A 112,714-nucleotide genomic window follows, 5' to 3' on the forward strand; every position below is an offset into this window, starting at 1 on the left:
AGGACGACCTGCTGCTGGCCCGGCAACTGGCGGCCCGTGCGGCCGTGCAGATCGACACAACCGTCCGTCGCGCCACCGCCTTGTCCGCTTACGTTCGTCCCGCTGCGAGCCGTCGGAACAACGGCGGCTCCCCAGAAGGGAGATCGGGGGTGCACACGTGCGCATCGGACTGCTTACGGAGGGTGGCTACCCGTTTGTGAGCGGTGACGCCGGACTCTGGTGCGACCGGCTTGTGCGCGGGCTAGCGCAGCACGAGTTCGACATCTACGCGCTCAGCCGCAGCCGCCACCAGGAGGACGAGGGCTGGGTCCCGCTCCCGCCGCAGGTCAGCCGGGTGCGTACGGCGCCGCTGTGGACGGCCGAGGGCGACACCTGGAGGGGCGGCCCGAGCCTCCCCGGAAGGGTGGCGGGGGGAGACGGGCGGGCCTACGGGCGGCGCACACGCCGGCGCTTCACCGAGTGCTACGGCGAGCTGGTCGGGGCGGTGTGCGCCGGGTCCGACGCCGGGCCCGATTCCCGAACCGATGACCTGGCGGACCGTTTCGGCAACGCGCTGTACGGGCTGGCCGAACTCGCCCGCGAGGAGGGCGGACTGGTCGCCGCCCTGCGCTCCGACACCGCCGTACGCACCCTGGAACGCGCCTGCCGGGCCCCCGGCGCGCTGCGCACGGCGGGCGAGGCGCGCGTACCGGATCTGCTCACCGTCACCACACACCTCGAACGCGCCCTGCGTCCCCTCTCCCTCGACTGGTACGACGACGACGGCCTCGGCGCGGCCGACCTCTGCCACGCCACCGCCGGCGGCCCCGCCGCCCTTCCCGGACTGCTGGCCCGGCACTTCTCCGACGTACCGCTGCTGGTCACCGAGTACGGCGTCCGACTCCGCTCGCACTACCTGGCCCTCGGCCCCCACGCCGCCGCCCCCGCCGTGCGCGCGCTGCTCGCGGCCTTCCACGGCCGGCTCGCCACCGAGGTCTACCGCCGGGCCGAGATCCTCACGGCCGGCAACGCCCACGCCCGCCGCTGGCAGGAACGGTGCGGTGCCGACCGGAGCAGGATCCGCACGGTCCCCCCGGGAATGGAGGCCGCCCGCTTCACGGAGGCCGGCGAGTCCCCGGACCGCTCCGACCCGGGCACCCTGGTCTGGGTCGGGCGCGTCGAACCCGCCAAGGACCTGGTCTCCCTCCTGCACGCCTTCGCCGATGTCCGCAAGGAGGAGCCCAAGGCGCGCCTGCGGATCGTCGGCGCGCCCTCCGGACCCGACGGCGAGGCCTACCTCGGCCACTGCCGGGCGCTCGCCGCCCAGCTCTTCCCGGACGAGGCGGAGGGTGTGCACGCCGTCGGCGACAACCCCGTCTCCTTCGAGGAGATCGACGGCCCGGAGGCCCCGACCCTGCCCGACGCGTACGCGGCCGGCGCCGTCGTCGTGCTGTCCAGCGTGGTGGAGGGATTCCCGGTCAGCCTCGTCGAGGCCATGTTCTGCGGCCGGGCCACGGTGTCCACGGACGTCGGCGCGGTGGTGGAGGTCATCGGCGGCACGGGCCTCGTCGTGCCCGCGCGCAATCCGCGGGCGCTCGCCGAGGCATGCCTGGCGCTGCTGCGCGACCCGGAGCGCCGTGCGCGCCTCGGTGCCGCCGCGCGCGCCCGGGCGCTCGAACTGTTCACCGTCGAGCAGAACATCGCGGCGTTCCACGGCGTTTACCTGGAGATCGTCTCGCACTGTCCGGTCCGCCGGGTCGTCCTCGACGAGGCCGGTGAGCCGCTGCCGTTCGCCACCCCCGCCGAGTCCCACGTCCCCGGCCGCTGGACCGGCCCCACGGCCCCCGTCCTGCCCCGGGGCATCCCCGGCTGGGCCACGGGCGTCCCGGTGCGCGCGACGCCGCCGGCGGCTGCGGAGGGGGCGTGATGGGCGCGTTCGACGACCGCTCCGGTGACGAGGGCAGCGGTGCGATGGGTGAGTGGGGCGGACCTGGTTCCCCCGCGGCGGCCGACCCGGACGGCCTCGGCTCCGCTCCTGGTCGCGGGTCCCGCGGCGACGCTGGTCATCCCGTGGGCGAGCCGAGCGGAGCGGTTGTCGCCTACCGGTCGCGCCAGGAGGGCGGTGATGCCTTGCGCGGGTCGAGCGGAGCGGCTCTCGCGCACCGGTCCGGCGCTGAGGGCGGCCAGGGCCCCAGCGCGCGCGGAGGCGACCGGCCGGGAATGCCCGGCGGTGCCGATCCCTGGGACGCGCGGTCGGGGAAGTGGCTGGGAGGTGGGCGGAGCGACGACTCGGCCTCGCCCACCGAGGGCCCGGACGGCTCCGGCACTGCGGCGCTGCCGGCCTCTGCGCGCTGCGCCGGCCCTTCGCCATCGGCCGGGGCGGGCGGGGAGCTGCCGTCCGCGCCGTCGGCCTCCGCATCCGGTGCGGTCCGGCCCGGCGAGCAGGCCGGCGGGCGCGGCACCGGGTCGGCCGTCGCAGATGCCATAGCGGAGCCGGAGTGCGGCAAGAGGCGCACCCCCGCACCTCGGCGCGGGGCCGGGGACCCGGTGAAAGCGCTGCTGCACCGGCACCGTGAGCTGTGTGAGCGGGCCGTGGACCCGCTGGAGATCGCGGCCGGGCTGGAGGCGCACGGGGTCACCGACCGGGCCGCCGCCCGCTTCCGGCACCGGGACGTTTTCTCGCTCGCCGAGGAGCTGTACGCGCGCGTGGCGCGCAACGGAGATCCGCGCCCGGAGCCCGAGCCCCTGCCCGTGCCCGGCGTCCGCACCGGCTGGGTCCTGCTCACCCTCCTGCCCGGCACCCTCGGGGCGGCCACCGTGGCGGCACTGCGGCTCAGCCACGGACAGCCCCGCCCGCTGGTGGCCCTCGGTGGCACCCTCGCCGTCGCTCTCGCCACACGCGCGACACTGCGTCGCGGCCCCCTGGCCGGCCCGCCCGGCACACGCCCGTGGAGCACGGCGAGCGGCACGCGCGTCTGGACGCTCTGGCTGCTGGGCTACGCCCTCCTCGGTGACGGTCTGCTCGACGCCGTCCTGACCGGCGGCCCCGACGCCCTGCCCACCGGAGCCCCGGACGGCCCCTGGCCCACCGCCACCGCGCCCGTCCTGGCCCTCACGTTGGCCTGCGCCCCGGCGGCCTGGTGCGCCCATCTGCTCACCGCCGGCGCCCGCCGCAGGCTCGCCGGCAGCCGGGGCCTGCGGGACTTCACGTCGGCCGTGAAACCGCTGCTGCTCGGCACCTTCGCCCTGTTCCTCGGCGCCCTCACGGTCCTGCTCCTGTTGTGCGGCACCGCCCTGCGCGAACCCGCGGCCTACCCGCAGGCCCTCGCCCTGGGCGCCCTGCTCCTGCTGGCCCGCCTGCTCACCGTGCACCACCACCGGCACGCCGCCGCCCTCGCCCTCGGCGCCGCGGCGGCCACGGAGGCGGTGACCCTCGCCCTGCCGTCGGCCGGCCGGCTGCCCGGCTGTGCCTTCCTCGCGGCCCCCGCGCAGACCCTCGTCGACACCTGGGGCGCGGCCGCCGTCCCGGCCCTCGCCTGCGGCGCCGCGGCCCTGGCGCTGCTGCCGCACGCCGTCCGCATCCTCACCCAGGCCTCGGCCCACGCGCCCACGGGAGCACCCGAGTGAACCTTCCGCCGCCGGTCCCACCCGAGCCCGCCGCCGTCCGCCCGGAGCACCTGACAGCACCGCGCGACGGCCACCGGCTCCCGGCCCACCGCCGGAGGCACCCGCACCACCCCCTTGAAGGAGAACGCCAGATGACCACCTCCCGACCCGGAGCGTCCGGAGCCACCGGAACCGCCGGAGCGGCCGCAGGAGCCTTCGCGCCGGCCGGTTCCACCGGCGCGCACACCCCGGGAGCCGCCCGATGAGAGTCCTGCTGATCGGAGCCAACGGATCCATCGGCCGCTTCGTCGCCGACCGCCTGCTCGCCGACCCGGCCGTCCAGCTCACCGCGCTCGGCCGCGGCGACGACGCCGACGTCCGCTTCGACCTCGCCACCGGCAGCCCGGGCGCGCTCACCCGCTTCCTCGACGCGGTGCACCCCGGAGTCGTCATCAACTGCGCGGGCGCCACCCGGGGCGGCGCCCGCGAACTGACCCGGCACAACACCGTCGCCGTCGCCACCGTCTGCGAGGCCCTGCGCCGCAGCGGCTGCGGCGCCCGCCTGGTGCAGATCGGCTGCGGTTCCGAGTACGGCCCGAGCCAGCCCGGTTCCTCCACGGCCGAGGACGCCGTACCGCGCCCCGGCGGCCCGTACGGTGTCAGCAAACTCGCCGCCACCGAACTAGTCCTCGGCTCCGGCCTCGACGCCGTCGTCCTGCGCGTCTTCTCGCCCGCGGGACCCGGCACCCCGGCCGGTTCCCCGCTCGGCCGCCTCGCCGAGGCCATGCGCCGCGCCATGCAGTCCGGCGACGGGGAACTCAAGCTCGGCGGGCTGGGCGTCCAGCGTGACTTCGTGGACGTACGCGACGTCGCCCGCGCCGTGCACGCCGCCTCGCTCTCCGCCGCGCAGGGCGTGATCAACATCGGTTCCGGCCGTGCCGTCCGCCTCCGCGACGCCGCCGCGGTCCTCGCGCGCGTGGCCGGGTACGGCGGCGCCCTGCACGAGCTCGACGCCCCGCCCGGCCCGCTGCGCGGCGCCGTCGGCCACCCGCGCGCCGACTCCGACCACGCGGCCCCGATGGCGTACCCGTACCCGGACGGCTGCGGCAGCTGGCAGCAGGCAGACGTGCGCACCGCGCGCGACCGGCTCGGCTGGCGGCCCCGGATCAACCTCGAGGAATCCCTGGCGGACATCTGGATGGAGGCGGCATGCCGCATCTGACCAGCGCCACCGCGGGCGTCACGAGCACCGGCGTCCGCACCGCCCTCGGCATCCCCGGTTACGCCCACCCGCTCGTCGCCCCCGCCCAGTGGGCCGAACTCGCCCGCCCGGGCACCCGGCTGGACTGGGTGGTCCTCGACGTGGCCGCCGGCCCCGGCACCCGGCCCGACCCGCACTGCCTGGAAGCCGCGGGCCGGTTGCGCACCGCAGGCGTCCGCGTCCTCGGCCACCTGGACCTCACCTACGGCGCCCGCGCCTTCGGTGATCTACTCGCCGACGCCCACCGCTACCTCGACTGGTACCGGACCGACGGCTTCCTGCTGGACCGCTGCCCCATCGAGCGCCCCGCGCTCCCCGAGGTCCGCCGCGCGATCACCACGCTCCGGGCGATCAGTGACACCGCCCACATCGTCCTCGGCCACGGCAGCCACCCGCACCCGGGCTATGCCGAGAGCGCCGACCAGCTGGTGACCTTCTCCGGCGCCTGGTCCGACTACCGCTGGTCGCAGGTCGCCGAGTGGACCGCCGACTACCCGCCCGACCGCTTCTGCCACTTCGTGCACGGCGTGCCGCGCGGCCACCTGGACGAGGCGCTGCGTATCGCCCGCTGGCAAGGAGCTGCGACGATCTACTTCACGGACCGCACCGACGGAGGCGGCCGCGTGAACCCCTGGGAGACGATGCCCGGCTACTGGGACGACATCGTCTCGCGACTCGAAACGGGTGTCTCGGAATGAAGAAGGCCGTGGCAGTGTTACGGGGAGAACAACTGTAGTGATTGACCGACCAACGGAGTTCCCGTGTCGCTGCCACCCCTGGTCGAGCCAGCTCCTGAGCTCACCGTAGACGAGGTCCGCCGGTACTCCCGCCACCTGATCATCCCCGACGTCGGGATGGACGGGCAGAAGCGGCTGAAGAACGCCAAGGTGCTCTGTGTAGGCGCCGGCGGCCTGGGCTCGCCGGCGCTGATGTACCTGGCCGCCGCGGGCGTGGGCACGCTCGGCATCGTGGAGTTCGACGAGGTCGACGAGTCGAACCTGCAGCGCCAGATCATCCACAGCCAGTCCGACATCGGCCGCTCCAAGGCCGAGTCCGCGCGCGACAGCGTCAAGGGCATCAACCCGTACGTGAACGTGATCCTTCACGAGGAGCGGCTGGAAGCCGACAACGTGATGGACATCTTCAGCCAGTACGACCTGATCGTCGACGGCACCGACAACTTCGCGACCCGTTACCTGGTCAACGACGCGTGCGTGCTGCTGAACAAGCCGTACGTGTGGGGTTCGATCTACCGCTTCGACGGCCAGGCCTCCGTCTTCTGGTCCGAGCACGGCCCCTGCTACCGCTGCCTCTACCCGGAGCCCCCGCCCCCCGGCATGGTCCCCTCCTGCGCCGAGGGCGGTGTCCTGGGCGTGCTGTGCGCGTCCATCGGCTCCATCCAGGTCAACGAGGCCATCAAGCTCCTCGCGGGCATCGGCGAGCCGCTGGTCGGCCGCCTGATGATCTACGACGCCCTGGAGATGCAGTACCGCCAGGTCAAGGTCCGCAAGGACCCGAACTGCGCGGTCTGCGGCGAGAACCCGACCGTCACCGAGCTGATCGACTACGAGGCCTTCTGCGGCGTCGTGTCCGAGGAGGCCCAGGAGGCCGCCGCCGGTTCGACGATCACCCCGAAGCAGCTCAAGGAGTGGATCGACGACGGCGAGAACATCGAGATCATCGACGTCCGCGAGATCAACGAGTACGAGATCGTCTCGATCCCCGGCGCCAGGCTGATCCCGAAGAACGAGTTCCTCATGGGCACCGCCCTGGAGACCCTTCCGCAGGACAAGAAGATCGTCTTGCATTGCAAGACGGGTGTCCGCAGTGCGGAAGTCCTCGCGGTCCTGAAGTCGGCCGGCTTCTCGGACGCGGTGCACGTCGGCGGCGGCGTCATCGGCTGGGTCAACCAGATCGAACCGGACAAGCCGGTCTACTGATCGGCCCGTAGCCGAGCGGAAGCACCGAAGAGGCCCATGGCTCTGACCCGTCCAGAGCCATGGGCCTTTCGTCGTCCCGGGCTCGACGGCGAGAGTGATGTGACGCGACCGGCCTCACGCTCGGGCAGAACGGCGGCCTGCTCTACACGGGGTTCGACGGCGGCCTCAAGGCCCAGCGCTGGAGCTGAGTCGCGAAGTCGCTCCCGAGTGAGTCGCGGAGCAGGGGTCCCGGGAGCGACAGGCGCCCGGGGCCCGTCCGCGTCAGGAGCAGACCGTGCCGTCCTCCGGCACCGTTCCCTTCAGCAGGTAGGCGTTCACCGTCGAGTCGACGCAGTCGCTGCCGTTGCCGTACGCCCCGTGTCCCTCGCCCTTCCAGGTGAGTTCGACGCCGACACCCTTGCCCAGCTCGTCGGCCATCCTGCGGGCACCCTCGTACGGGGTCGCCGGGTCGCCGGTGTTGCCGACCAGCAGGATCGGTGCCGCGCCCGGTGCGCCGACCTCCGGGGTGTCGAACTGGCCCGGTACCGGCCATCCGTGGCACCAGCCGGCGGTGTCCCAGCCCAGGAAGTCCCCGAAGACGGGCGAGATCCGCTCGAACTCCGCCAGTCGCCGCTTCGTCTCGGCGAGCGTCGGCCGTTGCTTGTCGTCCAGGCACGATATGACCCGCTGGGAGTGGGACGTCGTGCCGTAGTGGCCCGAGGAGTCCCGCTCGTTGTAGTCGTCGGCGAGCGCCAGCAGCTGCGAACCGTCGCCCTTCTCCGCCGACTTGAGCGCTCCCGTCAGCCGCGGCCAGCTGGACTCGCGGTACAGCGGCAGGACGATCCCCGTGACGGCGAGCGTCTGGGTCAGCTTCCGCCCCGACGACGTCGGCAGCGGCTGCGCGTCGATCCGCTTGAGCAGGGCCGCGATCTTCCGGGAGCCCTGCTCGGGGTCCTGGCCGGTGGACTTCAGGTAGTCGTCCAGCGCTCGCTGGAAGCCGCGGGCCTGGTTCTCGGCGTGGCCCACCGTGTCCGCGGTCGGGTCCACCACCGCGTCGAGGATCAGCCGTCCGACCCGCTTCGGGAACAAGTGAGCGTACACGCCGCCGAGTTCGGTGCCGTAGGAGACGCCGAAGTAGTGCATCCGCGCGTCACCGAGGACCTGGCGCATCAGGTCCATGTCGCGTGCGGTGTCGGTCGTGGACACGTGGGCCAGCAGTCGGTCGGCGGCCCTCTGGCAGCCCTTGCCGAAGCCGGCGGCGTCCGCGAGGTACGCGCTCTCCTCGGCCGGGGTGTCCGGGGTGGCGTCCACGTCCTCGGCGGCCTCGATCTCCCGGTCGGCCCGGCAGCGGATGCCCTCGCTCGCCCCGACTCCGCGCGGGTCCCAGCTCACCAGGTCATAGCGCTCACGGAGGGAGGAGACCGTGGACGCGTAGTACGGCATCATCGACACGCCCGAGCCGCCGGGGCCACCGAAGTTGAACAGCAACGAGCCGATGCGATCGCCTCCGGTCGCCTGGGCGCGGATCAGGGCGAGGTCGATCGTCGCGCCGTCCGGTTCCGACCAGTCCAGCGGCACCTTGAGCGTCGCGCACCGCCAGCCGTCGCCAGGCGCCGGGGCGCCCCCGGTGGCCTTGCAGCGGTGCCAGTCGAGGCGCTGGGAGGTGAGGGAGGCCGGAAGGCCCCCGGTGGACGGTGGTGTCGAGGACGCGGTCGGGGGAGCCGTGGCCGTCCCCTTGCCCTCGTTCCCCTTCCCGTCCCCGTCCGAAGAGCCACCGCCGCAGCCGGCCACCAGCAGCGCCGCGGCCACGGCGGCCGTCCAGCGCAGGAATCGCCACATGCGCACCCCCTCGCAGGGCCCGGCGCGTCGTGCCGCGCCGGGCGTCCAGGCCATCGTAGGCGCACCGCGTCAGTCCCGTTACGGCCTGTGCATAACCCGCTGACCTGCGCTTTCCGTTGAGCGTCACCGTCGGGTCAGGAGCAGACCGTGCCGGCCTTCGGCGTCTTCCCGTTCAGCAGGTAGCCGTTGACCGCGCTCTGCACGCACTTGTTCCTGCTGTCGTACGCCCCGTGCCCCTGCCCCTTGTACGTCAGCTCCACGGCGACGCCCTTGCCGAGCGCGTCCACCATCTTCTTCGCGCCCTCGTACGGAGTGGCCGGGTCACCGGTGTTGCCGACGACGAGGATGGGCGCGGATCCGGGTGCGCTGACGTCGGGGTGGTCGGCGGCGCCCGGCACGGCCCAGTCGGTGCAGCTGACCATGCCCCAGGCCAGGTAGTCCCCGAACAGCGGCGAGGCGGCGCGGAACTCGGGCAGCTTCCCCTGCACGTAGTCCGCGGTGTACCGGGGCTTGTCGTCGGCACAGTTGATCGCTACGTTCGCCGCGGCGATGTTGCTGTACTCCCCGTTGTCGTCGCGGCCGTTCATCGAGTCGGACAGCAGCAAGAGGATCTTGCCGTCGCCGTCGTACGCCTGCTCCAGCCCCTCGGTGAGGTACTCCCAGAAGTCCTTCGAGTACAGGGACTGCGCGATGCCGTTGGTCGCGGCGGTCTGGGTGAGCTGGCGCGGGAGGATGCCGGGGATCGGTTTCTTCTCCAGGTCGTTCAGCAGTTTCGCGATGCGGTTCTCCACGTCCTGCGGGGTGTCCCCGACCGGGCATTCCGTGGCCTTCGACGTGCAGTCCTCGGCGAAGTTGTCGAGTGCGAGCTGGAAGCCCTTGGCCTGTCCGAGCGCGCTCTGCTCGGGGGTCTGCGTGGGGTCGACCACGCCGTCGAGGACGGCCCGGCCGACGCGCCGGGGGAACAGGTGGGCGTAGACGCCGCCGAGTTCCGTGCCGTACGAGATGCCGAAGTAATGCAGCTTGTCGTCGCCGAGGACCTGGCGCATGAGTTCCATGTCGCGGGCCGCGTCCGTGGTGCGCACGTGCGCAAGGATCTTCCTGGAGTTCTTCTCGCAGGCCGCGTTGAACTGCTTCGTGCGCTCGAGGAACTGGGTGCGCTCGGTGCTGTCGTCGGGCGTCGCGTCCTGCTGGAAGTAGGCATCCAGCTGGGCGTCGCTCTCGCACTTCACCGGTGCGCTGCGGCCGACCCCGCGCGGGTCGAAGCTGACCAGGTCGTAGCGGGTGCGCAGCGCCGCGTAGTCCTGGGCGAAGGCGGGCAGCGTGGCGACGCCGCTGCCGCCGGGGCCGCCGAAGTTGAACACGAGCGAGCCGATCCGTTTGCTCGCCGGGCCGCCGGCCTGGGCCCGGATCAGGGCGATGTCGATGGTGTCGCCTTTGGGCTCGGCCCAGTCCAGGGGCGCTTTCATGGTGGCGCACTGCCACTTCGTCCCGTTCGGCAGCGGGGACGGGGCGCTGCCGCCACCCTCCGCCTCGGACGGGGCGGGGCAGTCCTTCCAGTCCAGCTTCTGCGCCGTGACGTCCCCGTCCTTCGCGCTGTCTCCGCATCCGGTCAGCAGGACGGACAGCAGGACGGCGGTGGTGGTCAGGGCGGCGGCGCGCAGCCGGGAGGGGTTCGCCATGCTTCCATCCTGAGGGCGCGCAGGCCGGGGCGCGCGGGACACGGGCCGTACGAGGTACGCCCCGCGCACGCCGCATCCGGCCCGGTGAGGCTTCCGCGCTCGGCTTGGCTGATCGGCCTCGCGCGCCGCATCCGGACCGGTGCGGCCCCCGTCAGGTCCTGGCGGATCGGCCCCGCGGCTAAAGGGCGCCCTTGCGGGTCAGGTGGTTGAAGGCCAACCAGCCCGGCAGCACCGGCAGCCACAGCGTGAGCAGTCGGAACAGCAGGACGGCCGGGGCGGCGACCTCCTTGGGCAGGCCGACGGCGATCAGACCGACGGTCAGGGTCGCCTCGACCGCGCCCACGCCACCGGGGGTGGGCGCCGCGGAGCCGAGCGCGTTGCCGGCGAGGAAGACGACGGCGACGCTGGCGATGCTCAGCGAGACCGAGCCGTCGCCGAAGGCACGGATGGAGGCGTCCAGGCACATCACGAAGCAGGCGGTCAGCAGGAGCATGCCGCCGATCCCGGTGACGAGCTTCTGCGGCCGCTGCAGCACGTCGAGCATGCGCGGTACGACACCGGCGAACAGCGACCTCACGCGCGTGACGACGAATTTCCGCAGGAACGGCACGGAGGTCACGACGAGGACCAGCACCGCCACGGTCAGCAGGCCCGCGATGACCGTGCGGGACGGCGACAGGGACGGTGTCTTCTCGGTACCGGTCAGATAGCCGAAGGACAGCAGCATCAGGATGTGGCAGCCGAGTCCGAACAACTGCGACGCGCCGACGCTCGCCACCGCGAGCCCGGGGCGCACGCCCGCACGCTGCAGAAAGCGCGTGTTGAGGGCCACACCGCCGACCGCGGCCGGTGCCACGATCTTCACGAACGACCCGGCGACCTGCGCCGCCACGGTTCTCGGGAACGGCACCCGCTCCGGCACGAACCCCAGCAGCGCCATCGCCGCGGCGGCGTAACTGAGCGCGGAGAACAGCACCGCCGCGATCACCCAGCCCCACTGGGCCTGCGCGAACAGCGTGCCGAACTCGATGTGGGTGAGCTGCGTCAGCAGGTAGTACGCGCCGATGGCGCCGGCGATGAAGCTGATCAGCGTGCGCGGCCGCACCCGCTCCAGGCGGGCCGGTTCGACGGGCGCCTGCGGCCTGATCCGCAGCACCTCGTGCCGGATCTGCGTGAGGAGGTCCTCCTCACGGGCCTCTTCCAGTGCTTCGTCGATGGCCCGCTTCTCTGCGCGCTGCTCGGCGCGGACGGTCTTCTTGTCGGGCTTTTCCAGGACGGGCGGCGTCGTCTCGGACGTCTCCCCCAGGGGGGCCGCCTTGGCCTGCCGGGACGCCTCGAGCACCGCCTCGCGTTCGCGCTGGGCGCGCTCGCGGGCCAGTCGGCGCAGCGTCGCGCGCGTGGAGCGGGTCAGCGCGATCGGCTGGAGCATCGGCAGGCAGTCGGCGACCGCGTCCGGGCCGAGCACGCCGACCGCCGAGGCCACGGCCCGCTCGGCGCCGACCCGCAGGGCGAGCGTGGTCACCAGTTGGGCGACGTCCATGCGCAGCAGCAGATCACCGGCCGCGATCTCGCCGCCGCGCAGCTCGGCGAGGATCACCCTGCCGGAGTGATCCACCAGTATCGCGTCGCCGGCCAGCCTGCGGTGCGCGATGCGCCGCGACTGCAGCGCCCGCACCTGGTGCCACGTGTTGCGCAGCAACTCGTCCGTGATGTCCTCGTCGGCCAGCGAGTCCAGCGTGCGCCCGCCGGTGTGCTCGTAGACGAGCATGACCGCGTCGGGGCCCAGTTCGGAGGTGGCGATCAGCTTGGGCGCGTTGGCGCCGGCCGCGATCGCGGCGTACGCCAGCAGGGCCTCCTGTTCCAGTGCCTGCCGCAGCGACTGGAGGCTGGAGCGGGTGGCGAAGCCGCGCAGGGTCAGATTGCGCCACGCGCGGTAGAAGAAGCCCTGCGCCTGCTGTTCCCGGTCGACGACCGTGACGTCCAGCGGCGGGCCGTCCTCCAGGGTGACGAAGTAGCGTCGGCCGCGGTCGCCGTTCTCCGTCTCGGTGGCCTCCTCGCGGGCGGCGCTGACGGGGTGGAAGCCGACGTGCCTGAGGCCCGCCATCAGGGTCTGCCCGGTGGGGCGGACGTTCGGGGAGCCGACCGCGTAGAGGGTGCCGTAGGCGATGGTCCAGCCGATCAGCACCGTCAGGACGATCGAGAAGGGCGTGGTGTAGCCGGTGACGAGCATCGAGAACGCGTCGAGCAGCAGCACGATCCACAGCACCGCGCGCCATCTGGGGCGCCGGGACATGCCGACGGCCGTCATATAGGCGATGACGGGCGCCAGATAGCCGTGCACGGGGTCGGTCAGGGCGTGGATGTCGCCGGGCGAGGGCTGGGTGAGCGCCTCCTGGATCGAGTCCGGGGCGGCCCGCGCGACCCACAGATCGGTGGCGAGGGTCACGCCGTGGGCGAGGACGGCCGCCAGGACGCCGTCGGCGATGCGCAGCCCGTCCCGTTTGATCAGCCGTTCGATCGCGAAGGCGACCGGGACCAGGAGGATCGCGATGCTGGACGCCAGTCCAGCGATCTTGATGAGCAGGTCCGGCGCCTGCCCGGTGCCCTTGTTGATGTCCTGTTCGAGGCCCGAGGTGGTGCCGTGCGCGAACGCGGAGATCGAGAGCAGCACGACGATGGCGAGCACGCCCACCAGGAGCCGCATGAGGTCGGAGGGGCGGTGCACACGCGCGGGGAGCAGCGGTTCGTCGCCCTCGACCTCCTCCGCGTGGGGGTCGTCGCCGGCGCCCGGACCGTGGTCGGGGGGCGGGTTCTCCGGCACGTGCGCCCCCTTGCCTGGGTCGTCATCCTCACTCGCGCGTGCGCCGTGGTCCTCGTGCGCAGCGCCGCTGCCCGCACGTGAGCCGTCCGGGCCGCTGCCCTCACGCGCGCGCGTGCCGTCGTCCTCGGCACGCGCGCCCGTGGGATGGTTCTCGCGCGGACCAGGGTCCTCCCGGTGCGCGCCGGTGTCGCCCTCGCCCGCGCGGGCGGTGTCGGGGCGCGCGGCGGCGTCAGGGGTGCCCGCCGCGCCTTCGGGGTGCACGCCCTGCTGCTTCATGGTCTCTTCTTGGTCTCGTATCACCGGTCACCGCCCGCACGATGGTGGCATGTCCCACCGGCACACGCGGGCACCAGGGTGTGGATGCGCGGGCGCACAGTCTGCCGGAAGCGCCGCCCGGGGGCGAGAGGGGCGGTGCGCGCGGTCCGCGACCGGATGTCGGTGGGGTGCGGCAGGATGGAGCGAATGAGTGAGCGAAGGCCCGCCGGGGAGACCCGCGAGGAGTACGCGGACGCGCTGCCGGAGTACGCCGAGCGGGTCCTTGAGGTCGCCGAGCGGATTCCGCCGGGGCGGGTCATGACGTACGGCGATGTCGCCGAGTGGCTCGCCGAGGGAGGTCCGCGCCAGGTCGGCCGGGTGATGGCCCTCTACGGAGGCGCCGTCCCGTGGTGGCGCGTGGTGCGTGCCGACGGCGTGCTGCTGCCCGGACACGAGCTGCGCGCGCTCGCCCACTACCGCGCGGAGGGCACGCCGCTGAAGGAGGCGGGCCGGACCACCGAGGGACATCTGCCGCGGCTCGACATGCGGCGGGCCCGATGGGACGGCGGTGCATACGCGGAGGGTCACACCTGACAGCTTCCGCCATCGGATGCCACCGGGAAGGGCCGCTGGTCCGTTCGGGGGACAGACGGGACGTCCGTGGCATGACGTACGTTCGTGAGGTGTGGGACTCGCGTGGCGCGAGCGCCGCGAGGGAATGAACGGAAGCTCTGCTTCCGTCCGGAGCGGCGGCGTAGCGTCGGCTCCGCGTGCCCCCCTCACCCCGCGGCCACCGTCTCGCACGCGTGACCGCCCGCCCGCCAGCACGACCACCAGGACCGGCCAACCACGTGAGCACCCCTTCCTCCACCAGGCGCCTGCCGCACCCCCAGGTGCGGCAGGGGAGCCGCGGCGCTTACCGACTGATCCGTACCCCGCCGGCCGCAGTGGACCCCCCTCGTCTGGACGCGGCGCAGCGGGCCGTGGTTGACCACCGGTCCGGACCGCTGCTCGTCCTCGCGGGTCCGGGCACCGGTAAGACCACGACGCTGATCGAGTCGGTGGCCGAGCGGATCGCCCGGGGCGGGGACCCGGAACGGCTCCTGGTGCTGACCTTCAGCCGCAAGGCCGCCGTCGACCTGCGCGACCGCATGGCCCTGCGCATGGGCGCCGCCCGCGCTCCCCGGGCGACCACGTTCCACTCGTTCTGCTACGCACTGGTCCGCGCCCACCAGGACAGCGGCCTGTTCGCCGAGCCGCTGCGCCTGCTCTCCGGCCCCGAGCAGGACGTCACCGTCCGCGAGCTGCTCGCCGGCCAGCCCGAGCTGGAGCGGCTCGGGCTGGCCCATGTGCGCTGGCCGGACGAACTGCGCGCCTGCCTGACCACGCGTGGTTTCGCGGACGAGGTCCGCGCGGTCCTCGCCCGCAGCCGCGAGCTGGGCCTCGGCCCCGACGCCCTGGACGCCTTCGCCCGCCGCATCGGCCGCCCCGACTGGCGGGCAGCCGCCGCGTTCCTCGCCGAATATCTGGACGCACTCGACTTGCAGGGCGTGATCGACTACGCCGAACTCGTCCACCGCGCGGTCCTGCTCGCCCGCCGCCCCGAGGCGGCCGCGCGGCTCGCCGCCCAGTACGACGCCGTGTACGTCGACGAGTACCAGGACACCGACCCCGCCCAGGTACGGCTCCTGCACGCGCTGGCCGGCGGCGGGCGCACCCTGGTCGCCTTCGGCGATCCCGATCAGTCGATCTACGCCTTCCGGGGCGCCGACGTCAACGGCATCCTCGACTTCCCGACGGTCTTCCCGCGCGCGGACGGCCGTCCCGCTCCCGTCGAGGTGCTGCGCACCTCCCGCCGCTCCGGCGCCGCCCTGCTGGCCGCTACCCGCCTGATCACCCAGCGCATGCCACTGACCCGGCTGCCCGCCGACAAGGTGCGCGCCCACCGCGAGCCGGCCGCCGTACGGGACGGTGGCAGCGTCGAGGTCTACACGTACCCGACGCCTGGTACGGAGCTGGACAACATCGCCGACATCCTCCGCCGCGCGCACCTGGAGGACGGGGTCCCCTGGGGCGACATGGCCGTTCTCGTACGTGCCGGAGCCCGCGCCCTCCCGACCCTCCGCCGCGCCCTCGGCTCGGCCGGTGTCCCGCTGGACATCGACGGCGACGACCTGCCGCTGCGCCACGAGCCGGCGGTGGCACCGCTGCTGGCGGCCCTGCGGGCGGTGGCGACGGCGGAGGCACGGCGCCGCGAGCAGGAGCCCACCGCGCTCTCCGCGGAGGGCGAACCGTCCGCGGAGGCCGGGGCGGCCGAACCGTTCGCTGAAGAAGCTGAGGCTGTAGCGCTCACTGAAGACGGGGCAACTGAACCGTTCGCTGAAGACGGGGAGGCCGAACCGGCCGCTGAAGAAGCAGAGGCTGAACCGGTTGGCGAGGAAGTGGAAGGCGAACCGTCCCCCGGAGAAGCCGCGGCCGAAGGCGCCGGAGAGCGGACCCCGGACACCGCCTGGCTCGATACCGAGACCGCCCTCACCCTGCTCGCCTCCCCCCTCGCCGGCATGGACACCGCAGACCTGCGCCGTCTCGGACGGGCCCTGCGCGAGGAGGAACGGGCCGCCGGCAACCCGCTGCCACCCCCGTCCGACGAACTGCTCGCGCGTGCGCTCGCCGAACCCGAGCGCCTGGCCGTGCACGACCCGGCGTACGCGCGCGGGGCGCAGCGCCTCGGCGCACTGCTCCGCAAGGCCCGCGAACGCCTCGCGGGCGGCGGCACGGCGGAGGAGGCGCTGTGGGACCTGTGGGAGGGCACCCCGTGGCCCACACGCCTGGAGCGGGCCGCCCGGCGCGGTGGCGCCGCCGGCCGCAACGCCGACCGGGACCTGGACGCCGTGTGCGCCCTGTTCGCCACCGCCGCGCGCGCTGAGGAACGCACCGGCGGCCGCGGCGCCCTGAACTTCTTGGCGGAGATCGAGGCCGAGGACATCGCCGCCGATACGCTCACGCGCCGCGCGGTACGCCCCGACGCCGTCCGCCTGATGACCGCGCACCGCTCCAAGGGACTGGAGTGGCGGCTCGTCGTCGTCGCCGGCGTCCAGGAGGGGCTGTGGCCCGATCTGCGCCGCCGGGGCTCGCTGCTGGAGGCCGACCGCATCGGCCGCGACGGACTCGCCGAACCGCTCACCCCCGGCGCGCTGCTCGCGGAAGAGCGCCGCCTGTTCTACGTGGCCGCCACGCGCGCGCGTGAGCGCCTCGTGGTCACCGCGGTGAAGGCACCGGCCGACGACGGCGACCAGCCCTCACGGTTCCTGACGGAACTGGGCGTCGAGCCGGAGGACGTCACCGGGCGCCCCCGCCGCCCCCTGTCGGTCGCCGCGCTCGTCGCCGAGCTGCGCGCCACCACCGTCGATCCGCGCGCGTCCGCCACCCTGCGCGAGGCCGCTGCCCGCCGCCTGGCCCGGCTCGCCGCGCTCGCCGACGAGGACGGCCGCCCGCTGGTACCGTCCGCGCACCCCTACCGCTGGTGGGGCATGTTCGAACCGACCGAGAGCAAGGTGCCGCTGCGCCACCGGGACCAGCCCGTGGTGCTCTCCGGCAGCGCCCTCGGCCAGCTCGCCCACACCTGTGCGCTGCAGTGGTTCCTGGGCCGTGAGGTGAAAGCCGACGCGCCCGCCACCACCGCGCAGGGCTTCGGCAACGTCGTCCACGTCCTCGCCGACGAGGTCGCCTCCGGCCGCACCCCCGCCGACCTCGATGTCCTCATGGAACGCCTGGACTCGGTGTGGAACGCGCTCGCCTTCGACGCCCCCTGGAAGTCGCGACAGGAGAAGGACAACGCGCGCGTGGCGCTCGAGCGCTTCCTGAACTGGCACGTGCTGGACCGCACCGGCCGCACCCCCGTCGTCAGCGAGCAGGACTTCGACGTCACCCTCGAAGCGGGCGACTACGCGATCCGTGTCCGCGGCCAGATGGACCGCGTGGAGACGGACGGCGACGGCCGGGCCTACGTGGTCGACTTCAAGACCGGCAAACAGGCACCGAGCGCCGCCGAGGTGGCCCGCCATCCCCAGCTCGCCGTCTACCAGCTCGCCGTCAGCGAAGGCGCCGTGGACGCCGCCTTCGACGGCGTGCGCCCCGAACCGGGCGGCGCCGAACTGGTGCACCTCAGGCAGGGCGCCGCAAAGCGAGACGGCGGCGAGAGCCTGCCCAAGGTGCAGAACCAGGAGCCGCTGGCGGGGGAGTGGGTCGGCGAGCTGCTGGCCACCGCCGCCGGAAAGGTCCTCGACGAGCGATTCACGCCGAGCACCGGCCAGCACTGCACGCACTGCGCGTTCCGCGCCTCGTGCAGCGCCCGTCCCGAGGGACGCCACGTGGTCGAGTGATGCGCGGCCGGGGGGGAGTGACGTACGGCACCCCACGTGTTGACCTGCGGTTCTTCCTCTCCGGGCGGTCGATCCGTCCTCGACTGTCAGTGCCCGCCGCTAGCCTCTTTCGACATGCCCGCCCGTATCACCGACCCCGAGCAGCTCAAGGAGCTCCTCGGCATCCCGTTCACCCCGGAGCAGACGGCCTGCATCACCGCGCCGCCCGCCCCGCAGGTGATCGTCGCCGGAGCCGGGTCGGGCAAGACCACCGTGATGGCGGCCCGCGTGGTCTGGCTGGTCGGCACCGGGCAGGTCGCCCCCGAACAGGTCCTCGGCCTGACCTTCACCAACAAGGCGGCCGGTGAGCTGGCCGAACGCGTCCGCAAGGCACTGATCAAGGCCGGCGTCACCGACCCCGATGCCATCGACCCGGACAACCCGCCGGGCGAACCGGTCATCTCGACGTACCACGCCTTCGCCGGGCGCCTGCTCACCGACCACGGTCTGCGCCTCGGCCTGGAGCCCACCTCCCGCCTCCTGGCCGACGCCACCCGCTACCAGCTCGCCGCGCGCGTGCTGCGCGAGGCGCCCGGACCCTACCCGGCGCTGACCCGCTCATTCGCCGACCTCGTCAGCGACCTGCTCACCCTCGACTCCGAACTCGCCGAACACCTCGTCGGCCCCGAGGAACTGCGCGCCTGGGACGCCGACCTGCTGCGCACGCTGGAGGGCGCCAAGCTCACCAACGCCGACCTGCGCAAAGTCCCCGATACGGCCGCCGCCCGCCGGGAACTCGCCGACCTCGTCGTGCGCTACCGGGCGGCGAAGCGCGAGCGCGATCTGCTCGACTTCGGCGACCAGATCGCGCTGTCCGCCCGCCTCGCCCGCATTCCCGAGGTGGGACGCCTGCTGCGCGAGGAGTTCCGCGTGGTGCTGCTGGACGAGTACCAGGACACCTCCGTGGCCCAGCGCGTCCTGCTGGCGGGCCTGTTCGGCGGCGGCACCGGCCACCCGGTGACCGCGGTCGGCGACCCCTGCCAGGCCATCTACGGCTGGCGTGGCGCCTCGGTCGCCAACCTGGACGACTTTCCCGCGCACTTCGCCCACGCCGACGGCCGGCCCGCCACCCGCCAGGCGCTCAGCGAGAACCGGCGCAGCGGCGGCCGCCTCCTCGACCTCGCCAACGGCCTCGCCGAACCCCTGCGCGCCATGCACGCGGGCGTGGAGGCACTCAGCCCGGCCCCCGGCGCCGAACGCGACGGCACGGTCCGCTGTGCCCTGCTGCGCACCCACGCGGAGGAGATCGACTGGATCGCCGACTCCCTCGCCCACCTCGTACGCACCGGCACGGCCCCCGGCGAGATCGCCGTACTGTGCCGCACCGCGACCGACTTCGCCCAGATCCAGGGCGCCCTCGTGGCCCGTGACATCCCCGTCGAAGTGGTCGGCCTGTCCGGGCTGCTGCATCTGCCGGAGGTCGCCGACCTCGTCGCCGTCTGCGAGGTCCTGCAGGACCCCGGCGCCAACGCCTCCCTGGTACGTCTGCTGACCGGACCGCGCTGGCGCATCGGCCCCCGCGACCTCGCCCTCCTCGGCCGCCGCGCCCGCCTGCTGGTCTCCCACGCGCGCGTGGGCGACACAGACGACCCGGACCGCCGGCTCGCCGCGGCCGTCGAGGGGGTCGACCCGTCCGAGGTGATATCGCTCGCGGACGCCCTCGACACGTTCCTCGAAACGCCGGCGGCAGGGGACTTCGAGGAAGGTGCCGACGACCGGCTGCCGTTCTCCCCGGACGCACGCGTGCGCTTCGCCCGCCTCGCCGCCGAACTGCGCGACCTGCGCCGCTCCCTGTCCGACCCGCTGATGGACGTCCTGCACCGCGTTCTCGCGGTCACCGGCCTGGAGGTGGAGCTGTCGGCGTCCCCGCACGCCCTGGCCGCCCGCCGCCGCGAGACCCTGTCCAACTTCCTCGACGTCGCCGCGTCCTTCGCCGCCGGCGACGGTGAGGCCACCCTGCTCGCCTTCCTCGGCTTCCTGCGGACGGCCGCACAGTACGAGAAGGGACTCGACAACGCCCTGCCCGGCGGCGAGAACACCGTCAAGGTGCTCACCGCGCACAAGTCCAAGGGCCTGGAATGGGACGTCGTCGCCGTCCCCGGCCTGGTCAACGGCACCTTCCCCAGCGCCCAGGGCCGGGAGAAGTGGACCGCGCAGGCCAAGGTGCTCCCGCACGCCCTGCGCGGCGACACCGACACCCTGCCCGACGTCGACTCCTGGGACTCGCGCGGCATGAAGGCCTTCCACGAGGCCATGAAGGACCACCAGCACACCGAGGAGCTCCGCCTCGGCTACGTCACCTTCACCCGCCCCCGTTCCCTGCTGCTCGGCTCCGGCCACTGGTGGGGCCCCAGCCAGAAGAAGCCGCGCGGTCCCTCCGACTTCCTTCAGGCCCTGTACGACCACTGCGCCGCCGGGCACGGCGAGATCGAGGCCTGGGCGGAGGAGCCCGCCGAGGACGAGGAGAACCCGGCCCTGCACTCGGCCACCGCCGACCAGGTGTGGCCGCTCCCGCTGGACGCCGCCGCCCTGGCCCGCCGGCGCGCGGCGGCCGACACCGTCCTCGCCCACCTGGACGCCCTCGCCGCCCGGGACGACGGCCACCCGCCGGCCGCCCACGACCCCGCCGCCCTCGACGATCCGGACTGGCCCGCGCCGCCGGACGACGACCTGTACGGCGAGGAGCCGTACGAGGAGGACTTCCCCTACGACGGGGACGCCTACGACGAGGAGCCCCCGTATGAGGGCGCCTACGACGAGGACGCCCACGACGAGGAGGCCCCGTATGAGGGCGCCTTCGGCGAGGGGCACCCGTATGAGGAAACCTTGGTCGCGGAGCGCACGCGTGGCGCGGACATCCCCGCCCAGGACGGTCCGGCCGGCCGGGACGCCTGGAGCGCCGACCGGCCGACGGTTCCCCACCAGGCACCGGCACCGCAGGACCGCCCCCGGTCCTCCGAACCGCAGCCCCACACCGCCCTCACCCCCGAGGAGGCCCGCACCCTCGCCTCCTGGGACCGCGACCTCGACGCCCTCACCGGAGAGCTGCTGCGCGCCCGGCGGACCGTGACGGACGTCGCCCTGCCCGCCACGCTGACCGCGTCCCAGCTGTTGCAGCTCGCCGAGGACCCGGACGGGCTCGCACAGGAACTCGCGCGCCCCATGCCGCGCCCCCCGCAACCGGCCGCGCGCCGAGGCACCCGGTTCCACGCCTGGGTCGAAACGCGCTTCGAGGAACTGACCCTGCCCCTACTCGAACCGGACGAGTTGCCCGGCGGCGACGCCGAGATCGCCGACGAACGCGACCTGGAAGCACTGAAAGAGGCCTTCGAACGCAGCGAGTACGCCCGGCGCACCCCCTACCGGGTCGAGGCCCCGTTCCAGCTCACCCTCGCCGGCCGCGTCGTACGGGGCCGCATCGACGCCGTCTACAGGACCGGCGACGGCGACGAGACGACGTACGAGATCGTCGACTGGAAGACCAGCCGCACCCGCACCGCCGACCCGCTCCAGCTCGCCGTGTACCGGCTGGCCTGGGCCGAGCAGCAGGGCGTGCCCGCCGAGTCCGTCACGGCAGCCTTCCTGTACGTGCGCAGCGGCGAGGTCGTACGCCCCGAAGGCCTGCCGGACCGGGACGCACTGGAGCGGCTGCTCACGGGCGAGCCGGAGAGCGCACGGGAGGCGACCTGACTGTGGTGCGGGAGACAACCTGGGTGTGACGAACCGCCCGCCGAGGATGCCGGGGCGGGCGGATAGGCTCGTGAGCATGAGCCAGACCCCGGACAGCGCCGTCCGCGCGTACATCGAGCAGCATCGCGCCGCCTTCCTCGACGACCTCACCGCATGGCTGCGCATCCCCTCCGTGTCGGCCCGGCCCGACCACGCGCCCGATGTACGGCGCAGCGCCGACTGGCTCGCCGCCAAGCTCAAGGAGACCGGCTTCCCGACCGCCGGGGTCTGGCAGACACCCGGCGCCCCGGCCGTCTTCGCCGAGTGGCCCTCGGGCGACCCCGGGGCGCCCACCGTCCTCGTCTACGGCCACCACGACGTACAGCCCGCCGCCCGCGAGGACGGCTGGGACAGCGACCCGTTCGAGCCGGTCCTCCGGGAGAACCGTCTCTACGCGCGCGGGGCGGCCGACGACAAGGGCCAGGTGTTCTTCCACACACTCGGCGTCCGCGCCCACCTCGCCGCCACCGGCCGCACCGCCCCCGCGGTCAACCTGAAGCTGCTGGTCGAGGGCGAGGAGGAATCCGGCTCCCCCCATTTCCGGGCCCTTGTGGAGGAGCGCGCGGACCGGCTCACCGCGGACGCCGTGATCGTCTCCGACACCGGCATGTGGTCCGAGGACACCCCGACCGTGTGCACCGGCATGCGCGGCCTCGCCGAGTGCGAGATCCGTCTGTACGGCCCCGGCCAGGACATCCACTCCGGCTCCTTCGGCGGTGCCGTGCCCAACCCGGCCACCGCCGCCGCCCGTCTGGTCGCCGCCCTCCACGACGAGCACGCGCGCGTCGCGATCCCCGGTTTCTACGACGGCATCATCGAGCTGACCGACCGCGAGCGCGAGCTGTTCGCCGAGCTGCCCTTCGACGAGGAGCGCTGGCTGCGCACCGCCAAGTCCCACGCCACCCACGGCGAGGCCGGGCACACCACCCTGGAGCGCATCTGGGCCCGTCCGACCGCCGAGGTCAACGGCATCGGCGGCGGCTACCAGGGCCCCGGCAGCAAGACGATCATCCCGTCCTCGGCGATGGTGAAGCTGTCCTTCCGGCTGGTCGCCGGCCAGGACCCCGACCTCGTCGAAAAAGCCGTCCGCGCCTGGGCCGCCGAGCAGGTGCCCGCCGGAATCCGGTACGAGATCGACTTCGGCTCGGCCACGCGCCCGTGCCTGACCCCGCTCGACCACCCCGCGCTGCAGTCCGTGGTCCGCGCCATGGGCCGCGCCTTCGAGGGACCGGTCCGCTTCACCCGCGAGGGCGGCTCCGGACCCGCCGCCGACCTCCAGGAAGTCCTCGGCGCCCCCGTGCTCTTCCTGGGCATCTCCATCCCCTCCGACGGCTGGCACGCCCCCAACGAGAAGCTGGAACTGGACCTCCTGCTCAAGGGCGTCGAGACCAGCGCCTACCTGTGGGCCGACCTGGCCGGCACCTGGCGTCCCACGCCCTGACCGGCCGGCGCCGTACGGAAGGGCACCGCGGGCGGGGCACACTGGAAGAACCGCCCCGAACGCCCCGCCGCCCCCGACCGACCCGGTGCCCTCCCGCCCTTTGACCTGCCGAACCGTCCGCCGATACGAACCGCTGCACTGGGGGAGTTGGAAGCACCCGTGACCACCTGGACCGACGACACAGCAGACCGACCCATCTCGCTGACCGCCCCGAGCGGCATCGACCGCGCCGCCCACCACCGGCTGGACGAGGCCTGGCTCGCGGCGGCGTGGAGCCACCCCACGACCCGCTGCTTCGTCGTCTCCGGCGGCCAGGTGCTCGTCGACGAGACCCCGGACGGCCGGACCGAACTCGTCATGACGCCGTCCTTCGAGGCCCCGCTCACCGAGGCGCACCGCTACTTCCTGGGCATCGACGAGGAGGGCGTCAGCTACTTCGCGCTCCAGAAGGACGCGCTGCCCGGCCGCATCGACCAGTCGGCCCGCCCGGCGGGGCTGCGCGAGGCCGGCCTGCTGCTGTCCCCGCGCGACGCCGGGCTCATGGTGCACGCGGTGGGCCTGGAGAACTGGCAGCGCACCCACCGCTTCTGCTCCCGCTGCGGCGAGCGCACGGTCATCGCCGCCGCCGGCCACATCCGCCGCTGCCCGGCCTGCGGCGCCGAGCACTACCCGCGCACCGACCCGGCCGTGATCATGGCCGTGACCGACGCGGACGACCGCATCCTGCTCGGCCGCCAGGTCCACTGGCCCGAGGGCCGCTTCTCCACGCTCGCCGGGTTCGTCGAGCCCGGCGAGTCCATCGAGCAGGCGGTGCGCCGCGAGGTCTACGAAGAGGCCGGCGTCACCGTCGGCCGGGTCGAGTACGTCGCCAGCCAGCCGTGGCCGTTCCCGTCCAGCCTGATGCTGGGCTTCATGGCGCGCGCCACCTCGACCGAGATCGACGTCGACGGCGACGAGATCCACGAGGCCCGCTGGTTCTCCCGCGAGGAACTGCACGAGGCCTTCGAGTCCGGTGAGGTGCTGTCGCCCTACGGCATCTCCATCGCGGCCCGCCTGATCGAGATGTGGTACGGCAAGCCGCTGCCGACGCGCAGCTTCGTCTGAGGCGTCACAGGTGGCCGGTGGCCCGTACTGGAACCACAACGTCCACTACCATCGGGCCGTGCTGGCCGCCGTACCCCGGGGCTGCCGCACGGCCCTGGACGTCGGCTGCGGCGACGGCCTCCTCGTCCGCAAGCTCGCGGCCCGCGCGGAGACGGTCATCGGCGTGGACCGCTCACCGGAAATGATCCGGCAGGCACGGGCAGGAGGACCCGCGAAGCGCGGGAAGCTTCGGCCGGGGAAACCACCGTCCGGGAACGTCGCCTTCGTGGAGGCCGACTACCTCGACGGCAGTGCGCTCCGGGAAGGCGCCTACGACGTCGTCAGCGCGGTCGCCGTCGTGCACCACGCCCGCTTCGAGGACGCGACCGGCGCCCTGGCCCGGCTCGTCGCGCCCGGCGGCCGGCTGATCGTCGTCGGGCTGGCGTACAACCACACCGTGCTGGACCGGGTGATCAGCGGATGCGGGCTCCCCGTGAGCTGGCTGTACACGCGCGTGCGGGGCGGCAAGCGCAGCCCCGCCGGCATGCCCGTGGAGGAACCGCCCATGCACTGGGGCGAGGTCCGCGCGGCAGCCCGCCGACTGCTGCCCGGCTGCCGCTTTCGGCGCCGACTGCTGTGGCGCTACATCCTGGTGTGGGACAGGCCACAGGCGTAGGGCCGGGAAGCAGAAGGGCGGCCCCTGACAGATCAGGGGCCGCCCTTCTGCGCGGTCACCGCGGCGAACCCGGTGAGGTCACCGCGGTGAACCCGCGAAGCGTCACGCGGCGAGCTTCTGCTTCACCTGGGCCAGCGACGGGTTCGTCAGGGTGGTGCCGTCGGAGAACAGCACGGTCGGGACCGTCTGGTTTCCGCCATTCGCCTTCTCCACGAACGCGGCGGAATCGGGGTCCTGCTCGATGTTGATCTCGGTGTAGGCGATGCCCTCCCGGTCCAGCTGGCTCTTCAGCCGCCGGCAGTAGCCGCACCAAGTCGTGCTGTACATCGTCACAGTGCCCTGCATGTCTCTCGTGCTCCTCAGGCAGCTCGGAAAGGTCGTCCAGGTGGAGAACGTAAGCGACCGGCGCGCCATTCCCGCCCGGGGTAAGCACCCCCGGCCGCGACACCTGCCGCATTGGTACGACTACCGGTACCCGCCTGTGGACAACCGGCACGGCAGTCTCCGGCGACCTGGCAGCATTGCGGTGTGACAGCAGCAACGCACTCCACCCTCTTCCCACAGGGCACCGGCGGTTCCCAGTGTTCGGCTCCGCCGAGTGGGGCCGACGCGGTGCTCGAAGGGCTCGACCCCGAGCAGCGCGAGGTGGCCACCGCCCTGCAAGGGCCGGTGTGCGTGCTGGCCGGGGCGGGCACGGGCAAGACGCGGGCGATCACGCACCGCATCGCCTACGGGGTCCGCGCCGGGATCCTGCAGCCGTCCAGCGTGCTCGCCGTCACCTTCACCAACCGCGCCGCCGGAGAGATGCGCGGCCGGCTGCGCCAGCTCGGCGCCCACGGCGTGCAGGCCCGTACCTTCCACTCCGCCGCCCTGCGCCAGCTCCAGTACTTCTGGCCGAAAGCGATCGGTGGCGGCATGCCCCGGCTCATCGACCGCAAGGTCCAGCTCGTCGCCGAAGCGGCCGCCGCCTGCGGCACCAGGCTCGACCGGGGCGAGCTGCGGGACGTCACCGCCGAGATCGAATGGTCCAAGGTCACCCAGACCGTTCCCGCCGACTACCCGTACGCGGCTGTGAAGGCCGGTCGCGAGGCCCCGCGCGACCCCGCGGAGATCGCCCACCTCTACACGGCCTACGAGGATCTCAAGCGCGACCGCGCGGTGATCGACTTCGAGGACGTCCTGCTGCTGACCGTCGCCATCCTCCAGGACCGGAACGACATCGCCGAACAGATCCGCGCGCAGTACCAGCACTTCGTCGTCGACGAGTACCAGGACGTCAGCCCCCTGCAGCAGCGGCTGCTGGAGCTGTGGCTCGGCGACCGCGACAGCCTCTGCGTCGTCGGTGACGCCAGCCAGACCATCTACTCGTTCACGGGCGCAACGCCCGACCACCTCCTCGATTTCCGGGCCCGGCATCCCGGCGCCACCGTCGTGAAACTGGTCCGTGACTACCGCTCCACCCCCCAGGTCGTCCACCTCGCCAACGGCCTGCTCGCCCAGGCCCGCGGCCGCGCCGCCGACCACCGGCTCGAACTGGTCTCCCAGCGCGCCCCTGGGCCTGAGCCCGTCTACACGGAGTACACCGACGAGCCCGCCGAGGCCGAGGGCGCCGCCCGCCGCATCCGCGAGCTGACCGACGCGGGCGTCCCGGCCGCCGAGATCGCCGTCCTGTTCCGTACGAACGCCCAGTCCGAGACCTACGAGCAGGCGCTGGCCGACGTCGGGGTCCCCTACCAGCTGCGCGGCGCCGAGCGTTTCTTCGACCGGCCCGAGGTGCGCAGGGCCGGCGTCGCCCTGCGCGGCGCGGCCCGCTTCGGCGGCAACGACTCCCTGCTGGACGGCGCCGTGGACCTGCCCTCGCAGGTGCGCGCGGTGCTGTCCGGGGAGGGCTGGACCACCGAACCCCCGGCCGGGTCCGGTGCCGTCAGAGAGCGCTGGGAGTCCCTGGCCGCGCTGGTCAACCTCGCTCATGACCTCGCCGCCGCCAAGCCCGGCGCCAGCCTCGGCGACTTCGTGGCGGAGCTGGACGAGCGGGCGGGCGCCCAGCACGCCCCGACGGTCCAGGGCGTCACCCTCGCCTCCCTGCACGCCGCCAAGGGCCTGGAATGGGACGCCGTCTTCCTGGTCGGCGTGGCCGAGGGCATGCTGCCCATCACCTACGCCAAGACCGATGAGCAGGTCGAGGAGGAACGCCGGCTCCTCTACGTCGGCGTGACCCGGGCCCGGGAACGGCTCCATCTGTCCTGGGCACTGTCCCGCTCGCCCGGAGGCCGCCCCAGCCGCCGGCCCAGCCGCTTCCTCGACGGCCTGCGCCCTGGCACCACCGCCACCGTCGGCCACACCGTCTCCGGCGCCGGTGGAGGCGTCGAGCGCGGGGTCGCCGGGGGCACCGTCGCCGCGCCCCGGCGCACCCAGCGCACTCCGGCCCGCTGCCGGGTCTGCGGCCGCACGCTGACCGACGCGGGCGAGATGAAGCTGATGCGCTGCGAGGACTGTCCCTCGGACATGGACGAAGGGCTCTACGAACGTCTCCGGGAGTGGCGGGCGGTCCAGGCCGCGCGCAGCGGGCAGCCGGACTTCTGCGTCTTCACCGACCGGACCTTGATGGCCATCGCCGAGGCGCGGCCCGAGAGCCCCGCCGAGCTCTCCCGCATCCCCGGCGTCCTCAGCCGCAAGCTGCGTAGCTACGGAACCGACGTTCTGGCCCTCTGCGCAGGCCAGGAGCCTGACGAGGACGACGGGAGCGACTGACGCGAACTCGTCGAAAAAATAGTTTGCGCATGCGCCAGCAATCCCCATAGGTTCTAGGCACGGAAGCAGCGGCCTTCTCCAAGGCCCTTCTTCCGTGATGTACTTGCATATCCGAATGGGCTGGTTCACCCAGTCCTTGAGACGCCGAGAGGAGGCGAGTCCAGTGATCAGCATCAACTTCAGCACCATCAGCACGGCCAAACTGACCGATCGCTCGACCGTCTCCACGTGCATGCTCGGCGCCTCGAACCAGGGCACCGGTCTGTCCGGCATTCGTGCCGTCCGTCCGGCGTCCTCCCTGCCTCTCGCGGGCCTTCCCGTCTGCGAGCGCAATGAGCGACCGAACAAGGCACTGGAAGCGGTAGCGGCACAGGCACATGCCTATGCCTTTGCGGCGGCCGGTGCCGGATTCCGGAAGCAGACGACGCAGCACCACCTGATGTGGGCCTTCCGTGGGCCAGAACCCTGGAGTGATCCAGCCTGATCGCCGATCAGGCCGGCGCCTTCAGGGCCGCGGAACCCCACCCGGGATCCGCGGCCCTTCTGTTTTCCCCGAACGGGGACGACGGAGCGAAGGGGCCTCGGGACAAGAAAAGAACCCGGTACCAAGCCGACACCCGGTCAACCGGCCGGACCGACCAGACGAGGAAGACCAACCGTGCAACTCGAAGCGCACGCCCCGTCCGTACCGCCTTCACAAACGATCCCCCCGCCCGGCCCCACGGAGGACTCCGCCTTGACCCCCCTCACCGCGCTCACCGCGCTCGACGACGCCATCGAGAACCTCGGCGTACCCGTTCCGTGCCGCTCCTACGACCCGGAGGTCTTCTTCGCCGAGTCGCCCGCGGACGTGGAGTACGCCAAGTCCCTCTGCCGCACCTGCCCGCTGATCGAGGCCTGCCTCGCCGGGGCCAAGGAGCGGCGTGAGCCCTGGGGCGTCTGGGGTGGCGAGCTGTTCGTCCAGGGCGTCGTCGTCGCCCGGAAGCGGCCGCGTGGCCGCCCGCGGAAGAACCCGGTCACAGCATGAACACCGCAGGAACGATCGACCGCCCCCTCACGCACGACCCCAAGAAGCAGGCCCCGATGAAGCCGTCCACCAGCGAGCCCGCAGGCTCCGCGACCTCAGACTTCACCACCACCGGCGCGACCGAAGCGCGGCAGAACAGGAACCGAGAGATGCAACTCATGCAAGAAGCCCTGGCTCGTGCGCATATGCACGAGCGACTCCATGACGCCGTGCGCGAGCGCCGGGCCATGCGCCTGGTGGTCGCCCAGCGGATGCAGCGCCGGGCCGAGCGCGCCTCGCTGCGCGCCCGCCGCGCGCTCGCCATGGCCGTCATGCAGTAACCACCACATCCGAGAAGCGGTGGCCTCCCGGCCCGGGGGAGGCGAAGTCTTCGACGCGGGGGCCGGTCCGGCCGAACGGACCGGCCCCCGCGGTGCGTTGTGCACGGCGATCCGCCGGTCGCGGGGTTATCGTCACCGGGTGACGAGTCTTCCCGGAGACAGTGATCAGGGCGGCTCCACCCCGGAGCGCCGCCCTCTCGTCTGCGCCCGATGCGGCACACCCGCCGACGTCCCCCAGCCGGCCACCTGGACCTGCTCCGTGGAGAACGGCATCCGCCAGTACTTCTGCGACACCTGTTCCAGGGAGAGCCTACGGGCGATCGAGGGCCGACTGGACTCGTCCTGGTGGTGAGCCCCCGTCCCGGCGACGGGGTGCGCTTCCCGGCATGTGCCCGCCGAGGCGATCTTCTCGATGCGGGGCAGTGGTGGCAGCGCGGGATGCGCCGTCCGGGACGACGCGCGGCAACGAGCCCTTTGAGGTCGACTACCGGGGTCGATTACCGGCCGGGCTCGGTGACCGTGCACGTCAACGGCGCCCTCGGGTACGTCACCGATGCCGACGGTGAAGAGATCGAGTGCGGTCACCGTCGGCCGGCCGGCCCCGGAGACTGTGAGACGCCGGGGCGTCAGCAGCGGGTCAGGGGGCCTTCGAGCCGTTGTTGGTGATGGCCGGTCACGCGCCCGCCGGTTCCTCCTCGGTCGGGTCGTCCTCGGGTACGAAGCCCGGCAGCCACTCCTGCAGTTCCTCTCGCAGCCGTACCGTGGCGCCCAGCTGGCACAGCACCCCGATCGTGCTGAGGGTCACCCGGTGGATCAGCAGATAGGCCGGCGGCAGGTTGAGCCGCTTGCCCAGCTGATAGGCGGGGGAGCGGGGGTCGGCGATGCGGGCGGCCTGGCTGCGCATCCAGGAGCGGGTGAAGGTGAACGCCTCGACCCGGGCCGGTTCGATGATCGGCAGCAGGTAGTCCAGGACCGCGTCGGGGTCCAGCTCTATGGACTCCTTCACGAAGCCCTCCTCGCAGAGGAGCTCGTAGACCGTCTCGGCGTCGCCGTCCAGCGTCAACCGCAGCGACACGCCGATCGGCAGGGGCAGTCCACCGGGGAGCCGGTCGACCGTGCCGAAGTCCAGGACGCCCAGGCGCCAGTCCTCCTCGCCGGCCGGGCCGCCGGGCAGCAGACGGAAGTTGCCCGGATGGGGGTCGGCGTGCAGCAGGCCGGTGCGGGCCGGGCCCGAGAACAGGAAGCGGGCGAGCAGCTGGCCGGCCCGGTCGCGCTGCTCCTGGGTGCCGCCCGCGATGATCTCCGACAGCGGGATGCCGTTGATCCACTCGGTCACCAGGACCTGCTCGCACTGGTGCACCACCGCGGGGACCACCACGTCCGGGTCGTCCGCGAACTCCTCCGCGTGCGCGCTCTGGGCCTGGGCCTCCAGCCCGTAGTCCAGCTCCTCGGATACGCGGTCCTTCAGTTCCGCGATGAGCGGCTTGATGTCCATGCCCGGGATGAGCGGTCCCAGCAGCCGTGCGAAGCGGCTCAGTTGGCCGAGGTCGGACAGCAGGGCCTCGCCGGCGCCCGGGTACTGCACCTTGACGGCCACCTCACGGCCGTCGTGCCACACCGCCCGGTGCACCTGGCCGATCGAGGCCGCGGCCGCGGGCTTGTCCTCGAACTCCTCGAACAGATCGCGCCAGTCCGGCCCCAGCCGCTCCTCCAGCACGGTGTGCACCGTGCGGGTCGGCATCGGCGGTGCCGCCTCCTGGAGCTTGGTCAGGGCCGCGCGGTAGGGGCCGGCGATCTCCTCGGGCAGCGCGGACTCGAAGACCGACAGGGCCTGCCCGAACTTCATCGCGCCGCCCTTGAGCTCCCCGAGCACCTTGAACAACTGCTCGGCCGTGCGCTGTTGCAGCTCCCGGCCGACGATCTCCGCGGACTCACCCACGATCCGTTTGCCCAGCCCCCAGGTCGCCCGGCCGGCGAAGCCGAGCGGGAGCGCGGCGAGCTTGGCGGTCCGGGTGACCGCCTTGCGGGGAAGATCAGACATGCGCCCTCCAGGTCCCAGTCGGCCGCGCCGCGCCTGCCTCGCGTCGTCGCTCCGTCGACGGCCGTTGCACCGCCATTGTCTCGCGCGGCTGCCCGCCGGTTGAGGAGTGCTCGCTTTTTCCTCTCTCCGCCGCACCGCATCCGCATGCCTGATGCGGCCAGACCGGTCGGGAACGCCAGTTCAGACCGGGTAGGGACACCTCCCAGCGGACCCCGATGCCTGATGGCGACTCGCCGTCGAGGAAGGCCAGGGCGTGCGCCGCGGCCAGTCCGGCGACCGCCGTGGCCAGCGTCAGATCGCAGGCCCCGATCCGGCGGGCCCGGCCGGACCGCCACTGGGAGATCAACCGGGGCCAGGCCGGGTCCCGGTCCGTGCGGTCCTCGTGCAGACAGCCGGCGCAGCCCGACTCGCCGGGCAGGACCAGCGGACCGACGACGCCCGTGCCCTCCACGACACCGGCGTACAGGTGGGGTGTCCCGGAGGCCATCAGCGGCTCGGCGGTGAACGGATCGGGCGCGTGCACGGCCACCTCGTCCCGGGGCGTGAGGATCACCAGGGAAAGGCCGGGCTCCTCGGCGCCGGAGCCGGGGGCGTGCGGGCGGCGCGGCGGGCGGTCCGGTGCCGCGCGGCGCACGGCGGCCCGCGCCGCCGTGTCGCGGCGCTCGCCGATGGACTCGGCGGGCAGCCCGCCGGGTGCCACGTCCCAGGGTTCCACGCGGCCCCCGTCGCGTACATCGACCTCGCCGACGCCGGTGCCCGACAGAACCGACGCCAGGACGGCGCCGACCCGCCCGGCGCCCCGCACCTGCACCCGCAGTGCACGGCGGGCGGCGAGCCGGGCGAGCGCGCCGCCCGGTTCGGAGGTGGTCAGGGTCAGTGACGCGAGGTCGGGGCGCAGCCGCCGCAGGACGTCCTCCTTCTCCCGCAGCGCGGCCGCGGCCGGCCCGCCGCCGCGCGCGTCGTCGACCAGGCCCGCGCGGGCCAGCCGCTCCACCAGCGCGTCGACATGGCCGTCCGGCAGGTCCATGCGGCGGGCCTCCCGGCGCAGCAGCGGCAGCCCCCTGGTGCCGTTGAGCAGTTCCAGGAAGCCGCCCGTCGCCGTGTCCATCGGTCCCAGCGTCATCGCGTGCGCCGGGGTCATCCCGAACTGCACGGTGTTGAGATCACGCCAGCCGCGCCGCAGCGCCGGCTTCACCATCGGATGCATGACTGGCCCCCGTATCCGTTGAAACATCCCGGAACGTCCGGTCGCCGGCGGAGCGGGTCACGCTCCGCCTACGCCTGCCAGCATGCCCGGCCGGTGCGTCGGATGCCGAAGGTTATCCACAGGCAGGGGATGTTCGTCACACAAATCAGCCGGGGCGAAATAATGCAAAACGGATGTATGGATCGGTCATACCAATCAAGCACATGGTGGGGGATCGCCATCGAACCGCACCGGAGCCGGGACTTCGGCCACGCCCAGCGGGTAACGTCGGGGCGTGCCCGCCGACCCACTGCACCGCGCCGGAAAGCCACAGCGCAGCACGACGAGCCAGCCGCCCGGCGGTTCGGGGGCGAGCGCGATCGAGGTCCGCAGGAGTGCCCGGCGCCGCCGGACGGTCTCCGCGTACCGCGAGGGCGATCGCACCGTCGTGCTGATCCCCGCCCGGATGTCGAAGGCGGAGGAGCAGCGCTGGGTGACCGTCATGCTCGACAAACTCGCCGCCCGGGAGAGCCGGCGGCAGCTGGGCGACGCCGAGCTGGCCGAGCGTGCCGAGCGCTTGTCGGCCCAGTACTTCGGCGGCCGGACCCGGCCCGCCTCCGTGCGCTGGGTCACCAATCAGAACACCCGCTGGGGCTCGTGCACCCCGGCCGAGGGCAGCGTCCGGCTCTCGCACCGTCTGCAGGGCATGCCGGAGTACGTCATCGACTACGTGCTCTGCCACGAGCTGGCGCATCTGCTGGTCCCCGGACACGGGCCCGACTTCTGGAGACTGCTGGAGGCCTATCCCCGCACCGAGCGGGCCCGCGGCTACCTCGAAGGGGTGGTCGCCGCCGAACGGCTGCCACATGTGCCCGGCGCGCAGGAGGAGTGAGCGTCCCGGCCGACCGGCCCGGGTGCGCGGTCGGGTGCGGTTGTGTACCGGGTCTGTACCGACCAGGCCCGACGGGGGTCGATGTCGGCCATTGCCGTTAGCCTGGCGCGACGCACTCACATTCGGGATGGGGGACGGTCGTAACGCATGGCCAGGGAATTCCAACGCGGCCACAAGGCCAGGATCAGTGACCTCACGGCGGGCACCGATCTGTACGTAGGCGTGCAGATCTCCGCCCCGGGACTGAGCTTCGACATCAGCTGCTTCGGTCTGGACGCCGACGAGCGCCTGTCGGACGACCGGTACTTCGTCTTCTTCAATCAGCCGAAGTCCCCCGAGGAGTCCGTTCAGCTGCTGGGCGCCCAGGCGGGCGACACGGAGTCGTTCCGGGTCACGCTCGACCGGATCCCGTCGCAGATCCGCAGGCTGTCCTTCACGGCGACCATCGACGGCGCCGGCCAGATGTCGCAGATCGCTCCCGGATACCTGCGCATCGTGGCGGGCGGCGAGGAGGTCGCCCGGTACTCCTTCGACGGCTCGGAGTTCTCCACCGAGCGGGCCGTGATGCTCGGTGACTTCTACTTCAAGGACGGCTGGCGGTTCGCCGCCGTCGGCCAGGGCTTCGACGGCGGCTTGGAAGCGCTGCTGAAGAACTTCGGCGGCGAGGTGCTCCAGGAGGAAGCGCCCGCCGCCCCGCAGCAGCCCCCGTCCGGCGCCGCGCCCGGATTCGCCCCGCCCGCCCAGGCCGGTGCGCCGCCCGCGTTCGGTGCCCCGGCCGCCCCCGCGCCCGCTCCGGCGCCCGCCCCCGCGCCGCAGCCCGCGCCGCAGGGCTTCGCGCCGCCGCCCGGCCACACCCCGCCCCCGGCGCCCGCGCCGAACGTGCACGCCGCACCGACGGTCATCGCCCCCCTGACCCCGCCCGCCGGCGGCACCGTCCCGCCCCCGGCCCCGGCGCCCGCGCCCTACGGCCAGCCGCCGCAGCAGCCGTCGTACGGTGCCCAGCCCGGCGCGCCGATGCCTCCCGGGTACGGTCAGCAGCCGCCCTCCTACGGCGGCCAGCCCACCGCGCCCATGCCCCCGGGTTACGGCCAGGTGCCCGGCCAGCAGGCCGCCCCGTACGGAGTGCCGCAGGGCGCCCCCCAGGGCGGCGCCGGGGTGACGGCGGCGCTCCAGACGTTCAAGGAGACGCCCACCGGGCAGCGCTGGACGCAGCAGAACAAGAAGCTCATCCGTGTCGACCTCGGCATCGGCGGCCAGCCCGTGCTGGCCCGGCAGGGCAGCATGGTGCTCTACCAGGGCAAGGTCGACTTCAGCTACAAGGGCGCGGGCTTCGCCGGCCGGATCGTGGGCAACGCCACCGGCCAGGAGATGCAGCTGATGCGCTGCACCGGCCAGGGGCAGGTGTTCCTCGCCGAGAACTCCACCCATCTGCACCCGGTCGAGCTGCAGGGCGACGCGATCTGTGTCTCCGCGGAGAACGTCCTCGCCTTCGACGAGAGCCTGCAGTACGAGGTCCGCCGCATCGAGGGGCACGGCATCCCGGGCGGCGCGCTGTTCACGATGCAGTTCCAGGGCACCGGCACGATCGTCGTCAAGACGCACGGCACGCCGGTCGTGCTGCCCGTGACGCCGACGACGTTCGCCGACTGCAACGCGGTGGTCGCCTGGTCGGCCGCCTCCCAGGTGATCGTCTCCAGCCAGGTCCGGATGCGCCGCAACGCCTACCCGGGCGACACCGGGGAGAGCGTCAACCTGCAGTTCCGGGGCGCGCCCGGGAACTTCATCGTCGTCCAGCCGTACGAGGTCTGAGGGAGCCCGTCATGAACCAGCCGCTCGCGGGCTACGCCCCCGCACCCGCCACCGCCCGTATGGAGAACCACGGCAACCACATGCTGAAGGTCGCCATGCAGACCGGGAACGACCTCCTCGCGCGTGTGGGGTCGATGGTCGCCTACGAAGGCTTCATCCAGTACGAGCCCAACCCGCCGGCCGTCCGCCAGATCGCCCGCGACTGGGTCACCGGCGAGGGCGCCCCGCTGATGAAGTGCTCCGGCGACGGCCTGCTCTACCTCGCGGACTACGGCGCCGACGTCGTCGTGATCAACCTCAACGGCGACGGCATCTCCGTCAACGCCACCAACCTGCTCGCCTTCGACGCACACCTCAGCTGGGGCGTGGAGCGTGTCAAGGGACTCGCGAAGTTCGCCGGGCAGGGGCTGTGGAACACGAAGATCTCCGGACAGGGCTGGGTCGCACTGACCTCCCGGGGCAAGCCGATCGTCGTGGACTGCGGCGGCGGTGAGGACGAGACGTACGTCGACCCGGACGCACTCGTCGCCTGGTCCCCGAACCTGAAGGTGAAGGGCAAGCGCAGCTTCAAGGCGCAGTCACTGATCGGCCGGGGCAGCGGCGAGGCCTACCAGATGGCCTTCTCCGGCCAGGGCATCGTCGTCGTCCAGCCCAGCGAGGACAGCACCGACCGCCTCCGGTTCCGGGGCTGAGGGGGAGCCAGAACACCATGCAGAGCCCGCTTTTCGCGCACAACGACCTGCAGACCCAGGAGCGCTGGAGCCTGCAGAACAAGCAGATGCTCCGCGTCACCCTGGAGGGCCACGACGACATCCTCGCCCGCAAGGGCACCATGGTCGCCTACCAGGGACTCGTCGAGTTCGACGCCGAGTACCGCAGCAACAACCAGGCACGCGCGCGTGCGCACACCGGCGAGGGCCTGGACCTGATGCGCTGTCACGGCCAGGGCACGGTCTACCTCGCCAACCTCGCCCAGCATGTGCACGTCATGGACATCGAGCAGGACGGGCTGACCGTCGACAGCAGCTACGTCCTCGCCATGGACTCGTCGCTGCACCACGAGGTCATCGCCGTCGACAGCCAGTACGGCATCTCCGGCTCCGGGAAGTACCAGCTGAACATCACCGGGCGCGGCAAGGTCGCCCTGATGACCTCGGGCGCGCCGCTGCTGATGCAGGTCACGCCGGACAAGTACGTCAACTGCGACGCCGACGCGATCGTCGCCTGGTCCACGGGGCTGCGCGTGCAGATGCAGGCCCAGACGCACTCGTCGGGCGTCTGGCGCCGGCGCGGCAACACCGGTGAGGGCTGGGAGCTGAGCTTCATGGGCTCCGGGTTCGCGCTGGTACAGCCCAGCGAGCTGCTGCCGCCGCAGAACGCGCAGCTCGGCCAGGGCCTCGCCGCCCAGTTCGGCATGGGGCAGCAGGGGGCGCGCGGACAGAACCAGGGAAACGTCTGGAGCTGACCGTCCGGAAGGCAGGTGTGAGGGGCGGCCGCCTGTGCGGCCGCCCCTCACCCGTTCAGAGTCGGGCGCGGGCCGCCTCGAGCAGCCGTACGACGGACTCGTCGGCCACGTCCGCCACCTCGTCGTAGACGAACCAGCGCACGTCCAGCGACTCGTCGCTGATCGCGTGCTCGGCGCCGCGCGGGGCCAGGGCCGCGTACTGGACGTCGTAGTGCCAGTGGCACGGCGGGGGGATGGGATGCCGGTCCAGGCGCACCGGTCCGCCGGGCAGCAGCGTCAGTCCGGCGATGCCGGACTCCTCGGTCGCCTCACGCAAGGCGGCCGCTTCCAGGCCGGGGTCGCCCGGCTCGCAGTGGCCGCCCATCTGCAGCCACATCCGCAGCTTCCTGTGCAAGGTGAGCAGCACCCGGCCGCGCTCGGGGTCGATCACCAGGGCGCTCGCCGTGATGTGACCCGCGTGGCAGGCCTTCCACACGCCGTCCGGGTGGGCCGCCAGGTGGTCCAGGTAGGCCTGGCGCAGCTCTTCCTGGTCCTCGTACCCCTTGAGTACGAGGACCGCGTCGTCATGAAGGCTCACTGGGCGTCGTCGCCCCCGGCCTCGTCGTCCTTCTCGCGCAGGTCGGGCTTGCGGTGGGAGCCGCCCGCCGCCTCGCCGAGCATCTTGTCCAGCTCGGAGAAGTCCAGCTGCTCGCGATGGACGAAGCCGTCCGGGTCGTCCAGGTCGGTCGCGGTCGGCAGCATGTCCGGGTGGTGCCACAAGGCGTCCCGGCCGTCCACCCCGCGCGCGTCCGTCAGCGAGGCCCACAGGCGGGAGGCGTCGCGCAGCCGGCGCGGGCGCAGCTCCAGGCCGATCAGGGTGGCGAACGTCTGCTCCGCCGGGCCGCCGGTCGCGCGGCGACGGCGCAGGGTCTCGCGCAGGGCGTCGGCGGAGGACAGACGCGGCTTCGCGGCCGCGTGGACCACCGCGTCCACCCAGCCCTCGACGAGCGCCAGAGCGGTCTCCAGACGGGCCAGCGCGGCCTTCTGCTCGGGCGTGTCCTCCGGCTGGAACATGCCCTGTTGCAGGGCGTCCTGCAACTGCTCCGGGTTCTGCGGGTCGAACTGGCCGACCACGTCCTCGAGCTTGGCCGTGTCGACCTTGATCCCGCGCGCGTAGCCGTCGACCGCGCCGAACAGATGCGAGCGCAGCCACGGCACGTGCGCGAACAGGCGCTGGTGCGCCGCCTCGCGCAGGGCCAGGTAGAGCCGCACCTCCTCCTGCGGGACGCCGAGGTCCTTGCCGAACGACTCGACGTTGGCCGGGAGCAGCGCGGCCTTCCGGGCCGGGCCCAGCGGCAGGCCGATGTCGGTGGAGCCGACGACCTCGCCCGCGAGCACGCCGACGGCCTGCCCGATCTGCGTGCCGAACATGGCGCCGCCCATCGAGCGCATCATGCCGATCAGCGGGCCCGCCATGGCCTGCATCTCCTCCGGCAGGACATCGCCCATGGCCGCGCCGACCCGCTCGGCGACCGGGTCGACCAGCTCCTGCCACGCGGGCAGGGTCGCCTCGACCCACTCCGCGCGGGACCAGGCCACCGCCGAGGCGGCGCCCGACGGCAGGGACGTCACGTCGTCCAGCCACAGGTCGGCCAGGCGGACGGCCTCCTCGACCGTCCTGCGCTCGGCGGGGCCCACGCTGGCGTCCTTCGTGCCGTCCGGGGCGCCCTGGGCGACCGTCTGGCGGGCGATCTGCTTGGCCATCTCCCAGTTCACCGGGCCGCCCTCGTAGGAGAGCATCTGGCCCAGCTGCTGGAACGCGGCGCCCAGGTCGGTGGGGTTCAGGGAACCGAACATGGCTGCGAGCGGATTGTCGGCGCCGGGGCCGCCAAAGCCTCCGGCTCCGGGCAGGCCGCCGAAACCGAACGGATTGGCCGGTCCCTGCCCACCGCCGCTCTGCTGGTCCTTCTCCTTGCCCTCGTCGCCGTCTTCCGGCTCCTCCGGCGGAAGGCCGAATCCGAATGGGGTGTCACTCACGGGATTCCTCGGCTGGTAAGGCCACCGGTTCTCTCCGGCGGCGCGGCTGCCCGACGTCACCACCCAGCGTAGACACCCGGACCCGATCGGGCCTCGGTGCTCCGCCCGCGGAAGGCCTGCGGCAGGATGGATGCACCTGGTACGCACGCGTCACTCGCGTTCGTACTGAAGACAACCGCTGGAGACGCCCGGTGAGTTCCCCAGATCCGCAGGTTCGCGCAGCGCGAAACCCTTCAACCCCTCCCGCCGTGCGCGGGCCCGTCGTCGCGGTCACCGGCGCCGCCGCCGGGGTGGGCGCCCTCCTCACCGAGCGGCTCGCCGCCTCCGCGGAGGTGAAGCAGGTCATCGCCATCGACGAGCGGCGCGGGGAGTGCGCCGACGCCCAGTGGCACATCCTCGACGTGCGTGACCCGGCGATCGCGGACAAGCTGCGCGGCGCGGACGTGGTCGTGCACCTCGCGCTCGACCTCGACCTGGAGACCGATCCGGCGGCCCGTACGGCTTACAACGTCCGGGGGACCCAGACCGTGCTGACGGCCGCGGCGGCGGCCGGAGTGCACCGGGTGGTGCTGTGCACCTCGGCGATGGTCTACGGGGCGCTGCCGGACAACGAGCTGCCCCTCTCGGAGGACGCCGAGCTGCGCGCGACGGCCGAGGCCACGGGCGTGGGCGACCTGCTGGAGATCGAGCGGCTGGCGCGGCGGGCTCCTCGGGCACACCCGGGGCTGAACGTCACCGTCGTGCGGCCGGCCGTCCTGGTCGGGGGTACGGACACCGCGCTGACCCGGTACTTCGAGTCGCCCCGGCTGCTGGTGGTGGCAGGGTCGCGGCCGGCATGGCAGTTCTGCCACGTCGAGGACCTCTGCGGTGCTCTGGAGTACGCCGTCCTGGAGAAGGTCGACGGGGAACTGGCCGTCGGCTGCGACGGGTGGCTGGAGCAGGAGGAGGTCGAGGAGCTGAGCGGGATCCGGCGGATGGAGCTGCCGTCCGCGGTGGCGCTCGGCGCGGCGGCTCGGCTGCACCGGATCGGGCTCACGCCGTCTCCGGCGGGCGATCTGGCCTACACGATGTATCCCTGGGTGGTCAGCGGGAGCCGGCTGCACGACGCCGGGTGGCGGCCGAAGTGGACCAACGAGGAAGTGCTCGCGGAGCTGCTGGAGGAGGTCGCCGGGCGGCACACGGTCGCCGGGCGGCGGCTGGGGCGGAAGGACGCGACGGCTGCGGGGGCGGCCGGGGCGACGGTGGCCCTGCTGGGCGCGGCGGCTGTCGTACGGCGGGCTCGGAAGGCACGACGGCGCGTGTGAGGCGTCTGTAGAACACTCCGAACGCCCCCGCGCGCGTGCGTGGTGAAAGCCGTATTCCGGGATGCCGGAGGCGTGCGGCACGATGGGGGCATGGCACAGACGAACGAGCACCCCGGTGAGCAGGCGGCGCAGGATCCCATCAAGCTGATCGGTGTCCGGGAGACCGCGCTCTCCGTGGACGAGGTGTTCCAGGCCGTCGGGGACGAGGCGGCCGGCGGTATCGCGCTGTTCGTGGGGACCGTGCGGAACCACGACGGGGGCGCCGACGTGGACGCGCTCGGGTACTCCTGCCATCCGAGTGCCGAGGCCGAGATGCGGCGGATCGCCGAGAAGGTCGTCGCGGACCACCCGGTGCGCGCGCTGGCCGCCGTCCACCGCGTGGGGGACCTGCGGGTCGGGGACCTCGCCGTCGTCGTCGCCGTCGCCTGCCCGCACCGGGCGGAGGCCTTCGACGCCTGCCGCAAGCTGATCGACGACCTCAAGCACGAAGTGCCCATCTGGAAGCACCAGAAGTTCTCCGACGGGACCGACGAATGGGTCGGCGCCTGCTGACTCCGACCGGTCGGCGTCTGCCGACTCCGTCACCTTCGGCGTACAGGCCCCTCGGGTTGCGTAACCGGCACCCTCGCGTGAGCGTTGTCAGCGCGGATGGTTAATCTGCTGATCAGTCAGTTGCGGGCGCTCATGGGTTGGGAGGTCGGCATGGCGACACTCGCCTGGTTGCTGATTCCGCTGGTGGCTGCGATAGCGGCCGGGCTGTGGGGCAGTTGGGCCACTCGGACCCGCAGGGCGCGCAGTGACGGTCCCGAGCTGGACGGGTACGCGCGCTTCCGTGCGGCCATGGAGAAGTCCGACTCGGGTACGCGCGGCGCATGACGTGGGTGCCCTGACGGTGCGCTGACAGAGGCGTCCCGTACTGTCGTGGCATGCCACGCCGCACCGCGACGATGCTCGCCTCCACCCTGATGCTGATCGCGCTCCTGTGCGCGGGAGTGCTCATCCCCGTGCCGTACGCGGAGATGTCTCCCGGCCCGACCGTGAACACGCTGGGAGAGCACGACGGCGAGCCGGTGCTGCAGATCTCCGGGCACCGGAGCTACCCGGCGGACGGTCACCTGAACATGACCACCGTCCGGGTGACCAGCGCGGACTTCCGGATGAACCTGGTGGAGGCCGTCTACGGGTGGCTGGCGCACGACAGCAAGATCGTCCCGCACGACACCCTCTACCCGGACGGCAAGACGGAGGAGCAGTCCACCCAGGAGAACGCCGAGGAGTTCAGCCAGTCCCAGGAGAGCGCCAAGGTCGCCGCCCTGAAGGAACTGGGCATCCCGGTGAAGTCCTGGGTGATCGTCTCCACCGTCGTCAAGGGCTCCCCGGCCGAGGGCAAGCTGCACGCCGGTGACGTGATCAAGGCCGTGGACGGCACGGCGGTCAAGCAGCCGGCCGACGTCGCCAAGCTGGTGACCAAGCACAAGCCGGGGCAGGACGTCGTCTTCACCGTCGTCCCCGCCAAGGAGCAGGCCGCCGCCGAGAAGGCGAACAGGACGGCGGCCAGGACGCAGGACGTGACGATCACGACCACGGCCTCCGACGACAGCGGCGCCAAGCGGGCCATCGTCGGGATCTCCGCGGGGACCGACCACACCTTCCCGTTCACCATCGACATCAAGCTCGCCGATGTCGGCGGGCCCAGCGCCGGTCTGATGTTCGCCCTCGGGATCTACGACAAGCTCACTCCGGGCAACCTCACCGGCGGCACGTTCGTCGCCGGCACCGGAACCATCGACGACAAGGGCACCGTCGGGCCGATCGGCGGCATTCAGATGAAGACCGTCGGTGCGCGCGGCAAGGGCGCCCGGTACTTCCTGACGCCGGCCGACAACTGCGCGGCGGCCGCCAAGGACACCCCGAGCGGCCTCACCCTGGTCAAGGTCAAGACGATCGGGGACGCGCTCGACGCGCTGAAGGACATCCGCAGCGGGAACACGGCGGCGCTGCCCGGGTGCACCACCAAGGGCTGAGCCGCCCGTGACACGGCTGGGGGCGCCCCGTGGACCCGGGGCGCCCCCATCGCCGTACCGTCGAGACGTCAGTCCGCGAACGTCGCGGACAGCGCCTCCGCGAGGCCGGGCACCAGGTCCGGCCCGGTCAGGACCTCCGTCGGGGAGTCCTTCTCGCGCAGCCGCAGCGCCGACTCACGGCTGCCGTCGCGCAGCACCGCGACCGTCATCCGGACCTCCTGGCGCTTGGGGTGCTCGGCCACCCACGTGGCCAGCTCGGCCTCGCTCAGGTTCTGCGGGACCTGTGCCTCGGCCGACGGCGGCAGCATCAGGCGTTGCACCGTGAGCGCGCAGCCGACCACCGCGTCGGGCCAGGCGATGGTGCCGAGGAACTCGTCCAGCGGCGTGCCGGACGGGATCTCGTCCTGCTCGATCGGGGTGAGACCGGCGGTCTCGGACTCGTCCTCGAGGCCCAGCTGGGCCGCGAGCGAGGGTTCCTGGACCCGCAGCCGTGCGGTGTCTACGAGGGCGAAGAGGCGAGCGGGCTGGTCCCAGCCGAGGCCGGAGGCGTACTCGTCGATCTCGAGTACGGCCCGGGTGAGCGGGCTCGCTGCCATGGGAGTGTTGGACATGGTCACAATCCTGCCTCGTTCCCGGCCGGAATCGGGAACCGAGTAAACCGTGAGTAAGTTGCATAGGTGTGGGCCCGCGATCACGGGGGGCCACGGCGGGCCCGCGAACACGAGGGCCTGACGGATCGACAGCGAACTTCGAGGTGCGCACCTTGGCTTTCCAGATGCCGGACCGCGGCGGAGGCCCGACGGGGCCACGGATCAGAGCGGGCCGCCCGTCCCGGCGGGTCCGGACCCTGCTCATGACACTGGGCGTCCTGGCCGTCCTCGGCATGGCGTTCACCATGTTCGCGGGCTTCTGGACGGACTGGTTGTGGTACCGCTCGGTGCACTACTCGTCCGTGTTCACCACCATGCTGTGGACCAAGATCGGACTGTTCTTCGTCTTCGGTCTGCTGATGGCGGCGGCCGTCGGCGTCAACATCTGGCTCGCGCACCGGCTGCGGCCCCCGCTGAGCGCCATGTCCATGGAGCAGCAGAGCCTCGACCGGTACCGGATGGGCATCGCGCCGTACAAGAAGTGGCTGCTGCTCGCCGTGACCGCCCTCGTCGGACTCATCGCCGGCGCCTCGGCGTCGAGCCAGTGGCGGACCTGGCTGATGTGGGTCAACGGTGTGCCCTTCCACCAGAAGGACCCGCAGTTCCACCTCGACGTCGCCTTCTACGCCTTCGATCTGCCCTGGTACCGCTTCCTGCTGGGCTTCGGCTTCGCGGCCGCCATCCTGTGCCTGATCGCCGCCGCGCTCACCCACTACCTGTACGGCGGGCTGCGCGTCACCAGCCCGGGCGCGCGGGCCACGGCCGCCGCGACCGGGCATCTGTCGGTCCTGCTCGGCATCTTCGTCGCCCTCAAGGCGGTCGCCTACTGGCTCGACCGGTACGGCCTCGCCGTCAAGTCCAGCGACTTCAAGGCGACCGGCAACTGGACCGGCCTGCGCTACGTCGACGCCAACGCCTACCTGCCGGCCAAGACGATCCTGTTCTGCATCGCCGTCATCTGCGCGCTGCTGTTCTTCGCGACCCTGTGGCGGCGCACCTGGCAGCTCCCGGTCATCGGCTTCGGCCTGATGGTCCTCTCGGCGATCCTGATCGGCGGCCTGTACCCGGCGATCGTCCAGAAGTTCCAGGTCCAGCCCAACGAGCAGGCCAAGGAAGCCCCGTACGTCCAGAAGAACCTCACGGCGACCCGCGAGGCGTACGGCATCGACGACACCAAGGTCACCGAGTACGCGGGCAAGTCCACCGCCTCGGACAAGACCAAGCTGCGCGACCAGGTCGACGACGCGGCCGGCATCCGCATCATGGACCCGAACATCGTCTCGCCGACGTTCCAGGTCCTTCAGCAGATGAAGAACTACTACGGGTTCCCGACCAACCTGGACGTCGACCGGTACGCCGCCAAGGACGGCAAGGACCAGGACACCGTCCTCGGTCTGCGTGAGCTGAACCTGGACGGCGTCCCGAAGAACAACTGGATCAACGACCACTTCCGTTACACGCACGGCTATGGCGTGGTCGCCGCCAAGGGCACCGAGGCCAACGCCAACGGCGAGCCGGTCTTCACCGAGTACGACCTGCCGTCGCGCGGCGATCTCGGCACGTACCAGCAGCGGATCTACTACGGCGAGAAGACCACCACCTACTCCATCGTCGGCGGTCCCCAGAAGGAGATCGACTACTCCGACGACGACGGTGAGAAGACCACCAGCTACCAGGGCGGGAGCGGGGTCAACCTCGACAACCCGGTCAACCGGGCGGCGTACGCGGTGGCGTTCAACGAGCCGCAGATCCTGTACTCGGGTGCGATCGGCAAGGGCTCGCGGATCCTGTACAACCGCACGCCCAAGGAGCGCGTCGAGGCGGTCGCCCCCTGGCTGACCATCGACGGCGACGCCTACCCGGCGGTCGTGAACCACCGTATCCAGTGGATCGTCGACGCGTACACGACCACCAACGGTTACCCGTACGCGTCCCGTACGACCCTCGGGGACACCACGGCCGACTCGCTGACCGCGACGAACAACTCGCGCGCGGTGGTGGCCCAGCAGAACCAGGTCAACTACATCCGCAACTCGGTGAAGGCGACCGTCGACGCGTACACCGGCGAGGTCAAGCTGTATGAGTGGGACACCAAGGACCCGGTGCTGAAGACCTGGATGAAGGCCTTCCCCGGCACGGTGGAGGCGAAGAGCGCCATCTCCCCGGACCTGATGGACCATCTGCGGTACCCGCAGGACCTGTTCAAGGTCCAGCGCGAGCTGCTCACCCGCTACCACGTGACGGACGCCCAGACGTTCCTCACCGGCAGCGAGGTGTGGCAGGTGCCGGACGACCCGACCAACAAGTCGGGCAACGCGGTGCCGCCGTACTACCTGAGCATGAAGATGCCCGACCAGACCAAGCAGGCGTTCTCGCTGTCGACGACGTTCACGCCGAACGGCCGGTACAACCTGAGCGCGTTCATGTCGGTCGACGCCGAAGCCGGCAGCAGCGACTACGGCAAGATCAGAATCCTGAAACTGCCGACCAGTACGACCGTCGACGGACCCAAACAGGTCCAGAGCCAGTTCAACTCCGAACAGGACATCGCCGCCGCGATCAAGCTCCTCAAGGGCGGTGACTCGGAAGTCGAGTACGGCAACCTGCTGACCGTGCCACTGGACGGGGGACTGCTCTATGTGGAGCCGGTCTACGTACGCGGTGGCGGACTCAAGTACCCGCTGCTGCGGAAGGTGTTGGTCACCTACGAGGGCGAGACCGCGTTCGAGGACACGCTCGGCGAGGCGCTCGACAAGGTCTTCGGGGCGAAGGGTTCGACCACCACGCCACCGGACACCGGCACCACCAACCCGCCTCCGTCCGACAACCCGACCGTCCAACAGGCCCTGAAAGACGCCCAGAAGGCCTTCGACGCCGGGCAGGAGGCCCTGAAGCAGCCGAACGGACCGGACTGGACCGCGTACGACAAGGCGCAGAAGGACCTCAAGGACGCGCTCGAGCGGGCCCGGGAGGCGCAGACCAAGGCCGACAAGAACAAGGGCAGCGACAACAGCACGGACAAGAGCACCGACAAGAGCGTGAGTTGATCAAGGCCACCCCGCGCCGTGGTACGGTTACCGAGCAACGGCGCGGGGTGGAGCAGCTCGGTAGCTCGCTGGGCTCATAACCCAGAGGTCGCAGGTTCAAATCCTGTCCCCGCTACTGCAGTCGAAGGCCCGGATCCTCCAAGAGATCCGGGCCTTCGTGGTGTGCGAACTCATGTCCTGAGGGGGAGGGACGGCCGCGCCGCCGTGGGGAGTTGGCGTTTTTGTGTTTGACTTGTCTCTCTGTGGGCATGTCGACAAAACGCTCAAGTGACCTCATGGGCTGCGGTATACCGGGTATACCGGGTATACCCAGGTTGCAGGTGGTGCGACGATGGACGTTATGGGGGACAAGGCAACTCTGTTCGGGACAGGGCGATTTGTGCAGCCTTCCGGCGAGGAGGCATCCCACGGCGAACGGGACGACATGGGAGAGGCCGCCGAGGAGCTACGCCTTCGGCTGGCCGCCGAGACCGGCGACGTCGAGGCCGTCAGCGTCCTCGGAGCCATGCTGCTGCGCCGCGGCGACCTCGACGGAGCCGAACCCCACCTGCGGGCCGCCACGGCGGCCGGCGACCGGGCCGCCGCCAACAACCTGGGCGTCCTCCTGCACCAGCGCGGCTACGCCGAGGAGGCCGCCGGCTGGTGGCGGATCGCCGCCGTCGCCGGTTCCGCCGCCGCCGCGCACGCGCTGGGCCGCCACCACCGCGAGCGCGGAGACGAGCCGGCCGCCGAGTACTGGCTGCGCCAGTCCGCCGAGCAGGGCCACGCCCTCGGCGCCTACGCGCTCGCCGACCTGCTGGAGCACCGCGGGGACGTCGGCGCCGAGCACTGGATGCGGGCCGCCGCCGAGTGCGGGCACCGGGAGGCCGCCTACCGGCTCGCGCGCGCGCTGGACCGAAGAGCCGGACATGAAGAGGAGACCGCGGCTGACAACGCTGTCGAAGAGGCCGAACAGTGGTACCGGCAGGCCGCCGCCCGCGGCCACCGGCGGGCCGCGCTGCACCTGGGGGCGATCCTGGAGAAGCGCGGCGACCTGAAGGAGGCCGGGCGCTGGTACCTGACCTCCGCCAAGGACGGTGAGGCGCGCGCCGCCTGTGCCCTCGGCTTCCTGCTGCGGGACGCCGGGGACACCGAGAGCGCCGCCGTGTGGTGGCTGCGTGCGGCCCAGGAGGGCGACGGCAACGCGGCCAACGCGCTCGGCGCGCTGCACGCCGAGCGCGGGGAGACACAGACCGCCGAGCGCTGGTACCGGGCCGCACTGGACGCCGGCGACGACAACGGCGCCTACAATCTCGGGCTGCTCTGCGCCGAGCAGGGGCGGACCGCGCAGGCCGAGCAGTGGTACCGGCGGGCCGCTTACGCCGGGCACCGGGAGGCGGCCAACGCGCTGGCCATCCTGCTGCTCCAGGGAGGTGACACGACCGGGGCCGAGCCGTGGTTCTCCAAGGCCGCCGAGGCCGGGAGCGTGGACGCCGCGTTCAACCTCGGCATCCTGTACGCCGGGCGAGGCACCGAGCAGGACGCGGAGATGGCGCTGCGCTGGTACGAGCGGGCGGCGGCCGCCGGGCACACCGAGGCCGCGCTGCAGGTCGGGATCGCCCGGCTGCGTGAGGGCGACGAGCAGGAGGCCGAACGGCATCTGCGTTGTGCCGCCGGCGGCGGAAGCGCGGAGGCCGCATACCGGCTGGCCACCCTGCTCGACGCGCGGCGGCCGCCGGAGCCCGCGCACGAGCTGGGCGAGGTCGTGCACGAGAAGACCGAGTGCGAGGAGTGGTACGAGCGGGCCGCGTCCCAGGGACACCGGCGGGCGCAGGTGCGGGTGGGCATGCTGGCCGCCGCCCGGGGTGACGTGGTGGAGGCGGCGCGGTGGTACCGGGCGGCGGCGGAGGCCGGGTCGCGCAACGGCGCCTTCAATCTGGGGCTGCTGCTGGCACGCGAGGGCAGCGAGCCGGAGGCCGCCGTGTGGTGGACGCGGGCCGCTGACGCCGGGCATGGCCGGGCGGCACTGCGGCTGGCCCTTGTCTACGCGCGTCGCGGGGAGCTGGCGGAGGGCCAGAAATGGGCGGACAGGGCGGTGGCGCTGGGGCCGGCGGAGGTGGCTGAGCGGGCGGGGCGGTTGCGGGACGCCCTGCGGGAGGAGCTGTCCGCGTGACGCCGGGATGCGCCTGAGCGGTCTCGGCTGGGTGAGAAGTGACCCCGGCCACTCGGACCCCCATTGATTTGCTTCCGTTGGCTTGCCTCGCGTAATGTCGTGTTCACCGACGCGGGGTGGAGCAGCTCGGTAGCTCGCTGGGCTCATAACCCAGAGGTCGCAGGTTCAAATCCTGTCCCCGCTACTGAAGGCCGAGGGCCGGAATCCAGAGATGGGTTCCGGCCCTCGGTTTTGTGTCGGCGGGTAGGGCGTAAGAACGCAGGGAAGAGCCCCGGTGCCTGAAGGCGCCGGGGCTCTTCCCTGCTGTATGCGGCTACGCGCTCGCGCAGTTCGGGCACAGGCCGCGGTACGTCACCTCGACGTCCGACACCGTGAAGCCGAAGCGCTCGGAGTCGGGAAGGTCGGCGAGCGGGTTGCCCGTCGGGTGGACGTCACGGATCGAGCCGCACTCGGCGCAGACCAGGTGGTGATGCGGCCGGTGCGCGTTCGGGTCGTACCGCTTGGCGCGCTTGTCCGTCGTGACTTCCAGCACCTCGCCGAGGGAGACCAGCTCGCCCAGGGTGTTGTAGACGGTCGCGCGGGAGATCTCCGGCAGCCTCGCGACAGCCCGCGAGTGGACCTCTTCGGCCGTCAGATGCACGTGCTCGCCGTCGAGGACCTCGGCCACCACGCGTCGCTGCGCGGTCATCCGCCATCCGCGTCCACGCAGCCGTTCCAGAAGGTCGCTCATGGCTACCAGCCTAACAGCAGCGCGGACCAGCTTGGGAACAGGTGTGAGATTGGATCGGGCTTTGAGTTAGACAGAGTCCATTGTAGGATCGAGAGCGGATTTGGCCCAAGGGCAGGACTGGAACAGGACTAGTCAGTGATGACGCAGGAGGCGCACGTGACGCAGGGACCGCTCACCACGGAGGCCGGTGCCCCGGTCGCCGACAACCAGAACAGCGAGACCGCGGGCGTCGGCGGCCCGGTGCTCGTCCAGGACCAGCTGCTCCTGGAGAAGCTGGCCCACTTCAACCGTGAGCGCATTCCGGAGCGCGTGGTGCACGCCCGCGGAGCGGGTGCCTACGGCACCTTCACCGTGACCGCCGATGTCACGAAGTACACGCGCGCCGCGTTCCTCTCCGGGGCCGGCAAGGAGACCGAGGTCTTCCTGCGCTTCTCGACCGTGGCCGGCAACCTCGGCGCGGCGGACGCCGTCCGGGACCCGCGCGGCTTCGCGTTGAAGTTCTACACCGAGGAGGGCAACTACGACCTCGTCGGCAACAACACCCCGGTGTTCTTCATCCGGGACGCGATCAAGTTCCCGGACTTCATCCACACCCAGAAGCGCGACCCGTACACGGGCAGCCAGGAGGCGGACAACGTCTGGGACTTCTGGAGCCTGAGCCCGGAGAGCACCCACCAGGTGACCTGGCTGTTCGGCGACCGCGGCATCCCGGCGTCATATCGCCACATGGACGGCTTCGGCTCGCACACCTTCCAGTGGAACAACGAGGCCGGCGAGGTCTTCTGGGTCAAGTACCACTTCAAGACCGACCAGGGGATCATGAACCTCACCGCCGGGGAGGCCGAGCTCCTCGCGGGCAAGGACCCCGACTCGCACCAGCGTGACCTGCGCGAGGCGATCGAGCGCGGCGAGTTCCCGAGCTGGACCGTGGGCGTGCAGATCATGCCGGCGGCCGACGCGGCGACGTACCGCTTCAACCCGTTCGACCTGACCAAGGTGTGGCCGCACGCCGACTACCCGGTCATCGAGATCGGCAGGCTGGAGCTGAACCGCAACCCGCGGAACGTCTTCGCCGAGGTCGAGCAGTCGATCTTCAGCCCCGCGCACTTCGTGCCGGGCATCGGCCCCTCGCCCGACAAGATGCTCCAGGGCCGGCTCTTCGCGTACGGCGACGCACACCGCTACCGCGTCGGCATCAACGCCGACCACCTGCCGGTGAACCGCCCGCACGCCACCGAGGCGCGCACCAACTCCCGTGACGGCCACCTCTACGACGGCCGCCACGGGGGTGCGAAGAACTACGAGCCGAACAGCTTCGGCGGGCCGCAGCAGACCGGCCGTCCGCTGTGGCAGCCGTTCGACGGCTTCACGGCCGGCACCGGCGACCACCCGACGCCGGTGCACGCCGAGGACGACGACTTCGTGCAGGCGGGCAACCTCTACCGGCTGATGTCGGAGGAGGAGAGGGAGCGTCTGACCGCCAACCTCGCGGGCTCCCTCTCGCAGGTCTCGCGCGAGGACATCGTCGAGCGCGCGATCGGCAACTTCCGCAACGCCGACGCCGGCTTCGGCAAGCGGCTGGAGACGGCGGTGCAGGCGCTGCGCGGCTGAGCCGGCCGCCTTCGCGGCCGGGCGGGCCGGACCCCGAGGTGCTCTGGGGTCCGGCCCGCTTCGCATGCTCAGGGCACGGGTGCGGGTTCGGGCGCCGGGACCCAGCAGCGGATGATGTCGCGGACCGAGACGATGCCGGCCACGTCGCCGCCGTCGAGGACGACCAGGTGCCGGAAGCCCCCATGGGTCATGGCGTGGGCGGCCTGCTGAAGGGTCCACGTCGGGGTGGCGAAGACGACGTCGGTGGTGGTGTGGGCGTGGGTGTGTTCCGTGTCCGGGTTCTGGCCGAGGCCGACGGAGTTGAGGATGTCGCGTTCGGTGAGGATGCCGATGCCGCCGGCGTCCGGGTCGAGGACCACGGCGGCGCCGATGCGGCGGGCGGACATCAGGGCGGCTGCCTGGCGGAGGGTGTGGGCGGGGCCGACGGTGAGGATCACCGTGCTCATGGCGTCACGGACGAGCATGGATGGGGCCACCTCCTGGGAATCCCTGCCGTTGTGCAGCCCGGCGCCGGAGGCGCCTCTTCGGCGCTGCACAAGTTCACAAGTAGGGGTGGGCTCAGAGTGCCAGGCAAAGGGAGGGTCAACAAGAGGGCGCGCGGCGCCAGTTGAGGGCGTGCGCGGTTCTCCCGTGGGTCAGCGGCGCTGGTCGAGATACCCCAGCAACTCGTCGTGCAGCAGACCGTTGGACGCGGCGGCGTTGCCGCTGTGCGGGCCGGGGCGGCCGTCGAGGCCGGTGAAGGTGCCGCCCGCCTCGGTGACGACGATCGCGTTGGCGGCCATGTCCCACAGGGACAGTTCCGGCTCGGCGCAGATGTCCACGGAGCCCTCGGCGACCATCATGTACGGCCAGAAGTCGCCGTACGCGCGCGTGCGCCACACCTGGCGGGTCAGGTCCAGGAAGCCGTCGAGGCGGCCCTGCTCCTCCCAGCCGGAGAGCGAGGAGTACGCGAACGAGGCGTCCGCGAGCTCGCCGACGCGGGAGACGTGGATGCGGGTCGCGGAGGTCAGACTGCGGCCGGTGAAGGCGCCGTGGCCCTTCGCGGCCCACCAGCGGCGGCCGAGGGCGGGGGCGGAGACGACGCCGACGACGGGCTGGAAGCCGCCCTCACCGGCTTCCATCAGGGAGATGAGCGTTGCCCAGACGGGGACACCGCGGACGTAGTTCTTGGTGCCGTCGATCGGGTCGATCACCCAGCGGCGGGGGCCGGTGCCCTCGACGCCGTACTCCTCGCCGAGGATCGCGTCCCTCGGGCGGGCGCGCTGGAGGTGGCCGCGGATGAGTTCTTCCGCTGCCTTGTCCGCCTCGCTCACCGGGGTCATGTCCGGCTTCGTCTCCACCTTCAGGTCGAGGGCCTTGAAGCGGTCCATGGTGGCGGCGTCGGCGGCGTCCGCGAGGACGTGGGCGAGGCGCAGGTCGTCGAGGTAGTCCGGCATGTGACGAACGGTATCCGCCGGGTGGGTTCGGGTGCTACCAGGGGCGGGGTGGACGAGGGTGCGCGCGGTGGCCGCGCCGGACGGATACGGCGGCTGCGGCTCTCCAGGGCGCGGGGAACCGCGCGACCGGGCCCCATGGCGCCACAGCCGGGGCACCGCCCGCACCGCGACGGCAATCGCCCCGACGGCCGAAACACCGCCCGTACCGCCGCGAACCCTTGACAGTGCATACAAGCGCGTCAAATCTGGGCGCAGAGTCGCTCCGCCCCCAGGGAGGCGAGGATGCCTGCTGCCCGGGATTCGCTACTGGACGCCGCCTACACGGCTCTCGCGCGCCGGCCGTGGTCCGCGGTGCGGATGGTCGACGTGGCCGCGGCGGCCGGGGTGTCCCGGCAGACCCTGTACAACGAGTTCGGCAGCAAGGACGGGCTGGCCCGGGCCCTGGTCCGGCGGGAGGCCGACGGTTACCTCGCCGGGGTGGAGCGGGCGCTCGGCAGCTCCACCGAAGCCGGGGAGCGGCTCATCGCCACCGCCGAGTGGACGGCCGCCGCCGCGCGGGACAACGCGCTCGCCGGGCCGTGCTCACCGGCTCCTGGAGCGAGCGGTTGCCGGCGCCGCAGTTCGCGGGCGTGCCGTCCTCCTCCGCGGTGCCCGCTCAGCGCCGGGCCGACAGGCCCCTGCCGACGCCCCGCGAGTTCGTGCGGGTCGTGCGGGACCGCGCGGTGACCGCGCTGACCGGGCCCGGCGCCACCGCCCGGGCCGGCACCGCCGAGCTGGCCCTCTCCTGCGAACTGGTCGTACGACTCGCCCTGTCCTGCGTGTCGGCGCCGCCGGGGGAGGGCGGCATGGCCGAGCTGGTGCGGGCGGTGCTCCCCCCGGCGGACGGTGTGACGCCCACCGCGGTGTGACGCGCTGTGCCGTGTGCCCCCGACCGGACGGTGCCGTGGGTCTGACGCCGTCAGGACTCGTAGGGACGGCCCCGGAAGTACAGGGCCCTGTACTTCCGGGGACGGTCACCGCGTTCGTGCGCGGCATCGGACCGGTCGGCGGGAGCCGAACGCCGGGACAGTGCGCGCAGCCTCTCCAGACCGGCCAGCACCTCGGCGCGATGACCGGACTCCTTCATCCAGCGGGGCAGCCGCGCGGACATCGCCCGCGTCGGACGCGCACCGCTCCGCTCGCGCAACGCGGCGCCGGCATAGGCCGCCAGCGCCTCGATGTGCTCCTCGTTGTAGGCCCACAGGATCCGGCCGGCACACCGGGTCTGCAGCCACAGCGGCCGGCCGAGGAAGGGGTCCTCGGTGCCGCCCGGTTGAGCCGCGACCAGCCCGCCGCCGCGCATGTCCGCCGTCCAGCCGGCGACGGCGCCGCACGCGCCGCAGACCAGTCGCCGGGGCTGGAACAGCAGCTCGGAGGAGGCCGGCGCCGGGAGCCCGGGCCGGGGAGCGATGTGCGCGCGGCCCCCGCAGCGGGGGCAGACGACCAGCACCCGGCCGGCGAACTCGGCCAGCAGGCGCCCCGGATCGTGATGCCGGGACGGATCGTTACGCCCTTCGGAGCCCATGCCGCAGCCCCGTGCCCTAGCGGGCGGAGCCCGACAGCTGCAGGCCGATCACCCCGACGATGACGAGACTGATCGAGACGATCTTCAGGGTGGACACCAGGTCACCGAGGAAGACCATGCCGTAGATCGCGGTGCCCGCCGCGCCGATCCCGGTCCACACGGCGTAGGCGGGACCGACGTCGAGCTTCCTCAACGAGAGGGTCAGCAGGCCGAAGCTGCCGAGCGCGAAGGACGCGAAGGCGATCGTCGGCCACAGACGGGTGAACCCGTGCGAGAGCTTCAGGCACACGGCGAAACCGGTCTCCAGAATTCCGGCGACGATGACCAGCAGCCACGCCATGCCCTGTCCTCCCGTTGGTCCGGATCTCCGGCTCGGTGCGATTATGCACTTACCGGCCTCCCGCCCGGGCAAACAACGCGATGGTCAGTCGCCTTCCGTCCGCTCCCGCGTGGCCAGCAGCCGGCGCAGGGAATACAGCCGCGCCGGGTCGGCGTGACCTTTCTCGACCCACGCGTCCAGCGCGCAGTCCGGCTCGTCGTGACTGCACGCGCGCGGGCAGCCCTCCGTACCCGGCTCCAGGTCCGGGAAGGCGTGGATCACCCGGGACGGGTCCACGTGGTGCAGCCCGAAGGAGCGTACGCCCGGGGTGTCGACGACCCAGCCGGCGCCGCCGGGCAGCGGCAGCGCGAGCGCCGAGGTGGTGGTGTGCCGGCCGCGTCCCGTCACGGCGTTGACATGGCCCGTCGAACGACGCCGGTCCCGTGGCACCAGCGCGTTCACCAGGGTCGTCTTGCCCACGCCGGAATGCCCGACGAACGCCGTGACCTTGCCGTCCAACTGCTCTCGCACCCGGGCCACCGCGGTGCCGTTCTCCAACTCCTCACGGCTGGTGACGACGTACGGGATGTCGAGGGCGCCGTACAGCTCCAGGAGCTTCTCCGGCGGGGCCAGGTCCGACTTCGTCATCACCAGCAGCGGCTCCAGACCGCCGTCGTAGGCCGCGACGAGGCAGCGGTCGATCAGGCGCGGGCGCGGCTCGGGGTCGGCCAGGGCCGTGACGATCGCCAGCTGGTCGGCGTTGGCGACGACCACCCGCTCGTACGGATCGTCGTCGTCGGCCGTGCGCCGCAGCACCGATGTGCGCTCCTGGATGCGCACGATCCGCGCGAGCGTGTCCTTCTGACCGGACAGATCGCCCACCAGGGCCACCCGGTCGCCGACGACGGCCGCCTTGCGGCCCAGCTCACGCGCCTTCATCGCCATGACGACCCGGTCCTCGACCAGGCAGGTCAGCCGCCCCCGGTCGACGGTGAGGACCAGGCCCTCGGCCGCGTCCTCGTGCTTGGGCCGGATGTTCGTACGCGGCCGGTTGCCCTTGCGGTTGGGGCGGCTGCGGATGTCGTCCTCGTCGGTGTGCTTGCCGTAGCGGCGCATGGCGTCAGATCCCTACTGCCCGAGCATCCCGGTCCACAGCTCGGGGAAGTCCGGCAGGGTCTTCGCCGTCGTCGCCACGTTCTCGATCCGCACGCCCTCGACCGCCAGGCCGATGACAGCGCCGGCGGTCGCCATGCGGTGGTCCTCGTAGGTGTGGAAGGTGCCGCCGTGCAGCGGGCGCGGCCGGATGTGCAGGCCGTCGGCCGTCTCGGTGACGTCACCGCCGAGTTCGTTGATCTCCTTGGTGAGGGCGGCCAGCCGGTCCGTCTCGTGCAGCCGCAGATGGGCCACGCCCCGCAGGGTCGAGGGGGAGTCGGCGAGTGCGGCGACCGCCGCGATGCCCGGGGTCAGCTCGCCGACGTCGCTCAGGTCGACATCGATGCCGTGGACGGCACCCGAACCGGTGAAGACCAGCCCGTAGTCGGTGAGGTCGCAGGAGCCACCCATCTCGGTGAAGATCTCCCGCAGCCGGTCGCCCGGCTGGGTCGTATGGGCCGGCCAGTCCGGGATCAGCACCTTGCCGCCCGTCACCAGGGCCGCCGCCAGGAACGGCTGCGCGTTCGACAGGTCCGGCTCGATCGTCAGGTCCCGGCCGAGCAGCGCCCCCGGCGTCACCCGCCACACGTTCGGCTCGCCGCCCGACTCCGGGGTGTCCACCTGGGCGCCGACCGCGCGCAGCATGTCCACCGTCATCCGGATGTGCGGCACGGAGGGCAGGGTCGCGCCGGTGTGCCGGACCTCCACGCCCTGGTTGAAGCGGGGCCCCGACAGCAGCAGCGCCGAGACGAACTGGGAGGACGAGGATGCGTCGACCGAGACCGGGCCGCCGTCCAGGGCCCCGCCGCCGTGCACGGTCAGCGGCAGCGCGCCCCGGCCGTCGTCGTCGATCCGGGCACCGAGCACACGCAGCGCGTCGATCACGCCGTTCAGGGGACGCTCGTACGCCCGGGGGTCCCCGTCGAAGCGGATCGGGCCGTCGGCGAGCGCGGCCACCGGGGGCAGGAAACGCATGACGGTGCCGGCGTTGCCGACGTCGACCGTGGCAGGGCCGTGCAGGTCCGTGGGCAGTACCCGCCAGGCCTCACCGGTGCCGTCGGGGCCGACCCCTTCCTCGATCTCCACGCCCATGGCCCTGAGCGCACCGGCCATCAGCAGGGTGTCGCGGGAGCGCAGCGGGCGGCGCAGCCAGCCGGGCTCGGAGGCCAGGGCGGCGAGGACGAGGGCGCGGTTGGTGACCGACTTGGACCCCGGCACGTGGACCGTCGCGTCGACGGCCCCGCTCGCGTGCGGGGCGGGCCAGAGGGCGGTAGGGGCGGTGTTCGGGGCCATGGGGCCACTTTATAAGGAGGGCCCGGTATCAACCTTCCAGCAGCCAGCGCCCGCCGCCGATCAGCGAGCACAGCGACACCGCGTGGAACAGGAACAGCCACAGGCCCGGCGGCACGTGCGTCAGGCGGGACAGCTGGTCCGCGTCCGAGTCCCCGGCCCCTCCCCGCGACCGCTTGGCCTGCAGCTCGAACGGCGGCCGTACCCCGCCGCACAGCAGGAACCACACCACCGCGTACGCGAACGCCGCCTGCACCTGCGGTCCCGCCAGCCAGGACACCAGCAGGAAGGCACCGCCCGTGAGGACGACCGTCAGGACGCCGTACGCGTTGCGGATCATCACCAGCATCACCACCAGCAGGGCGGTCGCGGCCCACAGCAGCAGCGTGATGCGCCCGGCGGCCAGCAGGGCGGCCCCACCCAGGCCCAGCAGCGAGGGCGCGGTGTAACCCGCGGCGGCCGTGAGGATCATGCCCGGGCCGTACGGCTTACCCCGGCTCACCGTGAGGCCGCTGGTGTCGGAGTGCAGGCGGATGCCGGTGAGCTGCCGGCCGGTGAGCAGCGCGACCAGGCCGTGGCCGCCCTCGTGCGCGATGGTGATCGCGTTGCGGGATATCCGCCACATCGTTGGCGGGACCACCACGGCGAGCGCGGCGCCCAGCGTGGCCAGCACCACCCACAGGGCGGGGTCGGGCTGGGTGCCGGTGAGCCGGTCCCAGAGGTCGGGCAGCGCGGTGGCGGCGAGGCTGTCCATGTGTCCGAGTGGCTCCCTGTACTGGTACGGAGTCTGGCAGTGTGGCACGTATGTGCGGACGGTATGCATCGAGTCGTAGGCCCGAGGACCTCGCGGGAGTCTTCGAGGTCGAGAAGTGGGAGCCCGAGGAGGCCCTGGAGCCGGACTACAACGTGGCTCCGACCAAGGAGGTCTACGCCGTCCTCGACCGTCCCCTGAAAGACGCGGACTCCCCGCGTCCGGTTCGCCAGCTGCGCAGGCTGAAGTGGGGCCTGGTGCCCTCCTGGGCCAGGACACCCGAGGGCGGCGCCCGGATGATCAACGCCCGAGCGGAGACCGTCCACGAGAAGCCCTCCTACCGCCGCGCCTTCGCCGCCCGCCGCTGCGTCCTGCCCGCCGACGGCTACTACGAGTGGGTCACCGGCACGCAGGAGCGGGATCTGGAGGCCGAGGGCAAGAAGAAGCGGCCGCGCAAGCAGCCGTACTTCGTGCTGCCCGCCGACGGCTCGGTGTTCGCGATGGCCGGGCTGTACGAGTTCTGGCGCGACCGGACCCTGCCCGACGACCACCCGCAGGCCTGGTGGGTCACCTGCTCGGTGATCACCACGGAGGCGGAGCAGACCCCTCTGGCCGTCGCCCCCGCCGAGGGCCCGCACGCCCTCGCCGAGATCCACCCCCGGATGCCGCTGATGCTCACCCCGGACCGCTGGGACGCGTGGCTGGACCCCTCCCGCACCGACCCGGACGACCTGCGCGGACTGCTGGCCCCGCCGCCGGCCGGCCTGATGCGCGCCTACCCCGTCTCCACGGCCGTCAGCAACGTCCGCAACAACGGCCCGGAGCTGCTGAAGGAGCTGGAGGCACCGGAAGAGGGCACACTCTTCTAACGTGATCCCCAGCATGATCGAGACTGTCGAGACCGGGGCCGGGACCGCACGCGTCACCTGGCACAGGGCGAACAAGGCGCGGCTGGTGCTGGCCGTCGGCCATGGGGCCGGCGGTGGCATCGAGGCGCGCGACCTCCAGGCGCTCGCGCGGACCCTCCCCGCGCACGGGGTGACCGTCGCCCTCGTCGAGCAGCCCTGGCGGGTCGCGGGCAGGAAGGTCGCGCCCGCGCCGAAGACCCTGGACACCGGGTGGCGCGGGGTGTGGCCCGCGCTCGCGAAGCCCGGCCTGCCGGTGATCTCCGGCGGGCGCAGCGCCGGCGCCCGGGTCGCCTGCCGTACCGCCGGCGAGCTGGGCGCGCACGCCGTGCTCGCGCTGAGCTTCCCGCTGCACCCGCCGGGCAAGCCGGAGAAGTCCCGCGCGCAGGAGCTGCTGGGCGCCGGGGTGCCCACCCTGGTCGTGCAGGGCGGGAACGACCCCTTCGGAAGGCCCGGGGAGTTTCCGGAGGGCGGCTTCGAACTGGTCGAGGTGCCCCACGGCGACCATGGGTTCGCCGTCCCCAAGCGCGCGGCCCTCACGCAGGAGCAGGCCCTGGAGATCATCGGCGGCGGTGTCGCCGAGTGGATCGCGTCACTCGGGTGACCACCGGGAATGCCGCACGGTGGCCCACTGTTGTGGCCGACAGAAGTGCTGAGGCCTCGGCACCGACGTCGTAGGGAAGGAAGTCCGCCGCATGGGTTCGACCATCTGCCCGAGCCGTCAGCGCAGCACTGACCTGGACTGGACGGTGCTGCACGCGGCCAGGACCGCTCCTATTCGAGCGGCGGCAGGCACGGGTCGTGTTCTATCCTCCGAATCGAGTGGGACCGGTCTCGGTCCTGCCCGGGATCTTGAGGAGGTGGGTCCGGTCACTGGGACCGACGCAGGGACCGACAACGGTCAGGCGGAGCTGCCCGAGGGCCAGGGCGTGAGCGCGGAGGTCTCCTCCGAGTCGACCGCGGAGCGCAGTGCGCGCTTCGAGCGCGACGCGCTCGAATACCTCGACCAGATGTACTCGGCCGCGCTGCGCATGACGCGCAACCCGGCCGACGCCGAGGACCTGGTGCAGGAGACATACGCCAAGGCGTACGCGTCCTTCCACCAGTTCCGCGAGGGCACGAACCTCAAGGCGTGGCTGTACCGGATCCTCACCAACACGTTCATCAACTCGTACCGCAAGAAGCAGCGCGAGCCCCAGCGCAGCGCGGCCGAGGAGATCGAGGACTGGCAGCTCGCCCGCGCCGAGTCGCACATGTCGACGGGTCTGCGCTCCGCCGAGTCGCAGGCGCTCGACCACCTGCCCGACTCGGACGTGAAGGAAGCGCTGCAGGCGATCCCCGAGGAGTTCCGCATCGCCGTCTATCTCGCGGATGTCGAGGGCTTTGCGTACAAGGAGATCGCGGACATCATGGGGACACCCATCGGTACGGTGATGTCCCGGCTGCACCGGGGCCGCCGTCAACTGCGCGGCATGCTGGAGGACTACGCCCGTGAGCGCGGGCTGGTCCCGGCCGGCGCGGGAGAGTCGAACGAAGCGAAAGGCTCGGGCTCATGAGCTGCGGAGAGCCGCACGAGACGGACTGCAGTGAGGTCCTCGACCACCTGTACGAGTTCCTCGACAGTGAGATGCCGGACATCGATCGCGACAAGTTCCAGCACCACTTCGAGGAATGCTCGCCGTGCCTGGAGAAGTACGGCCTGGAACAGGCCGTGAAGAAGCTGGTCAAGCGGTGCTGCGGACATGACGACGTCCCCGCCGACCTGCGCGCCAAGGTCATGGGGCGGATCGAGCTGATCCGCTCCGGCCACACCGTGCCCGAGCACGACGTGACCGCCACCGCTCCGGAGAACTGACCGCCGGGTCATCACCCGAACGTGCTAATCCTCAGGTCATAAGCCCCGCACCCCCGACTCCCGCCCTAGGCTCCGAGCCTGGACAGGCATGGTCGGGGGAGGGACGCGATGGAGGCACTACCGGCGAGGGCACGTGGCTATGTGGCCTGTGTCGCCCTGCTGGCCGTGCTCTGCGCGGTGCCCCTGCCCGCGACCCGCGCCCCCTGGTGGGCGGTCTTCCTGCTCATGGCGGTCTACGCGGCCTGCGAGCACGTCGTACGGCGTCGCTTCGGCTGCACCTTCTACCCGGTACTGCTCGCCGGAGCGTTCCTGCTGCCCCCGTCGGCCGCCGCGCTCGTCCCGCTGCCCGCGGTCCTGCTCCGCCCCGTCGGGCACCGGCCCGCGCTGCCGCGGCGCGTCTGGCGGGCCGCGCAGCCCTCGCTCGCCGTGTGGGGCGCCGGTGAGGTGCACGGGGCGCTCGGCGGCCGGGACGCGGTCGTCGCCTGCGACTTCCCCCACGCGCTGCTGCCCGCCGGCGCGGCCGTGCTCGCCTTCTGCGTGATCCTCACCGTCCTCGACGGCGGCATCCGCGCCGTCGCCACGGGGGCATCTCCCACGCCGTTCGGGCAGTGGGGGAACCTGGCGCTGCGCCGGGCCTGGCGAGGGCTGTCCCGCTCGCTCGCGCCGGTGGCGGTGCACGGACTCGCCGGGCTGATGATGGCCGTGCTGTGGCGCAGCCCGTACGGCCCGGTCGCCGCGCTGCTCGTGTTGCTGCCGATGTACGTCTCCTCGTGGGTGTTCGCCCAGTACCACCGCGAACGCGCCGCCCACCAGGCCACCATCCGCGCCCTCGTCCAGGCCGTCGACATCAAGGACGGCTACACGCGCGGCCACAGCGAACGCGTCGGGCAGGCCTCCGTGATGATCGCCCGCGAACTCGGCATGGACGACGAACGCGTCGAGGTGCTGCGCTTCGCCGGCATCCTGCACGACGTCGGCAAGCTGGGCGTCCCCACCCGGCTGCTGCGCAAGGACGGACCTCTCACCCCCGAGGAGCGGCGGATCATCGAACTGCACCCCGAGTACGGGCACGAGATGGTCCGCGGGATCTCCTTCCTCGGCGAGGCCCGCGCGGCGATCCTGCACCACCACGAACGCCTCGACGGCAGCGGCTACCCGTACGGCCTGGTCGGCACGCAGATCCCCGAGTGCGCCCGGATCGTCGCCGTAGCGGACGCCTTCGACGCGATGACCTCCACCCGCTCCTACCGCAGGGCGCGCCCGGTCGAGACGGCCGTCGCCGAGCTGGAGCGCTGCGCCGGGTCCCAGTTCGACCCCCGCGTGGTCGCCGCGTTCGTCCGCGCCCTGCGCCACTACGGCTGGCACCCCGCGGTCACCGCCGACGAGCCGTCGTACGACCCGGCACCCGAAGAGCGGATCCCCAGCACCGGGACGCCCCGATGACCGCCCTGCGGCTCATCCACGGCGCCGCCGCCCTCGCCGCGGCGGGCTCCCTCGCCGTCACCCTGTGGACCGGCCTGGACGGGCGGGGCGTCGCCCTCGCCTTCGGGGTGCTCATAGCCGTCGGTGAACTGACCAGGTGGAGCGGCGTCCCGGTACGGCGGGCCGCGCCTCTCGGCGCCGCCGGATCGCTGTCGTACGCCCTGCTGGGCACCGTCGCCGGGCGGCCCACCGAGCACGACGCCGCCCAGGTCGTCACCGTCGTCCTCATCGCCGCCCTGCTCGGCGCCGTCCCGCACATCTGGTCCGGCCGCACGCCCACGCTCGACCACCTGGCCCGTCGCGTCCTCACCGTCGGCTTCGCCGCCGTCTGCTTCCAACCCCTCTACAACCGGGGCGTGTTCGCCTCCTGGGACGGCCCCGCCTATGCCCTGCTCCTCGTCACCCTGCTCGGCCTGACCGCTCTGTGCGACGCCGTCCTCGCCGCCGCCCTCGCCCACTGCCGCACCCGCTGGCCGTTCGGGTCGCTGCTGCGCGAGGAACTGCGCGGGCTGCTCGGCATCGGCTCCGCCGTCTGTGCCACCGGCGCGGTGATGGCGCTCGCGGTCGCCGTCGCCGGACTCTGGGCACTGCCCGTGTTCTGCCTGCCCCTGCTGCTCACCCAGCTCTCCGTCCGCCGCTACGCGGCCGTCCACGCCACCTACCGGCAGACCATCGCCTCCCTCGCCCGCGCCACCGAGATCGCCGGCTGCACCCCCACCGGGCACGCCCACCGCGTCGCCGCGCTCAGCCTCGGCGTCGGCCGGGACCTGGGCCTGACCGGACCCGAGCTGACCGTGCTGGAGTACGCGGCCCTCATGCACGACATCGGACAGCTCAGCCTGGTCGACCCCGTCCCCGCCGGCGCCACCGCCGGCCTGCCCCCCGAGGAGCAGCGGCGCATCGCCCTGCTCGGCGGGGCCGTCGTCCGGCAGACCGGCGTCGACGCGGCCGTCGCCGTCGTCGTGGAGCGGCAGGCCGACCCCTACGCCGAGCAGCCGGTCGCCGCGCGGATCGTCCGGGCCGTGAACGCCTACGAGGAGAAGGCCCGGGACGCCGGGCCCGAGGGGCCCCTGCGGGCACTGGAGGAGCTGCGCCTCGGCACCGCCGGGGACTACGCTCCCGAGGTCGTGGAGTCGCTCGCCCGGGTCCTCGCCCAGCCCCGGGGATGGCACGAGAGCGGGCCGGCCGAGGGCGACGGGAGACGGACGGCACTGTCTGACCTCGTCCATGGCTGGGTAACCCATGGGTAATGAGCGCCTTTCCCACCGCACGTGGTTGGATGCGAGGGAGAGGGTGTCCGGGGGCACAAGCCAGCCCACTGTGCGGAACTGGAACTGGCAGGCGGGAATCGTGAGGATCTTCGGCAAGGGACGGCACCGGCCCTCCGCCTCTTGGCGGCAGGCCACCGACCGGGCGTTCACGCTGATCGGCGACGGCCGGTACGAGGACGCGGGCGAGCTGCTGACACGGGCCGCCGACCTGGAGCCCTGGCTGTCGGAGTCCTGGTTCAACCTCGCGCTGCTGCACAAGTTCCGGCACGACTGGGAGCAGGCCCGCGCGGCCGGACTGCGCGCCGTGGCCCTCCTGGACCGGGAGACCGGCGCTCCCGACTGGTGGAACGTCGGCATCGCCGCGACCGCCCTGCAGGACTGGCCGCTGGCCCGCCGCGCCTGGCAGGCGTACGGGCTGAAGGTGCCCGGCACCTCCCGGCCGAAGGCCGGGGGAGGCGCCACCGGCTCCGGTGAACCCGTCGGCATGGAGCTGGGCAGCGCGGCCGTACGGCTCTCCCCGGAGGGCGAGGCCGAGGTCGTGTGGGGCCGCAGACTGGACCCGGCGCGGATAGAGGTGCTGTCCATCCCGCTTCCCTCGTCCGGACGGCGCTGGGGCGAGGTCGTCCTGCACGACGGCGTCCCGCACGGCGAGCGCACGATGTCCACCGGGCACTCCTACCCGGTCTTCGACGAGATCGAGCTGTGGGCGCCGTCCCCCGTGCCCACCTGGGTGGTCCTGCTGGAGGCGGCCACGGAGGCGGACCGGGACGCGCTGGAACAGCTCGCGGCCGACGCCGGGTTCGCCGCGGAGGACTGGTCGTCGTCGGTGCGGCTGCTGTGCCGGATGTGTTCGGAGTCCCGGATGCCGTCGGACGAGGGCGAGGGTGTGCACCTGGACCCCCATGACCACAGTGAGCCCGGTCATCCCGGTCCGCTCGGTCATCGCACGGACGGGCAGCTGTGGGTGCCGGAGCGGGAGTGTGGCGTCGCGGCGCCGGCCTCCCTGGTCAGGGGGCTGCTCGACGGATGGGTCGCGGACAGCCCGGACTCCAGGGACTGGCGCGATCTCGAAGAGGTTTGCTGAGTCGCCGGTGACCGGCCACCTTTAGGCTGTACTCGCAGAATTTTCCAGGCTTGCAGGAAGGCGTACGTCGGTCATGGCGCAGCAGGACACCGATCAGCAGGACGCGGGAGTGCTCCCCGTCGACGACGAGGGCTATGTCGTCGACACGGAGGACTGCGAGGAGCGCGAGACGGCCTGGCGGGAGCGCGGGACCTCGCGCCCGATCACCGTCGTCGGCAACCCGGTGCTGCACAAGGAGTGCAAGGACGTCACCGAGTTCGGTGAGGAGCTGCAGCAGCTGGTCGCGGACATGTTCGCCAGCCAGCGCACCGCCGAGGGCGTGGGCCTGGCCGCCAACCAGATCGGTGTCGACCTGAAGGTCTTCGTCTACGACTGCCCCGACGACGAGGGCGTCCGGCACGTCGGCGTGGTGTGCAACCCGAAACCCGTCGACCTGCCCGCCGACAAGCGCCGGCTGGACGACAGCAACGAGGGCTGCCTGTCCGTGCCGACCGCGTACGCGCCGCTCGCGCGTCCCGACTACGCCGAGGTCACCGGCCAGGACGAGAAGGGCAACCCGATCAGGGTCCGCGGCACCGGCTACTTCGCCCGCTGTTTGCAGCACGAGACCGATCACCTCTACGGCTACCTCTACATCGACCGGCTGTCCAAGCGGGACCGCAAGGACGCGCTGCGGCAGATGGCCGAGAACGAGCCACGTTATCCCGTGGTCGCCAACGACTAGTCACCGCAGGGCCGTTGGGGCGCCCGACCGGGATCACTCCCGGTCGGGCGCCCTTCATATGACCGCGGTTCGCTCGTACGTGCGTCGTGCAACCGATCGCTTCTGCGTTCCCGGGGCCCTTAACCGGTCACGCGAGGGGGATTCTCGGCACCGAACGGTAGTGAGTGGAGCAAATCCGTTCCCAGGACGGTGAGTTGTGGTGCTGAATGGAAGTGCGGGATACGCAACGGCGCACGCCCGGCTCAACGAGGGGTGTGCGCTCCCGGCGGCTGAGAGGGGTTTGTTCTGTGCAAGCTTTCCCACACAGCACCACAGTGACATCGACGGCGGTCGTGGTCCCACCCTCACTGGCACTCCCGGTGATCGAGTCCGCCTTTCCCCGGCGACTGCACCCGTATTGGCCGCGGCTCCAGGAGAAGACGCGGCGCTGGCTGCTGGAAAAACGGCTCATGCCGGCGGACAAGGTGCGGGAACATGCCGATGGGCTGTGCTACACCGACCTCATGGCGGGCTACTACACCAGTGCCCCGGACGAGGTCCTGCAGGCCATAGCCGACTACAGCGCCTGGTTCTTCGTCTGGGACGACCGCCACGACCGCTACGTCGTCCAAGGCCGGGTGGCCGACTGGCGCCGGCTGAGGTACCGCCTGCACGCGGCCCTCGACGCACCCGGGCACCATCTGCACCACCCCGACCCGATGGTCGCGGCCTTCGCCGACAGCATGCTGCGGCTGTACGGCTTCCTGCCGCAGACCTGGAACCAGCGGTTCGCCCGGCACTTCCACGCGGTGATCGAGGCCTACGACCGCGAGTTCCGCAACCGCACCGAGGGATACATACCCGGGGTCGCGGAATACCTCGCCCTGCGCCGTCACACCTTCGCGCACTGGATATGGACGGACCTGCTCGAGCCGAGTGCCGAGTGTGAACTCCCGGACGCGGTACGGAAAAACCCTGCCTATCAGCGGGCCGCGCTACTGAGTCAGGAATTTGCCGCCTGGTACAACGATCTGTGCTCACTGCCGAAGGAAATAGCGGGTGACGAGGTCCACAATCTAGGAATCAGTCTCATCAGTCATGAGGGGCTGACTCTCGAAGAAGCCGTGGACGAAGTCAGGCGGCGCGTCGAGAAATGCGTCAGTGAATTCCTCGACGCCGAGCGGGACGCCCTGCGATTCGCCGATGAGATCGCCGACGGCACGGTCGGCGGCAAGGAATTGAGCGTCGCCGTCCGCACCTGTGTCGGCAATATGCGCAACTGGTTCAGCTCCGTCTACTGGTTCCACCACGAGTCCGGCCGGTACATGGTCGACAACTGGGACGACCGGTCCACGCCCCCGTACGTCACCAACGAAGCGGCAGGTGAGAAATGACCGTCGAGTCCGTGAGGCCCGAGGCCACCGAACTGCGCGAACCGCCCCTGGCCGGGGGTGCCGTACCGGGCCTCGGGCACGGCCTGAAGCTGGTCCGCGACCCGCTCGCCTTCATGTCCCGGCTGCGCGAGCACGGCGACGTCGTACGCCTGAGGCTCGGACCCAAGACGGTGTACGCCGTCACCACGCCGGCGCTCACCGGCGCGCTGGCCCTGAGCCCTGACTTCAAGATCGACGGCCCGCTGTGGGAGTCCCTCGAAGGGCTGCTCGGCAAGGAGGGCGTGGCCACCGCCAACGGCCCCCGGCACCGGCGGCAACGGCGGACCATCCAGCCCGCGTTCCGGCTGGACGCGATACCGGACTACGGGCCGGTCATGGAGGAGGAGGCACACGCGCTGACCGAGCGATGGCGGCCCGGCGAGATCATCGACTGCACCTCCGAGTCCTTCCGGGTCGCCGTCCGTATCGCCGCCCGCTGCCTGCTGCGCGGCGAGTACATGGACGAGCGTGCCGAGCGGTTGAGTATCGACCTCGCCACCGTCTTCCGGGGAATGTACCGCAGGATGGTGATCCCGCTCGGACCGCTGTACCGGCTGCCGTTTCCGGCCAACCGCGAATTCAACCGGGCTCTGGCCGATTTGCATCTGCTGGTCGACGAGATCGTCGCGGAGCGGAGGGCATCTGGTCAAAAGCCGGACGATTTGCTGACGGCATTGCTGGAGGCGAAGGACGACAATGGCGAACCCATCGGGGAACAGGAGATCCACGACCAGGTTGTCGCGATACTCACCCCCGGCAGCGAAACTGTCGCGTCCACGATCATGTGGCTGCTGCACATCCTCGCGGAGCACCCGGAACACGCCGAGAAGGTACGGACCGAGGTCGAATCCGTGACCGGTGGCCGGCCGGTCGGATTCGAGCACGTTCGCGCCCTCACGCACACCAACAATGTCGTCGTCGAGGCCATGCGGCTCAGGCCCGCCGTATGGATATTGACGCGGCGCGCGGTGACCGACACCGCGCTCGGCGGCTATCGCATTCCGGCCGGGGCGGACATCGTCTACAGCCCGTACGCGATCCAACGCGACGCCCGCTCGTACGTCCGCCACCTCGACTTCGACCCCGACCGCTGGCTGCCCGGGCGGGCCGAGGAGGTGCCGAAGTACGCCATGAGCCCGTTCAGCGTCGGCAACCGCAAGTGCCCCAGCGACCACTTCTCCATGACGCAGCTGATCCTGATCACCGCGGCGATCTCGGCGAAGTACCGCTTCGAGCAGGTCAGCGGGTCGAACGACGGCACCCGTGTGGGCATCACGCTGCGCCCGCACAACCTGCTGCTGAAGCCCGTGGCGTGGTGAGGAGATGGGTGAGGGGCGGTTCCTGGCCGCCCCTGCCGACCGGCCGGTCCTGATACCGGCGCGCGCTCAGGCGGCCTCCGGGCCCCGGAACGCACGCCGGTAGGCGTTCGGGGTCGTCCCGAGCGCCCGGACGAACTGGTGCCGCAGCGCGGCCGCCGTACCGAACCCGGTGCGCCAGGCGATCGCGTCCATCGTCTCGTCCGTGCCCTCCAGCAACCGCTGTGCCAACAGCACCCGTTGGCGAAGGATCCACCGGTAGGGCGTGGTCCCCGTCTCCTGCTGGAAGCGGCGGGCGAAGGTGCGCGGTGCCATGTGGGCGCGGGCGGCGAGCTGCTCGACGGTCACCTCCTGGTCGAGGTGGGCCTCCATCCACGCCAGGACCTCCCCGACGGTGTCGCACGAGGTCCTCGGCAGCGGCCGCTCGATGTACTGTGCCTGTCCACCGTCCCGGTGCGGCGGCACCACCATCCGGCGGGCGATCTTGTTGGCGACCTCCGGGCCCTGCTCCCTGCGCACCAGGTGCAGACAGGCGTCGATCCCGGCGGCGGTGCCGGCGGAGGTGATCACCGGGTCCTCGTCCACGTACAGGACGTCCGGCTCGACGGTCACCCTCGGATACTGGCGGGCGAGCTCGTCCGCGTGGTGCCAGTGCACGGCGCAGCGCCGGCCGTCCAGCAATCCGGCCGCGGCGAGCACGAAGACGCCCGAGCAGACACTCAGCACCCGGGCGCCGCGGTCCACCCCGCGGCGCAGGGCCTGGAGCAGCTCGGGCGGGAACTCGCGGGAGTCGTAGCAGGCGCCGGCCGGCACGGCGATCAGGTCGGCCGACTCCAGGCGTTCCAGGCCGTGCTCGACCTGGAGGGAGAAGCCCGCGTGCGAGCGCAGCGTGGGGCCCTCGGCCGAGGCGACCGCGAAGTCGTACACCGGCAGGCCCTCATCGCTGCGGTCGGTGCCGAACACCTCGCATACCACGGCCAGTTCGAAGGGGTTCACGCCGTCCAGGAGCACGGCCACGACATTGCTCAGCATGCTGCCAGTATGCCTCGGCGGTGGCAGGAATTTGAAGATGTGTGGCAGTACTGCCACTCCCGGTAAGGAGCATTCGGCGCGACAGTGGTGTCATGAACGGAAACCAGATCGAAGGCCTGATCGGAATGCTCACCGTCCTCGGGATCCTGGTCCTCCTGGTCCTCCCGTCCGTGCTCGGTGTGGTGCGCGACAGGCGCATCGACCGGCAGCTCCGGGAGGCCCAGGAAGCCCGGGGAGGAAGGAGGGATCAGAAGTCCTCGTCCAGGTCGACCGTGCCCTCCACCGCGACCTGGTACGCCGACGGGCGGCGCTCGAAGAAGTTCGTCAGCTCCTGAACGCCCTGCAGCTCCATGAAGGAGAAGGGATTCTCCGAGCCGTACACCGGGGCGAAGCCGAGACGCGTCAGACGCTGGTCGGCGACGCATTCGAGGTACTGCCGCATGGAGTCGGTGTTCATGCCCGGCAGGCCGTCACCGCACAGGTCGCGCGCGAACTGCAGCTCGGCCTCGACGGCCTCCTTCAGCATGTCGGTGACCTGCTGCTGCAGCTCGTCGTCGAAGAGGTCCGGCTCCTCCTTGCGGACGGTGTCGACCACGTCGAAGGCGAAGGACATGTGCATCGTCTCGTCGCGGAACACCCAGTTGGTGCCGGTGGCCAGACCGTGCAGCAGACCCCGGCTGCGGAACCAGTAGACGTACGCGAAGGCGCCGTAGAAGAACAGCCCCTCGATGCACGCGGCGAAGCAGATCAGGTTGAGCAGGAAACGCCGGCGGTCGGCCGTGGACTCCAGCCGGTCCAGCTTCTCCACCGCGTCCATCCACCTGAAGCAGAACCCGGCCTTCTCGCGGATGGACGGGATGTTCTCCACGGCCGCGAAGGCGGCGGCGCGGTCGTCCGGGTCGGGGAGGTAGGTGTCGAGCAGCGTCAGATAGAACTGGACGTGCACGGCCTCCTCGAACAGCTGGCGCGACAGATACAGGCGCGCCTCCGGGGAGTTGATGTGCTTGTACAGCGTCAGCACCAGGTTGTTCGCCACGATCGAGTCGCCCGTCGCGAAGAACGCCACCAGGCGGCCGATCAGGTGCTGCTCGGCCGGCGTCAGCTTCGCGAGGTCGGCCACGTCCGAGTGGAGATCGACCTCCTCCACGGTCCAGGTGTTCTTGATGGCGTCCCGGTAGCGCTCGTAGAAGTCGGGGTAGCGCATCGGGCGGAGAGTCAGCTCGAAGCCGGGGTCGAGCAGGTTGGTGTTACGGGCGGTCATTACTGGCAGGCCTCGCAGGACTCGGGGTTCTCAAGGGAGCAGGCGACCGCGTCGGGGTCGGCGGCCTGCTGGACGGGGATGGACGTCCGGGTCTGCGCCTGGGCGGCGCGGGCGATGCGCGTCGCCGGGCGGGAGCGCAGGTAGTACGTCGTCTTCAGGCCCGACTTCCAGGCATACGCGTACATCGAGGAGAGCTTGCCGATGGTCGGCGTCTCCAGGAACAGGTTCAGGGACTGCGCCTGGTCCAGGAACGGAGTGCGGGCCGCGGCCATGTCGATCAGGCCGCGCTGCGGGATCTCCCACGCCGTGCGGTAGAGCGCCCGCACCTCCTCGGGGATCCAGGTGAAGTCCTGCACCGAGCCGTTGGAGTCGCGCAGCGCCTCCCGGGTGCGGGCGTCCCAGACACCAAGGCTCTTCAGGTCCTGCACCAGATACGAGTTGACCTGCAGGAACTCGCCCGACAGCGTCTCGCGCTTGAACAGGTTGGACACCTGCGGCTCGATGCACTCGTACACGCCCGCGATGGACGCGATGGTGGCCGTCGGTGCGATGGCGAGGAGCAGCGAGTTGCGCATGCCGACGGTCGCGATCCGCGTCCGCAGCGCCGCCCAGCGCTCCGGCCAGGTGAACTCCACTCCGTAGTGGTCGGGGTGCAGGACACCCTGGGCCGTACGGGTCTTCTCCCAGGCCGGCAGCGGGCCGTTGCGCTCGGCGAGGTCGGCGGAGGCCTCGTACGCGGCGAGCATGATGCGCTCGGCGATCCGGGTGGACAGGGCCTTCGCCTCGGGGGAGTCGAAGGGCAGACGCAGCTTGAAGAAGACGTCCTGCAGGCCCATCGCGCCGAGGCCGACGGGGCGCCACCTGGCGTTGGAGCGGCCCGCCTGCTCCGTCGGGTAGAAGTTGATGTCCACGACGCGGTCGAGGAAGGTGACGGCCGTGCGGACCGTCTCGTCCAGCCGCTCCCAGTCGATGTCCCCGGCGGTCACGAAGGCGCCGAGGTTGACCGACCCCAGGTTGCAGACCGCCGTCTCCCCGTCGTCGGTGACCTCCAGGATCTCCGTGCAGAGGTTGGACGAATGGACGACATGGTCCGCGGTCGCCGTCTGGTTCGCCGTGCGGTTGGCGGCGTCCTTGAACGTCATCCAGCCGTTGCCGGTCTGCGCGAGCGTGCGCATCATGCGGCCGTACAGGTCACGGGCCGGGATCGTCTTCTTCGCGAGCCCGGCGGCCTCGGCCTTGCGGTACGCGGCGTCGAACTCCTCACCCCACAGGTCCACCAGCTCCGGTACGTCCGCCGGGGAGAACAGCGACCACTGCTCATCGGCGTTGACCCGGCGCATGAACTCGTCCGGGATCCAGTGCGCCAGGTTCAGGTTGTGCGTACGGCGCGCGTCCTCACCGGTGTTGTCGCGCAGTTCCAGGAACTCCTCGATGTCGGAGTGCCAGGTCTCCAGGTACACCGCGGCCGCGCCCTTGCGCCGGCCGCCCTGGTTCACGGCGGCCACCGAGGCGTCCAGGGTCTTCAGGAACGGGACGATGCCGTTGGAGTGCCCGTTGGTGCCGCGGATCAGCGAACCGCGCGAACGGATGCGGGAGTACGAAAGGCCGATGCCGCCGGCGTGCTTGGAGAGGCGGGCGACCTGGTGGTAGCGGTCGTAGATGGAGTCCAGCTCGTCCAGCGGGGAGTCGAGCAGGTAGCAGGACGACATCTGCGGGTGCCGCGTACCGGAGTTGAAGAGCGTGGGGGAGGAGGGCAGGTAGTCGAGGCGGCTCATGAGCGCGTAGAGCGCCGCGACCTCGTCCACCGAGCGGGTGGTGTCGTCCTCGGCCAGGCCGGCGGCGACGCGCAGCATGAAGTGCTGTGGCGTCTCGACGACCTTGCGGGTGATCGGGTGCCGCAGCAGGTAGCGGCTGTGCAGGGTGCGCAGGCCGAAGTAGCCGAAGCGGTCGTCGGCGCTGGTGTCGATCAGCGCGTCGAGCCGCTCGGCGTGCAGCCGCACGAACGCGGCGGTCCGGTCCGCGATGAGCCCCTCCCGGTGCCCCACGGTGACGGACTCCGTGAAGGACGTGACACCCTGCGAGGCGGCCTCCTCCCGGATGGCGAGGGTCAGCAGGCGGGCGGCCAGCCTGGAGTAGGCGGGGTCCTCCGAGATCAGGCCGGCGGCCGCCTCCGTGGCCAGCTCGCGCAGCTCCGCCTCGTCGGCGTGGGCCGACCGGCCGCGCAGCGCTGCGGCGGCGACCCGGCCGGGGTCGGCGTCGGGGAGGTCGGCGGTCAGCTCGGTCAGGGTCCGCAGCAGCGCGGCACCGGGACCGTCGGTCTTCAGTTCGCTGACTGAAGCCGGGTCGGCTGGCGCGATGGTCACGTGGGGCTCTCCCTCGCTCGGCACGGGGCCTGGCGGAGGGCAGCGGGCAGCCACGAGCGCGCACGGCGCCGCGTCCACCGGCCCACTCCACGAGGCCCGGACGTCTCACGGCACCCGGACCGGACGGCCGGGCGCGCTGCCGGCAGGTCCTCGGACTGAACAGGCGTGCGGATGCACGCAAGTACACCGTTGCGGGACAGTTCCGGATTCGCACCGGATTCCCCTGCGGTGACAGCGAGGATGAGCATACATCTAGTGCCGGGCTGCCATGTCACCCCCAGATGTTGTGTCGCGCCGCTTCATAGCGTCAACGTGTAGGCGACGAGAGTGACCACAGCGGGCCGCCGTCGTCGCTTGACGACGGCGGCCCGCTGCGGGTCGTGTGCGGCCGGTCGCGCGGTTTCCGCGCACCTTGGGGCGCTTCAGTGACCGGCGCCCGCTGTCGCCGACGGAAGCTCCACCTGGACGCCCGGGTCGCCCGCGTCGGCCGTGTAGTCCTCCGGCCTGGTCTCGTCGACGCCCTCGGGGGCCTTCGCGGCCTTCAGGACGACGGTGAGCACCACGGTGACGACGACGTTCAGCACGAAGGCCGTGAGGCCGATGTAGCCGATCTCGCCGATACCGGGGATCTCCTTGGCGTTGCCACCGAAGTGCTTCTGCGTCGGGGAGGCGATCCCGTACGCGGCGACCGTGCCGTACACCATGCCGACCGCCCAGCCGGCCAGCAGCGCCCAGCGGTGGAACCAGCGGGTGAACAGGCCGCCGACCAGGGCCGGGAAGGTCTGCAGGATCCAGATGCCGCCCAGCAGCTGGAAGTTGATGGCGACCGTCTTGTCCATGGTGAGGACGAAGACCAGCGCGCCCACCTTCACCAGCAGCGACACGATCTTGGAGATCTGGGCCTCCTGCTTCGGCGTGGCGTCCGGCTTGATGAAGTCCTTGTAGATGTTGCGGGTGAAGAGGTTCGCCGCCGCGATGGACATGATCGCCGCCGGCACCAGCGCGCCGATGCCGATCGCCGCGAAGGCCACGCCCGCGAACCAGTCCGGGAACATGTCCTCGAACAGCTGAGGGATCGCCAGCTGCCCGTTGGTGACCTTCACCCCGGCCGCGATGGCCATGAAGCCCAGCAGCGCCAGCAGGCCCAGCATGAGCGAGTACAGCGGCAGGATCGTGGTGTTGCGGCGGATCACCTCACGGCTCCTGGACGACAGGGTCGCGGTGATCGAGTGCGGGTACATGAACAGGGCCAGCGCGGAGCCGAGCGCCAGGGTGGCGTAGGTCCACTGGCCCGCCGGGGCCGGTACGACACCGCCCACGCCCGTGGTCGAGAACCTCTCGCCCGCCTTGGCGAAGATGTCGTCGAAGCCGCCCAGTTCGGTCGGGATGTAGATGATCGCCACCGCGATGACGATGTAGATCAGCGTGTCCTTGACGAACGCGATCAGCGCGGGCGCGCGCAGTCCGGAGGAGTAGGTGTAGGCCGCCAGCACACCGAAGGCGATGAGCAGCGGGAGGTCCTTCACGAACCAGTTCGTGTTCTCCCCGCCCCCGACGCCCATCACGTCCAGCACCGCCTGGATGCCCACGAGCTGGAGCGCGATGTACGGCATCGTCGCCAGGATGCCGGTGAGCGCCACCGCCAGCGAGAGGCCCTTGGAGCCGAACCGGCCGCGCACGAAGTCGGAGGTCGTCACATAGCCGTGCTTGTGCGAGACCGACCACAGGCGGGGCAGGAACGTGAAGATCAGCGGGTAGACCAGGATCGTGTACGGCACCGCGAAGAAGCCGGACGCGCCCGCCGCGTAGATCGCCGCCGGTACGGCGACGAAGGTGTAGGCCGTGTACAGGTCGCCGCCGAGCAGGAACCAGGTGATCCAGGTACCGAACGACCGTCCGCCGAGGCCCCATTCGTCCAGCGAGTGCTCGTTCTCGGCCCTGCGCCAGCGCGCGGCCAGGAAGCCCATGACCGTGACGGCCAGGAAGAAGAAGATGAAGACGCCGAGCGCGACGCCGTTGACGCCGTCCTTCACTTCGCGGCACCCCCCGCCGCGCCCTTGCGGGAGCGCTGGTCGCGCTGCCACAGCTGGTACGCGACCATCGTGAGCATCGTGGAGATCAGCACCCAGAGCATCTGGTACCAGTAGAAGAACGGGATTCCGATGAACGTGGGGTCCGTCTTGGCGTACGAGCCGACCCACAGCATCGCCACGAAGGGCGCGATCAGACAGAGGCCGATGATCACCCGGGTCGGTGTGACGACCGGGGGTCTCATTTCAGGTGTTTCGGACATGCCATGGCTCCGTCCCCTCGCTGATCACCTGTGTAATGCGCAGGCAATCTAGGTGACGGCGTCATGGCACGGGAAGACCTCGTCCGCATAACGGTATGTCGATTTCGGGGTCATGGCGTGAAGACGCCTGCGCGGTCAGTCCTGCGGTCGCTTCAGGCGTGCCACGAACTTGTACCGGTCACCCCGGTACACCGACCGCACCCACTCCACCGGCTTGCCCTCGCGGTCCAGGGAGTGCCGGGAGAGCATCAGCATCGGCAGACCCACGTCGGTGCCGAGCAGACCCGCCTCACGGGGGGTGGCCAGGGAGGTCTCGATGGTCTCCTCGGCCTCGGCGAGGTGGACGTCGTAGACCTCGGCGAGCGCGGTGTACAGGGACGTGTACTTCACGAGCGAGCGGCGCAGCGCAGGGAAGCGCTTGGCGCTCAGATGGGTGGTCTCGATCGCCATGGGCTCGCCGTTGGCCATGCGCAGCCGCTCGATGCGCAGCACGCGCCCGCCGGCGGTGATGCCGAGCAGTTCGGCGAGCCGGTCGTCGGCGGTGATGTAGCCGATGTCCAGCAGCTGCGAGGTCGGCTCCAGGCCCTGGGCGCGCATGTCCTCGGTGTACGAGGTGAGCTGCAGCGCCTGGGAGACCTTCGGCTTGGCGACGAAGGTGCCCTTGCCCTGGATGCGTTCGAGCCGGCCCTCCACGACCAGTTCCTGGAGGGCCTGGCGGACGGTGGTGCGGGAGGTGTCGAACTCTGCGGCCAGCGTGCGCTCGGGCGGGACCGGCGTGCCCGGCGCCTGCGTCTCCGTCATGTCGAGCAGGTGCTTCTTCAAGCGGTAGTACTTGGGCACGCGCGCGGTACGGACGGTGGTGCCGGCCTCGTTCTCCGCACTGCTGACGTCGGTGCTCATGCTCTGCCTTCCCGGCTCCGGATGCCGAAAGCGGCCGACCTGGCATCGGCCACGGCTCACATCGTGGCACGGCTTCGTGTGTCAGGAGTCCACCCGCACGCTCCGTGATCTCTTCTGTATACCGGTGCGCCCTCTGTTGGTCTAGGCCATCGGGCCGCAGTGCGCGCGGTTGGACGGCGCCCCGGTCCCGCCGGCCCGCCCCGCGCCGGCGCCGGTGTCGCCGCAGCGGCCTCGGTGGCTAGAGCCCCTGCCAGTCCGGCTTGTCGGCGTAGGTGTGGCGGAAGTAGTCCGCCAGCTTGAGCTTGGCCGCAGCCGCCTCGTCGGCGACCACCGTGGCGTGCGGGTGGAGCTGGAGCGCGGAGGCCGGGCAGACCGCCGCTACCGGGCCCTCGACGGTCGCGGCGACCGCGTCCGCCTTGCCCTCGCCGGTCGCCAGCAGCACCAGGTGGCGGGCCTCCAGGATCGTGCCGATGCCCTGGGTGATGACGTGGTGCGGGACCTGCTCGATGTCACCGTCGAAGAAGCGGGCGTTGTCGATCCGGGTCTGCTCGGTGAGGGTCTTGATCCGGGTGCGCGAGGCGAGCGAGGAGCACGGCTCGTTGAACCCGATGTGCCCGTCGGTTCCGATACCGAGCAGCTGCAGGTCGACCCCGCCGGCCTCGGCGAGCGCGCGGTCGTACGCCTCGCACGCCGCCGGCACGTCCTCGGCCGTGCCGTCCGGGCCCATGAACGCGTCCATGCCTATCCGGAGCGGCTCCAGCACCTCCCGGCGCAGCACCGAGCGGTAGGACTCGGGGTGGTCGGCGGGCAGTCCCACATACTCGTCGAGCTGGGCGATCCGCGCCCGCGAGGCGTCCACGGCGCCGGAGCGCACCTTGGCGGTCAGCGCCTGGTAGACGGGCAGCGGGGTGGAGCCGGTGGCCACGCCGAGCAGGGCGTCGGGCTTGCGTCGCAACAGCCGGGCGATGGCCTCGGCGATCAGCTCGCCGCCCGCGGCGGCGTCCGGAACGATGACAACTTCCACGCTTGGGCCTGCCGTTCCTGAAGAGGGCTCTGTGCGTCTCCTATGTGGTTTAGACCAATCTAACAGAATCGGCGTGCGCCGGCCGGGGTGACGAGCGCACGGAGCCCGGACGGCTCAGGTGCAGGGAGCCTCGCTCGGCGTCCCCCGGCGTCCCCAGCTCCACCCCGATCGTGAGCCGCCGGCCGCCTCGATGGCCGCGACGGTCTCCTTCGCGGCCATCTCGTTGCCTGTAGTGCACGGCCACCCGTGCCCCGCCGCGCCCCAGCCGCTCGGCGATCCCCCGACCGATGCCCCCGGCTCGCGCCCGTGACCAGCGCCGTCTTCCCCGTGAGCGCACCCATGACCGCCCTCCATAATTCTCTAATGGTCGCTACAGAAAGACGGTACACCCATCCACCGCAGCTTTTCTAGGGGTCGCTATAAAATGAGCCCATGGCGACGGGTCAGGACACGCAGGAGCAGGGCGGCAAGAGCCGGACGCGGGGCCGGCCCCGCTCCTTCGACCGGGCCACCGCGCTGGAGAAGGCTCTGATGGCCTTCTGGGAGCACGGGTACGAGGCCACCTCGATCTCCGACCTCACCCAGACCATGGGTATCGGCGCGCCCAGTCTCTACGCGGCCTTCGGCGACAAGCGGACCCTCTTCGGTGAGGTCGTCCAGGTCTACGCCCGTACGCACGGCGCCTTCACCGACCGCGCCCTCGCGGAGGAGCCCACGGCGCGGGCGGCCGTCGCGCGCATGCTCCGTGAGGCCGCCGCCGAGTACACCGACCCGGCCCATCCGTACGGCTGCCTGGTCGTGCACGCGGCCACCAACTGCACCAGCCCCGAGGTGGAGGCGCTGCTGCGCGATGGGCGCAACGCGAGCATCGCCGCCCTCGAGACCCGGATCCGCGCCGACGTCGCCGTCGGGCTGCTGCCGGCCGGCACCGACGCGGCCGCCCTGGCCCGGTACGCCAGCGCCCTGCTCCAGGGCATGTCCCAGCAGGCCCGCGACGGGGCGAGCCGGGCGGAACTGGAGTCCCTGGCGGAAATTGCCATGACCATCTGGCCCCACGACTGACCGGGGCGGGCTAGGCTGCGTGGCATCGCGTGCCATTCTTCGGGGGCGTGCGGTCGCACCATGGACACGCCTTCATGGTCTAGTCCACAATCCAAGTGAACAAGCCTCCGTCTTCCCCGCACAGGAAGGCGGATCGAGGAACCGGAGCTCTCTGCCCTGACTGCCCCGGCTCCTCGACCTTCGGCCGACCGGGACCGCACACCCCGCGGCCGATGATGCTCCGGGCTGCGGTGCCGGGAGGGTTGAGGGTCCCTTCCAGGCGCCGCGGCCCGCGGGTGTTTTTCGGCCACCCGCGGGGCCCCGGTACGCTCGCACACGTGCCCTCCATGAACGAACTCGTACGCCAGCACACGGCCCTCGACGACTCCGACCTCGAGTGGCTCCACCTGCTGGTCTCGGAGTGGCAGCTGCTCTCCGACCTCTCCTTCGCCGATCTGGTCCTGTGGGTCCCGACCCGCGACGGCACCCGGTACGTCTCGGTCGCCCAGATGCGCCCCAACACCGGCCCGACCTCCTACCAGGACGACATGGTCGGACACCTGGTCCCGCGCGGCCGCCGGCCCATGCTGGACGCGGCGCTGGACGAGGGCCGGATCGTGCGTGAGGGCGACCCGGAGTGGCGGGAAGAGGTGCCCGTACGGGTCGAGTCCATCCCCGTACGCCGTGAGGGCCGCGTCCTCGGCGTGATCGCCCGCAACACCAACCTGCTCACCGTCCGCACCCCGAGCCGCCTGGAGCTGACGTACCTCCAGAGCGCCTCGGACCTCGCGCAGATGATCGCGGCCGGCTCCTTCCCCTTCTCCGACCAGCAGGTCGACATGGACGCCTCGCCGCGCGTCGGCGACGGCCTGATCCGGCTGGACGCGGACGGCGTCGTCCAGTACGCCTCCCCGAACGCCCTGTCCGCCTACCACCGCCTCGGCCTCGCCGCCGACCTGGTCGGCCACCACCTCGGGCAGACCACCGCCGAACTCGCCCCGACCCGGGGCCCGGTGGACGAGGCGCTCGCCAAGGTGGCCAGCGGCTGGGCGCCGCGCGAGTTCGAGATCGAGGCCAACGACGGGGTCATCCAGTTCCGGGCCATCCCGCTCAAGCCCAAGGGCACCCGCATCGGTTCACTGGTGCTGTGCCGGGACGTCACGGAACTGCGGCGCCGCGAACGCGAGTTGATCACCAAGGACGCGACCATCCGGGAGATCCACCACCGGGTCAAGAACAACCTCCAGACGGTCGCCGCCCTGCTGCGCCTCCAGGCCCGGCGCATCGACTCCGACCGCGGCCGGGAGGCCCTGGAGGAGGCCGTACGACGGGTCGGCTCCATCGCGATCGTCCATGAGACGCTGTCGCAGAACCTGGACGAGCGCGTGGAGTTCGACGACATCGCCGACCGGGTACTGGCGATGGTCGCCGAGATCTCGCCGGGCAAGGTGACCGGCCGGCGCAGCGGACGGTTCGGGATACTCGACGCCGAGGTCGCCACCCCGCTGTCGATGGTCCTCACCGAAGTCCTGCAGAACGCCCTGGAGCACGGCTTCCGCCAGGGCGACACCGGCACGGTCGAGGTCTCCGCGGTCCGCGGCGGCACCTCGAAGGAGGCCCGCCTCCTGGTCACCGTCCAGGACGACGGCGTCGGCCTGCCCGAGGGCTTCGACCCGCACCGCTCGGGCAACCTCGGCCTGCAGATCGTACGGACACTGGTGGAGGGCGAGTTGGGCGGCACCTTCGACATGGTCCCGGCGCCGGGGCGGGGGACGCGGGTGATCCTGGACATTCCGGTGCGGGCGCAGAAGTAACGGGCCGAAGCGGGAACGCGCTCCGCACAGCATTGAGCCCCGGACCACTGGGTGATCCGGGGCTTAAGCTCGAAGCTATGCGCATCGGGGGTACTGCGCGCTGCGGCTCGGGGGCGGGAGATGCGTACTCGCTGTACGCGCCGCCAAGCTCAGGCTGTCAGCAGGGGTGGGAGTGTCAGGCGGAGGCCTGACGAGCCCGGTTGCGGGCGGCACGGCGCTTCATCGCGCGACGCTCGTCCTCGCTGAGACCACCCCAGACGCCGGAGTCCTGGCCGGACTCGAGCGCCCACTGCAGACACTGCTCGATCACCGGGCAGCGACGGCAGACGGCCTTGGCTTCCTCGATCTGCAGCAGCGCAGGACCGGTGTTGCCGATGGGGAAGAAGAGCTCGGGGTCTTCCTCGCGGCAAACGGCGTTGTGACGCCAGTCCATGGCTGCTACCTCTCCTTGGTATTACGTGCAAGTTGCTTGTGAATGTGAACGCTTTCACGAATCCCTCAACAAGTGAAGGGCCGACCGCCGAGTCTTCCCCGGCGTGGTCCTGTGTTTGAAGAGGGGTTCTGGTGATCAGTGGAGGCTGGTGTTGCGGGCCGTCCCGATCGCCACGTAGAGACTCGCAAACCTCAGCGGCGGATACAACCCCTTCCGGAAAGTTTTTTTTGATTCCTCGGTGTCGACTAGGTCACAGCCGTACTTCCATGGGGTGGATCCTGGCCTAAACGTTCGAGTGAAAGGACTTTCGCCCGTTCCGCTCACACAATCACACGCAGTGCACGGCGTACGCCTGTGAACGTCACGCTTGTACGCAGCCCCAGGTGGTCACCGTCCATCTGCAGGGGCAGAGGCACCTTCGAATGCAAGGTGAACCGGTCCAGGTCGTGCAATGAGACGGCATGCTTTCCCTGGGGTCCCCGGTCGGGGGACGAAGTGAGCAACTGGGTGCCATACCGGGCAACCGCGGCTGTCGACAGACGGCTGAGACCGAGCACGTCGATGCCGGTATCGAACGAGGCCTTAGGCGATGTGTACATGGGGCGATTGCCGAGATACGTCCAAGGGGACGCGTTCGAGGCTATGGCGACGACGAGATCCTCGACCGGGTCCTCGCCGGGCCGTTCGAGGGTGATCGTGCCGTGCCGGCGGTTGGGCTCGCCGAGGAACTGCCGGATCACCTGACGTACGTACAACGCGTGTGTCGACTTCTTGCCTTGCTCGCGCTGCTGTTCGACCCGGCCGACCACGCCCGCGTCGAAGCCGAGCCCGGCGTTGAAGGTGAACCAGCGGGCCGGGACCGCCTCGTCCTCGGTGCCGGGCGTGCCGGAGGTCAGCCCGAGGCCGACCACCCGTTCCCGGCCCTCGCGCAGGGCGTCCAGCAGGGCGCCGGTGGCTTCGACGGGATCGTTGGGCAGGCCGAGGGCCCGGGCGAAGACGTTCGTGGAGCCGCCGGGGACGACGGCCAGGCCGGGCAGCCGCTCCGGGGCGGGGCCGCCGTGCAGAAGGCCGTTGACCACCTCGTTGACGGTGCCGTCACCGCCGAGGGCGACCACCATGTCGATGTCGTCGCTCTCCGCCGCATGCCGGCCGAGGTCGCGCGCGTGTCCGCGGTACTCGGTGGTGACCGCCTCCAGCTTCATCTCGCTGGCCAGCGCGTGGATCAGCACATCACGTCTGCGCGCGCTTGTGGTGGTTGCCGCCGGATTGACCACGAGAAGTGCACGCATGCATGGCAGCGTACCTACTGGGTGGTACCCGGCCCAGACCGAGGTGGGGATCGGGGAGGAGAAGAGCGCGTGAGTCCGGGCACTCGCGGGTACCGGGCACGGGAGGGCGTTCCGGCGGGCGGGCTACCCTGCTGGAGTGAGCAGTGAGCAGAACCACGCCCAGGACAGCGCGGACACCGCCGAGGCCGCCGGGCCGCGTCCGCGGCGGCTGACGTATGCGGCCGTGCTGGCCGGGCTCGAGGGGGTCGCCCTGGTGGCCGGCGGCCTCTGGGTGCTCGTCCTCGGACTCACCGGCGACCCCGACGACCGGCAGCAGGCCGTGACCCTGGGGATCACGCTGGTCGTGCTCGCGCTGCTGCCGCTGCTCGCCGCGCGCGGGCTGCTGCTCCGCCGCGGCTGGAGCCGGGGTCCGGCGGTGATCACGCAGGTCATGGCCCTTCCGGTGGCCTACAACCTGGTTCAGGCCGACAGCATGGCCATCCCGGCCGGTATCGCCCTGGCGGTGGTCGCCGTGGCGGCGCTGGTGCTCCTGGTCAACGGCGAGACGACCCGGGCCCTCGGTATCAAGGGACCGGGCCGGGCCGAGTAGACAGGCGCTCTACTCCTCCACCAGCAGCTTCTCCCGTAGCTGGGCCAGTGTGCGGGCCAGCAGCCGGGAGACGTGCATCTGGGAGATGCCGACTTCCTGCGCGATCTGCGACTGGGTCATGTTCCCGAAGAAGCGCAGCAGCAGGATCCGCTTCTCGCGCGGTGGCAGGTCCTCCAGCAGCGGCTTGAGGGACTCGCGGTACTCCACGCCCTCCAGCGCCTCGTCCTCGGCGCCGAGGGTGTCGGCGACCGCCGGTGACTCGTCGTCGGTGTCGGGGACGTCCAGGGACAGCGTGGAGTACGCGTTCGCGGACTCCAGGCCCTCCAGGACCTCCTCCTCGGAGATGGCGAGCTTCTCGGCCAGCTCGTGGACCGTGGGGGAGCGGCCGTGCAGCTGGGACAGCTCGGCCGTCGCCGTGGTCAGCGCCAGCCGCAGCTCCTGCAGCCGCCGCGGCACGCGGACCGCCCAGCCCTTGTCGCGGAAGTGCCGCTTGATCTCGCCGACGACGGTCGGGGTGGCGTACGTGGAGAACTCCACGCCGCGCTCCGGGTCGAACCGGTCGACGGACTTGATCAGGCCGATCGTGGCGACCTGGGTGAGGTCGTCCAGCGGCTCGCCGCGGTTGCGGAACCGCCGCGCCAGATGCTCCACGAGCGGCAGGTGCATCCGGACCAGCTTGTTGCGCAGCTCCGCGTACTCCGTGCTGCCCGCGTCCAGCTTGCGCAGCTCGACGAACATCGCCCGCGCCCCGCTGCGGTCCTGGGCGGCGTGCGGTGCGGCCTGCACGGCCTCCTTGCCCGGCGCGTCGTCCTCGGCGTACCGCTCGTGCTCGCTCATCGTCCCGCCCGTAGCCCTTCCCCGAGGCCCAGCCTTCGCGCGGCCGGCGGGGGCGACCCCGCCGCGTCCCCGCGAAGGTGCGCCCTGCACGGCACTGTCACTGCCGCCCCGTGCGGAGTCGTCCTCCGGGTGCGGCCTGGCCTGCTCGGGGATGCCGTCGATGCCGTCCGCCATACGCCGGGAACCGTCCCGCGGGCCGTCCCCGGACGTCTCGGCCGTGTTCGACCAGGGGGCTCCCCCGTCCCCGGTCGGCAGCTCGCGTGTGCCGCGCTCTTCGTCCCGCACCGGACCGTCCCCGTTCCTCACGCCGGGCCGGGGCCCGCGCCGCGCTGTTTGTAGAGGCTGATCGACACGGTCTTGTCCTCGTCGACGGCGGACGAGACCTTGCCCGCGAGGGCCGACAGCACGGTCCAGGCGAAGGTGTCCCGCGAGGGGGCGTGGCCGTCCGTGGTCGGCGCCGAGACCGTGACCTCCAGCGAATCGTCGACGAGCCGGAAGACGCAGCTGAGCACGGAGCCGGGCACGGCCTGCTGGAGCAGGATCGCGCAGGCCTCGTCCACGGCGATGCGCAGGTCCTCGATCTCGTCCAGGGTGAAGTCCAAGCGGGCCGCCAGACCGGCCGTGGCCGTCCGCAGCACCGACAGGTAGGCACCCGCAGCCGGAAGCCGGACTTCCACGAAGTCCTGGTTCGCCACGGGCTCGCCTGCGATCTGGGACACCCTCACCTCCATGGTGGTACAAGCTTTACGGGGCCGATGGTCGCCCCCCGGGGTAACGCGTAGGTGGTTCCGCGGTGACGCTATCGCGCTCCGAACGTTCCTGTCCCGGGACCCCGGGCCCCCTGGCGTCACTCACAGTAAAGCTGTGGATACGCTCCGTGTCTAGGGGGTCGGCGGGCCCAAATGGGAAGAGCGCGCGCCGGGTTGACGTACCCAGACGTCAGACGCTCGAACCGTCGTGCGGCCGCGGCCGCAAGCAGTGTCACACGAAAACCCGGCCGGACGGGAACGCGGGACGAGACCGCACGTGAGTGCCGTCCGAGCGCGCGCTCAGACGAGGACATGGTCGACGAAGCACCACCGCCAGTCCTCGCCCGGCTCGAAGGTCCGCATCACCGGATGACCGGTCCTCTCATGGTGCTCCGTCGCGTGCCGCCCCGGCGAGGAGTCGCAGCAGCCGATGTGGCCACAGGTCAGACAGAGACGCAGCTGCACCGGGTGCGTGCCGTCCCGCAGACACTCCGGGCAGGTCTCGTTCAGCGCCTCCGGTTCCGGGTGCGGCAGCGCGTCGGCGTGCGTGCACTGTTTCATGATTGCCAGATTACGACGGGTGTGCGGGTGACCGCGCGGAAAGAGGGCGGGCGAGGACATGGACGTGATGCCGCTGCTGTTGCTGGTGGCGGGGAGCGCGGCGGTGGCGGGAGCCGCGCGCCGTACACCGGTGCCCGCGCCGCTGTTGCTGGTCGCGGTCGGCCTGACGGTCTCGTACCTCCCCGGGGTGCCGCACTACACACTGGACCCCGAGATCGTCCTGCCCCTGGTGCTGCCCCCGCTGCTGTACAAGGAGGGCACCGAGAGTTCGTACCTCGACCTGCGGGCGCAGATGCGGCCCGTGGGTCTGCTGTCGATCGGGTACGTGCTCTTCGCGACCTTCGCCGTGGGCTGGGTCGCCTACCTCGTCGTGCCGGGGCTGCCGCTGCCCGCGGCTGTGGTGCTGGGTGCGGTGGTGGCACCGACGGACGCGGTCGCGGCCGCCGCGATCGCGCGCCGGGTGGGGCTCCCGTCCCGGATCACCACCATCCTTCAGGGCGAGTCCCTGCTCAACGACGCCACCGCGATCACCGCCTACAAGGTGGCCCTCGGCGCCGCCGTCGGCGAGGGTGCCACCTGGATCGGCGGGATCGGCGAGTTCCTGCGGGCCGCGGTCGGCGGTGTCCTCGTCGGACTGGTGCTCATGGTGCCGATCCACTGGCTGCGCACGCACCTCAAGGAGGCGCTGCTGCAGAACACCCTCTCGCTGCTGATCCCGTTCGCGGCCTACGGCGTGGCCGAGCAGGTCCACGGCTCCGGCGTCCTCGCGGTGGTGGTGGTCGCGGTCTATCTCGGGCACCGCGCGTGGGAGGTCGACTTCGCCACCCGCCTCCAGGAGGCGGCGGTGTGGCGCATGGTGGCCTTCCTGCTGGAGTCGGCGGTCTTCGCGCTGATCGGCCTCCAGCTGCCGTTGGTGCTCCGGGGCCTTCGGGAGTACCACGGGATCGACGCCCTCTGGTATGCGGTCGCGGTCTTCCTCGTGGTCGTCGTCACCCGGTTCGTATGGGTGTACCCGGCGACCTTCCTCCCGCGCCTGCTGTCCCGCCGCATCCGCGAGCGCGAGGAGAACCCGACCTGGCGGGCACCGATCGTGACGTCGTGGGCCGCGATGCGGGGTGTGGTGTCGCTGGCCATCGCTTTCTCGATCCCGCTCGAGGTGGGCGACGGCAGCTCCTTTCCGCAGCGGAACCTGATCCTCTTCCTGACCTTCTCCGCGGTCATCGGCACGCTGGTCGTGCAGGGCCTGACGCTCGCGCCGCTGATCCGCCTGCTGAGCTTCCCCGGCCGCGACCGGCAGGCCGAGACGCTCGCCGAGGCCAACGCCCAGGCGCAGGCCTCCCGGGCCGCCGAGACCTGCCTCGACGAACTCCTCTCCGACGAGCGCAACACCCTTCCCCCACCGCTCGCCGACCGGCTGCGCCAGGTCCTGGAGCGCCGCCGCAACTCCGTCTGGGAGCGCCTCGGCCAGACCAACCCGGTCACCGGCGAGTCCGTGGACGACACCTACCGCCGGCTGTCCCGCGAGATGATCAGCGCCGAGCGCGAGGTCTTCGTCAACCTCCGCGACCACCGCTACATCGACGACGAGATGCTGCGGGTGCTGCTGCGCCGGCTGGACCTGGAGGAGGCCGCGGCCTACCGGGAGACCGCGTGAGAGGGAATCGTCCGCCGGCGACTCGTCCGGCACCGAGAAGAGACCGAAGCGTTGGTCACGCGGTCATCACCGCCGCCACCGTCGTCCCACCCGCGATCGCCCCTTCCTCTACAAGACTGACAAGTCCATACAGCAACTTGGCGACATACAGCCGCTCCACCAGGAGCCCGTGCCGTTCCTCGAAATCCTGGGCGAAAGCCTCCAGTTCGGGGGTCGTCCGCGCGTACCCCCCGAAGTGGAACCGCTCGTCGAGGGACCACTCGCCCCGCCGGCCACCGAAGGCACCCTCCTGCAACCCGCGTATCCCGGCCTCCAGAAAGCCCCCCTTGAGCACGGGCACCCCCAACGCCCGCTGCCCGGCCCCCAGGCCCGCCGCCAGCCCGGCCAGGGTGCCCCCCGTGCCGCAGGCGATCGCCACCACGTCGGCCCGGCCCCGCAGCTCCTCGCCGAGGGCACGGCATCCTCGTACGGCCGCCGTATTGCTGCCGCCCTCCGGCACGACGTACGCGTCCCCGGCGCCGGCCGCCCGCAGGATGCCGGCCAGTGTCTCCGGCTCGGACTTGCGCCGGTACGTCGCCCGGTCCACGAAGTGCAACCGCATGCCGTCGGCCGCGCACCGGGTCAGGGAGGGGTTGAGGGTGCGGCCGGCCAGCTCCTGGCCGCGGACCACGCCGACCGTGGGGAAGCCGAGGAGGCGGCCGGCGGCGGCGGTGGCCCGCAGGTGGTTGGAGTAGGCCCCGCCGAAGGTGACCAGCGCACGGCCCCCGGCCGCCTCGATGTTCGGCACCAGCTTGCGCCACTTGTTGCCGATCAGCTCCGGGTGGATCAGATCGTCCCGCTTGAGGAGCAGGCGCACACCGCGACGGTCGAAACGGTCGTCGCGCACCTCCTGGAGGGGGGAGGGGAGGCGGGCGGTGAGCGGGTCGGGGCTGGTCACAGCTTCATTGTCGCCCGGCGCGGGAGACGCCCCCGAAGGGGTGCGGGGAACAGTGCGACCGGCGACGACGGACCCGCACCCGGCGACGGTCCGCATCCCCCACGGCGCTACCCCTTCAGGCGCTCGGCGATCCGCTCCCGCAGCCACGCCATCGTGAACCCCCGCGGGTCCACCTTCCCCGGCTGCCACTCCAGGTGACCGATGACCGACCGTTCCGTCCAGCCGTGCCGCCGGCACACCGCGGCCGCCGCCCGCTCGATCGCGTCCAGCTGCGCCTCGGGCCAGGGATCCTCGCCGTCGCCCAGGTTCTCGCACTCGAAGCCGTAGAAGTGCCGGTTGCCGTCGGTGTTCGCCTCGTTGTCGGGCGGCAGACGCTTCTCGGCGATGACCGCGCGCAGGACCTCGTCGTCGCCGAGGCCGGCGTGGTTGGCGCGGCCGTAGCCGACCAGGTGGACCGTGCCGTCCTTGGTGATCACGCCGTGGCACAGCGGGCCGGGCAGCGCCGGGAAGCCGTCGCGGCAGACCTCCACCGTGTGCGCGCTGCCCCTGGTCACCGTGTGGTGGATCATCACGCCGTGGACGGGGCCCCAGGGGCCCTTGTGGTTGCGGTTGTGGTGCCGCCAGTCGCCGACCCCGACGACCGTGACGCCCTCCGCCTGAAGCGCGTGCAGAAATCCGCTCGCGGACATGGGTGGGGCCATGACCGACTCCTTCGTGCCGTGCCCTACGGCCGCGGTCGCGGCCCTCTCCTACCGGTGCTTCTACCGAAACCGGACGTGTCGGACCACACGGTTCGCACGCCGTGCGAGCCGATCCGGACAGGTCGGGCATCAGGGGCCGGGCTGGGCAAGATCCCTCTTTCTGCCCAGTAGTGCGATGATCCATTCCCGCTCTTTCGGGTAATGGTGCGTATGCGTTCCGTGATGGAAGGCTTGTCTGCGAGACCGGTGTGCGATTCGGCACCGGGCATACAGGAGAGGGCACTTCCATATGTCGGTAGGCGAAGAGGTCCGCACGGATCAGGGCAGGCCGCAGCAGTCCCTCGGGACGACGGCCGCGCGGAACCTGGCCACCACCACCAAGTCCGTCCCGCAGATGCAGGAGATCAGCTCCCGCTGGCTGCTGCGCACGCTGCCCTGGGTGGACGTCCAGGGCGGCACCTACCGGGTGAACAGGCGCCTGACGTACGCCGTCGGCGACGGCCGCATCACCTTCGTGAAGACCGGGGACCAGGTGGAGGTCATCCCGGCCGAACTCGGTGAGCTGCCGGTCCTGCGGTCGTACGAGGACGAGGAGGTGCTGACGGAGCTGGCCCGGCGCTGCCGCCAGCGCGACTTCGCGCCCGGCGAGGTGATCGCCGACTTCGGCAACCAGACCGACAAGGTGTACCTGCTCGCCCACGGAAGGGTGGAGAAGGTCGGCACGGGCCCGTACGGCGACGACGCCGTCCTCGGAGTCCTCGCCGACGGCGCCTATTTCGGTGACCAGGCGCTGCTCGACCCGGACGCCATCTGGGAGTACACCGTCCGCGCGGACACCGCGACCACGGTGCTGATCCTCGGACGCCAGGACTTCGAGCAGGTGGCGGAGCGCTCCGACTCGCTGCGGGAGCACCTCGAGCGTGCGCGCGCCATCCCCGAGCAGCGGACCAACAAGTACGGTGAGAAGGAGGTCGAGCTGGCGGCCGGTCACTCCGGCGAGCCCGACATCCCGCACACCTTCGTGGACTACGAGCCCCGGCCCCGCGAGTACGAACTGAGCATCGCCCAGACCGTGCTGCGCATCCACTCGCGCGTGGCCGACCTGTACAACCAGCCGATGAACCAGACCGAGCAGCAGCTGCGGCTCACGGTCGAGGCGCTCAAGGAGCGCCAGGAACACGAGCTGGTCAACAACCGGGAGTTCGGTCTCCTCCACAACTGCGAGTACGACCAGCGGATCCAGCCGCACGACGGCGTGCCCAGCCCGGACGACCTGGACGAGTTGCTCAGCCGCCGTCGGGGCACCAAGCTGCTCCTGGCCCACCCGCGCGCGATCGCCGCGATCGGGCGTGAGCTGAACAAGCGGGGCCTGGTCCCCGAGACGCTCGACATCGCCGGCAACCGCATCCCCACCTGGCGCGGTGTGCCGATCTACCCGTGCAACAAGATCCCGATCAGCGAGGCCCGTACGACCTCCGTCATCGCCATGCGTACCGGCGAGGCGGAGCAGGGTGTCATCGGCCTCAGGCAGTCCGGCATCCCGGACGAGATCGAGCCCAGCCTCTCCGTCCGGTTCATGGGCATCAACGAACAGGCCATCATCAAGTACCTGGTGACGGCCTACTACTCGGCCGCCGTCCTGGTGCCCGACGCGCTCGGCGTACTGGAGAACGTCGAGATCGGCCGGTGGAGGTGACGTCTCCGCACGTCGCGGCGGTGTCCCCGCCCGCCGCGGCGGGTACACCCCCGAGGTGCACGACCGGCCGGGCCGGCGACGCGGGCGCCCCCGGACCTGGCGAGGGGGAGGCGGGAGGCGTGGCCGAGTTCATGACGGACACGGAACAGCGAGCCCCCGCCGTGCCGCGCCCGGGCACGACGGCGGCAAGGCGGGGGACGAGGGGCGACGGCGCCGCCGGTCCGCTCGACGGGCAGGAGGCGGCGGTGCTGCTGGAGCGCACCCGCGCCCTGGTCGACCCGGCGCTGCGTGCGGCCGTCGAGTCGCTGCCCGGCTCCATGCGCCGGATCGCCCTCTATCACTTCGGCTGGCAGCACGCGGACGGCAGCCCGGCGGCGGGCAACGCCGGCAAGGCGATACGGCCCGCGCTCGTTCTCGCCGCGGCCGCCGCGCTCGGTGGCTCCGCGGCCCGGGCAGCGGCCGTCCGGGCGGCAGCGGCGGTCGAACTGGTCCACAACTTCACGCTGTTGCACGACGACGTGATGGACCGGGACACCTCCCGGCGGCACCGGCCCACAGCCTGGACCGTGTTCGGTGACGCCGACGCGATCCTCGCCGGGGACGCCTTGCAGGCGCTCGCCCTCCGGCTGCTCGCCGAGGACCCGCACCCGGCCTCCGCCCCGGCCGCGGCCCGGCTCGCGGCGTGTGTCGTGGAGCTGTGCGCCGGCCAGCACACGGACACCGACCTGGAGCGCCGCGCCCCGGGCGAGGTCACCCTCGACGAAGTGCTCGTCATGGCCGAGGCGAAGACCGGCGCGCTGCTGGGCTGCGCCTGCGCCCTCGGAGCGCTGTACGCGGGTGCCGGGGAGGAGGATGCGGCCGCGCTGGACGGGTTCGGACGGCAGGCCGGGCTCGCCTTCCAGCTGATCGATGACGTCATCGGTATATGGGGAGACCCGAGGCACACCGGCAAGCCGGTCGGCGCGGATCTCGCCGCCCGCAAGAAGTCCCTGCCGGTGGTGGCGGCGCTCACCTCCGGCACTCCGGCGGCGGCCGAACTCGCCGCGCTGTACGGGAAGCCGCACCTCACGGAGGAGGTGGAGACGGCCCGGGAGATCGCTCGCACGGCACAGTTCGTGGAGCGGGCCGGCGGCCGGGACTGGGCGCAGGCCGAGGCGGCCGACCGGATGGCCCGCGCCATGCAGGAACTGGCCCGCGCGGTCCCCGACCCCGAGGCGGCGGGCGGCCTGCTGGCGCTGGCCGAGTTCGTGACCCGGCGCAGCGGTTGAGTGCTGCCGCCCCCGGCAGCCGAGAAGAACCCCGGAGTCCCCGGGACCGTGCGGTTCCTGACCCCGCGCGGTCACCGGGGACTTCGGCCAGGCGGGCCCCGCTCCTCCCCGCAGTGCGCGGGCCCGCCACTGAGCGCCCCGAAACCACCTTGCGAACACTCCTGGACGAGGAGTACCTCGACGTCACGGCGTCGGCGGGACGACCTGACCGGCCGGGTCCGGGCGCTCAAGGCCGAGGAGGGCGGCCTGGGCGTCTACCTGTGCGGCGGCTCGTGCGTCGCCGGAGAACCGCTCGACGAGATCGACGAACTCGTCAGGAAGTCTCACCCGATCGTCCACGGCACGGGCAGGACGATGTTCGGCGCCGGACCCGACATCAAGGAGTGCACCCTCGACGGGGTGCGGGCCCTCACGAACGGCGTCGTCGTGCGGAATAACGCCAGGCGGCACTGAGCGGGCCGGCGTCCGCCGGGAAGCGTCGGGCCCGCGCCCGCTCTACCCTGAGGGCATGGCCAGGGACGAATCCGTCTGTCCCGTCTGCGGACAGCCCGTCGAAACCGTTGTCAGGCGGCACAAGACGCTGGGGGCCTGGGTGCCGGTCTGGGGCCCCGGCCCGTGCCGCAATCCCGACTGCCCGGCCCACGCCGGACCCGGCGCCCCGCCCGTCGCCCCGGCCGCACGGCAACAGCCCGAGGAGTCCGGCGGGAAGTGATACCGGGCCCGTGTCGGGAAAGCGCCGTCCGCGGACGCGCCTCGTCCGGCCGGCGCCGTAGCGTGGGCGCATGCCGAAACTGCCCCGCATCTTCCATGTCACCGAGCGCTCCTTGTGGGAGGCGGCGCGCGAGCGAGGCGCCTATGAGGTGTCGACGCGTGGCCGCACCCTTCAGGAGGAGGGCTTCATCCACTTCTCCACCCGTGAGCAGCTCCCGCGCATCGCCGACCTCCTCTACGGCGACTACGACGGTCCCGACGAGCTGATCGTCCTGGCAGTCGACCCGGCCCGGGTCGGAGTTCCGGTGAAGTACGAGGCCGTGGAGCCGGGCGGCGAGGAGTTCCCGCACGTGTACGGGCCGGTGCCGGCCCATGCCGTGGTGGACGTGGAGCCCTGGGGGTGAGCCGGCCTGAGGGTGTGGGCCGCTGGTGGCGGCGGTGGGCGGTGACGGCGTGGGTGATGGCCGTGGCCGTCGGGGGAGGCCTCACGCTCGTGCTCCAGGAGGAGGCCCGGCCGAAGGGCCCGTACCGGTGGGAGTACGGGGACGGCTCGTCGCCCCCGCCGGAGGTGAACGGCGTGAATCAGCCACTGGACGGCCACGGCTGCTCGCCGAGTCCGACGGCCGGGCCCCCGGAAGACCCCGCCGGCACCCGGGTCCAGTGCTTCTCCACGTCGACGGTTCGCTGATCGCGGCCCGGCAGGCCGCCCGTCTCCGGGTCCCGGCCGGTCAGGCAGTACGTGCCGCCGGCCGGATCCCGCAGCACCGCCCAGTGGGCGCCCTGGCGCACGAGGGCGGCCCCCAGCTCTTCGTGCCGCGAGCGGACGGCGGCGATGTCCGCGCAGGCCAGGTCCAGGTGGGCGGAGGCCGGCCGCTCGTCGTCGAGCCGCTGGAGCAGCAGCCGCACGGGCAGGCCCGCCGGCGGTTTCAGCACCGTGAACTCCGGCCGGGACCCCGGCTGCCGCTCCCAGCCGGTGAGCCGGTCCCAGAAGGCGGTCTCGGCGTCGTACGCGGACGGCGGGATGTCGAGGCACACCTGGTCCAGGCGGCTGCCCGCCACCACCGGCGGCCGTACCGTCTCCCCGTGCCAGGGCACCGCACAGAACAACGGGCCCGCGGGCGACCGCAGGACGGCCCAGTCGCCGTGGTCCGCCACGAGATCCGCGCCGAGTTCGCGGGCGGCCCGGATCAACTCCCGCACGTCCTCGGTGCAGAGGTCGATATGGGCGCCGCCGTCTGTCTCGGCGACGCCCTGGAGCTTCACGCACGCGTCCGTCCCGTCGGCCCCGCCGGGCAGCAGCGTCAGGAACTCGCCCTGGTCGCCCCGAAGTTGGGACAGCCGGGTGCCGGTCACGGCCGTCCAGAAGGCGCGCGCCTCGGCCAGGCGTGCGGCGGGCCGGTCGACGAAGGCGTAGGTCCAGCGAATGATCACGTTCGGGAGTGTAGGCGTGAAGTCCCCCGAGCGCCGGGGGCGTTCACTGCGTGGGCCGCTGGAGGAAGCGCAGCTGGTTCCCGGCCGGGTCCCGGAAGGCGCAGTCGCGCACCCCGTACGGCTGGTCCGTCGGTTCCTGCAGCACATCCGCTCCGGACCCACGCACCCGCTCGAACAGCGCGTCGCAGTCCTCGGTGGTGAAGATGACCCCGCGCAGCATGCCCTTGGCGAGCAGTTCGGCCATCGCCTGCCGGTCGGCGGGGGAGGCGTCGGGGTTCGCGCCCGGCGGCTCCAGCACGATCTCCACGTCCGGCTGGAGAGGCGAGCCCAGCGTCACCCACCGCATGTTCTCGAAGCCCACGTCGTTGCGGACCTCCAGGCCGAGCACGTCACGGTAGAAGGCCAGGGCCTTGTCGTGGTCGTCCACCGCGATGAAGCACTGCTTGAGTTTCACGTCCATGGGGTCACGCTAGGCCCTCTTCGGGCCGTGGCGCGCGGGACCTCACCAGGGCCGGCGGCGCGGGCGGGTGAGCGTACGGGCCACGCAGGACGGGATCACCGCGCTCGCCTCGTGGTCGCGGGCCCGGTAGGCGCTCGGCGTCTCGCCGACCAGCTCGGTGAAGCGGGAACTGAAGGAGCCGAGCGAGGTACAGCCGACGGCGAGGCACACTTCGGTCACGGTGAGATCGCCCCGGCGCAGCAGCGCCTTGGCCCGCTCGATCCGGCGGGTCATGAGATAGCTGTACGGCGTCTCGCCGAAGGCCTTGCGGAAGCTGCGCTGGAAGTGACCGGGGGACATCAGGGCGTTGCGGGCCAGCTCCGTCATGTCGAGGGGCTCGGCGTACTCGCGGTCCATACGGTCCCGCACGCGCCGCAGCCGTCTGAGGTCCTCCAGGGCGGTCATTCCCTCAGCTTCGCACAGGGGCACACGACAGCGTCCTGCCGCTTCGGCGGAGCGTTGCTTCCGGTTCTCCGCGCATGGCTCCGCGTAGGGGCATGCCCGGGGAGAGGGAGTCGGAGGTGCTCGGTCCGCCGGGCTGCCCGGCGTCCGGGGTGCGGAGACGACCGCACCCGGACCGCCAGGGACGCCGTGGTCGGCGGCCTGTGGGCCGGGTGCGGAAGGTGGACCAAGCGACCGAACAAAATCGCAGGTCAAGCGGCATGATCCAAGATCAGGCCTTCTTGGTCTCCCAGAAGATCTTGTCGATCTGGGCGATGTAGTCCAGCGCCTTCTGGCCCGTCGCCGGGTCGGTGGACGCCTTGGCGGCCGAGAGGGCCTTCAGGGTGTCGTTGACCAGCTGGTGCAGCTCCGGGTACTTCTCGAAGTGCGGGGCCTTGAAGTAGTCGCTCCAGAGCACGGAGACGTGGTGCTTCGCGAGTTCCGCGCGCTGCTCCTTGATGACGGTGGCACGCGCCTGGAAGTGGGGGTCGTCATTGCCGGCCATCTTTTCCTGGACGGCCTTCACCGACTCCGCCTCGATGCGGGCCTGGGCCGGGTCGTACACGCCGCAGGGCAGGTCGCAGTGGGCGCTGACCTTGACCTTGGGGGCAAACAGGCGGGAAAGCATGGAGCATTCCTTCCTCGTGATCGTCTTCTCAGGTGCGACATTACTCCCTGTGGAAGGCGATTTCTCGGGCGCCCCCTAGGGCTTAGGACAAAAGTCCAGGGTGAGACTGAGACTGGTGGAGGAACGGACCGGGGAGGTGCCGGGGATGCCGGAGCCGTCGCAGGAGACCGAGCGGGGGAGGGCCGTGGCGCCCTTGGGGCTGGCCGAGGTGACGGGCCCGTCCATGGTGCCCACGCTCCGGCACGGTGACCGGCTGCTGCTGCAGTACGGGGCCGTGATCCGATCAGGGGACGTCGTGGTCCTGCGTCATCCGTTCCAGCAGGACCTGCTGGTCGTCAAACGGGCCGTGGAGCGGCGCGAGGGCGGCTGGTGGGTGCTCGGGGACAATCCGTACGCGGGTGGGGACAGCACCGACTACGGGGTCGTGCCGGATGAACTCATCCTGGGCAAGGCCCGGTTCAGGTACCGGCCCCTGCCGGCCGGTCAGCGCTCGCCGCTGACGCTGGTGCGCTGGGCACTCTCGGCCGCGAGGCCGCTCTTCTCCGACCGGTCGGCCTCCAGGCGCTTGCGGGCCCGGTAGGCGGCCACGTTGGCGCGGGTCGCGCAACGGTCGGAGCAGTAGCGCCGGGAGCGGTTGGTGGAGGTGTCGAGGTAGGCGTTGCGGCACGGGGCCGCCTCGCACAGGCCGAGGCGGTCCACGCCGTACTCGGTCAGGTGGAAGGCCAGGCCCATCGCCGCGATCGCCGCGTAGCCGGCGGTGGCGTTGGACGGGTGGTCGGCCAGGTGCATGTGCCACAGCGGGCGGCCGTCCTCGTCGCGGTAGTCGTGCCCGGAGATCTGGGGGCTCACCGGGAACTCCAGCAGCAGTGAGTTCAGCAGGTCCACGGCGAGGGTCTCGTCGTCCTTGTCGGCCGCTTCGAAGACCGCGCGCAGCCGGGCCCGGACCGAGCGGAAGCGTGTGACATCGGCGTCCGTGGCGCGGCGGGCCGCCGACGAGTTGGCGCCGAAGAGGTCGCGGACGGCCTCGACCGAGGTCAGGGTGTCCTTGCCCCGGGCCGGTTCCTCGCTGTTGACGAGACGCACGGCGTAATCCGAGTAATAGGCCAGTTCCACTTGTAGTCCTTACGGTGGCGCTTTATGGTGTCGTGTCTGCGGTCGGGTAACAGCCGGTCGTGTATCCAGGGTATTACGCGGAACGAGGGGAGCTGAGGGTCCATGACCACGAGCACCGGGACCGACTGGGCGGCCTGGCAGGAGAGCTGGGACCGGCAGCAGGAGTGGTACATGCCGGACCGTGAGGAACGCTTCCGGATCATGCTCGACATGGTGGAGGCGCTCGTGGGCACCGCCCCGCGCGTGCTCGACCTGGCGTGCGGCACCGGCAGCATCACCGCCCGGCTGCTCGCCCGCTTCCCGGAGGCCACCAGCACCGGCGTCGACCTCGACCCGGCGCTGCTCGCCATCGCGCGCGGCACCTTCGAGGGCGACGACCGGGTCTCCTTCGTCACCGCCGACCTCAAGAATCCCGACTGGACGGCGAAGCTGCCGTACGACTCCTACGACGCCGTCCTGACCGCCACGGCCCTGCACTGGCTGCACAGCGAACCCCTCGCGGCCCTCTACGGTCAGGTCGCGGAACTCGTACGCGACGGCGGTGTCTTCATGAACGCGGACCACATGATCGACGAGACGACGCCCCGGATCAACGCGGCCGAGCGCGCCCGGCGCCACGCGCGCATGGATCAGGCCAAGCGGGACGGGGCCCTGGACTGGGCCGAGTGGTGGCAGCTCGCGGCCCAGGATCCCGTCCTCGCCGAGCCGACCGCCAAGCGCTTCGAGATCTACGGCGAGCACGCCGACGGGGACATGCCCTCGGCGGCCTGGCATGCGCGTGTGCTGCGCGAGCAGGGCTTCGGCGAGGCCCGGCCGGTGTGGTGCTCCCCGTCGGACACCCTGCTGCTGGCACTGAAGTAGGTGCGAGCCGCGCGCCGCGGAGGCGGTACGAGGGGTGCGTACCCCCTCTTCCGTGTCCCGGGGGCCTGCCCCTCGCACTGGCGCCGGCGGTCCGGCCGCCCATCGCCCTCGGCCCCGGGGCCCGGCTGCCGCCCCTGCCGCTCGTGCTGCACCGAGGGGCCACCGCCCCCGGACCCCCGCAAACGCCGGAAGGACGAAAGGTTCCCGCTCACGCGGGCCCGGCTGCGGCAACCGGCGCCGAAGCACCGCCTGTTGTCCTCGCCGCATGGGGAAGGGCGGTACGGAGAGCCCGTACCGCCCTTCCCCGGCGACGTGTCAGAGAACCTTGGACAGGAACGACTGCGTCCGCTCGTGCTGCGGGTTGGTCAGGACATCCCGGGGATGGCCGGATTCGACCACCACACCGTCGTCCATGAACACCAGGCTGTCGCCCACCTCGCGGGCGAAGCCCATCTCGTGGGTGACGACGACCATGGTCATACCGGACTCGGCGAGGTCGCGCATGACGTCAAGGACGTCACCGACCAGCTCCGGGTCCAGGGCCGAGGTCGGCTCGTCGAACAGCATCAGCTTCGGGTCCATCGCGAGGGCCCGGGCGATCGCCACACGCTGCTGCTGGCCGCCGGAGAGCTGCGAGGGGTAGTGCCCGGCCCGGTCGGCCAGGCCCACGCGCTCCAGCAGCTGCATGGCCCGCTCCCGGGCCTGCGTCCTGCTCACGCCCCTCACCTGGACCGGCGCCTCCATGACGTTCTCCAGGGACGTCATGTGCGGGAACAGGTTGAAGCGCTGGAAGACCATGCCGATGTCCCGGCGCTTCGTCGCGACCTCGCGGTCACGCAGCTCGTACAGCTTGTCGCCCTGCTGGCGGTAGCCGACCAGCTCGCCGTCGACGTACAGCCGCCCGGCGTTGATCTTCTCCAGGTGGTTGATGCACCGCAGGAACGTCGACTTGCCGGAGCCGGAGGGGCCGATGAGGCAGAAGACCTCGCCCGGCTTCACCTCCAGGTCGATGCCCTTGAGCACCTCGACGTGGCCGAAGGACTTGTGGACGCCCTCCGCCCTGACCATCGGGACCGTGCCCTGCGCGGGGGTGTCCTGCTTCTTGCTCAGCTTGTCGGTCATGCGCCCACCGCTCCCTTCGGGCGGCCCAGCGACAGCATGTTGGCCTTCACCTTCTGCCACGGCGTGGGCGGCAGCTGGCGGCTGGAGCCACGGGCGTAGTAGCGCTCGATGTAGTACTGGCCCACGCTCAGGACCGAGGTCATGATCAGGTACCAGGCCGCGGCGAGGAAGTACATCTCCACCGGGGCACCGGAGTTCTGGCCGATGTCCTGGGCGTAACGGAACAGCTCGGGATACTGGACGGCCGCCACGAGCGAGGTCGTCTTCAGCATGTTGATCACTTCGTTGCCCGTGGGCGGCACGATGACGCGCATCGCCTGCGGGATGACCACCCGGCGCAGCGTCTTGCCGTGGCTCATGCCCAGGGCGTGGGCCGCCTCGGTCTGGCCCTCGTCCACCGCGAGCAGACCGGCCCGGCAGATCTCGGCCATGTACGCCGCCTCGTTCAGACCCAGGCCGAGCAGCGCCGTCAGCAGCGGCGTCATGAAGTTCGACCACTCGTCTTTGTAGAGCGGCATCAGGTTGATGTAGTGGAAGACCAGGCCCAGGTTGAACCAGAGGAACAGCTGGACCAGGACCGGGGTGCCGCGGAAGAACCAGATGTAGAACCAGGCGATCGCGGAGGTCACCGGGTTCTTCGACAGCCGCATCACCGCCAGGACGATGCCGCCGACGATTCCGATCAGCATCGACAGGACCGTCAGCAGGAGGGTCTTGTAGACACCGGTCATGATCCGGTCGTCGAAGAAGTAGTCCGGTACCGCGTGCCAGTTGATCTGGCCCTGTCCGAACGCGTAGATGATCGCGACGAGGAGTGCGATCGCGATGACGGCGGTGACGTAGCGCCCGTAATGCCGGACCGGAATGGCCTTGATGGCCTCCGCGCCGGCCGGGGGCGTGTCCTTCGGGCCCGCCGTCTTGTCAATGTCAGTCACGGGTGTTGCCTCTCAGTGGCCGCTGGCGCTGCCGCGGGTCACTTGCCGCCGTTGACGACGGACTTCTTGACGGCGCCGTCCTGAGCGCCCCACTTCTCGAGGATCTTCTGGTACTCGCCGTTCCCGATGATCGCGTCCATCGCGGCCTGGAGGGCGCCCCGCAGCTGGGTCTCCTTCTTGGCGACGGCGATGCCGTACGGGGCCGCCTCGACCTGGTCGCCGACGATCTGGAAGTCCTTGCCGCTGCCGGAGGTCTTCACCGCGTACGCGGCGACCGGGAAGTCGGCGGACACGGCGTCCGCGCCACCGGAGCGCAGCCGGGTCTGGGCCTGCTGGTTGTCGTCGAACGCCTCGATGGCGAGCTTCTTGCCGCTCGGACACTTCTTGGCCTGCTGCTTGGCCAGGTCCTCGGAAGTGGTGCCGCGCTGGACGGCGAGCTTCTTGCCGCACAGGTCTTCCCAGGTCGTGATGCCCTTGGTGTCGCCCTTGCGCGTGTAGATCGAGACGCCGGCGGTCAGGTAGTCGACGAAGTCGACGCCCTCGCCGACCTTCTTGCCGGTGTCCGGGTCGACACCCTCCTGACGGTTCTTGTTGTCCGTCATCGCCGACATCGCGATGTCGTAGCGGTCCGAGCGCAGACCGGTGAGCAGGCCGTCGAAGGTGCCGTTCTGGAACTCGAACGTCACCCCGAGCTGCTTGCCCATGGCCGCCGCCAGGTCGGGGTCCAGGCCGACGACCTTGCCGGAGGAGTCCTTGTACTCCACCGGGGCGTAGGCGATGTCCGAGCCGACCCGGATCTTGCCCTTGCTGCGGATGTCCTGCGGGAGCTTGTCGGCCAGCGGGGCGCTGCTGGTCGCGCTGCCGGAGTCGTTGTTCTTGTCCTTGGTCTGGTCACCGCAGCCGGTGAGCAGCAGGGCGCCTGCGACCGCGATCGCACCGACCGCGGCCAGACGGGAGTGCGCGGCGGTGGTACGACGGGTGGAGCTTGCGGTCATCGTGGTTCCTCCGGCGGATGGGAAGAGTTGCCGATGGGTCGACGGAAACACACACCTTCGCGTGTCGCGACCTCGTGGGTTTACGGCATCTTGCCATTCGGACTACGCCATTCAGGGGCGTCACTATGTCAAAATCGGATAACGGGTGCCCCCGAATCACATCAGGTCGGTACATCCCCGGTCCATCACCGCCGAACATCTGCGGGAATCCAGCACTCCGGCCGGAAAATCTTCGGCGCGTCTCACGATGTGATCACCCGCCCGCCGGACCCCGCCGGCCGGGCTTGGGCGCCTGCGCGCCGGACCCCGCCGGCCGGGCCTGCGTGCTTGCGCGCCCATCCGGGCCGTCGGCCGCGTGCCATCCGCGCGTCGCTTCGCGGTTCCGGGATGTGACCTTGCACCTAATGGACTCGTCGTGGGTACCGTCCGTCCGGTAAGAAGGTTCTTTACACCCCTCATCCGGGGCTCAGGGCGCGTGTGCGGCGCGCCCGTCGCGTATGTGCTCGTACGTATCCGCAATCGAGCCGTACGCGGTGCCCGCCCACCCCTCACCAGGAGTGGTCGACCCTCAAACCATGCATACCTAAGGGGTAAAACAAAGTGGCAGCGGAGATCGTCAATCCTCGCAGCGACGCCAGTACGGATCAGGACGGCGGGGCCGAGCCCCTCGATTCCTTCGATCCGGTGTTCGCGCTGCACCGCGGCGGCAAGATGGCTGTGCAGGCCACCGTGCCGGTCCGTGACAAGGACGACCTTTCCCTCGCGTACACGCCCGGTGTGGCGCGCGTGTGCACCGCGATCGCGGAACAGCCGGACCTGGTCAACGACTACACATGGAAGTCCTCGGTGGTGGCCGTCGTGACCGACGGCACGGCCGTGCTCGGACTCGGGGACATCGGTCCCCAGGCCTCCCTCCCCGTGATGGAGGGCAAGGCGATCCTGTTCAAGCAGTTCGGCGGCGTCGACGCGGTGCCGATCGCGCTCGACTGCACCGACGTGGACGACATCGTGGAGACCGTCGTCCGGCTCGCCCCGTCCTTCGGCGGAGTGAACCTGGAGGACATCTCGGCGCCCCGGTGCTTCGAGATCGAGCGCCGGCTGCAGGAGCGCCTCGACATCCCGGTCTTCCACGACGACCAGCACGGTACGGCCGTCGTGACGCTCGCGGCGCTGCGGAACGCGGCCCGGCTGAGCAGGCGCGAGATCGGACAGCTGCGGGCCGTCATCTCGGGCGCCGGCGCGGCCGGTGTCGCCATCGCCAAGATGCTGGTGGAAGCCGGCATCGGGGACGTGGCCGTGGCGGACCGCAAGGGCGTCGTGTCGGCGGACCGGGAGGACCTGACGCCGGTCAAGCGTGAGCTGGCCTCCTTCACCAACAAGGCGGGCCTCACCGGCTCGCTGGAGGACGCCCTCGCGGGCGCCGACGTCTTCATCGGCGTCTCCGGCGGTACGGTCCCGGAGGCGGCCGTGGCCTCCATGGCGGAGGGCGCCTTCGTCTTCGCGATGGCCAACCCGAACCCGGAGGTCCACCCGGAGGTGGCGCACAAGTACGCGGCGGTCGTCGCGACCGGGCGCTCGGACTTCCCGAACCAGATCAACAACGTGCTGGCCTTCCCCGGGATCTTCGCGGGGGCGCTGCAGGTGCGGGCCACACGGATCACGGAGGGCATGAAGATCGCTGCGGCGGAGGCGCTGGCCGCGGTGGTCGGTGACGATCTCGCCGCCGACTATGTGATTCCGTCGCCGTTCGACGAGCGGGTCGCTCCGGCGGTCACGGCGGCGGTCGCGGCTGCTGCTCGTGCCGAGGGCGTCGCTCGTCGCTGACGTTGCGCTGAATGGCCCCGTCCGTTCGGGCGGGGCCGTTTCTTTACCCGCCCGCCCGGCCGATCGGGTGATGGCGAGGGTGCCCTCGACGCCTGTCGGAGGCGGGTGGGCCGAGTGGGTGCTGTCGCGCAAGAGGGCATGTGTCACAGCGCCCCGCGGTTCCGTCGGCTGGACGGCGCACCTATCGTCGAGCCCATGTTCGCTGTCTACGCCGCCCGAATCGACCGCGACCAGCCGCTCACCGGCCTCGAGTTGGGGGAGCGTCCGGCTCCCGAGGCCCGTCCCGGCTGGAGCACCATCACGGTGCGGGCCGCTTCCCTCAACCACCACGACCTCTGGTCCCTGCGCGGCGTCGGCCTCCCCGAGGACCGGCTCCCGATGATCCTCGGCTGCGACGCCGCCGGCATCGACGAGGACGGCAACGAGGTCGTCCTGCACTCCGTCATCGGCCAGACCGGCCATGGCGTCGGCCCGAACGAGCCGCGCTCGATCCTCACCGAGCGCTATCAGGGCACCTTCGCCGAACAGGTCGCCGTACCGACCTGGAACGTCCTGCCCAAGCCCAGGGAACTGTCCTTCGCCGAGGCCGCCTGCCTGCCGACCGCGTGGCTGACGGCGTACCGGATGCTCTTCACCAACGCCGGGGTGCGGCCCGGCGACTCGGTTCTCGTGCAGGGCGCGGGCGGCGGTGTCGCCACGGCCGCGATCGTGCTCGGCAAGGCGGCGGGACTGCGGGTCTTCGCCACCAGCCGCGACGAGGCGAAGCGGAAGCGGGCCCTGGAGCTGGGGGCCGTGGAGGCGGTGGAGCCGGGAGCGCGGCTGCCGCAGCGGGTGGACGCCGTCATCGAGACCGTGGGCGCCGCCACCTGGTCCCACTCGGTGAAGTCGCTCCGGCCCGGCGGCACGCTCGTCATCTCCGGGGCCACCAGCGGGGACCGGCCCTCGCATGCCGAGCTGACCCGCATCTTCTTCCTGGAGCTGAAGGTGGTCGGCTCCACCATGGGCACGAAGGACGAGCTGGAGGACCTGCTCTCCTTCTGCGCCGCGACCGGCGTAAGGCCCGTCATCGACGAGGAGCTGCCGCTGGACCGGGCCCGTGAGGGCTTCGAACGGCTCGCGTCCGGGGAGCAGTTCGGGAAGATCGTGCTCACCAGCTTCTGAACTCCTCAGGTCTCCTCAGGCTGAAAGGGCTGAAAGGGCTGGAAGGGCTGGGAAGGGCTGTCAGGCGGGTCCGGGGTGCCGGACCCGCCTTCTTCACGGCGCGGATGTCAACTAAGGTTGACATGGAGCTTCCGTCAACGTAGGTTGACATCATGACGGAAGCAACGGATCTCGCCGAGCGCGCAGGCGATCGAGACCCGCGGGTCGGACTGCGGGCCGTGGCCGCGCTGCGCAGACTGCTGGAGCAGCTGGAGGCGGTGCAGGTGCGCAATGCGCGCAATCAGGGCTGGTCGTGGCAGGAGATCGCCGCGGAGCTCGGTGTCAGCAGGCAGGCCGTGCACAAGAAGTACGGGAGGCGTTGATGTTCGAGCGGTTCACGAAGGACGCCCGGGCCGTGGTCAAGGGGTCTTTCACGCACGCGGAGGGGGATGGGGCGCGGTCTGTCGGTGCCGAGCATCTGCTGCTCGCTCTCCTCGACCGGGAGGGCAGCCGGGCGTCCTTCGCGCTGTCCGCCCTGGGGCTCGCCGAGCGCCGGGAGCCGGTGCGGCGGGCCCTGGCGGAGGCGCGGCGGCGTGCGGGGCTGACCCGGGCGGACGCGGACGCGCTGGCGGGGCTGGGGATCGATGTGTCGGAGGTCGTGGCCCGGGTCGAGGAGGCGCACGGCGTCGGGGCCATGTCCGGGGACTGGGACGGTGGAGGCCGGGGCCGGGGGGACGGGCGTCGGCTGAGTTTCGGCCGGGGGGCGAAGGATGTGCTGGAGAAGGCCCTGCGGGTTGCTCTCGGCCGCCGGGAGAGGCACATCGGGGATGAGCATCTGCTGTTGGCGCTGACTGTCCTGCCGGGGGTGGCGGGCGAGGTGCTGGCCGACGTGGGGGTGTCGTACGAGGCGGTGACGCGGGTGCTGAACGGGGAGGCCGGGGCCGGGTGACCGGGGTTTTCGCCCACCCCCAGCCGACTCGGTCGGCTGGGGGCGGGCCGCTCGGGGCTGGAAGGCCCGGGCTGGTCCGCCGGCGGCGGGGTCAGGGAGTCGGGGGGCGGAGCAGGGATGTGATGCGGGCCGCAGCCGCGGAGAGGTGATGGCGGGCGTCGCGCAACTGGCTGGCGGTGATGCCGTGGTCGCGGGCCGTGTCGCGGATGTCGTCGCGGAAGCGGTCCAAGAGTCGGTCCAGGTCACGGGCCGGATCGCCCGTGAAGTCCGCGTGGGCCCAGGAGGGTTCGTAAGCGGCCGGGAAGTCCTCCGGAGTGGAGGGGTGGTCCGGTTCGGGGCCGGGCGTGGACCCGGCCGTGCCCTCGGGGGTGCGGCCGAAGGGCCAGTCCTTGCCGAACTCCTTGCCGAGGCCCTTTCCGAACTCGCCGAAGTCCTTCGCCAGTTCGGTCAGGCCCTCGCGGACGCCGGTCGGCCAGTCGCCGCGGGTGAAGTGGTCCTGGACGCGGTCCTGGACCCGCCGGGCGATCCGCTGCATCTCCGCCTCCGCCTGTGCCCGTGCCCGGGCCTGGGCCTCCTGGGCCTGGCGACGGGCCTGCTGGGCCTCCTCGCGGGCCCGGCGACTCTCGTCCTTGGCGCGGCGGGCCTGCTCCTTCCACTCCTGCTTGACCCGGCGCATCTCCTCCTCGGCGGCGCGCCAGGCCTCCTTGTCACCGATGCCGCCGAACTCCCCGGAAGGGCCCGCCGGGCCTCCTGCCGCCGTGGTGCCCCGACGGGCCTCGGAGGCCGCCGCCCGCATCTCGCGGCGCAGGTCGCCCGCCGCGCCGCGCACATCGGCCCTCATCTCGGCGGCCAGCTCCGCGACCGACTCGCGGATCTCCAGCTCCAGGTCGGCCAGCTCACCGCTGCGGTCGGCCAGTTCGGCGCGGCCGGCGTCCGTGATGGAGTACACCTTGCGGCCGCCCTCGGTGGTGTGCCGGACCAGGCCCTCGGCCTCCAGCTTGGCCAGGCGGGGGTAGACCGTACCCGCCGAGGGGGCGTACAGCCCCTGGAAGCGCTCCTCCAGGAGCCTGATCACCTCGTAGCCGTGGCGCGGGGCCTCGTCGAGCAGCTTGAGCAGGTACAGGCGGAGGCGGCCGTGGGCGAAGACGGGAGGCATGTCAGAGCACCTTCTTGTCGGTCGTGCCGTCGGCCGGGGTGTCGGTGGGGTCGGCGCCCCGGCCGGAGACGGAATTGTCCCCCGGAGCGGCCGGCGCGGTGTCGACCGGGTCGGGTGTGGGGCCGGCGCCGGGGTTCCGTGGGGGCTCGGCCTCCCAGGGGGTGCTCTCCCCGTCCTCGCGGGTCGGGCGGCGCAGCAGGGCGATGGAACCGGAGACCGTGGTGGCCCGGAGCCTGCCGGTGCCCGCGCCGAGCCGGCCGGTGATCTGGTGGGCGCCCCACTGGCCGTGCACCCGCAGTCCGTCGAAAGCGCTGGAGATCGTGCCGCTCGCCGTGTTCGCCACGACCTCGGCGTCCGCCGGGTGGGGCAGGCGGATGGCGATCTCGCCGGAGACGCTGGTGAGGCTGACCTCCGTGGGGCCGTCCGGGTCCAGGTCCACGATCATGGAGCCGCTGACGGAGTCGGCGCGGACGGAGGGGCCGGAGCCCTCGACCACGGTCAGGTCTCCCGAGACCGAGTGGAACCGCAGGTCGCCGGTGACCGCCTGGGCCTCCAGGTTCCCCGAGACGGTCTCCGCGCGGACGGGGCCCGCGACGCCGACCAGGGTGGTGTCGCCGGTCACTCCCCTGATCACCGCCGGGCCGCGGATGCCGGAGACGACCGCGCCGGCGCCGACCACGCCCACCTCCACGCGCGTGCCGGCGGGGACCGCCAGGGAGACGACCGCACTGCGCCGCCAGCCCTTGCGGTCGAGCCATTTCAGGAAGCCCTTCCAGGGCAGATCGTCGTAGGCCACCGTGAGGACGCCGCGCCTCTGGGTGATCACCAGGGGTGGGCCCTCGATGTCCGAGACCTCCAGGCGTGCGGAACCTTCGTCCGTGCCCACCACGTTCACCGTTCCGTTGACGATGCGGACGTGCAGGTCGCTCACGGCGGTGTCGAAGGTGAGCTTCTGGGGCTCGGTGACGCTCCACTCGGACATGGATGTCCTCCTCGGCGGGATCCGGCCAGGACACGCCATATCGCGTCCTCTCAAAGACACGATATATCGCGGTTGCCGGAAGTCAAGACACTCACGAGGCACGCAGAACGGGGCGCCGTACAGGCGCCCCGCAGTCAGACCGCTGATGGACGACCTACCCGTCGTCCGCTTCGTCGTCCTACTCGTCCTACTCGTCGTCCTCGTCGTCCAACCGGGCGAGCCAGGTCGCCAGGCGCTCCACCGGCACCTCGAAGTCCGGGTTCAGGTCGACGAACGTCCGCAGCTGTTCGGCGAGCCACTCGAAGGTGATCTCCTCCTCACCGCGCCGCTTCTCCAGTTCTTCAATGCCTCGGTCGGTGAAGTACACAGATGCTCTCCTGTGGGTCGGCCATGGGCCAGGGTTCTACGGAGCCAGCGTATGCGGAGGAAGGGCCCGGCCCCGAGTCCGTGGGGACTCGGGGCCGGGCCCCTCAGCGCGTGTGCCGGAGGCCCTACGCCTCGAACACCTCACGCACCAGCTGCTCCTGCTCGGCCTGGTGGCGCTTGGCGGAGCCCACCGCCGGGGAGGAGCCGTGCGGACGCGAGATACGCCGCAGACGCTCGCCCGCCGGGATGTCCGCGCCGACCGCCAGGTCCAGGTGGTCGATCAGGTTGAGCGCGATGAACGGCCAGGCACCCTGGTTCGCCGGCTCCTCCTGCGCCCACAGGTACTTCTCGGCGTTCGGGTACTTGTTGACCTCCGCCTGGAGCTCGGCACCCGGCAGCGGGTACAGGCGCTCGATGCGGATGATCGCCGTGTCCGTGACGCCGCGCTTCTGCCGCTCGGCCTCGAGGTCGTAGTAGACCTTGCCGGCGCAGAAGACGACCTTGCGGACCGCGGCCGGGTCGACCGAGCCGTCCCCGATGACCGGGCGGAACTGCCCCGTGGTGAACTCCTCCGCCTTCGAGGCCGCGGCCTTCAGGCGCAGCATCGACTTCGGGGTGAAGACGACCAGCGGCTTGTGGTGCGGGTTGTGCACCTGCCACCGCAGGAGGTGGAAGTAGTTCGACGGGAGCGTGGGCATGGCCACCGTCATGTTGTTCTGGGCGCAGAGCTGGAGGAACCGCTCGGGACGCGCGGACGAGTGGTCCGGTCCCTGGCCCTCGTAGCCGTGCGGCAGCAGCAGGGTGACGCCGGAGGTCTGGCCCCACTTCTGCTCGGCCGAGGAGATGAACTCGTCGACGACCGTCTGGGCGCCGTTGACGAAGTCGCCGAACTGCGCCTCCCACATCACGAGGGCGTCGGGGCGGGCCAGCGAGTAGCCGTACTCGAAGCCCATCGCCGCGTACTCGGAGAGCAGGGAGTTGTAGACGTTCAGGCGGGCCTGGTCCTCGGAGAGGTAGTGCAGCGGGGTGTACTCCTCGCCGGTCTCCCGGTCGATCAGCACCGCGTGGCGCTGGCCGAAGGTGCCGCGCTGGGAGTCCTGGCCCGCCAGGCGGACCGGGGTGCCCTCCAGCAGCAGGGAGCCGATGGCGAGGGTCTCGCCCATGCCCCAGTCGATCGTGCCGTCCTCGACCATCGCCGCACGGCGCTGCAGCTGCGGCTGCAGACGCGGGTGAACGGTGATGTGGTCCGGGACGTTGACCTGGGACTCGGCGATCCGCTTGACGACCTCCGCGGAGACCGCGGTCGGGACCGCGACCGGGAAGCCGTCCTGCGGCGCCTGGACGTCACCCGCGACCGGCTGCGAGGTGGCCTCGCGGACCTCCGTGAAGACCTTCTCCAGCTGGCCCTGGTAGTCCTGCAGGGCCTGCTCGGCCTCTTCCAGGGTGATGTCGCCCCGACCGATGAGGGACTCGGTGTAGAGCTTGCGCACCGAGCGCTTCTTGTCGATCAGGTCGTACATCAGCGGCTGGGTGAAGGCCGGGTTGTCCGACTCGTTGTGACCGCGGCGGCGGTAGCAGATGAGGTCGATCACCACGTCCTTGTTGAACGCCTGGCGGAACTCGAAGGCCAGACGGGCGACGCGCACCACGGCCTCGGGGTCGTCGCCGTTCACGTGGAAGATCGGGGCCTCGATCATGCGGGCCACGTCCGTCGCGTACATGGAGGAACGCGAGGACTCGGGGGCGGCGGTGAAGCCGACCTGGTTGTTGATGACGATGTGGACCGTGCCGCCGGTGCGGTATCCGCGCAGCTGCGACATGTTCAGGGTCTCGGCCACCACGCCCTGGCCCGCGAAGGCCGCGTCGCCGTGGATCGCCACCGGCAGGACCGTGAAGTCCGTACCGCCCTTGTTGATGATGTCCTGCTTGGCGCGCGCGACACCCTCGAGGACCGGGTCGACCGCCTCGAGGTGGGAGGGGTTCGCGACCAGGCTGACCTTGATCTGCTCGCCGTCCAGGCCCGTGAAGGTGCCCTCGGCGCCCAGGTGGTACTTCACGTCGCCGGAGCCGTGCATCGACTTCGGGTCGAGGTTGCCCTCGAACTCGCGGAAGATCTGCGCGTACGACTTGCCGACGATGTTCGCCAGGACGTTCAGGCGGCCACGGTGGGCCATGCCGATGACGACCTCGTCCAGCCGGGACTCGGCCGCGGAGTCGATCACCGCGTCGAGCAGCGGGATGACGGACTCGCCGCCCTCCAGCGAGAAGCGCTTCTGGCCGACGTACTTGGTCTGCAGGAAGGTCTCGAAGGCCTCCGCCGCGTTCAGGCGGCGCAGGATGCGCAGCTGCTCCTCGCGCTCCGGCTTGGAGTGCGGGCGCTCCACCCGGTCCTGGATCCACTTGCGCTGCTTGGGGTCCTGGATGTGCATGAACTCGATGCCGGTGGTGCGGCAGTACGAGTCGCGCAGCACGCCGAGGATGTCACGCAGCTTCATCATCGACTTGCCGGCGAAGCCGCCGACGGCGAACTCGCGCTCCAGGTCCCACAGGGTGAGACCGTGCTCGATGATGTCCAGGTCGGGGTGCTTGCGCTGGCGGTACTCCAGCGGGTCGGTGTCGGCCATGACGTGGCCGCGGACCCGGTAGGAGTGGATCAGCTCGAAGACGCGGGCGGCCTTGGTGACGTCGTCGTCGTGGCTGGCGTCGATGTCCCGGAGCCAGCGGACCGGCTCGTAGGGGATGCGCAGGGCCTCGAAGATGTCGTCGTAGAAGCCGTTCTCGCCGAGCAGAAGGTTCGCGACCTGGCGGAGGAACTCGCCGGAGGCGGCGCCCTGGATCACCCGGTGGTCGTAGGTCGACGTGAGCGTCATGACCTTCGAGATGCCGAGCTTGTTCAGGGTGTCCTGACTGGTGCCCTGGAACTCCGCCGGGTAGTCCATGGAGCCGACGCCCATGATCACGGACTGGCCGGGCATCAGACGCGGCACGGAGTGGACGGTGCCGAGGCCGCCAGGGTTGGTCAGGGAGACCGTGACTCCGGTGAAGTCGTCCATCGTCAGCTTGCCGTCGCGGGCACGGCGGACGATGTCCTCGTAGGCCTGCCAGAACTCGAAGAAGTTCAGCGTCTCGGCCTTCTTGATGGCGGCCACGACGAGCTGGCGGTCGCCGTTGGGCTTCACCAGGTCGATGGCCAGGCCGAGGTTGACGTGCGGCGGCTTGATGAGGGTCGGCTTGCCGTCCTTCTCACCGAACGACCAGTTCATCGCCGGCATGGCCTTGATGGCCTGCACCATCGCGTAGCCGATGACGTGCGTGAAGGAGATCTTCCCGCCGCGGGCGCGCTTGAGGTGGTTGTTGATGACGATGCGGTTGTCGAACAGCAGCTTCACCGGGACCGCGCGGACCGAGGTGGCGGTCGGCAGCTCCAGTGAGGCGTTCATGTTCTTCGCGACCGCGGCGGCCGGGCCGCGCAGCGTGATCAGCTCCGGGCCGTCGGGGGCCTGAGCGGCGGGGGCGGCCTTGGCCTTCGGCTGAGCGGGCGCCTGTGCGGGCTGCGCCGGCTTGGCCGGGGCGGGGGCGGCCTGTGCCGCGGGGGCCGGAGCCGCTGCGGGCTTCGGGGCCGCGGGGGCCGGAGCCGCGGGCTGGGCCTGCGGGGCCGACGGGGTTCCCCCCGCGCGAGCGGAGTCGAGCGTGGGGGAGGTGGTCTCTGCGGCCCCCGCGGCCGCAGTACCCGCCGGAGCCGGGGTGGCAGGAGCCCCCGGCTTGTAATCGGCGAAGAAGTCCCACCAGGCGCGGTCTACAGAATTCGGGTCCTGGAGGTACTGCTGATAGATCTCGTCGACGAGCCACTCGTTCGGACCGAACGCGGCAGCGGGGTTCTTCCCGGCTTGGTCGTCGGTCGTGGGGGCACCGCCCGGCCGAAGGCTGGGGGAGCTCGAGTTACTGGGGGACTGTGGCGACACGGCGGCAACCGCCCTCTTCCGCTTCACAAGGTGATGGACAGCGGGAATAAAGGCTACGCCTCCAAGACCGCGAAGGTCAGGTCGGGCCCGTTCATCGTCGTGTAAGTCACATCGGAAATCTTGTTTTAGGGCTTGATATGGCGGGAAACAAGCGTGGTTCCGCAGGTGAGAGGGTGCACCGGCATCGGCCCGGCGCGTCTTCGTTCGACGGGTGGCGCGGGCCTGCCCCTGATCACACGTGTCCAGCCGCACGGGAACGGCAGCGACCGTCGTGGATCTTGTGCTTCCGGTTCGAACCCTACGTCAACTCGGGACGGAAGACGGTCCCGGAAGGGTGACGATGATCCGGCAGCCCCGCTCGGACTCGGCCACACCGATCCGGCCGCCGTGCAGATCCACCGCCCACCGGGCGATCGCGAGCCCGAGTCCCGTACCGCCGTCGCTGCCCGGTCCGTGCGGCCGGGTCACCACTCCGCGGTTGAACCGCTCGAACACCCGGTGCCACTCCGACCGGGGGATACCGGGGCCCTCGTCCAGGACCTCCAGCTCCAGCGACTCCCGCTGCGGCCCGCGCCGCGCCTTCACCGTCACGCGGCCGTGCGGCGGGCTGTGCTTGACCGCGTTGTCGATCAGGTTCGCGACGACCTGGTGGATGCGCTCGGGGTCCGCGTGCGCGGTCAGCTCCGGTGGCGAGACGTCGAGGTGCAGATGGACGTCCGTCCGCGTGTGGCTGCCGGAGCCGGAGGCGATGCCCGCGCGCGCGGAGGCGACCATGTTGGCCTCCTTCAGTACGCCCGACAGGTACGGCCACACCTCGAACCGCCGCGTCTTCAGCGGCACGACGCCGTTGTCGAGGCGGGAGAGGTCCAGCAGCGTCTCCACGAGCCGGCCGAGCCGCTCGGTCTGCTTCAGGGCCGTGCGCATGGTCTCCGGGTCGGCCTCGGTGACCCCGTCGACGATGTTCTCCAGCACCGCGCGCAGCCCGGCGATCGGGGTGCGCAGCTCGTGCGAGACGTTCGCCACCAGCTCTTTGCGCTGCCGGTCCTGGGCCTCCAGCTCGTCGGCCATGACGTTGATCGTCCCGGCCAGGTCGCCGAGTTCGTCCCGGCGGTTCTCCTTCACGCGGCGCGTGTAGTCGCCCTGCGAGATCGAGCGGGCGACCGTGTTCATCTCGTCCAGCGGCATGGTGAGCGAGTGCGCCACGAACTGCGTTATCAGCAGTGTGGCGATCATCGAGAAGACCGTGATGAAGCGCAGCTCCGTCTTGGTGTGCACCGCGATCATCGACAGACCGGTGGTGATCAGCACCGAGATGACGACCAGCGCGCCCAGCTTGGTCTTGATCGAGAACGGGCGTACGCCGCCCCAGGGTCCCTCCCCGGGGCTCCTCCGTGCGGCCTGGCGCCCGGCACCGCTCATGGTGTCGGCGTCTCCAGGGCGTAGCCCACGCCGTGCACCGTGCGGATGCGTTCGGCGCCGATCTTCCGCCGCAGCGCCTTGATGTGGCTGTCGACCGTGCGGGTGCCCGAGGCGTCCGCCCAGTCCCACACCTCGGCCAGCAGCTGCTCGCGGGAGAGCACCGCGCGCGGGGTGTTCGCCAGGCACACCAGCAGGTCGAACTCGGTGGGCGTCAGATGGACGTCCTCGGACTTCACCCGCACCCGGCGCTGCGCGTGGTCGATCTCCAGCTCACCGAGGCGCAGGATCCCGCTGCGCGGCGTCGTGGCGGCGAGCGCGGCACGCTCCACGCGCCGCAGCAGCACATGCACGCGTGCCGCCAGCTCCCGCATGGAGAACGGCTTGGTCATGTAGTCGTCGGCACCCACGCCGAGCCCGACCAGCATGTCGGTCTCGTCGTCCCGCGCCGTGAGCATCAGCACCGGCACCGGCCGCTGCGCCTGCACCCGCCGGCAGACCTCGAGCCCGTCGAAGCCGGGCAGCATGATGTCGAGGATCAGCAGGTCGGGCTGCCAGGCCTCGGCCGTGTCGACGGCGGCCGGACCATCGGCCGCGGTTTGCACGAGAAATCCCTCGGCGCGGAGCCGGGCCGCGATGGCGTCGACGATCGTCGGGTCGTCCTCGACGACCAGCACCCGGCGCTGTGCGCCCGGGGTGGTCGTCGCCGCGCCGCTCTGGGAGGTGTGTGTCTGCTCCATCGCCCGCCCCTGTTGTTGCTTTCCGGAATCCGTGGGGTGATCCCATGTCTGCGATTGACGCTTGAATGATCTGCGTCAGGGCAGCACATTACGGGGACTCACCGCGCTGTCGCTATCCAGGTCGGACGCCGAGGTGCACGGCGTCCGGAACGCCCCGGGCAACGGGCACCTCTTCGGTACGCACCTGCCGGAACCCGGCATTCCGCATGGTTCCTTCAAATTCCGGAGAGGGCCTCGCCGACCACACCGCGAACACCCCGCCGGGCCTCAACACCCTTGCGCATGCGAGGAGTCCGGCCGTCGAGTAGAGGCCGTCGTTGTCCTCGGTGACGGTCCAGGCCGGGCCGTTGTCGATGTCGAGACACAGTGCGTCGAACGTGTCTGATGTCTCATTGACGTACGACACGAGATCGGCTTCCACGATCTCGGTGCGGGGATCGGCGAGCGCGGCGGCGGACAGCTCGGACAAGGGCCCGTGGTGATGCCAGCCGATGACGGCGGGCTCCCGCTCCACGACGACGATCCGCCCCCAGCGCGGGTCGGCGGCCGCGTGTGCGAGCGAGAACCCCACGCCCAGCCCCCCGATCAGCACGTCCGGCGCCGGGCGCCCGTCCAGGGCGGCGTAAGCGGCGTCGACCAGCAGCCGCTCCGAGCGGCCGTCGGAGGTGTCCATCAGGAAGCAGCCGTTGGCGATGATCTGGAGCAGCGCACCGTGTCTGCGCAGGACCACTTCGCCGTACGGGCCGTGGCGCCGGTCCAGGACCACGGGTGAGTCGTGCACGGCAGTCATGCGCTCATCCTGCTCGAACCGGGCTTGGTATTCACGGGAATTACGGATGCCGGGGCAAACGGGCCGGCGGATCCCGTGGTGACCGCACAGGGGTGCGAGCCGGGCGCGGGGGTACCCGTCGTGGGGCGTGAGGACCTGCTCGGTGCGCGGGGCTTCGCGAAAGCGGGCCGACGGGACACGGACGCAGCCGGAGCGTAAGAGGTTGCTGTGAATCCGCTCTCGCGTGGCCTCGGTCATAGACAGCGGCCCGTTGAACCCGAAGGGTAGGGCGCGACGGAAGGAGCGCCTCACCGTGGAACGGATCGCGACGGGCCCTGCGACGGCCGCGTCACCGCCCCTGCCGGGTACGCCCCTTGCCGACGGCACCACCGCCCTCCCGGCCCCCGCGATCGCCGGGCTGCTGGACGGCGTGCCGCGCCAGCGCGGGGCGACGGCGCCCGCCCCGGCACCGGTCGAAGCGGGTCCGGCCGTCCCGGCGCCGCGCTGGTGGCGTCTGGCGCCCACTCCGGCCGGCACCCCGTTCACCTTCGCCTACGCGGCCGTCCTGGTCGTCACCTCCCTGGTCGCGGCTCTGGCCGACCCCGGACTCGTGCACACCCTCCACCGGAACTCCAGTACGGACGTGGCCCATCTGCTGCGCACGCCCGTACCGGTGCTGCTGGCGAGCGCCGTATGGATCGCGGGTGGGATCGTCTCTCCGTACGCGCTGGCCTTCGTGCTCGTGCTCACCGCGCTGGAGCGGCGGATAGGCGGGATCCGCACGGCCTGCGTGTTCCTCGCCGGGCACGTCCTGGCCACGCTCGCCACCGAGGTCCCGGTGGGCCTGGCGGTCCTGTTCGGGCACCTTCCGGAGACCTCACTGCACCGTCTCGACTACGGCATCAGCTTCGGCGTCGCCGCCAGCATCGGAGCCCTGGCCGGCCTGCTCGGACCATGGCTGCGCTGGCCCCTGCTCGCCCTGGTGGGCGGCGCGCTCCTCAATGACCTGATCGCCTTTCAGGACCCGATGACCAACTGGGGCCACCTCATCGCCCTCACGCTCGGTGTCGCCGGCTGGCCGCTGGTCCGGCGCTGGCAGCGGACCGCCACGGTGGTTTCCCCGCTTCCCCGGTGAACCTCCGCCGCAGGGCGGAGAGCTGCCTCGGCCGCGGCGCGGTACCGCGGGCGTGACGTGACCTCTCGAAGCTCGCGACGCCGTGCGCGCCGCGGGTCGCCACGCGGTCCTCCCCCACGTGGCGGACGGCATACGCGTCATGGGTCGCGCGCACGGGGACGACTGGCTGGGCGGCGATCCCTCGGGGGCGTACGCGGCGGAGGCCGAGGCCATGGACGGGACCCCGTGGCATCAACTCCCGGCGGCCGACCGCAAGGGCCGCGGGGCACTGCATGACCTGCGAAAACAGGCGCGTCGTCAACTGATCGCTCACAGCGAACAAGGGATCGGGAACATTGGCGGAGCGCCATGCATTGAGTCGGCATAGCTCAAGTTGACTGCCTAAGGGGAGATCATGGCTGCTGAGTCCACGGCGTTCACGCTCGTCCTGCCCGTGCTGCCGCTCGACGACGAGGTCGTGCTGCCCGGGATGGTGGTTCCGCTGGACCTGAGCGACGCCGAGGTCCGTGCCGCGGTGGAGGCAGCGCAGGCCGCCGCCCGGTCGGAGCCCGGGAAGCCCAAGGTGCTGCTGGTGCCGCGCATCGACGGCACGTACGCGAAGACCGGTGTGCTGGGCACGGTGGAGCAGGTCGGCCGGCTGGCCGACGGTGACCCGGGGGCTCTCATACGCGGCCGGAGCCGGGTACGCATCGGCGCCGGCACCACCGGCCCCGGCGCGGCGCTCTGGGTGGAGGGCGCGCGCATCGACGAGAGCGTGCCCGACCCGCTGCCGGGTCAGGCCGCGGAACTCGTCAAGGAGTAC

General features: G+C 71.5%; 100 protein-coding genes, 2 tRNA genes, 2 pseudogenes and 1 riboswitch (1 of these 105 cut by a window edge). Of the genes and pseudogenes, 57 read left to right on the forward strand and 47 right to left on the reverse strand.

What is annotated here, in order from left to right:
• Window positions 1-157 precede the first annotated feature (157 nt).
• The 5 genes from ABZ079_RS26100 (at window position 158) to moeZ (ending at window position 6,786) form a co-directional block, all read left to right on the forward strand.
• On the forward strand, window positions 158-1,906 hold the full coding sequence (locus tag ABZ079_RS26100; protein WP_356941879.1) for a DUF3492 domain-containing protein: 1,749 nt from the start codon (window positions 158-160) through the stop codon (window positions 1,904-1,906).
• A gap of 293 nt (window positions 1,907-2,199) precedes the next feature.
• Window positions 2,200-3,606, forward strand: a complete 1,407-nt coding sequence (locus ABZ079_RS26105; protein WP_356942019.1) for a hypothetical protein — start codon at window positions 2,200-2,202, stop codon at window positions 3,604-3,606.
• A gap of 241 nt (window positions 3,607-3,847) precedes the next feature.
• Complete coding sequence (locus tag ABZ079_RS26110) at window positions 3,848-4,807, forward strand: NAD-dependent epimerase/dehydratase (protein WP_356941880.1); 960 nt, start codon at window positions 3,848-3,850, stop codon at window positions 4,805-4,807.
• On the forward strand, window positions 4,795-5,544 hold the full coding sequence (locus ABZ079_RS26115; RefSeq protein ID WP_356941881.1) for a spherulation-specific family 4 protein: 750 nt from the start codon (window positions 4,795-4,797) through the stop codon (window positions 5,542-5,544). The genes ABZ079_RS26110 and ABZ079_RS26115 overlap by 13 nt, the downstream gene beginning before the upstream one ends.
• A gap of 63 nt (window positions 5,545-5,607) precedes the next feature.
• On the forward strand, window positions 5,608-6,786 hold the full coding sequence (gene moeZ / locus ABZ079_RS26120) for an adenylyltransferase/sulfurtransferase MoeZ (RefSeq protein ID WP_356941882.1): 1,179 nt from the start codon (window positions 5,608-5,610) through the stop codon (window positions 6,784-6,786).
• A 261-nt stretch (window positions 6,787-7,047) separates the two neighbouring features.
• On the opposite strand, the gene ABZ079_RS26125 is transcribed toward moeZ, so the two are convergent.
• The 3 genes from ABZ079_RS26125 to ABZ079_RS26135 form a co-directional block, all read right to left on the reverse strand.
• The gene (locus tag ABZ079_RS26125; protein ID WP_356941883.1) at window positions 7,048-8,604 is read right to left on the reverse strand and encodes an alpha/beta hydrolase; all 1,557 of its coding nucleotides are present in this window, start codon (window positions 8,602-8,604) and stop codon (window positions 7,048-7,050) included.
• A gap of 134 nt (window positions 8,605-8,738) precedes the next feature.
• On the reverse strand, window positions 8,739-10,283 hold the full coding sequence (locus tag ABZ079_RS26130; RefSeq protein WP_356941884.1) for an alpha/beta hydrolase: 1,545 nt from the start codon (window positions 10,281-10,283) through the stop codon (window positions 8,739-8,741).
• 178 nt (window positions 10,284-10,461) lie between these two features.
• The gene (locus ABZ079_RS26135; RefSeq protein WP_356941885.1) at window positions 10,462-13,380 is read right to left on the reverse strand and encodes a lysylphosphatidylglycerol synthase domain-containing protein; all 2,919 of its coding nucleotides are present in this window, start codon (window positions 13,378-13,380) and stop codon (window positions 10,462-10,464) included.
• Between the two features lie 186 nt (window positions 13,381-13,566).
• Here ABZ079_RS26135 and ABZ079_RS26140 point away from each other — a divergent pair, with 186 nt between their 5' ends.
• The 6 genes from ABZ079_RS26140 (at window position 13,567) to ABZ079_RS26165 (ending at window position 24,709) form a co-directional block, all read left to right on the forward strand.
• A complete protein-coding gene (locus tag ABZ079_RS26140) occupies window positions 13,567-13,953 on the forward strand; it encodes an MGMT family protein (protein WP_356941886.1) in 387 nt (128 codons plus the stop codon).
• Between the two features lie 257 nt (window positions 13,954-14,210).
• Window positions 14,211-17,741 carry an ATP-dependent DNA helicase gene (locus ABZ079_RS26145; protein WP_356941887.1) on the forward strand — a complete coding sequence of 1,177 codons (3,531 nt, stop codon included), beginning with the start codon at window positions 14,211-14,213 and terminating at the stop codon, window positions 17,739-17,741.
• A gap of 114 nt (window positions 17,742-17,855) precedes the next feature.
• A complete protein-coding gene (locus ABZ079_RS26150; RefSeq protein WP_356941888.1) occupies window positions 17,856-21,470 on the forward strand; it encodes an ATP-dependent DNA helicase in 3,615 nt (1,204 codons plus the stop codon).
• Between the two features lie 76 nt (window positions 21,471-21,546).
• Entirely contained in the window at window positions 21,547-22,950 is a 1,404-nt protein-coding gene (locus ABZ079_RS26155) for a dipeptidase (RefSeq protein ID WP_356941889.1), read from the forward strand.
• Between the two features lie 159 nt (window positions 22,951-23,109).
• A complete protein-coding gene (gene nudC / locus ABZ079_RS26160) occupies window positions 23,110-24,054 on the forward strand; it encodes an NAD(+) diphosphatase (protein ID WP_356941890.1) in 945 nt (314 codons plus the stop codon).
• A gap of 10 nt (window positions 24,055-24,064) precedes the next feature.
• A complete protein-coding gene (locus ABZ079_RS26165) occupies window positions 24,065-24,709 on the forward strand; it encodes a class I SAM-dependent methyltransferase (RefSeq protein WP_356941891.1) in 645 nt (214 codons plus the stop codon).
• A 102-nt stretch (window positions 24,710-24,811) separates the two neighbouring features.
• On the opposite strand, the gene ABZ079_RS26170 is transcribed toward ABZ079_RS26165, so the two are convergent.
• The gene (locus ABZ079_RS26170; RefSeq protein ID WP_356941892.1) at window positions 24,812-25,054 is read right to left on the reverse strand and encodes a mycoredoxin; all 243 of its coding nucleotides are present in this window, start codon (window positions 25,052-25,054) and stop codon (window positions 24,812-24,814) included.
• A gap of 111 nt (window positions 25,055-25,165) precedes the next feature.
• Here ABZ079_RS26170 and ABZ079_RS26175 point away from each other — a divergent pair, with 111 nt between their 5' ends.
• The 5 genes from ABZ079_RS26175 (at window position 25,166) to ABZ079_RS26195 (ending at window position 29,159) form a co-directional block, all read left to right on the forward strand.
• Window positions 25,166-27,460 (forward strand): ATP-dependent DNA helicase UvrD2, encoded by a 2,295-nt coding sequence (locus tag ABZ079_RS26175; protein ID WP_356941893.1) that lies wholly within the window; start codon window positions 25,166-25,168, stop codon window positions 27,458-27,460.
• Window positions 27,461-27,623: 163 nt separating this feature from the next.
• The gene (locus ABZ079_RS26180; protein ID WP_356941894.1) at window positions 27,624-27,944 is read left to right on the forward strand and encodes a hypothetical protein; all 321 of its coding nucleotides are present in this window, start codon (window positions 27,624-27,626) and stop codon (window positions 27,942-27,944) included.
• Between the two features lie 174 nt (window positions 27,945-28,118).
• A complete protein-coding gene (locus ABZ079_RS26185) occupies window positions 28,119-28,487 on the forward strand; it encodes a WhiB family transcriptional regulator (protein ID WP_356855301.1) in 369 nt (122 codons plus the stop codon).
• Window positions 28,484-28,807: a hypothetical protein gene (locus tag ABZ079_RS26190; RefSeq protein WP_356941895.1), complete on the forward strand. Its 324-nt coding sequence runs from the start codon at window positions 28,484-28,486 to the stop codon at window positions 28,805-28,807. Before ABZ079_RS26185 ends, ABZ079_RS26190 begins: the two co-directional genes overlap by 4 nt.
• A 139-nt stretch (window positions 28,808-28,946) precedes the next feature.
• A complete protein-coding gene (locus ABZ079_RS26195) occupies window positions 28,947-29,159 on the forward strand; it encodes a hypothetical protein (RefSeq protein WP_356941896.1) in 213 nt (70 codons plus the stop codon).
• Between the two features lie 321 nt (window positions 29,160-29,480).
• Here ABZ079_RS26195 and ABZ079_RS26200 read toward each other — a convergent pair whose 3' ends face one another.
• Together ABZ079_RS26200 and ABZ079_RS26205 are read right to left on the reverse strand one after the other, a co-directional pair.
• Entirely contained in the window at window positions 29,481-30,848 is a 1,368-nt protein-coding gene (locus ABZ079_RS26200; protein ID WP_356941897.1) for an AarF/ABC1/UbiB kinase family protein, read from the reverse strand.
• Window positions 30,841-32,055, reverse strand: a complete 1,215-nt coding sequence (locus ABZ079_RS26205) for a TOMM precursor leader peptide-binding protein (protein WP_356941898.1) — start codon at window positions 32,053-32,055, stop codon at window positions 30,841-30,843. Before ABZ079_RS26205 ends, ABZ079_RS26200 begins: the two co-directional genes overlap by 8 nt.
• A 274-nt stretch (window positions 32,056-32,329) precedes the next feature.
• Between ABZ079_RS26205 and ABZ079_RS26210 the strand changes: the two genes are divergently transcribed.
• The 4 genes from ABZ079_RS26210 (at window position 32,330) to ABZ079_RS26225 (ending at window position 36,200) form a co-directional block, all read left to right on the forward strand.
• A complete protein-coding gene (locus ABZ079_RS26210; protein WP_356941899.1) occupies window positions 32,330-32,926 on the forward strand; it encodes a M48 family metallopeptidase in 597 nt (198 codons plus the stop codon).
• Window positions 32,927-33,073: 147 nt separating this feature from the next.
• A complete protein-coding gene (locus ABZ079_RS26215) occupies window positions 33,074-34,735 on the forward strand; it encodes a TerD family protein (protein ID WP_356941900.1) in 1,662 nt (553 codons plus the stop codon).
• An 11-nt stretch (window positions 34,736-34,746) separates the two neighbouring features.
• Window positions 34,747-35,427: an AIM24 family protein gene (locus ABZ079_RS26220; RefSeq protein WP_356941901.1), complete on the forward strand. Its 681-nt coding sequence runs from the start codon at window positions 34,747-34,749 to the stop codon at window positions 35,425-35,427.
• Window positions 35,428-35,444: 17 nt separating this feature from the next.
• The gene (locus ABZ079_RS26225) at window positions 35,445-36,200 is read left to right on the forward strand and encodes an AIM24 family protein (protein WP_356941902.1); all 756 of its coding nucleotides are present in this window, start codon (window positions 35,445-35,447) and stop codon (window positions 36,198-36,200) included.
• Between the two features lie 55 nt (window positions 36,201-36,255).
• Here ABZ079_RS26225 and ABZ079_RS26230 read toward each other — a convergent pair whose 3' ends face one another.
• Both ABZ079_RS26230 and ABZ079_RS26235 read right to left on the reverse strand, forming a co-directional pair.
• Window positions 36,256-36,777 (reverse strand): NUDIX hydrolase, encoded by a 522-nt coding sequence (locus ABZ079_RS26230; protein WP_356941903.1) that lies wholly within the window; start codon window positions 36,775-36,777, stop codon window positions 36,256-36,258.
• A complete protein-coding gene (locus tag ABZ079_RS26235; RefSeq protein ID WP_356941904.1) occupies window positions 36,774-38,216 on the reverse strand; it encodes a zinc-dependent metalloprotease in 1,443 nt (480 codons plus the stop codon). The genes ABZ079_RS26230 and ABZ079_RS26235 overlap by 4 nt, the downstream gene beginning before the upstream one ends.
• Window positions 38,217-38,407: 191 nt before the next feature.
• Here ABZ079_RS26235 and ABZ079_RS26240 point away from each other — a divergent pair, with 191 nt between their 5' ends.
• From ABZ079_RS26240 to ABZ079_RS26255, 4 genes are all read left to right on the forward strand, one after another.
• Window positions 38,408-39,520, forward strand: a complete 1,113-nt coding sequence (locus ABZ079_RS26240; RefSeq protein WP_356941905.1) for an SDR family oxidoreductase — start codon at window positions 38,408-38,410, stop codon at window positions 39,518-39,520.
• A gap of 90 nt (window positions 39,521-39,610) precedes the next feature.
• Window positions 39,611-40,072: a molybdenum cofactor biosynthesis protein MoaE gene (locus ABZ079_RS26245; RefSeq protein WP_356941906.1), complete on the forward strand. Its 462-nt coding sequence runs from the start codon at window positions 39,611-39,613 to the stop codon at window positions 40,070-40,072.
• A 150-nt stretch (window positions 40,073-40,222) separates the two neighbouring features.
• Window positions 40,223-40,396, forward strand: a complete 174-nt coding sequence (locus ABZ079_RS26250) for a hypothetical protein (protein ID WP_356941907.1) — start codon at window positions 40,223-40,225, stop codon at window positions 40,394-40,396.
• 50 nt (window positions 40,397-40,446) lie between these two features.
• Complete coding sequence (locus tag ABZ079_RS26255; protein ID WP_356941908.1) at window positions 40,447-41,544, forward strand: PDZ domain-containing protein; 1,098 nt, start codon at window positions 40,447-40,449, stop codon at window positions 41,542-41,544.
• Window positions 41,545-41,612: 68 nt separating this feature from the next.
• On the opposite strand, the gene ABZ079_RS26260 is transcribed toward ABZ079_RS26255, so the two are convergent.
• Window positions 41,613-42,155 (reverse strand): PPA1309 family protein, encoded by a 543-nt coding sequence (locus ABZ079_RS26260; RefSeq protein WP_356941909.1) that lies wholly within the window; start codon window positions 42,153-42,155, stop codon window positions 41,613-41,615.
• A gap of 164 nt (window positions 42,156-42,319) precedes the next feature.
• Here ABZ079_RS26260 and ABZ079_RS26265 point away from each other — a divergent pair, with 164 nt between their 5' ends.
• The 4 genes from ABZ079_RS26265 (at window position 42,320) to ABZ079_RS26280 (ending at window position 47,577) form a co-directional block, all read left to right on the forward strand.
• The gene (locus tag ABZ079_RS26265) at window positions 42,320-45,241 is read left to right on the forward strand and encodes a UPF0182 family protein (RefSeq protein WP_356942020.1); all 2,922 of its coding nucleotides are present in this window, start codon (window positions 42,320-42,322) and stop codon (window positions 45,239-45,241) included.
• A gap of 41 nt (window positions 45,242-45,282) precedes the next feature.
• A tRNA-Met gene (locus tag ABZ079_RS26270) sits at window positions 45,283-45,356 on the forward strand.
• 216 nt (window positions 45,357-45,572) lie between these two features.
• On the forward strand, window positions 45,573-47,393 hold the full coding sequence (locus ABZ079_RS26275; RefSeq protein ID WP_356941910.1) for a sel1 repeat family protein: 1,821 nt from the start codon (window positions 45,573-45,575) through the stop codon (window positions 47,391-47,393).
• A 110-nt stretch (window positions 47,394-47,503) separates the two neighbouring features.
• Window positions 47,504-47,577, forward strand: a tRNA-Met gene (locus ABZ079_RS26280).
• 129 nt (window positions 47,578-47,706) lie between these two features.
• Here ABZ079_RS26280 and ABZ079_RS26285 read toward each other — a convergent pair.
• Window positions 47,707-48,123, reverse strand: a complete 417-nt coding sequence (locus ABZ079_RS26285) for a Fur family transcriptional regulator (RefSeq protein ID WP_356941911.1) — start codon at window positions 48,121-48,123, stop codon at window positions 47,707-47,709.
• 156 nt (window positions 48,124-48,279) lie between these two features.
• Here ABZ079_RS26285 and ABZ079_RS26290 point away from each other — a divergent pair, with 156 nt between their 5' ends.
• Window positions 48,280-49,734, forward strand: coding sequence for a catalase (locus tag ABZ079_RS26290; RefSeq protein WP_356941912.1), 1,455 nt, complete (start codon window positions 48,280-48,282; stop codon window positions 49,732-49,734).
• A 68-nt stretch (window positions 49,735-49,802) separates the two neighbouring features.
• Here the strand turns inward: ABZ079_RS26290 and ABZ079_RS26295 are convergent, their stop codons facing one another.
• Together ABZ079_RS26295 and hisN are read right to left on the reverse strand one after the other, a co-directional pair.
• Window positions 49,803-50,198, reverse strand: a complete 396-nt coding sequence (locus ABZ079_RS26295; protein WP_356941913.1) for a CBS domain-containing protein — start codon at window positions 50,196-50,198, stop codon at window positions 49,803-49,805.
• Window positions 50,199-50,369: 171 nt separating this feature from the next.
• Window positions 50,370-51,170, reverse strand: a complete 801-nt coding sequence (gene hisN, locus ABZ079_RS26300) for a histidinol-phosphatase (RefSeq protein ID WP_356941914.1) — start codon at window positions 51,168-51,170, stop codon at window positions 50,370-50,372.
• A 282-nt stretch (window positions 51,171-51,452) separates the two neighbouring features.
• Here hisN and ABZ079_RS26305 point away from each other — a divergent pair.
• Window positions 51,453-52,078: pseudogene (locus ABZ079_RS26305) on the forward strand (TetR/AcrR family transcriptional regulator).
• 50 nt (window positions 52,079-52,128) lie between these two features.
• On the opposite strand, the gene ABZ079_RS26310 reads toward ABZ079_RS26305, so the two are convergent.
• The 5 genes from ABZ079_RS26310 to ABZ079_RS26330 all read right to left on the reverse strand — a co-directional run bounded on the left by ABZ079_RS26310 (window position 52,129) and on the right by ABZ079_RS26330 (window position 56,249).
• On the reverse strand, window positions 52,129-52,734 hold the full coding sequence (locus ABZ079_RS26310) for a hypothetical protein (protein ID WP_356941915.1): 606 nt from the start codon (window positions 52,732-52,734) through the stop codon (window positions 52,129-52,131).
• Between the two features lie 16 nt (window positions 52,735-52,750).
• Entirely contained in the window at window positions 52,751-53,074 is a 324-nt protein-coding gene (locus tag ABZ079_RS26315) for a multidrug efflux SMR transporter (protein WP_356941916.1), read from the reverse strand.
• An 84-nt stretch (window positions 53,075-53,158) separates the two neighbouring features.
• Window positions 53,159-54,169 carry a ribosome small subunit-dependent GTPase A gene (gene rsgA / locus ABZ079_RS26320; protein ID WP_356941917.1) on the reverse strand — a complete coding sequence of 337 codons (1,011 nt, stop codon included), beginning with the start codon at window positions 54,167-54,169 and terminating at the stop codon, window positions 53,159-53,161.
• Between the two features lie 12 nt (window positions 54,170-54,181).
• On the reverse strand, window positions 54,182-55,498 hold the full coding sequence (aroA, locus tag ABZ079_RS26325) for a 3-phosphoshikimate 1-carboxyvinyltransferase (protein ID WP_356941918.1): 1,317 nt from the start codon (window positions 55,496-55,498) through the stop codon (window positions 54,182-54,184).
• 28 nt (window positions 55,499-55,526) lie between these two features.
• Complete coding sequence (locus ABZ079_RS26330; RefSeq protein WP_356941919.1) at window positions 55,527-56,249, reverse strand: M50 family metallopeptidase; 723 nt, start codon at window positions 56,247-56,249, stop codon at window positions 55,527-55,529.
• A gap of 50 nt (window positions 56,250-56,299) precedes the next feature.
• Here ABZ079_RS26330 and ABZ079_RS26335 point away from each other — a divergent pair, with 50 nt between their 5' ends.
• The 10 genes from ABZ079_RS26335 to ABZ079_RS26380 all read left to right on the forward strand — a co-directional run bounded on the left by ABZ079_RS26335 (window position 56,300) and on the right by ABZ079_RS26380 (window position 66,298).
• Entirely contained in the window at window positions 56,300-57,115 is an 816-nt protein-coding gene (locus ABZ079_RS26335) for an SOS response-associated peptidase (RefSeq protein ID WP_356941920.1), read from the forward strand.
• Window positions 57,116-57,128: 13 nt separating this feature from the next.
• Window positions 57,129-57,755: an alpha/beta family hydrolase gene (locus tag ABZ079_RS26340; RefSeq protein WP_356941921.1), complete on the forward strand. Its 627-nt coding sequence runs from the start codon at window positions 57,129-57,131 to the stop codon at window positions 57,753-57,755.
• Between the two features lie 256 nt (window positions 57,756-58,011).
• Window positions 58,012-58,707, forward strand: a complete 696-nt coding sequence (gene sigR / locus ABZ079_RS26345; protein WP_356941922.1) for an RNA polymerase sigma factor SigR — start codon at window positions 58,012-58,014, stop codon at window positions 58,705-58,707.
• Window positions 58,704-59,006: a mycothiol system anti-sigma-R factor gene (gene rsrA, locus ABZ079_RS26350; RefSeq protein ID WP_356941923.1), complete on the forward strand. Its 303-nt coding sequence runs from the start codon at window positions 58,704-58,706 to the stop codon at window positions 59,004-59,006. The genes sigR and rsrA overlap by 4 nt, the downstream gene beginning before the upstream one ends.
• A gap of 108 nt (window positions 59,007-59,114) precedes the next feature.
• On the forward strand, window positions 59,115-60,449 hold the full coding sequence (locus tag ABZ079_RS26355; RefSeq protein WP_356941924.1) for an HD-GYP domain-containing protein: 1,335 nt from the start codon (window positions 59,115-59,117) through the stop codon (window positions 60,447-60,449).
• Complete coding sequence (locus tag ABZ079_RS26360; RefSeq protein ID WP_356941925.1) at window positions 60,446-61,738, forward strand: metal-dependent phosphohydrolase; 1,293 nt, start codon at window positions 60,446-60,448, stop codon at window positions 61,736-61,738. The genes ABZ079_RS26355 and ABZ079_RS26360 overlap by 4 nt, the downstream gene beginning before the upstream one ends.
• Window positions 61,739-61,838: 100 nt before the next feature.
• Complete coding sequence (locus ABZ079_RS26365; protein WP_356941926.1) at window positions 61,839-62,843, forward strand: hypothetical protein; 1,005 nt, start codon at window positions 61,839-61,841, stop codon at window positions 62,841-62,843.
• Between the two features lie 73 nt (window positions 62,844-62,916).
• The gene (def, locus tag ABZ079_RS26370; protein ID WP_356941927.1) at window positions 62,917-63,567 is read left to right on the forward strand and encodes a peptide deformylase; all 651 of its coding nucleotides are present in this window, start codon (window positions 62,917-62,919) and stop codon (window positions 63,565-63,567) included.
• A 287-nt stretch (window positions 63,568-63,854) separates the two neighbouring features.
• On the forward strand, window positions 63,855-64,940 hold the full coding sequence (gene cyc1 / locus ABZ079_RS26375; protein ID WP_356941928.1) for an epi-isozizaene synthase: 1,086 nt from the start codon (window positions 63,855-63,857) through the stop codon (window positions 64,938-64,940).
• Window positions 64,937-66,298, forward strand: a complete 1,362-nt coding sequence (locus tag ABZ079_RS26380) for a cytochrome P450 (protein ID WP_356941929.1) — start codon at window positions 64,937-64,939, stop codon at window positions 66,296-66,298. The genes cyc1 and ABZ079_RS26380 overlap by 4 nt, the downstream gene beginning before the upstream one ends.
• Window positions 66,299-66,364: 66 nt before the next feature.
• Here ABZ079_RS26380 and ABZ079_RS26385 read toward each other — a convergent pair whose 3' ends face one another.
• From ABZ079_RS26385 to ABZ079_RS26420, 8 genes and pseudogenes are all read right to left on the reverse strand, one after another.
• The gene (locus ABZ079_RS26385) at window positions 66,365-67,327 is read right to left on the reverse strand and encodes a helix-turn-helix domain-containing protein (RefSeq protein WP_356941930.1); all 963 of its coding nucleotides are present in this window, start codon (window positions 67,325-67,327) and stop codon (window positions 66,365-66,367) included.
• Window positions 67,328-67,574: 247 nt separating this feature from the next.
• On the reverse strand, window positions 67,575-68,588 hold the full coding sequence (locus ABZ079_RS26390; RefSeq protein WP_356941931.1) for a ribonucleotide-diphosphate reductase subunit beta: 1,014 nt from the start codon (window positions 68,586-68,588) through the stop codon (window positions 67,575-67,577).
• Complete coding sequence (locus ABZ079_RS26395) at window positions 68,588-70,951, reverse strand: ribonucleoside-diphosphate reductase subunit alpha (protein WP_356941932.1); 2,364 nt, start codon at window positions 70,949-70,951, stop codon at window positions 68,588-68,590. The genes ABZ079_RS26390 and ABZ079_RS26395 overlap by 1 nt, the downstream gene beginning before the upstream one ends.
• A gap of 145 nt (window positions 70,952-71,096) precedes the next feature.
• Window positions 71,097-71,174: riboswitch (cobalamin riboswitch) on the reverse strand.
• 199 nt (window positions 71,175-71,373) lie between these two features.
• A complete protein-coding gene (gene mctP, locus ABZ079_RS26400; RefSeq protein WP_356941933.1) occupies window positions 71,374-72,984 on the reverse strand; it encodes a monocarboxylate uptake permease MctP in 1,611 nt (536 codons plus the stop codon).
• Window positions 72,981-73,244 carry a DUF3311 domain-containing protein gene (locus ABZ079_RS26405; RefSeq protein ID WP_356941934.1) on the reverse strand — a complete coding sequence of 88 codons (264 nt, stop codon included), beginning with the start codon at window positions 73,242-73,244 and terminating at the stop codon, window positions 72,981-72,983. Before ABZ079_RS26405 ends, mctP begins: the two co-directional genes overlap by 4 nt.
• A gap of 135 nt (window positions 73,245-73,379) precedes the next feature.
• Entirely contained in the window at window positions 73,380-74,144 is a 765-nt protein-coding gene (locus ABZ079_RS26410; protein WP_356941935.1) for a GntR family transcriptional regulator, read from the reverse strand.
• A gap of 238 nt (window positions 74,145-74,382) precedes the next feature.
• Window positions 74,383-75,168: a glucosamine-6-phosphate deaminase gene (nagB, locus tag ABZ079_RS26415; protein ID WP_356941936.1), complete on the reverse strand. Its 786-nt coding sequence runs from the start codon at window positions 75,166-75,168 to the stop codon at window positions 74,383-74,385.
• Window positions 75,169-75,301: 133 nt separating this feature from the next.
• Window positions 75,302-75,509, reverse strand: a pseudogene (locus tag ABZ079_RS26420) (SDR family NAD(P)-dependent oxidoreductase); the annotation flags it as partial.
• Window positions 75,510-75,600: 91 nt separating this feature from the next.
• On the opposite strand from ABZ079_RS26420, the gene ABZ079_RS26425 reads away from it, so the two are divergent.
• Window positions 75,601-76,230, forward strand: coding sequence for a TetR/AcrR family transcriptional regulator (locus ABZ079_RS26425; protein ID WP_356941937.1), 630 nt, complete (start codon window positions 75,601-75,603; stop codon window positions 76,228-76,230).
• Between the two features lie 326 nt (window positions 76,231-76,556).
• Entirely contained in the window at window positions 76,557-78,023 is a 1,467-nt protein-coding gene (locus ABZ079_RS26430) for a PAS domain-containing sensor histidine kinase (RefSeq protein ID WP_356942021.1), read from the forward strand.
• Between the two features lie 175 nt (window positions 78,024-78,198).
• Here ABZ079_RS26430 and ABZ079_RS26435 read toward each other — a convergent pair whose 3' ends face one another.
• Complete coding sequence (locus tag ABZ079_RS26435) at window positions 78,199-78,456, reverse strand: WhiB family transcriptional regulator (protein ID WP_003992873.1); 258 nt, start codon at window positions 78,454-78,456, stop codon at window positions 78,199-78,201.
• A 320-nt stretch (window positions 78,457-78,776) separates the two neighbouring features.
• The gene (locus ABZ079_RS26440) at window positions 78,777-79,745 is read right to left on the reverse strand and encodes a diacylglycerol kinase family protein (RefSeq protein WP_356941938.1); all 969 of its coding nucleotides are present in this window, start codon (window positions 79,743-79,745) and stop codon (window positions 78,777-78,779) included.
• 136 nt (window positions 79,746-79,881) lie between these two features.
• Here ABZ079_RS26440 and ABZ079_RS26445 point away from each other — a divergent pair, with 136 nt between their 5' ends.
• Window positions 79,882-80,334: a hypothetical protein gene (locus ABZ079_RS26445; RefSeq protein ID WP_356941939.1), complete on the forward strand. Its 453-nt coding sequence runs from the start codon at window positions 79,882-79,884 to the stop codon at window positions 80,332-80,334.
• A gap of 9 nt (window positions 80,335-80,343) precedes the next feature.
• Here the strand turns inward: ABZ079_RS26445 and ABZ079_RS26450 are convergent, their stop codons facing one another.
• From ABZ079_RS26450 to ABZ079_RS26460, 3 genes are all read right to left on the reverse strand, one after another.
• Entirely contained in the window at window positions 80,344-81,477 is a 1,134-nt protein-coding gene (locus ABZ079_RS26450; RefSeq protein WP_356941940.1) for an RNA polymerase sigma factor SigF, read from the reverse strand.
• Window positions 81,474-81,890, reverse strand: a complete 417-nt coding sequence (locus ABZ079_RS26455) for an anti-sigma regulatory factor (protein ID WP_189820337.1) — start codon at window positions 81,888-81,890, stop codon at window positions 81,474-81,476. Before ABZ079_RS26455 ends, ABZ079_RS26450 begins: the two co-directional genes overlap by 4 nt.
• Before the next feature lie 330 nt (window positions 81,891-82,220).
• Window positions 82,221-82,481 carry a UBP-type zinc finger domain-containing protein gene (locus ABZ079_RS26460; protein ID WP_356941941.1) on the reverse strand — a complete coding sequence of 87 codons (261 nt, stop codon included), beginning with the start codon at window positions 82,479-82,481 and terminating at the stop codon, window positions 82,221-82,223.
• 58 nt (window positions 82,482-82,539) lie between these two features.
• Here ABZ079_RS26460 and ABZ079_RS26465 point away from each other — a divergent pair, with 58 nt between their 5' ends.
• Window positions 82,540-84,135: a Na+/H+ antiporter gene (locus ABZ079_RS26465; RefSeq protein WP_356941942.1), complete on the forward strand. Its 1,596-nt coding sequence runs from the start codon at window positions 82,540-82,542 to the stop codon at window positions 84,133-84,135.
• Window positions 84,136-84,190: 55 nt separating this feature from the next.
• On the opposite strand, the gene ABZ079_RS26470 is transcribed toward ABZ079_RS26465, so the two are convergent.
• Entirely contained in the window at window positions 84,191-85,072 is an 882-nt protein-coding gene (locus tag ABZ079_RS26470) for a pyridoxal-phosphate dependent enzyme (RefSeq protein ID WP_356941943.1), read from the reverse strand.
• 107 nt (window positions 85,073-85,179) lie between these two features.
• Window positions 85,180-85,773: an N-acetylmuramoyl-L-alanine amidase gene (locus ABZ079_RS26475; protein ID WP_356941944.1), complete on the reverse strand. Its 594-nt coding sequence runs from the start codon at window positions 85,771-85,773 to the stop codon at window positions 85,180-85,182.
• A gap of 289 nt (window positions 85,774-86,062) precedes the next feature.
• Here ABZ079_RS26475 and ABZ079_RS26480 point away from each other — a divergent pair, with 289 nt between their 5' ends.
• The 5 genes from ABZ079_RS26480 (at window position 86,063) to ABZ079_RS26500 (ending at window position 89,852) form a co-directional block, all read left to right on the forward strand.
• A complete protein-coding gene (locus ABZ079_RS26480) occupies window positions 86,063-87,469 on the forward strand; it encodes a family 2B encapsulin nanocompartment shell protein (RefSeq protein WP_356941945.1) in 1,407 nt (468 codons plus the stop codon).
• A gap of 131 nt (window positions 87,470-87,600) precedes the next feature.
• Window positions 87,601-88,737 (forward strand): family 2 encapsulin nanocompartment cargo protein polyprenyl transferase, encoded by a 1,137-nt coding sequence (locus tag ABZ079_RS26485; protein ID WP_356942022.1) that lies wholly within the window; start codon window positions 87,601-87,603, stop codon window positions 88,735-88,737.
• Between the two features lie 48 nt (window positions 88,738-88,785).
• A complete protein-coding gene (locus ABZ079_RS26490; RefSeq protein WP_356941946.1) occupies window positions 88,786-89,190 on the forward strand; it encodes a hypothetical protein in 405 nt (134 codons plus the stop codon).
• Between the two features lie 55 nt (window positions 89,191-89,245).
• Complete coding sequence (locus ABZ079_RS26495; RefSeq protein ID WP_356941947.1) at window positions 89,246-89,449, forward strand: hypothetical protein; 204 nt, start codon at window positions 89,246-89,248, stop codon at window positions 89,447-89,449.
• Window positions 89,450-89,519: 70 nt separating this feature from the next.
• On the forward strand, window positions 89,520-89,852 hold the full coding sequence (locus ABZ079_RS26500; protein ID WP_356941948.1) for a DUF952 domain-containing protein: 333 nt from the start codon (window positions 89,520-89,522) through the stop codon (window positions 89,850-89,852).
• 178 nt (window positions 89,853-90,030) lie between these two features.
• Here ABZ079_RS26500 and ABZ079_RS26505 read toward each other — a convergent pair whose 3' ends face one another.
• The 4 genes from ABZ079_RS26505 to sodN form a co-directional block, all read right to left on the reverse strand.
• Window positions 90,031-90,879, reverse strand: a complete 849-nt coding sequence (locus ABZ079_RS26505; RefSeq protein WP_356941949.1) for a VOC family protein — start codon at window positions 90,877-90,879, stop codon at window positions 90,031-90,033.
• 43 nt (window positions 90,880-90,922) lie between these two features.
• Window positions 90,923-91,339 (reverse strand): VOC family protein, encoded by a 417-nt coding sequence (locus tag ABZ079_RS26510; protein ID WP_356941950.1) that lies wholly within the window; start codon window positions 91,337-91,339, stop codon window positions 90,923-90,925.
• Window positions 91,340-91,381: 42 nt separating this feature from the next.
• Window positions 91,382-91,783: a helix-turn-helix transcriptional regulator gene (locus tag ABZ079_RS26515; RefSeq protein ID WP_356941951.1), complete on the reverse strand. Its 402-nt coding sequence runs from the start codon at window positions 91,781-91,783 to the stop codon at window positions 91,382-91,384.
• 268 nt (window positions 91,784-92,051) lie between these two features.
• Entirely contained in the window at window positions 92,052-92,447 is a 396-nt protein-coding gene (sodN, locus tag ABZ079_RS26520; RefSeq protein ID WP_014674929.1) for a superoxide dismutase, Ni, read from the reverse strand.
• Window positions 92,448-92,592: 145 nt separating this feature from the next.
• Here sodN and sodX point away from each other — a divergent pair, with 145 nt between their 5' ends.
• A complete protein-coding gene (gene sodX / locus ABZ079_RS26525) occupies window positions 92,593-93,027 on the forward strand; it encodes a nickel-type superoxide dismutase maturation protease (protein ID WP_356941952.1) in 435 nt (144 codons plus the stop codon).
• Here the strand turns inward: sodX and ABZ079_RS26530 are convergent.
• On the reverse strand, window positions 92,931-93,560 hold the full coding sequence (locus ABZ079_RS26530; protein ID WP_356941953.1) for a CGNR zinc finger domain-containing protein: 630 nt from the start codon (window positions 93,558-93,560) through the stop codon (window positions 92,931-92,933). The two genes, sodX and ABZ079_RS26530, sit on opposite strands and share 97 nt — an antisense overlap.
• A gap of 102 nt (window positions 93,561-93,662) precedes the next feature.
• Here ABZ079_RS26530 and ABZ079_RS26535 point away from each other — a divergent pair, with 102 nt between their 5' ends.
• On the forward strand, window positions 93,663-94,421 hold the full coding sequence (locus ABZ079_RS26535) for a class I SAM-dependent methyltransferase (RefSeq protein WP_356941954.1): 759 nt from the start codon (window positions 93,663-93,665) through the stop codon (window positions 94,419-94,421).
• A gap of 315 nt (window positions 94,422-94,736) precedes the next feature.
• On the opposite strand, the gene ABZ079_RS26540 is transcribed toward ABZ079_RS26535, so the two are convergent.
• From ABZ079_RS26540 to ABZ079_RS26550, 3 genes are read right to left on the reverse strand one after another with little or no spacing between them, the layout of a single operon-like run.
• A complete protein-coding gene (locus tag ABZ079_RS26540; protein ID WP_356942023.1) occupies window positions 94,737-95,489 on the reverse strand; it encodes an amino acid ABC transporter ATP-binding protein in 753 nt (250 codons plus the stop codon).
• A 50-nt stretch (window positions 95,490-95,539) separates the two neighbouring features.
• Complete coding sequence (locus ABZ079_RS26545; RefSeq protein WP_356941955.1) at window positions 95,540-96,478, reverse strand: amino acid ABC transporter permease; 939 nt, start codon at window positions 96,476-96,478, stop codon at window positions 95,540-95,542.
• Between the two features lie 38 nt (window positions 96,479-96,516).
• Entirely contained in the window at window positions 96,517-97,473 is a 957-nt protein-coding gene (locus tag ABZ079_RS26550; RefSeq protein WP_356941956.1) for an ABC transporter substrate-binding protein, read from the reverse strand.
• 600 nt (window positions 97,474-98,073) lie between these two features.
• Here ABZ079_RS26550 and ABZ079_RS26555 point away from each other — a divergent pair.
• From ABZ079_RS26555 to ABZ079_RS26570, 4 genes are all read left to right on the forward strand, one after another.
• On the forward strand, window positions 98,074-99,297 hold the full coding sequence (locus tag ABZ079_RS26555; protein WP_356941957.1) for an NADP-dependent malic enzyme: 1,224 nt from the start codon (window positions 98,074-98,076) through the stop codon (window positions 99,295-99,297).
• 195 nt (window positions 99,298-99,492) lie between these two features.
• Window positions 99,493-100,458, forward strand: coding sequence for a zinc-binding dehydrogenase (locus tag ABZ079_RS26560; RefSeq protein WP_356941958.1), 966 nt, complete (start codon window positions 99,493-99,495; stop codon window positions 100,456-100,458).
• 152 nt (window positions 100,459-100,610) lie between these two features.
• The gene (locus tag ABZ079_RS26565; protein WP_073889424.1) at window positions 100,611-100,820 is read left to right on the forward strand and encodes an HTH domain-containing protein; all 210 of its coding nucleotides are present in this window, start codon (window positions 100,611-100,613) and stop codon (window positions 100,818-100,820) included.
• Window positions 100,820-101,386: a Clp protease N-terminal domain-containing protein gene (locus ABZ079_RS26570; protein ID WP_356941959.1), complete on the forward strand. Its 567-nt coding sequence runs from the start codon at window positions 100,820-100,822 to the stop codon at window positions 101,384-101,386. The genes ABZ079_RS26565 and ABZ079_RS26570 overlap by 1 nt, the downstream gene beginning before the upstream one ends.
• A 91-nt stretch (window positions 101,387-101,477) precedes the next feature.
• On the opposite strand, the gene ABZ079_RS26575 is transcribed toward ABZ079_RS26570, so the two are convergent.
• The 7 genes from ABZ079_RS26575 to ABZ079_RS26605 form a co-directional block, all read right to left on the reverse strand.
• Window positions 101,478-102,542 carry a PadR family transcriptional regulator gene (locus ABZ079_RS26575; RefSeq protein WP_356941960.1) on the reverse strand — a complete coding sequence of 355 codons (1,065 nt, stop codon included), beginning with the start codon at window positions 102,540-102,542 and terminating at the stop codon, window positions 101,478-101,480.
• 1 nt (window position 102,543) lies between these two features.
• Window positions 102,544-103,524 carry a hypothetical protein gene (locus tag ABZ079_RS26580; protein WP_356941961.1) on the reverse strand — a complete coding sequence of 327 codons (981 nt, stop codon included), beginning with the start codon at window positions 103,522-103,524 and terminating at the stop codon, window positions 102,544-102,546.
• 187 nt (window positions 103,525-103,711) lie between these two features.
• A complete protein-coding gene (locus tag ABZ079_RS26585) occupies window positions 103,712-103,891 on the reverse strand; it encodes a DUF6104 family protein (RefSeq protein WP_028420339.1) in 180 nt (59 codons plus the stop codon).
• 124 nt (window positions 103,892-104,015) lie between these two features.
• A complete protein-coding gene (locus ABZ079_RS26590) occupies window positions 104,016-107,852 on the reverse strand; it encodes a multifunctional oxoglutarate decarboxylase/oxoglutarate dehydrogenase thiamine pyrophosphate-binding subunit/dihydrolipoyllysine-residue succinyltransferase subunit (protein ID WP_356941962.1) in 3,837 nt (1,278 codons plus the stop codon).
• A 303-nt stretch (window positions 107,853-108,155) separates the two neighbouring features.
• Complete coding sequence (locus ABZ079_RS26595) at window positions 108,156-109,271, reverse strand: HAMP domain-containing sensor histidine kinase (RefSeq protein ID WP_356941963.1); 1,116 nt, start codon at window positions 109,269-109,271, stop codon at window positions 108,156-108,158.
• Window positions 109,268-110,008, reverse strand: coding sequence for a response regulator transcription factor (locus ABZ079_RS26600; RefSeq protein WP_014674952.1), 741 nt, complete (start codon window positions 110,006-110,008; stop codon window positions 109,268-109,270). Before ABZ079_RS26600 ends, ABZ079_RS26595 begins: the two co-directional genes overlap by 4 nt.
• Before the next feature lie 112 nt (window positions 110,009-110,120).
• The gene (locus ABZ079_RS26605; protein WP_356941964.1) at window positions 110,121-110,798 is read right to left on the reverse strand and encodes a spermidine synthase; all 678 of its coding nucleotides are present in this window, start codon (window positions 110,796-110,798) and stop codon (window positions 110,121-110,123) included.
• A 292-nt stretch (window positions 110,799-111,090) separates the two neighbouring features.
• Between ABZ079_RS26605 and ABZ079_RS26610 the strand changes: the two genes are divergently transcribed.
• On the forward strand, window positions 111,091-111,912 hold the full coding sequence (locus ABZ079_RS26610; RefSeq protein ID WP_356941965.1) for a rhomboid-like protein: 822 nt from the start codon (window positions 111,091-111,093) through the stop codon (window positions 111,910-111,912).
• A gap of 394 nt (window positions 111,913-112,306) precedes the next feature.
• On the forward strand, window positions 112,307-112,714 hold the beginning of the coding sequence (lon, locus tag ABZ079_RS26615; RefSeq protein WP_356941966.1) for an endopeptidase La. The gene runs 2,013 nt beyond the window's last position; only the first 408 of its 2,421 coding nucleotides appear in the window; the start codon lies at window positions 112,307-112,309; the stop codon falls past the right edge of the window.

The organism is Streptomyces sp. NPDC006314 (assembly GCF_040613075.1).
Classification (GTDB): Bacteria; Actinomycetota; Actinomycetes; order Streptomycetales; family Streptomycetaceae; genus Streptomyces.

What these genes read in the sequence shown, in the direction of transcription:
- ABZ079_RS26105 (WP_356942019.1), top strand. Translation starts at nt 2,200, where the DNA reads ATGCCCGGCGGTGCCGATCCCTGGGACGCGCGGTCGGGGAAGTGGCTG.
- ABZ079_RS26485 (WP_356942022.1), top strand. Translation starts at nt 87,601, where the DNA reads ATGACGGACACGGAACAGCGAGCCCCCGCCGTGCCGCGCCCGGGCACG.
- sodN (WP_014674929.1), bottom strand. Translation starts at nt 92,447, where the DNA reads ATGCTTTCCCGCCTGTTTGCCCCCAAGGTCAAGGTCAGCGCCCACTGC.
- ABZ079_RS26565 (WP_073889424.1), top strand. Translation starts at nt 100,611, where the DNA reads ATGACGGAAGCAACGGATCTCGCCGAGCGCGCAGGCGATCGAGACCCG.
- ABZ079_RS26570 (WP_356941959.1), top strand. Translation starts at nt 100,820, where the DNA reads ATGTTCGAGCGGTTCACGAAGGACGCCCGGGCCGTGGTCAAGGGGTCT.
- ABZ079_RS26155 (WP_356941889.1), top strand. Translation starts at nt 21,547, where the DNA reads ATGAGCCAGACCCCGGACAGCGCCGTCCGCGCGTACATCGAGCAGCAT.
- ABZ079_RS26360 (WP_356941925.1), top strand. Translation starts at nt 60,446, where the DNA reads ATGACCGCCCTGCGGCTCATCCACGGCGCCGCCGCCCTCGCCGCGGCG.
- ABZ079_RS26425 (WP_356941937.1), top strand. Translation starts at nt 75,601, where the DNA reads ATGGCGACGGGTCAGGACACGCAGGAGCAGGGCGGCAAGAGCCGGACG.
- ABZ079_RS26150 (WP_356941888.1), top strand. Translation starts at nt 17,856, where the DNA reads ATGCCCGCCCGTATCACCGACCCCGAGCAGCTCAAGGAGCTCCTCGGC.
- ABZ079_RS26540 (WP_356942023.1), bottom strand. Translation starts at nt 95,489, where the DNA reads ATGGTCAGGGCGGAGGGCGTCCACAAGTCCTTCGGCCACGTCGAGGTG.
- ABZ079_RS26190 (WP_356941895.1), top strand. Translation starts at nt 28,484, where the DNA reads ATGAACACCGCAGGAACGATCGACCGCCCCCTCACGCACGACCCCAAG.
- ABZ079_RS26310 (WP_356941915.1), bottom strand. Translation starts at nt 52,734, where the DNA reads ATGGGCTCCGAAGGGCGTAACGATCCGTCCCGGCATCACGATCCGGGG.
- ABZ079_RS26355 (WP_356941924.1), top strand. Translation starts at nt 59,115, where the DNA reads ATGGAGGCACTACCGGCGAGGGCACGTGGCTATGTGGCCTGTGTCGCC.
- ABZ079_RS26500 (WP_356941948.1), top strand. Translation starts at nt 89,520, where the DNA reads ATGCCGAAACTGCCCCGCATCTTCCATGTCACCGAGCGCTCCTTGTGG.
- ABZ079_RS26440 (WP_356941938.1), bottom strand. Translation starts at nt 79,745, where the DNA reads ATGCGTGCACTTCTCGTGGTCAATCCGGCGGCAACCACCACAAGCGCG.
- rsrA (WP_356941923.1), top strand. Translation starts at nt 58,704, where the DNA reads ATGAGCTGCGGAGAGCCGCACGAGACGGACTGCAGTGAGGTCCTCGAC.
- ABZ079_RS26135 (WP_356941885.1), bottom strand. Translation starts at nt 13,380, where the DNA reads ATGAAGCAGCAGGGCGTGCACCCCGAAGGCGCGGCGGGCACCCCTGAC.
- ABZ079_RS26390 (WP_356941931.1), bottom strand. Translation starts at nt 68,588, where the DNA reads ATGACCGCCCGTAACACCAACCTGCTCGACCCCGGCTTCGAGCTGACT.
- ABZ079_RS26435 (WP_003992873.1), bottom strand. Translation starts at nt 78,456, where the DNA reads ATGGACTGGCGTCACAACGCCGTTTGCCGCGAGGAAGACCCCGAGCTC.
- ABZ079_RS26330 (WP_356941919.1), bottom strand. Translation starts at nt 56,249, where the DNA reads ATGGACAGCCTCGCCGCCACCGCGCTGCCCGACCTCTGGGACCGGCTC.
- ABZ079_RS26605 (WP_356941964.1), bottom strand. Translation starts at nt 110,798, where the DNA reads ATGACTGCCGTGCACGACTCACCCGTGGTCCTGGACCGGCGCCACGGC.
- ABZ079_RS26275 (WP_356941910.1), top strand. Translation starts at nt 45,573, where the DNA reads ATGGACGTTATGGGGGACAAGGCAACTCTGTTCGGGACAGGGCGATTT.
- ABZ079_RS26110 (WP_356941880.1), top strand. Translation starts at nt 3,848, where the DNA reads ATGAGAGTCCTGCTGATCGGAGCCAACGGATCCATCGGCCGCTTCGTC.
- ABZ079_RS26125 (WP_356941883.1), bottom strand. Translation starts at nt 8,604, where the DNA reads ATGTGGCGATTCCTGCGCTGGACGGCCGCCGTGGCCGCGGCGCTGCTG.
- ABZ079_RS26465 (WP_356941942.1), top strand. Translation starts at nt 82,540, where the DNA reads ATGGACGTGATGCCGCTGCTGTTGCTGGTGGCGGGGAGCGCGGCGGTG.
- ABZ079_RS26245 (WP_356941906.1), top strand. Translation starts at nt 39,611, where the DNA reads ATGGCACAGACGAACGAGCACCCCGGTGAGCAGGCGGCGCAGGATCCC.
- ABZ079_RS26575 (WP_356941960.1), bottom strand. Translation starts at nt 102,542, where the DNA reads ATGCCTCCCGTCTTCGCCCACGGCCGCCTCCGCCTGTACCTGCTCAAG.
- ABZ079_RS26580 (WP_356941961.1), bottom strand. Translation starts at nt 103,524, where the DNA reads ATGTCCGAGTGGAGCGTCACCGAGCCCCAGAAGCTCACCTTCGACACC.
- ABZ079_RS26170 (WP_356941892.1), bottom strand. Translation starts at nt 25,054, where the DNA reads ATGCAGGGCACTGTGACGATGTACAGCACGACTTGGTGCGGCTACTGC.
- ABZ079_RS26595 (WP_356941963.1), bottom strand. Translation starts at nt 109,271, where the DNA reads ATGAGCGGTGCCGGGCGCCAGGCCGCACGGAGGAGCCCCGGGGAGGGA.
- ABZ079_RS26335 (WP_356941920.1), top strand. Translation starts at nt 56,300, where the DNA reads ATGTGCGGACGGTATGCATCGAGTCGTAGGCCCGAGGACCTCGCGGGA.
- ABZ079_RS26140 (WP_356941886.1), top strand. Translation starts at nt 13,567, where the DNA reads ATGAGTGAGCGAAGGCCCGCCGGGGAGACCCGCGAGGAGTACGCGGAC.
- hisN (WP_356941914.1), bottom strand. Translation starts at nt 51,170, where the DNA reads ATGCCGGACTACCTCGACGACCTGCGCCTCGCCCACGTCCTCGCGGAC.
- ABZ079_RS26205 (WP_356941898.1), bottom strand. Translation starts at nt 32,055, where the DNA reads ATGCATCCGATGGTGAAGCCGGCGCTGCGGCGCGGCTGGCGTGATCTC.
- ABZ079_RS26250 (WP_356941907.1), top strand. Translation starts at nt 40,223, where the DNA reads ATGGCGACACTCGCCTGGTTGCTGATTCCGCTGGTGGCTGCGATAGCG.
- ABZ079_RS26600 (WP_014674952.1), bottom strand. Translation starts at nt 110,008, where the DNA reads ATGGAGCAGACACACACCTCCCAGAGCGGCGCGGCGACGACCACCCCG.
- ABZ079_RS26385 (WP_356941930.1), bottom strand. Translation starts at nt 67,327, where the DNA reads ATGCTGAGCAATGTCGTGGCCGTGCTCCTGGACGGCGTGAACCCCTTC.
- ABZ079_RS26225 (WP_356941902.1), top strand. Translation starts at nt 35,445, where the DNA reads ATGCAGAGCCCGCTTTTCGCGCACAACGACCTGCAGACCCAGGAGCGC.
- ABZ079_RS26220 (WP_356941901.1), top strand. Translation starts at nt 34,747, where the DNA reads ATGAACCAGCCGCTCGCGGGCTACGCCCCCGCACCCGCCACCGCCCGT.
- ABZ079_RS26460 (WP_356941941.1), bottom strand. Translation starts at nt 82,481, where the DNA reads ATGAAACAGTGCACGCACGCCGACGCGCTGCCGCACCCGGAACCGGAG.
- ABZ079_RS26410 (WP_356941935.1), bottom strand. Translation starts at nt 74,144, where the DNA reads ATGAGCACCGACGTCAGCAGTGCGGAGAACGAGGCCGGCACCACCGTC.
- ABZ079_RS26380 (WP_356941929.1), top strand. Translation starts at nt 64,937, where the DNA reads ATGACCGTCGAGTCCGTGAGGCCCGAGGCCACCGAACTGCGCGAACCG.
- ABZ079_RS26295 (WP_356941913.1), bottom strand. Translation starts at nt 50,198, where the DNA reads ATGCTCGTCCGTGACGCCATGAGCACGGTGATCCTCACCGTCGGCCCC.
- ABZ079_RS26285 (WP_356941911.1), bottom strand. Translation starts at nt 48,123, where the DNA reads ATGAGCGACCTTCTGGAACGGCTGCGTGGACGCGGATGGCGGATGACC.
- ABZ079_RS26535 (WP_356941954.1), top strand. Translation starts at nt 93,663, where the DNA reads ATGACCACGAGCACCGGGACCGACTGGGCGGCCTGGCAGGAGAGCTGG.
- ABZ079_RS26475 (WP_356941944.1), bottom strand. Translation starts at nt 85,773, where the DNA reads ATGGCCCCACCCATGTCCGCGAGCGGATTTCTGCACGCGCTTCAGGCG.
- ABZ079_RS26495 (WP_356941947.1), top strand. Translation starts at nt 89,246, where the DNA reads ATGGCCAGGGACGAATCCGTCTGTCCCGTCTGCGGACAGCCCGTCGAA.
- ABZ079_RS26315 (WP_356941916.1), bottom strand. Translation starts at nt 53,074, where the DNA reads ATGGCGTGGCTGCTGGTCATCGTCGCCGGAATTCTGGAGACCGGTTTC.
- ABZ079_RS26560 (WP_356941958.1), top strand. Translation starts at nt 99,493, where the DNA reads ATGTTCGCTGTCTACGCCGCCCGAATCGACCGCGACCAGCCGCTCACC.
- ABZ079_RS26405 (WP_356941934.1), bottom strand. Translation starts at nt 73,244, where the DNA reads ATGTCCGAAACACCTGAAATGAGACCCCCGGTCGTCACACCGACCCGG.
- sodX (WP_356941952.1), top strand. Translation starts at nt 92,593, where the DNA reads ATGCCGGAGCCGTCGCAGGAGACCGAGCGGGGGAGGGCCGTGGCGCCC.
- ABZ079_RS26255 (WP_356941908.1), top strand. Translation starts at nt 40,447, where the DNA reads ATGCCACGCCGCACCGCGACGATGCTCGCCTCCACCCTGATGCTGATC.
- ABZ079_RS26430 (WP_356942021.1), top strand. Translation starts at nt 76,557, where the DNA reads ATGAACGAACTCGTACGCCAGCACACGGCCCTCGACGACTCCGACCTC.
- rsgA (WP_356941917.1), bottom strand. Translation starts at nt 54,169, where the DNA reads ATGCGCCGCTACGGCAAGCACACCGACGAGGACGACATCCGCAGCCGC.
- ABZ079_RS26515 (WP_356941951.1), bottom strand. Translation starts at nt 91,783, where the DNA reads ATGACCGCCCTGGAGGACCTCAGACGGCTGCGGCGCGTGCGGGACCGT.
- def (WP_356941927.1), top strand. Translation starts at nt 62,917, where the DNA reads ATGGCGCAGCAGGACACCGATCAGCAGGACGCGGGAGTGCTCCCCGTC.
- ABZ079_RS26215 (WP_356941900.1), top strand. Translation starts at nt 33,074, where the DNA reads ATGGCCAGGGAATTCCAACGCGGCCACAAGGCCAGGATCAGTGACCTC.
- ABZ079_RS26550 (WP_356941956.1), bottom strand. Translation starts at nt 97,473, where the DNA reads ATGACCGCAAGCTCCACCCGTCGTACCACCGCCGCGCACTCCCGTCTG.
- ABZ079_RS26340 (WP_356941921.1), top strand. Translation starts at nt 57,129, where the DNA reads ATGATCGAGACTGTCGAGACCGGGGCCGGGACCGCACGCGTCACCTGG.
- ABZ079_RS26200 (WP_356941897.1), bottom strand. Translation starts at nt 30,848, where the DNA reads ATGTCTGATCTTCCCCGCAAGGCGGTCACCCGGACCGCCAAGCTCGCC.
- ABZ079_RS26130 (WP_356941884.1), bottom strand. Translation starts at nt 10,283, where the DNA reads ATGGCGAACCCCTCCCGGCTGCGCGCCGCCGCCCTGACCACCACCGCC.
- ABZ079_RS26115 (WP_356941881.1), top strand. Translation starts at nt 4,795, where the DNA reads ATGCCGCATCTGACCAGCGCCACCGCGGGCGTCACGAGCACCGGCGTC.
- ABZ079_RS26510 (WP_356941950.1), bottom strand. Translation starts at nt 91,339, where the DNA reads ATGGACGTGAAACTCAAGCAGTGCTTCATCGCGGTGGACGACCACGAC.
- ABZ079_RS26260 (WP_356941909.1), bottom strand. Translation starts at nt 42,155, where the DNA reads ATGTCCAACACTCCCATGGCAGCGAGCCCGCTCACCCGGGCCGTACTC.
- ABZ079_RS26480 (WP_356941945.1), top strand. Translation starts at nt 86,063, where the DNA reads ATGTCGGTAGGCGAAGAGGTCCGCACGGATCAGGGCAGGCCGCAGCAG.
- ABZ079_RS26265 (WP_356942020.1), top strand. Translation starts at nt 42,320, where the DNA reads ATGCCGGACCGCGGCGGAGGCCCGACGGGGCCACGGATCAGAGCGGGC.
- aroA (WP_356941918.1), bottom strand. Translation starts at nt 55,498, where the DNA reads ATGGCCCCGAACACCGCCCCTACCGCCCTCTGGCCCGCCCCGCACGCG.